Source organism: Variovorax sp. PDC80, from assembly GCF_900115375.1.
Taxonomy (GTDB): Bacteria; Pseudomonadota; Gammaproteobacteria; order Burkholderiales; family Burkholderiaceae_C; genus Variovorax.
Genome location: NZ_FOWG01000010.1, coordinates 168,463 through 279,201, shown reverse-complemented (window position 1 = coordinate 279,201; position 110,739 = coordinate 168,463). Strand labels below are relative to the sequence as shown.

Annotated in this window: 102 protein-coding genes, 1 pseudogene and 1 riboswitch (2 of these 104 cut by a window edge); of the genes and pseudogenes, 41 read left to right on the top strand and 62 right to left on the bottom strand. The window is 70.0% G+C overall.

What is annotated here, in order from left to right; all coding sequences use genetic code 11:
* Positions 1 to 692 carry the 5' portion of an FTR1 family protein gene (locus BM109_RS27520; protein WP_093349904.1) on the bottom strand. 64 nt of this gene lie to the left of the window's left edge, so only the first 692 of its 756 coding nucleotides appear in the window; the start codon lies at positions 690 to 692; the stop codon falls past the left edge of the window.
* A gap of 147 nt (positions 693 to 839) precedes the next feature.
* Here BM109_RS27520 and BM109_RS27515 point away from each other — a divergent pair, with 147 nt between their 5' ends.
* The 3 genes from BM109_RS27515 (at position 840) to BM109_RS27505 (ending at position 4,307) form a co-directional block, all read left to right on the top strand.
* Positions 840 to 1,181 (top strand): hypothetical protein, encoded by a 342-nt coding sequence (locus tag BM109_RS27515; protein ID WP_093350187.1) that lies wholly within the window; start codon positions 840 to 842, stop codon positions 1,179 to 1,181.
* Between the two features lie 344 nt (positions 1,182 to 1,525).
* Positions 1,526 to 3,712 carry a TonB-dependent receptor gene (locus BM109_RS27510; RefSeq protein WP_093349901.1) on the top strand — a complete coding sequence of 729 codons (2,187 nt, stop codon included), beginning with the start codon at positions 1,526 to 1,528 and terminating at the stop codon, positions 3,710 to 3,712.
* A 73-nt stretch (positions 3,713 to 3,785) separates the two neighbouring features.
* Positions 3,786 to 4,307, top strand: a complete 522-nt coding sequence (locus BM109_RS27505; RefSeq protein WP_143129276.1) for a hypothetical protein — start codon at positions 3,786 to 3,788, stop codon at positions 4,305 to 4,307.
* 24 nt (positions 4,308 to 4,331) lie between these two features.
* Here the strand turns inward: BM109_RS27505 and BM109_RS27500 are convergent, their stop codons facing one another.
* The 12 genes from BM109_RS27500 to BM109_RS27445 all read right to left on the bottom strand — a co-directional run bounded on the left by BM109_RS27500 (position 4,332) and on the right by BM109_RS27445 (position 18,206).
* A complete protein-coding gene (locus tag BM109_RS27500; RefSeq protein WP_093349896.1) occupies positions 4,332 to 6,875 on the bottom strand; it encodes a TonB-dependent receptor in 2,544 nt (847 codons plus the stop codon).
* 136 nt (positions 6,876 to 7,011) lie between these two features.
* Positions 7,012 to 7,968 carry a FecR domain-containing protein gene (locus BM109_RS27495; protein WP_256222810.1) on the bottom strand — a complete coding sequence of 319 codons (957 nt, stop codon included), beginning with the start codon at positions 7,966 to 7,968 and terminating at the stop codon, positions 7,012 to 7,014.
* Positions 7,965 to 8,492: a sigma-70 family RNA polymerase sigma factor gene (locus BM109_RS27490; RefSeq protein WP_093349891.1), complete on the bottom strand. Its 528-nt coding sequence runs from the start codon at positions 8,490 to 8,492 to the stop codon at positions 7,965 to 7,967. The genes BM109_RS27495 and BM109_RS27490 overlap by 4 nt, the downstream gene beginning before the upstream one ends.
* A gap of 92 nt (positions 8,493 to 8,584) precedes the next feature.
* Complete coding sequence (locus BM109_RS27485; protein ID WP_093349888.1) at positions 8,585 to 9,322, bottom strand: DUF4198 domain-containing protein; 738 nt, start codon at positions 9,320 to 9,322, stop codon at positions 8,585 to 8,587.
* 11 nt (positions 9,323 to 9,333) lie between these two features.
* Positions 9,334 to 11,775 carry a TonB-dependent siderophore receptor gene (locus tag BM109_RS27480; RefSeq protein ID WP_093349886.1) on the bottom strand — a complete coding sequence of 814 codons (2,442 nt, stop codon included), beginning with the start codon at positions 11,773 to 11,775 and terminating at the stop codon, positions 9,334 to 9,336.
* A gap of 136 nt (positions 11,776 to 11,911) precedes the next feature.
* Complete coding sequence (locus tag BM109_RS27475; protein ID WP_093349883.1) at positions 11,912 to 12,922, bottom strand: FecR domain-containing protein; 1,011 nt, start codon at positions 12,920 to 12,922, stop codon at positions 11,912 to 11,914.
* Positions 12,912 to 13,421 carry a sigma-70 family RNA polymerase sigma factor gene (locus tag BM109_RS27470; RefSeq protein ID WP_093349881.1) on the bottom strand — a complete coding sequence of 170 codons (510 nt, stop codon included), beginning with the start codon at positions 13,419 to 13,421 and terminating at the stop codon, positions 12,912 to 12,914. Before BM109_RS27470 ends, BM109_RS27475 begins: the two co-directional genes overlap by 11 nt.
* Before the next feature lie 118 nt (positions 13,422 to 13,539).
* Entirely contained in the window at positions 13,540 to 14,391 is an 852-nt protein-coding gene (locus tag BM109_RS27465) for a ChbG/HpnK family deacetylase (protein WP_093349878.1), read from the bottom strand.
* Positions 14,388 to 15,953, bottom strand: coding sequence for an ArnT family glycosyltransferase (locus BM109_RS27460; protein WP_093349876.1), 1,566 nt, complete (start codon positions 15,951 to 15,953; stop codon positions 14,388 to 14,390). Before BM109_RS27460 ends, BM109_RS27465 begins: the two co-directional genes overlap by 4 nt.
* Positions 15,950 to 16,924 (bottom strand): glycosyltransferase family 2 protein, encoded by a 975-nt coding sequence (locus tag BM109_RS27455; protein ID WP_093350184.1) that lies wholly within the window; start codon positions 16,922 to 16,924, stop codon positions 15,950 to 15,952. Before BM109_RS27455 ends, BM109_RS27460 begins: the two co-directional genes overlap by 4 nt.
* Positions 16,925 to 16,998: 74 nt before the next feature.
* Positions 16,999 to 17,562 carry a phosphatase PAP2 family protein gene (locus BM109_RS27450; protein WP_093349873.1) on the bottom strand — a complete coding sequence of 188 codons (564 nt, stop codon included), beginning with the start codon at positions 17,560 to 17,562 and terminating at the stop codon, positions 16,999 to 17,001.
* A 194-nt stretch (positions 17,563 to 17,756) separates the two neighbouring features.
* A complete protein-coding gene (locus tag BM109_RS27445) occupies positions 17,757 to 18,206 on the bottom strand; it encodes a hypothetical protein (RefSeq protein ID WP_093349870.1) in 450 nt (149 codons plus the stop codon).
* A 175-nt stretch (positions 18,207 to 18,381) separates the two neighbouring features.
* Here BM109_RS27445 and BM109_RS27440 point away from each other — a divergent pair, with 175 nt between their 5' ends.
* The 17 genes from BM109_RS27440 to BM109_RS27360 all read left to right on the top strand — a co-directional run bounded on the left by BM109_RS27440 (position 18,382) and on the right by BM109_RS27360 (position 37,119).
* Positions 18,382 to 18,933 (top strand): RNA polymerase sigma factor, encoded by a 552-nt coding sequence (locus BM109_RS27440; protein ID WP_093349868.1) that lies wholly within the window; start codon positions 18,382 to 18,384, stop codon positions 18,931 to 18,933.
* A 72-nt stretch (positions 18,934 to 19,005) separates the two neighbouring features.
* On the top strand, positions 19,006 to 20,073 hold the full coding sequence (locus BM109_RS27435) for a FecR family protein (protein WP_093349865.1): 1,068 nt from the start codon (positions 19,006 to 19,008) through the stop codon (positions 20,071 to 20,073).
* A gap of 114 nt (positions 20,074 to 20,187) precedes the next feature.
* Positions 20,188 to 22,602 (top strand): TonB-dependent siderophore receptor, encoded by a 2,415-nt coding sequence (locus BM109_RS27430; RefSeq protein ID WP_093349863.1) that lies wholly within the window; start codon positions 20,188 to 20,190, stop codon positions 22,600 to 22,602.
* Between the two features lie 201 nt (positions 22,603 to 22,803).
* Positions 22,804 to 23,820 carry an amino acid ABC transporter substrate-binding protein gene (locus BM109_RS27425; protein ID WP_093349860.1) on the top strand — a complete coding sequence of 339 codons (1,017 nt, stop codon included), beginning with the start codon at positions 22,804 to 22,806 and terminating at the stop codon, positions 23,818 to 23,820.
* A 76-nt stretch (positions 23,821 to 23,896) separates the two neighbouring features.
* Positions 23,897 to 25,087, top strand: a complete 1,191-nt coding sequence (locus BM109_RS27420; RefSeq protein WP_093349858.1) for an amino acid ABC transporter permease — start codon at positions 23,897 to 23,899, stop codon at positions 25,085 to 25,087.
* A 1-nt stretch (position 25,088) separates the two neighbouring features.
* The gene (locus tag BM109_RS27415; protein ID WP_093349855.1) at positions 25,089 to 26,213 is read left to right on the top strand and encodes an amino acid ABC transporter permease; all 1,125 of its coding nucleotides are present in this window, start codon (positions 25,089 to 25,091) and stop codon (positions 26,211 to 26,213) included.
* A gap of 37 nt (positions 26,214 to 26,250) precedes the next feature.
* Positions 26,251 to 26,991: an amino acid ABC transporter ATP-binding protein gene (locus tag BM109_RS27410; RefSeq protein ID WP_093349853.1), complete on the top strand. Its 741-nt coding sequence runs from the start codon at positions 26,251 to 26,253 to the stop codon at positions 26,989 to 26,991.
* A 37-nt stretch (positions 26,992 to 27,028) separates the two neighbouring features.
* Positions 27,029 to 28,231, top strand: coding sequence for a trans-sulfuration enzyme family protein (locus tag BM109_RS27405; RefSeq protein ID WP_093349850.1), 1,203 nt, complete (start codon positions 27,029 to 27,031; stop codon positions 28,229 to 28,231).
* Between the two features lie 451 nt (positions 28,232 to 28,682).
* Entirely contained in the window at positions 28,683 to 29,609 is a 927-nt protein-coding gene (locus tag BM109_RS27400) for a Bug family tripartite tricarboxylate transporter substrate binding protein (RefSeq protein WP_177239479.1), read from the top strand.
* Positions 29,610 to 29,626: 17 nt separating this feature from the next.
* On the top strand, positions 29,627 to 30,823 hold the full coding sequence (locus BM109_RS27395) for an acyl-CoA dehydrogenase family protein (protein WP_093349845.1): 1,197 nt from the start codon (positions 29,627 to 29,629) through the stop codon (positions 30,821 to 30,823).
* Positions 30,820 to 31,488, top strand: a complete 669-nt coding sequence (locus BM109_RS27390; RefSeq protein WP_177239478.1) for a CoA transferase subunit A — start codon at positions 30,820 to 30,822, stop codon at positions 31,486 to 31,488. Before BM109_RS27395 ends, BM109_RS27390 begins: the two co-directional genes overlap by 4 nt.
* A complete protein-coding gene (locus tag BM109_RS27385) occupies positions 31,485 to 32,141 on the top strand; it encodes a 3-oxoacid CoA-transferase subunit B (protein WP_093349843.1) in 657 nt (218 codons plus the stop codon). Before BM109_RS27390 ends, BM109_RS27385 begins: the two co-directional genes overlap by 4 nt.
* 35 nt (positions 32,142 to 32,176) lie before the next feature.
* A complete protein-coding gene (locus BM109_RS27380) occupies positions 32,177 to 33,823 on the top strand; it encodes a thiamine pyrophosphate-dependent enzyme (RefSeq protein ID WP_093349840.1) in 1,647 nt (548 codons plus the stop codon).
* A gap of 20 nt (positions 33,824 to 33,843) precedes the next feature.
* Positions 33,844 to 34,824, top strand: coding sequence for an acrylyl-CoA reductase (NADPH) (locus BM109_RS27375; protein WP_093349838.1), 981 nt, complete (start codon positions 33,844 to 33,846; stop codon positions 34,822 to 34,824).
* 9 nt (positions 34,825 to 34,833) lie between these two features.
* On the top strand, positions 34,834 to 35,706 hold the full coding sequence (locus BM109_RS27370; RefSeq protein WP_093349835.1) for a LysR family transcriptional regulator: 873 nt from the start codon (positions 34,834 to 34,836) through the stop codon (positions 35,704 to 35,706).
* A 46-nt stretch (positions 35,707 to 35,752) separates the two neighbouring features.
* Positions 35,753 to 36,532 (top strand): aldolase, encoded by a 780-nt coding sequence (locus BM109_RS27365; protein ID WP_093349833.1) that lies wholly within the window; start codon positions 35,753 to 35,755, stop codon positions 36,530 to 36,532.
* Positions 36,533 to 36,588: 56 nt separating this feature from the next.
* The gene (locus BM109_RS27360; protein ID WP_093349829.1) at positions 36,589 to 37,119 is read left to right on the top strand and encodes a helix-turn-helix domain-containing protein; all 531 of its coding nucleotides are present in this window, start codon (positions 36,589 to 36,591) and stop codon (positions 37,117 to 37,119) included.
* A 12-nt stretch (positions 37,120 to 37,131) separates the two neighbouring features.
* Here BM109_RS27360 and BM109_RS27355 read toward each other — a convergent pair whose 3' ends face one another.
* On the bottom strand, positions 37,132 to 38,061 hold the full coding sequence (locus BM109_RS27355) for a LysR family transcriptional regulator (protein WP_093349827.1): 930 nt from the start codon (positions 38,059 to 38,061) through the stop codon (positions 37,132 to 37,134).
* Positions 38,062 to 38,204: 143 nt separating this feature from the next.
* Between BM109_RS27355 and BM109_RS27350 the strand changes: the two genes are divergently transcribed.
* From BM109_RS27350 to BM109_RS27330, 5 genes are read left to right on the top strand one after another with little or no spacing between them, the layout of a single operon-like run.
* Positions 38,205 to 38,891 carry an RraA family protein gene (locus BM109_RS27350; RefSeq protein WP_093349824.1) on the top strand — a complete coding sequence of 229 codons (687 nt, stop codon included), beginning with the start codon at positions 38,205 to 38,207 and terminating at the stop codon, positions 38,889 to 38,891.
* 35 nt (positions 38,892 to 38,926) lie between these two features.
* On the top strand, positions 38,927 to 39,829 hold the full coding sequence (locus tag BM109_RS27345) for an amino acid ABC transporter substrate-binding protein (protein ID WP_093349822.1): 903 nt from the start codon (positions 38,927 to 38,929) through the stop codon (positions 39,827 to 39,829).
* A 24-nt stretch (positions 39,830 to 39,853) separates the two neighbouring features.
* A complete protein-coding gene (locus BM109_RS27340) occupies positions 39,854 to 40,519 on the top strand; it encodes an RraA family protein (RefSeq protein WP_093349819.1) in 666 nt (221 codons plus the stop codon).
* A 35-nt stretch (positions 40,520 to 40,554) separates the two neighbouring features.
* Positions 40,555 to 41,220, top strand: a complete 666-nt coding sequence (locus tag BM109_RS27335; RefSeq protein ID WP_093349817.1) for an RraA family protein — start codon at positions 40,555 to 40,557, stop codon at positions 41,218 to 41,220.
* Positions 41,217 to 42,446 (top strand): pyridoxal phosphate-dependent aminotransferase, encoded by a 1,230-nt coding sequence (locus BM109_RS27330; RefSeq protein ID WP_093349814.1) that lies wholly within the window; start codon positions 41,217 to 41,219, stop codon positions 42,444 to 42,446. The genes BM109_RS27335 and BM109_RS27330 overlap by 4 nt, the downstream gene beginning before the upstream one ends.
* 13 nt (positions 42,447 to 42,459) lie before the next feature.
* Here BM109_RS27330 and BM109_RS27325 read toward each other — a convergent pair whose 3' ends face one another.
* From BM109_RS27325 to BM109_RS27315, 3 genes are read right to left on the bottom strand one after another with little or no spacing between them, the layout of a single operon-like run.
* The gene (locus BM109_RS27325; protein WP_093349811.1) at positions 42,460 to 43,140 is read right to left on the bottom strand and encodes an alpha/beta hydrolase family protein; all 681 of its coding nucleotides are present in this window, start codon (positions 43,138 to 43,140) and stop codon (positions 42,460 to 42,462) included.
* Positions 43,137 to 43,964: a TatD family hydrolase gene (locus tag BM109_RS27320; protein WP_093349808.1), complete on the bottom strand. Its 828-nt coding sequence runs from the start codon at positions 43,962 to 43,964 to the stop codon at positions 43,137 to 43,139. Before BM109_RS27320 ends, BM109_RS27325 begins: the two co-directional genes overlap by 4 nt.
* Before the next feature lie 58 nt (positions 43,965 to 44,022).
* Positions 44,023 to 45,666, bottom strand: a complete 1,644-nt coding sequence (locus BM109_RS27315; protein ID WP_093349806.1) for a tannase/feruloyl esterase family alpha/beta hydrolase — start codon at positions 45,664 to 45,666, stop codon at positions 44,023 to 44,025.
* Positions 45,667 to 45,891: 225 nt separating this feature from the next.
* Between BM109_RS27315 and BM109_RS27310 the strand changes: the two genes are divergently transcribed.
* Complete coding sequence (locus tag BM109_RS27310) at positions 45,892 to 46,527, top strand: TetR/AcrR family transcriptional regulator (protein WP_093349803.1); 636 nt, start codon at positions 45,892 to 45,894, stop codon at positions 46,525 to 46,527.
* Positions 46,528 to 46,586: 59 nt separating this feature from the next.
* Here the strand turns inward: BM109_RS27310 and BM109_RS27305 are convergent, their stop codons facing one another.
* Positions 46,587 to 47,600: a Bug family tripartite tricarboxylate transporter substrate binding protein gene (locus tag BM109_RS27305; protein WP_177239477.1), complete on the bottom strand. Its 1,014-nt coding sequence runs from the start codon at positions 47,598 to 47,600 to the stop codon at positions 46,587 to 46,589.
* 56 nt (positions 47,601 to 47,656) lie between these two features.
* The gene (locus BM109_RS27300; RefSeq protein ID WP_256222803.1) at positions 47,657 to 48,583 is read right to left on the bottom strand and encodes a helix-turn-helix domain-containing protein; all 927 of its coding nucleotides are present in this window, start codon (positions 48,581 to 48,583) and stop codon (positions 47,657 to 47,659) included.
* Positions 48,584 to 48,768: 185 nt separating this feature from the next.
* On the opposite strand from BM109_RS27300, the gene BM109_RS27295 reads away from it, so the two are divergent.
* From BM109_RS27295 to BM109_RS27285, 3 genes are all read left to right on the top strand, one after another.
* Positions 48,769 to 49,638, top strand: coding sequence for a fumarylacetoacetate hydrolase family protein (locus BM109_RS27295; protein WP_093349798.1), 870 nt, complete (start codon positions 48,769 to 48,771; stop codon positions 49,636 to 49,638).
* Between the two features lie 10 nt (positions 49,639 to 49,648).
* Positions 49,649 to 50,437, top strand: a complete 789-nt coding sequence (locus BM109_RS27290) for an alpha/beta fold hydrolase (RefSeq protein ID WP_093349796.1) — start codon at positions 49,649 to 49,651, stop codon at positions 50,435 to 50,437.
* Between the two features lie 61 nt (positions 50,438 to 50,498).
* On the top strand, positions 50,499 to 51,839 hold the full coding sequence (locus BM109_RS27285; RefSeq protein ID WP_093349793.1) for a metal-dependent hydrolase family protein: 1,341 nt from the start codon (positions 50,499 to 50,501) through the stop codon (positions 51,837 to 51,839).
* A gap of 99 nt (positions 51,840 to 51,938) precedes the next feature.
* Here the strand turns inward: BM109_RS27285 and BM109_RS27280 are convergent, their stop codons facing one another.
* The 3 genes from BM109_RS27280 to BM109_RS27270 all read right to left on the bottom strand — a co-directional run bounded on the left by BM109_RS27280 (position 51,939) and on the right by BM109_RS27270 (position 54,305).
* The gene (locus tag BM109_RS27280) at positions 51,939 to 52,193 is read right to left on the bottom strand and encodes a hypothetical protein (protein WP_093349791.1); all 255 of its coding nucleotides are present in this window, start codon (positions 52,191 to 52,193) and stop codon (positions 51,939 to 51,941) included.
* A 131-nt stretch (positions 52,194 to 52,324) separates the two neighbouring features.
* Entirely contained in the window at positions 52,325 to 53,389 is a 1,065-nt protein-coding gene (locus BM109_RS27275; protein WP_093350178.1) for a threonine aldolase family protein, read from the bottom strand.
* 58 nt (positions 53,390 to 53,447) lie between these two features.
* Positions 53,448 to 54,305, bottom strand: coding sequence for an AraC family transcriptional regulator (locus tag BM109_RS27270; RefSeq protein WP_093349788.1), 858 nt, complete (start codon positions 54,303 to 54,305; stop codon positions 53,448 to 53,450).
* Between the two features lie 89 nt (positions 54,306 to 54,394).
* Here BM109_RS27270 and BM109_RS27265 point away from each other — a divergent pair, with 89 nt between their 5' ends.
* On the top strand, positions 54,395 to 56,233 hold the full coding sequence (locus tag BM109_RS27265; RefSeq protein WP_093349786.1) for an ATP-binding response regulator: 1,839 nt from the start codon (positions 54,395 to 54,397) through the stop codon (positions 56,231 to 56,233).
* A gap of 33 nt (positions 56,234 to 56,266) precedes the next feature.
* Here BM109_RS27265 and BM109_RS27260 read toward each other — a convergent pair whose 3' ends face one another.
* The 4 genes from BM109_RS27260 to prpR form a co-directional block, all read right to left on the bottom strand.
* Positions 56,267 to 56,560 carry an addiction module antidote protein gene (locus BM109_RS27260; RefSeq protein WP_093349783.1) on the bottom strand — a complete coding sequence of 98 codons (294 nt, stop codon included), beginning with the start codon at positions 56,558 to 56,560 and terminating at the stop codon, positions 56,267 to 56,269.
* A complete protein-coding gene (locus tag BM109_RS27255) occupies positions 56,532 to 56,852 on the bottom strand; it encodes a type II toxin-antitoxin system RelE/ParE family toxin (protein ID WP_093349781.1) in 321 nt (106 codons plus the stop codon). The genes BM109_RS27260 and BM109_RS27255 overlap by 29 nt, the downstream gene beginning before the upstream one ends.
* A gap of 48 nt (positions 56,853 to 56,900) precedes the next feature.
* Positions 56,901 to 57,758: a tetrahydrofolate dehydrogenase/cyclohydrolase catalytic domain-containing protein gene (locus BM109_RS27250; protein ID WP_093349778.1), complete on the bottom strand. Its 858-nt coding sequence runs from the start codon at positions 57,756 to 57,758 to the stop codon at positions 56,901 to 56,903.
* A gap of 103 nt (positions 57,759 to 57,861) precedes the next feature.
* Positions 57,862 to 57,942, bottom strand: a riboswitch (ZMP/ZTP riboswitch).
* Between the two features lie 44 nt (positions 57,943 to 57,986).
* Positions 57,987 to 59,981 (bottom strand): propionate catabolism operon regulatory protein PrpR, encoded by a 1,995-nt coding sequence (prpR, locus tag BM109_RS27245; RefSeq protein ID WP_371268841.1) that lies wholly within the window; start codon positions 59,979 to 59,981, stop codon positions 57,987 to 57,989.
* 180 nt (positions 59,982 to 60,161) lie between these two features.
* Between prpR and BM109_RS27240 the strand changes: the two genes are divergently transcribed.
* Both BM109_RS27240 and BM109_RS27235 read left to right on the top strand, forming a co-directional pair.
* Entirely contained in the window at positions 60,162 to 61,115 is a 954-nt protein-coding gene (locus tag BM109_RS27240; protein WP_371268847.1) for a tripartite tricarboxylate transporter substrate binding protein, read from the top strand.
* 40 nt (positions 61,116 to 61,155) lie between these two features.
* Positions 61,156 to 62,016, top strand: a complete 861-nt coding sequence (locus BM109_RS27235; RefSeq protein WP_093349771.1) for an isocitrate lyase/PEP mutase family protein — start codon at positions 61,156 to 61,158, stop codon at positions 62,014 to 62,016.
* 8 nt (positions 62,017 to 62,024) lie between these two features.
* On the opposite strand, the gene BM109_RS27230 is transcribed toward BM109_RS27235, so the two are convergent.
* From BM109_RS27230 to BM109_RS27180, 11 genes are all read right to left on the bottom strand, one after another.
* Positions 62,025 to 63,635, bottom strand: a complete 1,611-nt coding sequence (locus tag BM109_RS27230; RefSeq protein WP_177239476.1) for a phospholipase D-like domain-containing protein — start codon at positions 63,633 to 63,635, stop codon at positions 62,025 to 62,027.
* Between the two features lie 31 nt (positions 63,636 to 63,666).
* On the bottom strand, positions 63,667 to 65,895 hold the full coding sequence (locus tag BM109_RS27225; RefSeq protein ID WP_093349766.1) for a xanthine dehydrogenase family protein molybdopterin-binding subunit: 2,229 nt from the start codon (positions 65,893 to 65,895) through the stop codon (positions 63,667 to 63,669).
* Positions 65,896 to 65,911: 16 nt separating this feature from the next.
* Positions 65,912 to 66,898: an FAD binding domain-containing protein gene (locus tag BM109_RS27220; RefSeq protein ID WP_093349763.1), complete on the bottom strand. Its 987-nt coding sequence runs from the start codon at positions 66,896 to 66,898 to the stop codon at positions 65,912 to 65,914.
* On the bottom strand, positions 66,895 to 67,557 hold the full coding sequence (paoA, locus tag BM109_RS27215; RefSeq protein WP_093350176.1) for an aldehyde dehydrogenase iron-sulfur subunit PaoA: 663 nt from the start codon (positions 67,555 to 67,557) through the stop codon (positions 66,895 to 66,897). The genes BM109_RS27220 and paoA overlap by 4 nt, the downstream gene beginning before the upstream one ends.
* Positions 67,558 to 67,570: 13 nt before the next feature.
* Entirely contained in the window at positions 67,571 to 67,921 is a 351-nt protein-coding gene (locus tag BM109_RS27210; protein ID WP_093349761.1) for a hypothetical protein, read from the bottom strand.
* Positions 67,922 to 68,033: 112 nt separating this feature from the next.
* Positions 68,034 to 69,410, bottom strand: coding sequence for an ATP-binding protein (locus BM109_RS27205; protein ID WP_093350173.1), 1,377 nt, complete (start codon positions 69,408 to 69,410; stop codon positions 68,034 to 68,036).
* 5 nt (positions 69,411 to 69,415) lie between these two features.
* A complete protein-coding gene (locus BM109_RS27200) occupies positions 69,416 to 70,075 on the bottom strand; it encodes a response regulator (RefSeq protein WP_093350170.1) in 660 nt (219 codons plus the stop codon).
* Positions 70,076 to 70,162: 87 nt separating this feature from the next.
* Positions 70,163 to 71,140 (bottom strand): tripartite tricarboxylate transporter substrate binding protein, encoded by a 978-nt coding sequence (locus tag BM109_RS27195; RefSeq protein WP_093349759.1) that lies wholly within the window; start codon positions 71,138 to 71,140, stop codon positions 70,163 to 70,165.
* 20 nt (positions 71,141 to 71,160) lie between these two features.
* Positions 71,161 to 72,471, bottom strand: a complete 1,311-nt coding sequence (gene hmgA, locus BM109_RS27190) for a homogentisate 1,2-dioxygenase (protein WP_093349756.1) — start codon at positions 72,469 to 72,471, stop codon at positions 71,161 to 71,163.
* A complete protein-coding gene (locus BM109_RS27185) occupies positions 72,468 to 72,797 on the bottom strand; it encodes an NIPSNAP family protein (RefSeq protein WP_093350167.1) in 330 nt (109 codons plus the stop codon). The genes hmgA and BM109_RS27185 overlap by 4 nt, the downstream gene beginning before the upstream one ends.
* Before the next feature lie 17 nt (positions 72,798 to 72,814).
* Positions 72,815 to 73,567, bottom strand: coding sequence for an SDR family NAD(P)-dependent oxidoreductase (locus BM109_RS27180; RefSeq protein ID WP_093349753.1), 753 nt, complete (start codon positions 73,565 to 73,567; stop codon positions 72,815 to 72,817).
* Between the two features lie 172 nt (positions 73,568 to 73,739).
* On the opposite strand from BM109_RS27180, the gene BM109_RS27175 reads away from it, so the two are divergent.
* On the top strand, positions 73,740 to 74,513 hold the full coding sequence (locus BM109_RS27175) for an IclR family transcriptional regulator (protein ID WP_093349751.1): 774 nt from the start codon (positions 73,740 to 73,742) through the stop codon (positions 74,511 to 74,513).
* Between the two features lie 19 nt (positions 74,514 to 74,532).
* On the opposite strand, the gene BM109_RS27170 is transcribed toward BM109_RS27175, so the two are convergent.
* The 6 genes from BM109_RS27170 to BM109_RS27145 form a co-directional block, all read right to left on the bottom strand.
* The gene (locus BM109_RS27170; RefSeq protein ID WP_093349748.1) at positions 74,533 to 75,297 is read right to left on the bottom strand and encodes an alpha/beta fold hydrolase; all 765 of its coding nucleotides are present in this window, start codon (positions 75,295 to 75,297) and stop codon (positions 74,533 to 74,535) included.
* 34 nt (positions 75,298 to 75,331) lie between these two features.
* Positions 75,332 to 76,327 carry a Bug family tripartite tricarboxylate transporter substrate binding protein gene (locus tag BM109_RS27165; RefSeq protein WP_093349746.1) on the bottom strand — a complete coding sequence of 332 codons (996 nt, stop codon included), beginning with the start codon at positions 76,325 to 76,327 and terminating at the stop codon, positions 75,332 to 75,334.
* A gap of 51 nt (positions 76,328 to 76,378) precedes the next feature.
* Positions 76,379 to 77,107, bottom strand: coding sequence for an enoyl-CoA hydratase/isomerase family protein (locus tag BM109_RS27160; RefSeq protein ID WP_093349743.1), 729 nt, complete (start codon positions 77,105 to 77,107; stop codon positions 76,379 to 76,381).
* Between the two features lie 61 nt (positions 77,108 to 77,168).
* On the bottom strand, positions 77,169 to 78,347 hold the full coding sequence (locus tag BM109_RS27155; protein ID WP_093349741.1) for an alpha/beta hydrolase family protein: 1,179 nt from the start codon (positions 78,345 to 78,347) through the stop codon (positions 77,169 to 77,171).
* 125 nt (positions 78,348 to 78,472) lie between these two features.
* On the bottom strand, positions 78,473 to 80,056 hold the full coding sequence (locus BM109_RS27150) for a class I adenylate-forming enzyme family protein (protein ID WP_093349738.1): 1,584 nt from the start codon (positions 80,054 to 80,056) through the stop codon (positions 78,473 to 78,475).
* Positions 80,057 to 80,090: 34 nt separating this feature from the next.
* Complete coding sequence (locus BM109_RS27145) at positions 80,091 to 80,912, bottom strand: SDR family oxidoreductase (RefSeq protein WP_093349736.1); 822 nt, start codon at positions 80,910 to 80,912, stop codon at positions 80,091 to 80,093.
* Between the two features lie 184 nt (positions 80,913 to 81,096).
* Here BM109_RS27145 and BM109_RS27140 point away from each other — a divergent pair, with 184 nt between their 5' ends.
* Positions 81,097 to 81,789: a glutathione S-transferase family protein gene (locus tag BM109_RS27140; RefSeq protein WP_093349733.1), complete on the top strand. Its 693-nt coding sequence runs from the start codon at positions 81,097 to 81,099 to the stop codon at positions 81,787 to 81,789.
* A 500-nt stretch (positions 81,790 to 82,289) separates the two neighbouring features.
* Positions 82,290 to 83,045 (top strand): winged helix family transcriptional regulator, encoded by a 756-nt coding sequence (locus BM109_RS27135; RefSeq protein WP_177239475.1) that lies wholly within the window; start codon positions 82,290 to 82,292, stop codon positions 83,043 to 83,045.
* Positions 83,046 to 83,151: 106 nt separating this feature from the next.
* On the opposite strand, the gene BM109_RS27130 is transcribed toward BM109_RS27135, so the two are convergent.
* The 6 genes from BM109_RS27130 to BM109_RS27105 all read right to left on the bottom strand — a co-directional run bounded on the left by BM109_RS27130 (position 83,152) and on the right by BM109_RS27105 (position 90,804).
* The gene (locus BM109_RS27130) at positions 83,152 to 84,126 is read right to left on the bottom strand and encodes a fimbrial protein (RefSeq protein WP_256222802.1); all 975 of its coding nucleotides are present in this window, start codon (positions 84,124 to 84,126) and stop codon (positions 83,152 to 83,154) included.
* Positions 84,127 to 84,188: 62 nt separating this feature from the next.
* Positions 84,189 to 86,876 carry a fimbria/pilus outer membrane usher protein gene (locus BM109_RS27125; RefSeq protein WP_093349726.1) on the bottom strand — a complete coding sequence of 896 codons (2,688 nt, stop codon included), beginning with the start codon at positions 86,874 to 86,876 and terminating at the stop codon, positions 84,189 to 84,191.
* Between the two features lie 4 nt (positions 86,877 to 86,880).
* Complete coding sequence (locus BM109_RS27120; protein WP_256222801.1) at positions 86,881 to 87,645, bottom strand: fimbrial biogenesis chaperone; 765 nt, start codon at positions 87,643 to 87,645, stop codon at positions 86,881 to 86,883.
* 229 nt (positions 87,646 to 87,874) lie between these two features.
* The gene (locus BM109_RS27115; RefSeq protein WP_218159419.1) at positions 87,875 to 88,435 is read right to left on the bottom strand and encodes a fimbrial protein; all 561 of its coding nucleotides are present in this window, start codon (positions 88,433 to 88,435) and stop codon (positions 87,875 to 87,877) included.
* Positions 88,436 to 88,702: 267 nt separating this feature from the next.
* Positions 88,703 to 89,584: a PhzF family phenazine biosynthesis protein gene (locus BM109_RS27110; RefSeq protein WP_093349719.1), complete on the bottom strand. Its 882-nt coding sequence runs from the start codon at positions 89,582 to 89,584 to the stop codon at positions 88,703 to 88,705.
* A gap of 44 nt (positions 89,585 to 89,628) precedes the next feature.
* Complete coding sequence (locus tag BM109_RS27105; protein WP_093349717.1) at positions 89,629 to 90,804, bottom strand: pyridoxal phosphate-dependent aminotransferase; 1,176 nt, start codon at positions 90,802 to 90,804, stop codon at positions 89,629 to 89,631.
* A 193-nt stretch (positions 90,805 to 90,997) separates the two neighbouring features.
* Between BM109_RS27105 and BM109_RS27100 the strand changes: the two genes are divergently transcribed.
* Entirely contained in the window at positions 90,998 to 92,467 is a 1,470-nt protein-coding gene (locus BM109_RS27100; protein ID WP_093350164.1) for an aminotransferase-like domain-containing protein, read from the top strand.
* Between the two features lie 13 nt (positions 92,468 to 92,480).
* Here the strand turns inward: BM109_RS27100 and BM109_RS27095 are convergent, their stop codons facing one another.
* From BM109_RS27095 to BM109_RS41835, 3 genes and pseudogenes are all read right to left on the bottom strand, one after another.
* Entirely contained in the window at positions 92,481 to 93,083 is a 603-nt protein-coding gene (locus tag BM109_RS27095; protein ID WP_093349714.1) for an NADPH-dependent F420 reductase, read from the bottom strand.
* Positions 93,084 to 93,126: 43 nt separating this feature from the next.
* Positions 93,127 to 93,780 carry a zinc-binding dehydrogenase gene (locus tag BM109_RS27090; RefSeq protein ID WP_371268845.1) on the bottom strand — a complete coding sequence of 218 codons (654 nt, stop codon included), beginning with the start codon at positions 93,778 to 93,780 and terminating at the stop codon, positions 93,127 to 93,129.
* 3 nt (positions 93,781 to 93,783) lie between these two features.
* A pseudogene (locus BM109_RS41835) lies at positions 93,784 to 93,939 on the bottom strand (alcohol dehydrogenase catalytic domain-containing protein); the annotation flags it as partial.
* A gap of 32 nt (positions 93,940 to 93,971) precedes the next feature.
* Between BM109_RS41835 and BM109_RS27085 the strand changes: the two are divergent.
* Entirely contained in the window at positions 93,972 to 94,361 is a 390-nt protein-coding gene (locus BM109_RS27085; RefSeq protein ID WP_371268844.1) for a TetR family transcriptional regulator C-terminal domain-containing protein, read from the top strand.
* Positions 94,362 to 94,401: 40 nt separating this feature from the next.
* On the opposite strand, the gene BM109_RS27080 is transcribed toward BM109_RS27085, so the two are convergent.
* Entirely contained in the window at positions 94,402 to 95,325 is a 924-nt protein-coding gene (locus tag BM109_RS27080; protein WP_093349709.1) for a LysR substrate-binding domain-containing protein, read from the bottom strand.
* Between the two features lie 123 nt (positions 95,326 to 95,448).
* Between BM109_RS27080 and BM109_RS27075 the strand changes: the two genes are divergently transcribed.
* Positions 95,449 to 99,048 (top strand): ABC transporter ATP-binding protein/permease, encoded by a 3,600-nt coding sequence (locus tag BM109_RS27075; protein ID WP_093349707.1) that lies wholly within the window; start codon positions 95,449 to 95,451, stop codon positions 99,046 to 99,048.
* Between the two features lie 101 nt (positions 99,049 to 99,149).
* On the opposite strand, the gene BM109_RS27070 is transcribed toward BM109_RS27075, so the two are convergent.
* The 8 genes from BM109_RS27070 to BM109_RS27035 form a co-directional block, all read right to left on the bottom strand.
* Positions 99,150 to 99,701, bottom strand: a complete 552-nt coding sequence (locus BM109_RS27070; RefSeq protein ID WP_143129273.1) for a hypothetical protein — start codon at positions 99,699 to 99,701, stop codon at positions 99,150 to 99,152.
* 50 nt (positions 99,702 to 99,751) lie between these two features.
* Positions 99,752 to 100,249, bottom strand: coding sequence for a DUF3304 domain-containing protein (locus tag BM109_RS27065; protein ID WP_093349702.1), 498 nt, complete (start codon positions 100,247 to 100,249; stop codon positions 99,752 to 99,754).
* 50 nt (positions 100,250 to 100,299) lie between these two features.
* The gene (locus BM109_RS27060) at positions 100,300 to 100,944 is read right to left on the bottom strand and encodes an HD domain-containing protein (RefSeq protein WP_093349699.1); all 645 of its coding nucleotides are present in this window, start codon (positions 100,942 to 100,944) and stop codon (positions 100,300 to 100,302) included.
* A gap of 274 nt (positions 100,945 to 101,218) precedes the next feature.
* Positions 101,219 to 101,920, bottom strand: a complete 702-nt coding sequence (locus tag BM109_RS27055) for a TonB family protein (RefSeq protein ID WP_093349696.1) — start codon at positions 101,918 to 101,920, stop codon at positions 101,219 to 101,221.
* Positions 101,917 to 102,276 carry an ExbD/TolR family protein gene (locus tag BM109_RS27050; protein WP_218159418.1) on the bottom strand — a complete coding sequence of 120 codons (360 nt, stop codon included), beginning with the start codon at positions 102,274 to 102,276 and terminating at the stop codon, positions 101,917 to 101,919. Before BM109_RS27050 ends, BM109_RS27055 begins: the two co-directional genes overlap by 4 nt.
* Before the next feature lie 4 nt (positions 102,277 to 102,280).
* A complete protein-coding gene (gene exbB, locus BM109_RS27045) occupies positions 102,281 to 102,721 on the bottom strand; it encodes a TonB-system energizer ExbB (protein ID WP_093349691.1) in 441 nt (146 codons plus the stop codon).
* A 21-nt stretch (positions 102,722 to 102,742) separates the two neighbouring features.
* Entirely contained in the window at positions 102,743 to 104,446 is a 1,704-nt protein-coding gene (locus BM109_RS27040) for a ShlB/FhaC/HecB family hemolysin secretion/activation protein (RefSeq protein ID WP_177239473.1), read from the bottom strand.
* Positions 104,447 to 104,537: 91 nt separating this feature from the next.
* Entirely contained in the window at positions 104,538 to 107,711 is a 3,174-nt protein-coding gene (locus tag BM109_RS27035) for a GLUG motif-containing protein (RefSeq protein WP_177239472.1), read from the bottom strand.
* Between the two features lie 323 nt (positions 107,712 to 108,034).
* Here BM109_RS27035 and BM109_RS27030 point away from each other — a divergent pair, with 323 nt between their 5' ends.
* The 3 genes from BM109_RS27030 to BM109_RS27020 all read left to right on the top strand — a co-directional run bounded on the left by BM109_RS27030 (position 108,035) and on the right by BM109_RS27020 (position 110,147).
* Positions 108,035 to 108,862: a substrate-binding domain-containing protein gene (locus tag BM109_RS27030; RefSeq protein WP_177239471.1), complete on the top strand. Its 828-nt coding sequence runs from the start codon at positions 108,035 to 108,037 to the stop codon at positions 108,860 to 108,862.
* 91 nt (positions 108,863 to 108,953) lie between these two features.
* Positions 108,954 to 109,634, top strand: coding sequence for a M24 family metallopeptidase (locus BM109_RS27025; RefSeq protein ID WP_093349681.1), 681 nt, complete (start codon positions 108,954 to 108,956; stop codon positions 109,632 to 109,634).
* Between the two features lie 12 nt (positions 109,635 to 109,646).
* Entirely contained in the window at positions 109,647 to 110,147 is a 501-nt protein-coding gene (locus BM109_RS27020) for a hypothetical protein (protein WP_093349679.1), read from the top strand.
* Between the two features lie 7 nt (positions 110,148 to 110,154).
* Here BM109_RS27020 and BM109_RS27015 read toward each other — a convergent pair whose 3' ends face one another.
* Positions 110,155 to 110,739 carry the 3' end of a cytochrome c biogenesis protein DipZ gene (locus tag BM109_RS27015; protein ID WP_093349676.1) on the bottom strand. Its footprint extends 1,236 nt past the window's final position, so the window shows 585 of its 1,821 coding nt (coding positions 1,237–1,821); its start codon lies beyond the right edge, outside the window; it ends in the stop codon at positions 110,155 to 110,157.

Sequence of the window (110,739 nt, the reverse complement as noted above, 5' to 3'; positions counted from 1 at the left end):
ATCAGCACGGCGCACAGCCAGGCATGGCGCGCGCCCTCCTCGAAGAAGGGCGCCACGGTCAGCGCCCAGGCCACGCCGTCGTCGCGCAGCTCGGGGATGCGCAGCAGGTCGGCCACGCTGTAGAGCAGCAGCTGGATCGCGAGCAGGGCCAGCAGCAGTGCCGAGACCCGGAACGCCAGCAGCAGCCGCGCGCGCAGGTGCAGCCACTTCCACGCGGGCAGCAGCAGCCCGGTGGCCGCGACGCCCAGCAGCACGCCCAGCGCGGCATCCACCATGCCGGCGCGCGCGCCGATCGCGCGCACGAAGACCGCGATCTCGAGCGATTCGCGAAAGGCCGACAGCGCGACGAAGGCCACGACCAGGAAGGGCGCGGCCCGGCTGTCGAGCCAGGCCTCGTGGAACAGGTGGACGCGGCCGCGGATCTGCCGCACTGAGGCGCCCATGCTCGTCGCCATGACCAGGATGCCGAGCGCCATCAGGGTGCTGAGGCCGGCGCTGACGTTGCGGTCGACCGAGGCGTCCATCAGCAGCACCGACAGCGCCGCGGCGGGCGCGAGCCCCAGGCCCAGGCCCCAGCCGACGTACTTGATCAGCGAGAAGCGCCGCGACTCGCGCAGGCAGACATGCAGCGAGCCCACGATCAGGATCAGCTCGGCCAGCTCGCGCAGGGTGATGGCGAAGGCGTCAAACATCGGTGAATCCGCGCGGCGTCGAGATGACAACGATTCTCATTGGTAAAGTATCGCACGGCCCTCCTCGAACGGCCCCGTGCGACACTGCCGTCGCGCCTTCGACAACAGAAACAGCGCTCAGCAGCACTCAGGGGTATCGCCGTGGCCGTGAACGATCAAGAAATCCTCAGCATCGTCGACCGGGCCGTCGACGAGTTCAACGGCGACCTCGACGACCTCGAAAGCGCGATCGGCATGCTGCTGCTCGGACGGCACTACGGCTGGCGCGTCGTGTTGCTGATCCACAGCCCGACCACCGTGCGCAAGTACCTGAAGATCCTCGGCCTGAAGAACCTGCGCGACGTGCTGCCCGAGGTCGGCGTGCTCGCGCACCGTTCGAACGCCTGGCGCCTGCTCGACGGCACCAAGAACTTCTGGAAGGTCGTGCGCGGCCAGATCAGCGGCGTGCGCTCCGCGCGGGTCGAGAAGACCCCGACCAAGCCCTCCTGAATCCCTCGATTCGTCTGGATCCGGGACGCGCCGGAGGGGCGGCCGCGCGCGCTTGCGTGGCATTTCCCCAACATGAAAGTAGTTCTCCTGAAGACTACTGACCCCTGGCTTTCAGAGCCAACGCCTTCCGTTTCTCTCGGTTGAACCTGGCTCGCATGGCTCTCTTCGCGCCAAATCAGTAGCACTTGACAGTACTACTACCTGCTTCTACATTTGCTCGAAATTGCGAATCGTTCGTATTTCCGTCTCTTTCGCGGCCGCGATCAGAAGGGGGAGGTGGCAGCGGCGATGCGCTCTTTCGCAGCCGGCGCGAATGCGCCTTCTCTTTCCTTCATCAGTTCCAAATGAACAAGTCACGCAGCCCGCGCCTTCCGGGCATGGCACCCGCGATCGCGCCCAGCGCCGTCGTCCGGGCGATTCACCTGCTCACCGCCGGCGCCACCCTGGCCCTCGGCGCATCCACCGCCTGGTCGCAGACCGCCGACGGCAGCAACTCGCTGCCGCCCATCACCGTCACGGGCACCGAGCAGGGCTATGCCGCCAAGCGCAGCACCACCGCCACCAAGACCGACACGCCGCTGCGCGACACGCCGCAGTCGATCAGCGTGGTGACCAGCGACGAGCTGCGCGACCGCGCGGTGCAGAGCATTGCCGAGGCCGCGCGCTACGTGCCGGGCGTGGGCTTCGCGCAGGGCGAGGGCAACCGCGAGACGCCGATCTTCCGCGGCATCAGCACCACCGGCGACTTCTTCATCGACGGCATCCGCGACGACGTCCAGTACTACCGCGACCTCTACAACATCGAGCGCGTGGAAGTGTTCAAGGGCCCGAACGCGATGATCTTCGGCCGCGGCGCCACCGGCGGGCTGATCAACCGCGTGAGCAAGCAGCCCGAGTGGACGCCTTCGTACGGCGCCTCGGTCACGCTCGGCTCGCACAGCAACCGCCGCCTGACGGCGGACATCAACCAGCCGATCAACGACCAGCTGTCGTTCCGCCTCAACGGCCTGTACGAGAACTCCAAGAGCTACCGCGACGGCGTCTGGCTCGAGCGCTCGGGCATCAACCCGACCCTGAGCTGGCGCCCGAGCGCGAAGACGCTGGTGACGCTGGGCTACGAGCACTTCAAGGACAAGCGTATCGCCGACCGCGGCATCACCTCGTTCCGCGGCGTGCCGGTGGTCACCGATCCGTCGACCTTCTTCGGCAACGCGGCCGGCAGCCCGACCTGGTCCTCGCTCGATGCCTTCAACGCGCTGGTCGAGCACGAGTTCGACAACGGCGTGGTGCTGCGCAACCGCACGCGCTGGTCCGAGCAGGACAAGTTCTACCGCAACGTGTTCCCCGGCGCGGTCAACGCGCTCGGCACCACGGTGGCGATCAGCGCCTACGACAACGCGACCACGCGCAAGAGCTTCTTCAACCAGACCGACGTCAGCTTCACGCTGAACACCGGCGCGGTGAAGCACAAGTTCCTCGTGGGCGCGGAGATCGGCAAGCAGGACACCGACAACCTCCGCAACACCGGCTACTTCAACAACACGGCCACCAGCGTGAACGTGCCGCTGTGGCTGCCGACGACCTACGCGCCGGTGTTCTACCGCCAGTCCGCGACCGATGCCAACAACAGCGGCACCGCCAAGGTCGCGGCCCTTTACGTGCAGGACCAGATCGAGCTGACGCCGCAGTTCCAGCTGATCGCAGGCCTGCGCTACGACCGCTTCCGCGTCGACTTCCAGAACAACCGCAACGGCGACCGCTTCAAGACCAACGACGACCTCGTGTCGCCGCGCCTGGGCGTGATCTACAAGCCAGTCGAGCCGCTGTCGCTGTACGCGAACTACAGCATCGCCTACCAGCCGCGCGCGGGCGACCAGCTGTCCTCGCTCACGCTGAGCTCGTCGGCGCTCAAGCCCGAGAAGTTCAAGAACTACGAGATCGGCGCCAAGTGGGACGTGCTGCCCGCGCTCGCGGCCACCGCCGCGCTCTACCGCCTCGACCGCTCCAACGTGGTGGTGCTCGATCCGACCGATCCGACCGGCGCGCGCACCATCCTCAGCGACGGCCAGCGCACCCAGGGCTTCGAGCTCGGCTTGAGCGGCAACATCACGCCGGCCTGGAGCGTCTCGGGCGGCTACTCCTACACCGACGCCAAGTTCAAGGCCGACACCTCGGCCACGATCCGCGCCGGCGCCCGCGTGGGCCAGGTGCCCAAGCACACCTTCGCGCTGTGGAACCGCTACGACTTCTCGCCGATGTGGGGCGCGGGCGCGGGTGTGATCCACCAGGCCAAGATGTTCGCGTCGAGCGAACAGATCGTGACCAACGCGGCGCCGTTCCCGAACGTGGTGCTGCCGGGCTATACGCGCGTCGACGCGGCGGTGTTCTTCACGCTCAACCGCAACGTGCAGATGCAGCTGAACGTCGAGAACCTGTTCAACCGCAAGTACTTCCTCAACGCGAACAGCAACACCAACATCACGCCGGGCGCGCCGCGCTCGTTCCGCGTGTCGCTGAACGCGAAGTTCTGATGCGCGCGGCCGGCGGGCTTCATCGCCCGCCGGCCGTGTCCGCCCGCGAGCCGAAGGTTTCAGGAGCCCGATGATGAATCCACCCACGAGCCCGCCGTGGCAGCCCGACGCGATGACCCGCCTCGTCAACCGCAAGGCGGACCTGCGCCATCCGGCGTTCGGACCGCACTCCGGCGTCACCGACCGCAACCAGCTGCAGCACGAGCGCATCCTCGCGGCCATGGCCGAGTCCGAGGGCGGCAACCTGCATCCGCGCGACCTGCACCGCAGGCTCACGCAACGGGGCACGCCGATGAACATGTCGGCCATCTATTCGGCGCTCAAGCGGCTGGCGGCCGAGGGCGCGATCCAGCACCTGCTGGTGGAGCGCAACGGCCGCGCCGTCTCGAGCTACAGCCTGCCCGAGAGCGATGCCTGCGACGCCGCGGGCCGGCTGGTCTGCACCGGCTGCCGGCGCTGGGTCGACCTCCGGGGCACGGGCCTGCTGTCGCGGCTCATCGCCGATGCCTGCAAGGCCCACGTACCGGCGGCCGCGGTGGAGGCCGTCGAAGTGCAGGTGCTGTGCGAAGCCTGCCGCGAAGCGCGGGACGACTGAGCTTCGCGTCGCCGCCGAACCGCCTCACCAGCGGTGCGTGTAGCTCAGCTTCAGCACGGCTCCGGGCGCCGGCAGGCGGCTCGTGTTGTTGTTGCTGCGAAGCAGCTGGCTGTAGAGCGGGAAGTACTTCCGGTTGAAGAGGTTCTCCACGCCGATCGCCAAGTTGTTCTTGTCGTCGATCTTCCAGCGGCTGATCAGGTCGACCGTGGTGTAGCCGCTGGTGTCGCGGCGCCCGAAGCTGCTCACGCCATCGAGGCGGTAGTCCTTGCCCGCATAGGAAGTCGCCTGCAGCCGGTGGCTCCACCGGCCGTCGGGCTTGTACTCGACGTAGGCCGTCAGCTTGAGCGGCGGAATGCGGTAGCCGGTCATGTCCTGGTAGCGCGCGGCGCCCTGCGGCAGCTCGCGGCCCTTCATCCAGGTGAAGCTGCCGCCCAGGGCCCAGCGCTCGTCGTCGCTGAAGTAGTCGAGCGCGCCTTCGAGGCCATGGATGCGCTCCTTGGTGCGCAGCAGGTTCAGCCCGTTGTTGAAGCTCTGCACGGCGCCGAGGTCCGACTGCGACTGGAAGGCCGCGAGGTTCGCGACCACGTTGGAGAAGCGACCGCGCCATCCGAGCTCGAAGGTGTCGGTCTTGACCGGTTGCAGGTCGGAGCCCGCGATGTTGAAGGCCGGCGTGGCATTGCGCACCTGCAGGCCGATGTCGGGCAGCTCGAAGCCCTGGCTGTACGACAGGTAGAGGTCGTGCGCCTTGGTCGGGTTGAAGACCAGGCCCGCGTTGTAGGTCCAGCCCTTGTAGTCGACCGCGCCGCCATTGACCGGGCGCGGATTGGCCACGCGCGATTGCGACAGTGGCACGAAGCTGTCGAAGCGCGTGCGGGCGCGGTCGTAGCGCACGCCGCCTTCGACCGACCACCGGTCGTCGAAGCGGTGCTGCAACTGGGCGAAGCCGCCGAGGCTGCGCGTGGTGATCGGCGGCATGAAGATGCGCGAGCCGGTCTTGAGGAAGCGCAGGCCGCCGCTCAGGTCGTACAGGCGCGGATCGAACACGTCCAGCGGCATGTCGCTGCGCTCCTGGTTGAAGTCGGCGCCCCAGGTCAGTTGCGTCTTCTTGTCCGCGCCCAGCGGCGTCTTGATGGTCAGCCGGCCGCCATGGACCTCGGAGTTCTGCGTCACCTGGTCCACGTTGGCGCCGCGCACCGACACGCCGCGCGCATCGAAGGGCGCGAAGCGGGTGAAGAAGTCGCGGTAGTAGAACTGCGCGGCCAGCGAGCTGCCGGCGATGTCGCGGTGCTGGTAATCGATGCCAACCAGCGTGTTCTTCACGCGGTTCTGCTCGGCCAGCTGCAGCCCGCGCAGCGGCCGGGCCGCGGCGCTGCCGGCGGGCAGCTTCGCCACCGAGGGATCGGAGCCGTAGTCGGTGTCCTGCTTGGCGTCGTAGTGGCTCGCGGACAGCTGCAGCCGCTGGTTCGCATCGATGCGCCAGCCGATCTTGGCCGAGGCGCTGTAGATGTTCGAGTCGAACAGGTCGCCCTGGCTCGGCTCGGGCGCGATGCGGCTGCCCCGCGCGTCGTAGGAGGCGCCGACGCGGCGCGCGCCGAGGCTCAGCGTGTAGTCGATCTTCTCGCCCGCGCCCGACAGGTAGTGCTGCACCTCGCCACCGAAGCCCGCCGAACCGATGCGCGACAGCGGCGTCACGCCGGTCACCGTGGTCTCGGCGCGCGTCTGTCCGTCGGGCTGGCGCGTGCGGATGGAGACGATGCCGCCGGCCGCGCCGCTGCCGTAGATCGCGCTGCTGCCGCGCAGCACCTCGATCTGCTCGACGTCGGCCGGGTTGACGTTGGCCAGGTTGCGCGAGGAGTCGCGGTTGGTGTTGAGCGGGATGCCGTCGACCAGCACCAGCATGTTGCGCCCGCGCAGGGTCTGGCCGTAGTCGGTGATGGTGTGGCTGGAGTCGGCCATGCCCGGCACCACCTTGCTCAGCAGGGTGGCCACGCTGTCGGAACCCTGGCGCAGGCCCTCGAGTTCCTGGCGCTCGATCACCGTGACCTGGCGCGTGGGCGCCATCAGGTTGCTCTGCGTGCGGTCGGTCACCGTGATCGGTGCCAGCGCATCGCCCGGGATCGCGGGTTCGACGGCCGGTGCTGCGGCACCCGAAGGCGTGGGACGGCCGGCCGGTGCCGCCGCATCGGCCGCCTCCAGCGTGAAATTGCCGCCGCCCAGCGCGCGCGTGCGCAGGCCGCTGCCGGCCAGCAGGCGGTCGAAGCCTTCCTGCACCGCGAACGCGCCGCGCAGGCCCGGCGTCGAGAGGCCGCGCGTGCGTGCCAGGTCCATGCTGAGGTTGACGCCGGCCTGGCCCGCGAAATTCAGCAGCGCCGGGCCCAGCGGGCCGGCGGGAATGTCGTAGCGCGCGGTGGCCTGGGCCACGGCGGTATCGGCGGCCCGGGCCAGCGGCGCGGCCAGCGTGCCGCACAGGCCGAGCAGGCACAGCGCGCCGCGCACGCTGCGCACGAGCGGGCGCGGCGGCGCCGCGCGGAGGGTTCGGGAAGCGGAAGGGCGGGGCCGTTCGGTCATGAAGAGGGGTCCTGTCGTCGATCGTTGAAAGCGGGTCTCGTCCTGCATGACAGGCGAGCCGCGAAAACCGGACAGGGCGGCGCAAAAAAAGAACCCGCCGGGGTGGCGGGCCAAAGGGGGGTGGTGGTTGGGGCGGTCAACGCGCGGCGATGGTCACCCAGTAGCGCGTTCTGGATTCGATGCGCACTGGCAGGGTCTGGGCCAGCAGTTCCAGGATTCGGTCGGTGTCGTCGAGCTGGAAGGCGCCCGAGACCCGGATCTCGGCCGCGGCCGGATCGCAGTGCAGGGCGCCGCTGCGGTAGCGCGCGAGCTCGGCCGCGAAGTCCGCGAGCCGCATCTCCTCGGCATAGAGCACGCCACGGGCCCAGGCATCGGCGCCAGCCGCCAGCGCGCGCGGCGCCGACACGGTCGTCGCGCTGAAGAAGGCCTGGCGCCCCGCGGGCACGATGACGGGTGCGCCGGGATCCCGCGCGGGCCGGATCTCGACCGCGCCTTCCAGCACGCTGAGCCGGCCGCGCGCGTCGTCGCTGCGCACCACGAAGCGCGTGCCCAGCGCGCGCAGGCTGGCATGCGCGGTCTGGACGAGGAAGGGACGCGGGTCGGGCGCGGTCTCGATGAGGATCTCGCCGGCGCGGTGGCGCAGCAGCCGCTGCGTGTCGTCGAAGTCCAGGCTCACGGCCGATGCGGTGTTGAGGTCGAGCCCGCTGCCGTCGGGCAGCGTCAGGTGCCTGCGCTCGCCGGTGGCGGTGCTGACATCCGCGCCGATCGCCTGCCAGGGCAGGGTGCGATAGCCGATCCATGCAGCCGATGGCACGCCGAGCAGCAGCGCCACCGTGCGCAGCAGCGCGCGCCGGCCGGCCGCGTCCCGGCGCCGGTCGAGCACCGGCATGCCCACGGCCGCGGGCACCGCGCCGAAGCGGCGGCTCAACTGTTCGGCGCTCTGCCAGACGCGCTGGTGCTCGGGGCTCTGGTTGCGCCATGCCTCGCAGCCCCGCAGGTCGGCCGCGCTCGGGCGCCCGGCATGCAGGCGCGCCAGCCACTGCGCGGCTTCGTCGAGCAGCCGGGGATCGACCGGGGTGCCCGCGGGTCTCATGCGCCCTGCGCCAGCATCAGCCGCAGGCATTGCCGGAACCCCTGCGCCATGTAGCGCGTGACGGTGCGCACGCTGAGCTTGAGCCGCGCGGCGATCTCGTCGTAGGACAGGCCTTCGAGCTGCGACATCAGGAAGGCGGTGCGCACCGGCGGCGGCAGTTCGTCGAGCAGGGCATCGAGTTCGTGCAGCGTTTCGAGCAGGATGGCGCGTTCCTCGACCGAGGGCACCAGCGACTCGGGCAGCAGGGCCAGCGAGGCCAGGTAGGCGCGCTCGAGCGACTGGCGCTCGAAGTGATTGACCATCAGGCGCCGCGCCACGGTCGTGAGGTAGGCGCGCGGCTCGCGCAGCGGCGGAATGGCATCGGCGCGGTAGCCGGTCCACACGCGCATGAAGGTGTCGTGCGCGATGTCCGCCGCGTCGCAGCTGTTGCCGAGCCGACTCCGCAGCCACCCGCAGAGCCACCCGTGGTGATCGCTGTAGAGCGCGTGGACCTCCCGCTGCAGGGCTGATTCGCCGACCACCATGCGCTTTCTCGTGCAGACCTGCTGCCGCCCTCTGTTTCTAAATAGGAATCCTTCGCATTGTAGTGCCTTGTGGCTACCTGGCCCCGCGCAATTCAGTGGCCGGCGCGCGGCAGCACGAAGGCGAGGGTGGCTTCCAGCCCGTCCTCGTCAGCCTCGCTCCTGTCGCCGCGCGGGCGCACCAGCGAGGCCGCGATCACGTTGAGCCCGCTGCTGCCCAGCGTGACCGTGGCGCGGCCCTCGCGGTCCGTCTTCACGCGCGGTCCTGCTGTGTTGCCCGTGAAATCGCCGATCACCTCCACACCCGCCACCGGCCGACCCTTCGACAGCACGCGCACCGCGAGGCGCTGGCCGCGCCGCAGCGCGAAGGGATCGGCCAGCGGCACGATCTCCAGCTCGGCACCGAGCGGCGCGAAAGGCAGGCGGACCGGCGCGAGCAGGGTCGTGCCGTACTTCATGTAGTGCCCGGCCTTGCGCGCATCGGGCACCTGCAAGCGCGAGCCGCTGACCCACTTGCCGTCGCGGCCCTGCGACCAGAAGCCGTCCTCGAGCGCCACCCACAGCACGGCCGCATCCTTCGCCGGCTCGACCACCACGTTGCGCGCACGCGCCGACACCTGCACCTGCGACGGCGCACCGGTGGCGGTGAAGGCCTTCGTCTCGCGCAGCTGCCGCGGCTCGTAGGCCTCGTCGAGCGCGCCTTCGCCGAGCACCACGGCCAGCTCGCCCGCGCGCTGCGCGACCCACACGCCGTGGGCCGACGACGCGCCGCAGCACAGGGCCGCGAGCGCCAGGGCCATGTGCCGCAGGCCATCCCTTGCATCGATCTTCATGCGGGCCTCCTTCAGAAGTTGGCCGTCATCGACAGCCGGACGATGCGCGGATTGCCCTGCGTCACGCCGCCGTAGTTGACCGAGCTCCAGTAGCGCCGGTTCGTCACGTTCTCGATCGACAGCCGCAGGATCGATTGCGCGCCCATCAGCCGCGTGACATAAGCCGCGCCCAGGTCCCAGCGCGTGAAGCTCGGCACGATCAGCGTGTTGGCGCGGTCCAGCGGCCGGTTGCCGACGTGGTAGATGCCGGTGTTGAACGACAGCCCCGGCACCGCCATCAGCCGGTAGTCGAGGAACAGGTTGGCCTGGAAGCGCGCCACGTTGCTCGGGCGGCGGCCCTCGAGCGCGGGGTCGCCGGTCTCGCGTTGCTGCGCGTCGAGCCAGGACACGCCGGCGATGCCACTGAGTTGCGGCGTGATCTCGCCATTGGCCGTGAACTCCACGCCGCGATGCCGCTGGCGGCCCTGCTCGCGGAAGACGTTGTCGGCCGGCGAGACCGCCTGCAGCGGCTTGTCCATGTCGAAGGCCGCGGCCGTCACCATCAAGCCGTCGCGCACGCGGCTCTTCACGCCGACCTCGTACTGCCGGCTCTTGATCGGCCCGAGCTTCTGCAGCGCGTTGTCGGCATAGCTGGGCGCATAGGCTCCCTGCTCGAAGCCCTCGCCGTAGGTCGCGTAGAAGGTGGTGCGCTCCGAGGGCTTGTACATCGCGCTCACCGTGGGCACGGTCACGTTGGTCGTGTACTTCGGCGTGCCGTCGTACTTGCTGCCGATGTCGCTGCTGTAGTCGATGTGGCGCGCGCCGATCAGCAGCTGCCAGTTCGGCCCGAAGGAGATCGTGTCGCTCGCGAACAGGCTGCTCTGGCGCGCCTTGCTCGCGGGCAGGTGCGTGTCCTCGGGAATGAAGGGCGCGAAGTAGGGCAGCGGCCGGTAGATGTTGCCGATGTACTGCGGGAAGCGCAGGTAGTCGCCGTCGGGCGACTGCAGGCTCGAGTACGAGTAGCCGATGACCGTCTCGTGCCCGATCGATCCGGTATCGAAGCGCCCGGTCGCGAACACCTGGCCCGCGGTGGTGGGATAGGCCTCGCCCTCGTAGCGCGTGTTGCCGGCGAGCACGTCGCCGTTCGGCGCCACCTTCGAGGCATTGAAGAAGATCGCGTTGCGCTTGGTGCGGCTGAGCGCGAGCTGCGCCGTCAGGTCCCAGTTCTCGCTGAGCGCGTAATTCAGCCTCGCGCCGAGGTTCCAGGCGTCGGTCTTGTACTGGCCCCAGGGCTGGCCGACCAGCGTGCGCGGATCGAAGCTGCGCGCGGGCACCAGCAGCCCGTCGCTGCGCGGGCCGATCATGCCGCTGGCGGCCAGCGACTTGCGCTGCCAGTCGAAGTCGAGCTGCAGCAGCGCGTCGCGGTTGAGCTTGATGTCCATCGCGCCGCTGAGGAAGTCGCGCCGCAGGTCGCCGAAATGGGTGAAGTCGCCGACCCGCTCGCTCGCGGCATTGAAGCGGTAGCCCACGGTGCCGGCCTCGTTCAGCGGACCGCCTGCATCGACGCTGGCATAGCGCCCGCCGTAGCTGCGCACCTCGGCGCTCACGCTGGCGAAGCGCTCGCGCGTCGGGCGCTTGAGCACGTAGTTGACGATGCCGCTGGGCTCGCCCACGCCGTACAGGAAGCCCGACAGCCCCTTGAGCACGTCGACGCGCTCCTTGTTCTCCAGCGGCACGTCGCTGTAGATGTTCGCCAGCAGGCCGTCGCGGCGCACGTTGTTGAAGGAGTTGGCCGAGAAGCCGCGCACCGCGATACCGTCGAACGAGGAGAAGCCCGAGGTGGGCGTGACCGAGGGATCGTTGCGCAGCACGTCGAGCGCGGTGCGCGCGCGCTGGTTCTCGATGGTGTCGACGGTGTAGGAGCCGACCGCGAAGGGCAGGTCCTGCAGCGAGCGCACGCCGAGCGCGCCGGCGTTCACGTCCTGCACGTCGTAGAGGCGTTCGCGCTGGGCGCTGACCACCACCGGCGCCAGCGTGCCGGTGCGCGCCGCGGCCTCCGCCGCCGCATCGGGAAGTGCGCTCGCGCCGGTGGCCGGCGCGCCGATCCGGCGCAAGCGCCAGCCGCCGCCGGCTCCCGGCACCGCCTCGAGCCCGCTGCCGGCCAGCAGCCTGGCCAGGGCCTCGTTCACCGCATAGCTGCCCTGCAGGCCGGGACTCGCGAGGCCCTGCGTCAGCGTCGGGTCGATCGCGATCATCGTGCCCGACTCGCGGCCGAAGCGGCCCAGCACGCTGTCGAGCGAGCCGGCGCCGATCGCATAGCTGCGCGGCGCCTCGGCGACGGGCGCGGGCTGGGCTCCCACGGGAACGGCCGAGACGCCAAGCAGCGCCAGCGCCGCGCTCAGGCAGCCGGAGCGGGCGAAGGGCGCGAGCGGGAAGGGGCCGGTCCGGGCGGCGGACCGAGCATCGAATGCCATGGGAAGAACTCTCCGTGATCGTTGGAAGATGGGGCCCACGCGGCCTTCGCCGCGGGGTGTCTCTTCCTCCTTGATGCACGAGGTCTGGAAACCTGCCGTTTTTCTTCGATCTTTTTTTCGCGGGCCGCCGTCCCCGCTATCGCTGCGCGATCGTCGTCCAGTAAGGGCCGAGCGAGCGGCGCCGCACCGGCAGCGTTTCTTCGAGCATGTCGAGCACCGCATCGGTCCGCGCGACCGGAAACGCACCGCTCACGAGGATGGCGCCCACCGCCGGGTCGCAGCGCAGTACGCCCGGGCGATAGCGCCCCAGCTCCGCGAGGAAGTCGTCGAGCCGCATGCGCTCGACCACCAGCACGCCCTGGGTCCAGCCCGCGGCGTTCTCGTTGCTGGACTCGGGTGCCGAGATGCCATCCGCCGCATAGCGCGCGCCTTGGCCGGCGGGCAGGCGCAGCGTGCCTTCGCGGCCGGCCACGCCGAGCTCGACCAGGCCTTCGAGCACGACGACCTCGCCCGCGGCGGGCCCATCGGGCGCGCGCACCAGGAAGCGCGTGCCGATCGGCACCACGCGCCCGGGCCCCGCATGCACGACCAGCGGCCGCGCGGCCGGGTCGTGGCCCGAGGTGACCATGATCTCGCCGCCGAGCAGGCGGATGCCGCGCTCGGCCGCGCTGAAATCCACGTCGATCGCGCTGCGCGTGTTCAGCACCACGCGCGTGCCGTCCGGCAGCAGCACGCTGCGCTGTTCGCCGGTGGCCGTGCGGTAGTCGGCGCGCCACCAGGCCATGTCGTCGCGCAGCGCCCAGGCGCCCAGGCCGCCGCTCGCGGCCAGCACGAAGGCCTTGAGCGCCCAGCGCCGCCGTGCCGCGTCGGCGCCGCGCAAGGCGCCGCGGGCCGTCTCGGGCGCGAGGCCGTGCACGCCATCGCGCAGGTCGGCACCGAGGCCGCGCACGCGCTGCCAGGCCTTTTCGTGGTCGGGGTGCGCGCCGCGCCAATGCTCGCAGGCCGCGCGCTCGGCGGCGGAGGCGGTGCCCGATTGCAGCCGCACCAGCCATTCGACCGCCTGCGCGACGATGGCGCGATCGAGCGCCGCATCGCCCGCGGGCTGGAAGACCGCGCGCCGCGGCGCCGTGCCGATCTCAGCCGCCATAGACGGCGTCGTAGCAATGCGCGTAGGCCTTCACCATGTCCTTCTGCACGATGTGGATCGACACGCCGAGCCGCTGCGCGATCTCCGCGTAGGGCAGGCCGTCGAGCTGCGACAGCAGGAAGACCTCGCGCGTGCGCGGCTTCAGCCCGTCGAGCACGCGGCTGACCGCGGCCAGCGCCTCGAGCACCAGCAGGCGTGCCTCGGGCGAGGGGCTCGTGGCCTCGGGCAGGTGGGCGATGGCGTCGAGGTAGGCACGCTCGAGCGCGAGGCGGCGGAAGTACTGCGCCGCGATGCGGCCGGCCACGGTCGTGAGGTAGGCGCGCGGCTCGCGCAGCGGTCCGGTCTCGTTGGCCGACAGGATGCGCGCGAAGGTGTCCTGCGCCAGGTCGGCCGCGTTCTCGATGTTGCCGAGCTTGCGCCGCAGCATCTGCAGCAGCCACGAATGGTGTTCGCCGTACAGCGTGGCGACCAGTCGCACGGAGGCATCGGAGGTGGACATCGGAGGACGGCAGGCCGCGCAGCTCGTTGAGAATAGTTCTCATTGTACGAACTTCGTCTGCATGCCGGACGCAGGCGTCGCAACCGGACAACGCCGGCGCTCCCGCCGACGGGCGCGCTCAGCCGCCCTGGAGCACCGCCGACAGCGGCGCGATCCGGATCGCGCCCGGCTCGCCGACCGCGGGCAGCGCCAGCGCGCGCAGCACCGCGTACTCGCGCATGCGCGCCGCGCCGTGCGGGTCGCCAGGCACCCGGCCCAGCGAGGGATGGCACATCAGCACGTCGCCGCGCGCGGCCACCGCGAGCCAGGCCAGCAGGCGCGCGCGGTAGGCCTGGCCATCGCCCGAGAAGCCATAGACGCCGAGCAGGCGCCGGCTGGTGGGAATGCCGTGCTCGCGCGCCAGCGCCGCGAGCGCCGCGCCGCCCAGGCCGTGGATGACGGCCGCCTTGAAGCCGTCGCTGCCGTGGCGCCAGCCGGGCTCGGTGCTGCGCAGCCACGGCGGCGCGTCGGGATAGCGGCGCGCGAGCTCCGCGACCAGCAGCTCGCGCACGCCTGCGAACTGGTGCACATGCCGGTGGCCGTCGACGAAGGCGGGCGCGCGGCCCATCGCGTCCTCGAAGCGCGCGAGCTGGGTGCGGATCTCCGCCTGGATCGCCTGCCGTGCGGCCGGGCGCAGCCGAGGAGCGACCAGCAGGCCAAGCAGCCCCGGCTCACGGCCGCCGGGCACGGCCGGGCGGGTCAGGTCCAGGTGCAGGCCGATGTCGGTGCGCTGCCGATCGAGCCGGCGCAGCAGGCGCGCACCCGGCAACCATGCGGCGCGCCGCACCATGCAGCCCACGGCGCTGATGCGCTCGCGCTCGGCGAGCACGAGCGCCGCTTCGTTGATCGCATGCCCCATGCCGAAGTCGTCGACGCAGATGCAGATCGAGCGCGGGCCCTCGGCAGTGGCCTCGCGTGGTGATGGGCTCATGGCTGCGCGTCCGCGTTCGGGGCCGCGTCGGGAATGCCCGCGCAGTGCGGCCCGCGCCGCGTGGCGCCGTCATGGCGCCAGACCGCCAGCCGGTCGTTGACCGCCACCAGCTTCGTGCCCGCGAGCCACGGATGCGCGAGCTGCGAATTGTTCGGGCCGACCAGCCAGGTGGTGCGCGGCGCGCACAGGATCGCGGGCAGTTGCGACGCATCGACCAGCAGCCGCGAGGCCCGGGCCTTGTCGAAGCGCGCCGCATCCGCGAGCTCCTTGCGCCAGTCGTCGCGCTCCGGCTGCTGCTTCCAGTCGCCGAGCACCATCACCGGCGCGCGCAACTGCCAGTAGAAGGGGATCTCGTAGACGTAGCTGTCGAGCATCAGCACCTGGTCGCCGGGCCCGATGCGCTGGCCCGCGGGCAGGTGCAGTCTCGCGCCCGGCGGCGGCATCGCGACCAGCGTGCCCACGCCCGCGAGGCACAGCGCCATGGCCGCGGCGGCGGCCACCTTCAGGCCTCGTCCTTCGCGCATCGGGCCGCTGGCCAGGATGCGCCGCGCCACCAGAAAAGCCAGCGGCGCGAGCACGGGCAGCACATAGCCGACGAGCTTGGAGCGCGGCAGCGAGAAGAAGACCACGATGACGACCAGCCAGACTCCCATCAGCCGGTCGATGTCGCGCGTGGTGGTGCCGATGTCCGGCGCCGCGTTCCTGTGGCGCGGCAGCAGCAGGCCGATCGACCACGGCAGGGTCAGCGCGGCCAGCACCGGCAGATAGAACCAGAACGGCTGCTCGTTGTTGAAGCCGCTCGAGGCGAAGCGCCTGAAGTGCTGCGTGATCACGAAGTAATCGAAGAAGTCCGGGTACGCGCGCTGCATCGCCACGAACCAGGGCGCCGCGAGCGCGAGCAGCAGCACCCAGCCGGGCAGCCAGCGGCACAGCCGCCACAGCGTGCCCAGCCGTCGCGTCCAGGCGCACCAGGCGAGCAGCACCAGGAACGGCAGCAGCAGGCCGATCAGCCCCTTGGCGAGCAGCCCGGCCGCGGCGCAGGCATGCGCACCCGCCAGCGCACCGCGCCATGGCTGCGCCTCGTCATGGGCCAGCACCGCCCAGGCCGCGAGCAGCACCGTCGCCGAGATGCAGCCGGCCACCAGCATGTCGAGGTTCGCGAACTGCGCGCCGAGGAAGAAGTAGGGCATGGTGGCCAGCACCACCGTCGACCACAGCGCGAGCCGGTCGTCGGTCCAGCGCCGCAGGAAGGCGAACAGCGCGATGCCGGCGGCGCTCGCACCCAGCACCGAGGGCAGCCGCGCAGCCCATTCGACCGGCCCCGCCACGCCCATCGCCGCGGCGCCGATCCAGTAGAACAGCGGCGGCTTGTGGAAGAAGGGCAGGCCGTCGAGCCGCGGCACCAGCCAGTCGCCCGAATGCAGCATGGCGAGCGCGACGCCCACGTAGCGGCCTTCGTCGGGCGCCATCAGCGAGCGGGCTCCCGAGGTCGCCAGCAGCCACGCGACCAGCACCACACCGACCCAGAAAACACGTGCCTGCCCCGGCGTGTCCGCTCTCATGAACCCTCCGTGGCGAGACCGCCGCCACGCTCGCCACGCACCACGTACAGCGGCCGCCCCTTCGACTCCTCGTAGATCCGCGCGATGTACTCGCCGAGGATGCCGGTGGAGATCAGCTGGATGCCGATGAAGAACATCAGGCTCACGACGATCGTGGTCCAGCCCGACACCGCATTGCCGAACAGCAGCCGCTCGGCGCACAGGTAGAGGCCATAGGCGAAGGCCGGCAGTGCGATCGCGAGGCCCGCCACGCTCACCATGCGCAGCGGCCAGGTGGTGAAGGCGGTGAGCCCGTCGAGCGCCAGCAGCACGAGGCGGCGCATGTTGAAACTGGAGCGGCCCTCGGCGCGCGGCGCCGGCGTGTAGGGCAGCGCCACGGCGCGAAAGCCGACCCAGGCGTACAGGCCCTTCATGAAGCGGCCGCGCTCGGGCAGGCGCATCAGCGCATCGACCACCTTGCGGTCCATCAGCCGGAAGTCGCCCGCGTCCTCGGGCACCGCGAAGCGGTCCGAGGCATTGAGCAGCCGATAGAAGAGCCGGCTGCCGAGCCGCTTGACGGGGCTCTCGTCGTCGCGCCGCTCGCGCACCGCATAGACCACTTCGGCGCCGGCGCGCCACTGCGCGAGCATGGTATGGACCAGCTCGGGCGGATGCTGCAGATCGCCGTCGAGCAGCACCACCACGTCGCCCACGGCCGCGGCCAGTCCCGCGGTGAGCGCGGCCTCCTTGCCGAAATTGCGCGACAGCGAGATGCAGCGGAAGCCGGGCAGTTCGCACCAGGCATCGACCACCGCGGCCGTGTCGTCGGTGCTGCCGTCGTCGACGATCACGATCTCCCAGCTCATGTGCGTGGACCAGAGGATGTCCTCCAGCAGCGGCAGCAGCCGGCGCAGGTTCGGCCCTTCGTTGAAGCAGGGGATCACGCAGGAGAGACTGAGCGCTCGCCCTTCGGGGGGCGTGGGCGCCGGCAGCGGCGCCGGTGCCGCCGCTACCGCTTCGACCGCTGCTACCGCTTCGGGCGCGCGACGCAAGAATGTCTGCGCGTTCACGGCATCCTCCAGGTGGCCGGAGCCGCGCCTTCGGCCGGCAGGAGCCGGCGCGCGAGCCGCAGCGCGATGGCGAGCGCACCCGCGAGCACCGCGCCCAGGGCGAGGCCGGCGGCGATGTCGATCGGGAAATGCACGCCCACGTAGATGCGCGCCCAGCCCGTGACGATGGCCGAGGCCAGCAGCGCGAGCCCGACACGGCGCAGGCTCGGGCGCAGCAGGCAGGCCACGGCCACCAGGAACATCACGCTCGCATGCGTGCTGGGCAGCGAGCCGCGGCCCGCATGCTCGATGTAGGCCTGGGCCAGGCCCAGCACGAAGGGGCGCGGCTGGTCCAGGCGCAACGCGATGGCATGGGACAGCATGGCGCAGGGCCCGGCGGCCGCGAGCACGATCCACAGATAGGCCCGGTCGGCCGCTTTTTTCCAGATCGCGACGCCGATGATCCCGGCACTGAGCCAGGCGCCACCGAGCGCGAAGGCGGTGGCGAGCCACAGCGCGGGCCGCGTTGGCGGCGTGTCGGCCGCCAGCCATTGAAAGAGGGTGAGATTCAGGTCACTCATGGCATGCGCTCCCGCGCGGGGACGAAGAGGAGGGAAGACGGCGGGCTGCTGCGCGCGAAAGGCGCAGGGCTGCGCCGGGCGCGGCTGGCGCGCCCGAAAAGGACGAACACGGGGAACCTCCGTTCGAGGAAGAGATGGGTCGCCGCGGCAGGGCATGCGCGGCGGGAAGGGCGGCGCGCGAGGCGTCGCTTCTCTCAGTGCGTCGGGGGTGGAGCGGTGGGGGGAGGGCGGCGCCTCCAGGGGAAGGCGGGTGGCGGCGCGCCGCCGCGCGGCGGCACCTGCTCGGGGCCGATGCGGCCGGTGGGCGCGACCGGCCGGCTGACGACCCGCGCCAGCGGCAGCAGCGCGAGCACCAGCGCCAGCAGCGTGCCCAGGCCGGCACTCAGCGTATCGGGGTGATCGATGCCCGCGGGCACCTGCGCAAAGATCGTGGTCTCGCGGTCGGTGGCGTGGTTCTCGCGGTCGTCGGCCTCGAACTGGCTCATTTCCCCGAGCGCGCGCACCCGCAGCATGGGCTCGTCCTCGATGCCGTCGCAGCAGAAGTGGGCGGCGATGAAGGGCTGCAGGAACACCAGCAGGATGCCCGCGAGGCACCACGCGCGGTGGTGCGCTTCGGCGAATCGGCGGATGCGTGCGAGCAGCATGCGCGGATGCTAGAAGCCTTGCGTGAACGGAACCTGATCGGCCGGGGCCCGCGAACCATCGCGGATAATCCCGGCGCGTTCGGACGCTTCCGAACCGCATCAGGTCAGCCACGCCGCGCCGAAGCCAACCTGCCCCAGGGACTTCGACCAACCTATTTCAGGACTTCGGCGGGCTGTGTTCGAGCGTTATTACCGCGAATTGCTGGGCTTTCTTTCCCGCAAGGTGTCCGACCGCAGCATTGCGGCCGACATGACGCAGGAAAGCTATGCGCGCGTCTATGCGGCACAGGCCTCGGGCTCGACCATCGGCGATCCGCGCGCGCTGCTCTACCAGACCGCGCGCAACCTCGTGATCGATCACCAGCGCCACGGCAGGGTACGCGCCGGCGTGGAGCTGCCGCCCGCGCAGCTCGAACCCGTCGAAGCGCCGGGCCCGCGAAGCTGGGAACCCGAAACCGCGCTGGCCTCGCGCCAGGGCCTGCTGGCGCTGGTTTCGGTCATCGACAATCTGCCGCCGCGTTGCCGCGAAGCCTTCATGCTCAACCGCTTCGACGGCCTGAGCTATGCCCAGGTCGCCGCGCAGATGGGCATTTCGGTCAAGATGGTGGAACAGCACATCAAGCATGCGCTCGATGCCTGCGAGCGCTGCCGCAACCTGTCCGCGGGCGGCGACGGCAACACCGCCACTGTGCCGCGCAGGAAGCTCCACCGCTCGCGGCTCGAGTGAGAAAACCGTATCGCTGTCCGACCTAGGGTATTCGACCGCCCGCACGTCTACCTCGACGAGAACCAACGCCCCATGAGCCACCCATCGATCCAGCCAGCCGATGCCTCGCGCATGCGCGAGCAAGCGCTGGACTGGTTTGTCCGCCGCCGCGGCGAAGCCTTCGGCGCGCGCGAGGAACAGGCCTTCCAGGACTGGCTCGCGGCCGATCCGCTGCACCGCGAGGCCTTCGAACGCTGGGGCGGCGAATGGCAGGCCTTCGACGCGATCCCGCAGGACATGCGAAACCTGCTGCAGCGCAACCTGGCCTACGACCGCGCCATGGAGGCCGCCAGCCCCGCCGGGACACCCGCCATGCCGGCCATGCCCTCGCGGCGCCGCGTGCTGGTGCCCGCCGTCGCGGTGGCGGCCGTCGTGGCCGTGGCGGCCGGCACGGGACTGCTCGCCTGGAACCACTGGGAAGCCCAGCCGGTGTTCGTGCAGGCCATGGCCACCCGGCGCGGGCAGCAGCTCGACGTGCCGCTGCCCGACGGCAGCCGCCTGCGGCTCGACACCGCGACCCGGCTGGAGATCAGCTACTACCGCCAGCGCCGCGAGGTCCGGCTGCTCGAAGGCCAGGCGGCCTTCTCCGTGCAGGGCGATCCCGCGCGGCCCTTCCACGTGCTGGCCGGACCGCTGCGCATCACCGTCGTGGGCACGCGCTTCTTCGTGCGCCACACGCCGGACATCGCCGGCAGCGAAGGCGTGCACGTGGCCGTCGAGGAGGGCCGGGTGCGTGTCGGGCAGGCAGCGCGCGGCGCGGGCACCGAGGCGGACCTGCTGCTGTCGCCCGGGCAGCAGGTCTCGAGCAATGCGCAAGGCGCGCTGTCGGCCGTCTCGCCGGTCTCCAGCGCCGGCCTCGCGCCCTGGCGCGATCACCGCGTCCGCTTCGACAACCAGCGCCTGGACCGCGCGCTGGCCGAGCTGGCGCGCTATGGCGATCCGCGGCTCGTGATCGCGGACCCCGCCGTCGCGGCCCTGCCGATCACCGGCGTGTTCGATCCGCGCGACATGGCGACCTTCCGGCGCGTACTGCCGGCCTCGCTGCCCGTGCGCTTGAAAGAGACCGAGGGCGGCGCCGCGGAAGTGGTGCTGGCCCGATAGAACGGTCGCGCGGTCGCGCGCATCGATTTTTTTCGCGGGCCCGACCTGGGGTATCCGGAAGCTCGCCCGTCTCCACGGCTGACTGCCATCCGTTTCATCTCTGGAGAACCCCTCATGTCCCGCTTTCCGTTGCGCCCCGCGCCGCTGGCCATTGCCTGCGCGCTGGTCTTCGCCGTCGCACCGCTGCACGCCCAGACCGCCGGCATCGATCTCTCGGCCAGCGCCATGCGCTTCGACATCGCCGCCAAGCCGCTGGGCCAGGCCCTCGGCGACTGGGCGCTGCAGACGCGCATGCAGCTGATCGTCCAGCCCGCGCTGGTGCGCGACAAGATGGCGCCGGCCGTCTCGGGCGCCCTGAGCCCGAGGCAGGCGCTGGACCGGCTGCTGGCCGGCAGCGGCCTCTCGGCCCGCGTCGACGGCACGGCGGTGATCGTGCAGGAGTCGACGGCCCCGGCGCCGGGCGCGACGCTGCCCCCGGTGACCGTCAACGCGCAGGAAGAGACCGTGACCGGGCCGGTGCGCGGCTACGTGGCGCTGCGCAGCGCGAGCGCCACCAAGACCGACACGCCGATCATCGAGACGCCGCAGTCGATCTCCGTGGTCACGGCCGAGCGCATGGATGCCATCGGCGCGCGGACGCTGGGCACGGCGCTGGGCTACACGCCCGGCGTGACCTCGGCCTACAGCGCCGACAGCCGCTTCGACTGGATCTCGCTGCGAGGCTTCACCAACTACACGCCCGGCAACTACCTGGACGGCATGCCGCTGCGCAACATGAACACCTGGGGCCTGTGGCGGACCGACAACTACGGCCTGGAGCGGGTCGAGGTCCTGCGCGGCCCGGCATCGGTGCTGTTCGGCCAGGGCAGCCCGGGCGGCATCATCAATCAGACCAGCAAGCGGCCGACCGCCCAGCCGCTGCGCGAGATGCAGCTGCAGATCGGCGACCACGGCCGCCGTCAGGTGGCCGGCGATTTCTCGGGCCCGCTCGACGACGAGGGCAAGTGGCTCTATCGCATCACCGGCGTCGCGCGCGACGCCAAGCTGCCGATCGACGCCAAGGAGAAGGACGACCGGCTCTACCTCGCGCCCTCGCTGACCTGGAAGCCTTCCGCCGACACCAGCCTCACGCTGCTGTCCCAGTTCCTGCGCGACCGCTCGGGCGTGGTCTACAACGCGGCGCCGGTCCAGGGAACGCTGCTGCCCAACCCGAACGGCAGGATCCGCGCCTCGACCTTCCTGGGCGAGCCCGGCTTCGACCGCTTCGACCAGAACCAGTGGATGGTCGGCTACCAGTTCGAGCACCGCTTCAGCGACACCTGGACCGTGCGCCAGAACCTGCGCTACGGCCGCCTGCGCACCGACCTGCAGCAGACCTGGCCCGGCGCCGGATACCGCACCGTCGATCCCGACAACGCCGACAGCCCGGCCAACTTCCGGCAGTTCGATCGCGTCGTGTTCGCGAGCAAGGAGAAGGCGAAGCAGTTCGTGGTCGACAACCAGGCCCAGGCCAGGTTCCAGCTCGGCGCCACGCAGCACACCGCGCTGGTCGGCCTCGAGTACCAGCGCTCGCGCTACGACCAGATCAGCCGCTACGGCGGCAGCTTCGCGCCCATCGACGTGTTCGCGCCCGTCTACGGCGGTCCGGTGCAGGTGCCCGACCCGTACATCTCCAGCGACAGCACGCTGGCCCAGACCGGCCTCTACCTGCAGGACCAGATCAGGTTCGCGCAGCACTGGGTGGCGACGATCGGCGGGCGCTACGACAGCGCCGAAACCGAATCGACCGACCGCCTCGCCGACAGCTTCACGCGCATCCGCAGCCACAAGTTCACCAAGCGCGCGGGGCTGGTCTACCTCGCGCCCAGCGGCTGGGCGCCCTACCTGAGCTACTCCGAATCGTTCACGCCGGTGCTCACGATCAACCCCGACACCCGGCGGCCCTTCGATCCCGAGACCGGCCGGCAGTACGAAGCGGGCCTGCGCTACCAGCCGCCGGGCACCAAGGACAGCTACAGCGCGGCGGTCTTCGACCTGCGGCGCAGGAACTACCTCTCGTACGACCCCGACTTCCAGCCGCGGCAGACGGGCGAGGTGCTGTCGCGCGGCCTGGAACTCGAGGCACTGTTCCAGCCGATGCCGAAGATGAACGTGTCGCTGAGCTACACCTGGATCCCGCAGTACAAGACCATCGCCAGCAGCAACCCCAAGGACATCGGCACCCAGCCCAACGCGGTCGCCAAACAGCGCGCCGCGCTGTGGGTCGACTACCGCTTCGCCAACGGCGTCAAGGCGGGCCTCGGCGTGCGCTACTCGGGTTCGACCCGCGGCGAGGGCAGTGCCGCGCCGGCCAAGGTGCCGGCCTACACCCTGTTCGACGCCATGGTCGGCTACGACTTCGAGCGCTGGAGCCTGGCGCTCAACCTGCGCAACCTGACCAACAAGGCCTACTTCGGCGGTTGCGATGCGAACTTCTGCTCCTATGGCGACCTGCGGCAGGTGAATGCCACGGCGACCTATCGCTGGTAGCGGCGCCGCGTCTTCTTTGACAGCGAATGAGAGGAGGGCGACCGGCCCGGCGGTATAGCTGATATGGCGCTTCGTACATGGCCTTCGCGGGCCATCGTCCCGATACTTCGCGCACTTCGCGGCGGCACCCGAGCCGCGAAGGATGCGTGGCCCTTCGAAGCCATTCCGCCTGATCCCGAGAATTCCAGAAAGAGACACTCCATGAAGCTGTTGGGCCTTGCGCTGAGCGCCTTGCTCGTCCTCACCGTCGGAACCCGCGCCCACGCGGGCACCACCTTCGACGCAGTCAAGAAACGGGGCCTGGTGCAGTGCGGCGTATCGACCAATCTGCCGGGCTTCGCCTTCACCGACAGCAAGGGCGAATGGCAGGGCATCGACGTCGACACCTGCCGCGCGATCGCCGCGGCGATGTTCGGCGACGCCACCAAGTTCCGCGTGGTGCCGCTCACGACGCAGGCGCGCTTCACCGCGCTGCAGTCCGGCGAGATCGACGTGCTGACGCGCAACACCACGCAGACGCTGACGCGCGACACCACGCTCGGGCTGATCGGCGTGGGCGTCAACTTCTACGACAGCCAGGGGATCATGGTGACGAAGGACTCGAACGTCACCAGCGCGAAGAAGCTCGCGGGCGCCACCATCTGCGTGCTGCCGGGCACCACCACCGAGCTCAACCTGGCCGACTGGTTCCGCGGGCTGAAGATGGAGTTCAAGCCGGTGCTGCTCGACACGGTGGACGAGATCAAGCGCGCCTTCATGTCGGGGCGCTGCGACGGCATCACGCTCGACAAGTCGCAGCTGGCGCTGGCGCGCATCAACCTGGGCAGCACCGACAAGTACGTGATCCTGCCCGAGCCGCTGTCGAAGGAACCGCTCGGGCCGATGGTGCGCCAGGGCGACGAGGCCTGGTTCAACGTCGTGCGCTGGTCGCTCAACGCGATGCTCGAGGCCGAGGAGTACGGCCTGAGCTCGAAGAACGTCGACGAGGCGCTGAAGAATCCGGCGCCGCACATCCAGCGCATCCTCGGCACCGTGCCCGGCATGGGCAAGGCGCTGGGCGTGGACGACAAGTGGGCCTACCGGATCATCAAGCAGGTGGGCAACTACGGCGAGGTCTTCGACCGCAGCGTCGGCGCGGGCAGCCCGATGAAGCTCGATCGCGGGCTCAATGCGCTCTACACCAAGGGCGGCCTGATGTACGGCTGGCCGATCCGCTGATTCGTTCCTGAACGAGAGGCCGTGCCGGCGGGCAACCGCCGGCACGGCCGTACCCGAAGCGAATCGAGGATTTCCCATGAACGAAGAAAACACGGGCGCCATGCCCCCGCGGCCGCGCGCGCGCCTGTCGTGGAACGACCCCGGCCTGCGCGCCCTGGTCTACCAGGTCGTCGTGGTCGCGCTGGTGGCGCTGACCGCCTGGTACCTGGTGTCGAACACGCTGCACAACCTGGCGGCGCGCAACATCTCGACCGGCTTCGCCTTCCTCGACCGCGAGGCGGGCTTCGCGATCGGCGAGACGCCGATCGACTACACGCCGGCCGATACCTATCGCCGCGCCATCGTCGTCGGCCTGCTCAACACGCTGCGCGTCTCGCTCATCGCGCTCGTGCTGGCCACCGTGCTCGGCACCCTGGTCGGCGTGGCACGGCTGTCGGGCAACTGGCTGGTGTCGCGGCTGGCCGCGGCCTACGTGGAGTGCGTGCGCAACGTGCCGCTGCTGCTGCAACTGCTGCTCTGGTATGCGCTGATCTCCGAGAGCATGCCGGGGCCGCGCGCCGCGCACCATCCGCTGCCGGGCGTGTACCTGTCGAACCGCGGGCTGCTGATGCCGGCGCTGTTCGGCGACTCGCTCGCATGGATGGTCGCCGCGCTGGCCATGGCGGGCGCGGGCACCTTCCTGCTCGCGCGCTGGAGCAGGAGACGGCAGGCGCTGACCGGCCATCCGATGGCGCTCGCGCCCTGGGCGGCGGTGCTGTTCGCCGGCCTGCCCGTGCTGGCCTGGGCGCTGAGCGGCGGCCAGCTGTCGATGGAGATCCCGCACCCGAGCGGCTTCGGCTTCGCCGGCGGATGGAACCTCTCGCCCGAGCTGTTCGCGCTGCTGGTCGGGCTCGTGAGCTACACCGCGGCCTTCATCGCCGAGATCGTGCGCTCGGGCGTGCAGTCGGTGAACCGCGGGCAGTGGGAGGCGGCCGAGTCGCTGGGCCTGCGGCGCGGGCGTTCGCTGCGGCTGGTGGTGCTGCCCCAGGCGCTGCGGGTGATGGTGCCGCCGGCCACGAGCCAGTACCTCAACCTCGTCAAGCACAGCTCGCTGGCCGTGGCCATCGGCTATCCCGACCTCGTCTCCGTGGTGAACACGACCCTGAACCAGACCGGCCAGGCCATCGAGGGCATCCTGATCATCATGGCCGCCTTCATGACGGTGAGCCTGTGCATCTCGCTCGCCATGAATGCCTACAACCGGCGCATCGCGCTCGTCGAGCGTTGACATGAACCCCACTTCCCTGACCGGTGGCACGACCGCCACCCCGCGCGCGCCCGAGCGCGCCCTGCACGCCTGGCAATGGACTCGGGAGCGCCTGTTCCAGTCGCCCGCGGGCATCCTCGGCACGCTGCTGTGCCTGTGGCTGCTGCTGATGACCGTGCCGCCGCTGGTCGACTGGCTCCTCGTGAAAGCCACCTTCTCGTCGCCGACCGCGCAGGGCTGCCGAAACGCGCCCGGCGGCGCCTGCTGGGCCTTCATCGCCGAGAAGCACCGGCTGATCCTGTTCGGCACCTATCCCTACGACGAGCAATGGCGGCCGCTGCTCGCGACCCTCGCGCTGATCGGCACGCTGGTCTGCAGCGCCGCGCGGCGCACGTGGGACCTGAAGCTCACCATGCTCTGGACCGGCGTGCTCGCGCTCGTCGCGCTGCTGATGTGGGGCGGCCTGTTCGGCCTGAGCTACGTGGAGAACGTGCGCTGGGGCGGCCTGCCGCTGACCTTGATCCTCTCGACCTTCGGCATCGCCTTCGCGTTCCCGCTCGGCGTGGTGCTGGCGCTCGGGCGCCGCTCGAGGATGCCGGCCATCAAGGCGCTGTGCGTGGGCTACATCGAACTGATCCGCGGCGTGCCGCTGATCAGCATCCTGTTCATGTCCTCGGTGATGCTGCCGCTGTTCCTGCCCGAGGGCATGAGCATCGACAAGCTGCTGCGCGCGCAGCTGGCCATCGTGCTGTTCGCCGCGGCCTACATCGCCGAGGTGGTGCGCGGCGGTCTGCAGTCGATTCCCAAGGGACAGTACGAGGGCGCCGAGTCCATCGGCCTGTCGTATGCGCAGCAGATGCGGCGCGTGGTGCTGCCGCAGGCGCTGAAGGTCGTGATACCGCCGCTGGTCAGCACCTTCATCGCGCTGTTCAAGGACACCTCGCTGGTCGTGATCATCGGCATCTTCGACCTCACGCAGGCCGCGAAGGCCGCGCTGGCCGACCCGGCCTGGGGCGGCTTCGGCGTGGAGGCCTACCTGTTCATCGGCGCGATCTATTTCGTCTTCTGCTTCTCGCTCTCCAAGTACAGCCGGTCGCTCGAGCGCTCGCTCGCCACCGGCCACGCCAGCGACAACGCAGGCAAGTAGCGCCGCCATGACCCCAACAAGAACGAAGGACTCCGCCGTGACCGAACCGATCATCCAGATGCAAGCCGTCAACAAGTGGTACGGGCAGTTCCACGTGCTGCGCGACATCCACCTCGACGTGGCGCGCGGCGAGCGCATCGTCGTCTGCGGCCCGTCGGGCTCGGGCAAGTCGACGCTGATCCGGTGCATCAACCGCCTCGAGCAGCACCAGAGCGGCCGCATCGTCATCGACCGCACCGAGCTGAGCAACGACCTGCGCCACATCGAGACCATCCGCCGCGACGTGGGCATGGTGTTCCAGCACTTCAACCTGTTCCCGCACCTGACGGTGATGGAGAACCTCACGCTCGGCCCGGTCTGGGTGCTGAAGAAGCCGATGGCCGAGGCCCGCGCGACCGCCATGAAGTACCTCGAGCGCGTGCGCATTCCCGAGCAGGCCGGCAAGTTCCCGGGCCAGCTCTCGGGCGGCCAGCAGCAGCGCGTGGCGATCGCGCGCTCGCTGTGCATGGGCCCGAAGGTCATGCTGTTCGACGAGCCCACCTCGGCGCTCGATCCCGAGATGGTCAAGGAGGTGCTCGACGTGATGATCGGCCTGGCGCAGGAGAGCGGCATGACGATGCTGTGCGTGACGCACGAGATGGGCTTCGCGCGCAAGGTCGCCGACCGCGTGATCTTCATGGACCGCGGCGAGATCGTCGAGCAGGGCGCGCCCGAGCGCTTCTTCGCCGATCCGCAGACCGAACGCGCGCGACTCTTTTTGAGTCAGATCGTGCATTGATCCACGCACCACCTATTCCCAACCACCAGGAGCACAGATGCCATCGAACGAAGCCGCCCACGCGGCGGGATTCCAGACCCGGACCATCCACGCGGGCCACGAGGCCGATGCCTTCGGCGCCGTGTCGCCGCCGATCTACCTGACCTCGACCTATGCCTTCGAATCGACGGCCGACGCGGCCGCCGTGTTCTCGGGCGAGAGCGAGAAGTACGTGTACGGCCGCCAGCACAACCCCACGCAGGCGCTGCTCGAGCGCCGCCTGGCCGACCTCGAGGGCGCCGAGGCGGGCCTGGTCACCGGCTCCGGCATGGGCGCCATCAGCGCCACGCTGCTGACCCTGCTGTCGGCCGGCGACGAGCTCATCGCGCACCACACGGCCTATTCGACCGTGGGCCTGCTGCTGGCCGACGGACTGCCGCGCTTCGGCATCCGCGTGCGGCGCGTCGACTTCTCCGATCCGCGCAACCTCGAGCAGGCGCTGTCGGACAAGACCAAGATCGTGTACTTCGAATCGCCGGTCAACCCGACCGGCGAGGTGCTCGACATCCGGGCGCTGGCCGACATCGCCCGCCGGCATGGCGCCAGGGTGGTGGTCGACTCGACCTTCGCGTCGCCGGCCCTGCAGCGGCCCATGGACCATGGCGCCGACCTCGTGGTGCATTCGCTGACCAAGTACATCAACGGCCATGGCGACCTGCTCGGCGGCGTGGTGCTGGGCGACGCCGCCACCATCCACAAGATCCGCAAGGCCGGGCTGCGCTACCTGACCGGTGCCACGCTGTCGCCGATGCTCTGCTTCCTGGTGCTGCGCGGCCTCAAGACCCTGACGCTGCGCATGCGCCAGCATGGCGAGAGCGCGCTGAAGATCGCGCAGATGCTCGCCGCGCATCCGGCGGTGGAGGTGGTGCGCTATCCCTTCCTGGCCGACAACCCGGGCCATGCGATCGCGCAGCGGCAGATGAAGCACGGCAGCGGCATGCTCTCGTTCGACCTCAAGTCGGGCGAGCAGGGCGCGATCCGCATGATCGACCGGCTGCGGCTGATCTCGCGCGCGATCAGCCTGGGCGACACCGAGACGCTGATCACGCACCCGGGCGCGCTGATCCGCGCCAACCAGCAGGTGGAGCCGGGCGCGCGGCTCAGCGAAGGCGTGACCATGAAGCTGGTGCGCCTCTCGGTGGGACTGGAGGACGTGGACGACCTGATCGCCGACCTGAAGCAAGCGCTCGAGGCGCTGTAGCGCACCGTCGCGGCGCACGCGGCCGTGCATTCGGGCCCGTCACGGGTCGCGCATGAAGGGCCGCAGCCGCATAGCTGCTATCTCGCGCGATGCATGGCTCGCGCGCCGGCCGCGAGGCGCGCCGGCGGCCCGCGTCCATTCGGCGGAAGGCCTCCAGCGCGGGGCCGAGCTCGCTCCATTCCAACGACCGTCCCGAAGGCCTGCCCGCCGCCGAAGCAGGACCCAAAGTTTCCTTCTGGCATGAACGGTGCTCGGTTCCTCCACAGGCAGGCACGCCTTTCTTTCCCTCTGATGCATAGCTGTTATTCAACGGAAAACGCTCGTTTCCCGGTTTGACACAAAGTGTCATATGGGACATATTCATCCCACGTTCCGAGGTATCCACATGCGAATCTCTCCCTTGCTCAAGTCCCTGGTCTGCGCCGCATTCGCCGCGACCGCTGTCACTTCGATGACCGCTTCGATGGCCGCGGAGGCCTGGCCCACGCGGCCCGTGCGCCTGGTGGTCGGCTTCCCGCCGGGCGGGCCGACCGACATCGTGGCGCGCATCGTCGGCCAGTCGCTGTCGAAGGAGCTGGGGCAGCCGGTGATCATCGAGAACCGCGGCGGCGCGGGCGGCACCGTGGCCGCCGCCTACGTCGCGAAGCAGAAGCCCGACGGCGACACGCTGATGCTCACGGCCGAGTCGGTGCAGACCCGCGCGGCGGCCGTGTTCCGCAAGCTGCCCTACGACCCGGTGGCCGACTTCGAGCCCATCGGCAAGTTCGCGAAGCAGCGCGTGCTGATGGTGGTGAACCCCGCGCTGGCCGCGAAGGACGTGAAAGAGTTCGTCGCCTATGCCAAGGCCCATCCCGGCGAGCTCAACTACAGCGCCACTTACAGCGCATCCTCGCACTTCGGCGGCGCGCTGTTCGGCGTGCTCAACGGCGTCGACCTCACGCTGGTGAACTACCCGGGCGGCGGCCAGCCCATCACCGACCTGATGGCGGGCGTGGTGCAGGTCGGCTTCTTCACCGAGTCCACCGTGGCGCAGCAAGTGCAGGCCGGCAAGCTGCGCGCCCTGGCCATCGCGGCCGACGAGCGTTCGGCGCTGTTCCCGCAACTGCCCACGCTGCAGCAGGCCGGTGCCGCGCGCATGGACATCTCGCCCTGGTTCGGCCTCGTGGCGCCCGCGAAGACGCCGCCCGAGATCATCGCCAAGGCCTCGGCCGCGCTGACCCGCGCGATCGCGAGCGAGGACTTCGAGAAGCGCCTCGCGCCGATCGGCGCGGTGGCCATCAAGGGCTCGACGCCCGCGTCCTTCGCGGCCGACATCAAGAAGGAAATCGACTACTGGAAGAAGTTCGTGAAGGACTCCAACTTCCCGATCGTCGATTGAGACGGAAGGCGCTGACCATGAGCTTCTTCGACGAACTGGACAGCGGCCTCACGGCACGCGAGCTGGCGCTGGTGCGCGACACCGAGCGCTTCTGCACCGAGGTGCTCGCGCAGGCGCGTTCGCGCGGCGAGCCCTGCGAACGCACGGTGATCGCCCAATGGGCCGCGCTGGGCATGCTCGGCCTGCAGGTGCCGGAGGAGGGCGGCGGCTTCGGCGGCTCCTTCCTCTGCAAGGTCCGCATCGCGCAGACCATGGCGGGCCACGGCTTCGCCGCGGCCTTCTGCCTCAACAACATGCAGGGCATGGCGACGCGCCTGTGGCGCCACGGTTCGGCAGTGCAGAAGGAACGCCTGCTGCCGGGGCTGCTGGCCGGCCGGCTGATCGGCGCGCCCGCGATGTCGGAACCCACGGCCGGCAGCGACCTCACGCAACTGCGTTCGCAGGCCGTGCGCACCGAGGGCGGCTGGCTGCTCGACGGCACCAAGGCCTGGGTCAGCAACGGCGCCATCGCCAACCTGCTGATGGTGCTCGCGCGCACCACCGCGGCCGATGGATCGCAGGCGATCGCGGGCTTCCTGGTCGAGCCCGAGGCCGGCAAGACCTTCGCCGCGACGCCGCATGAGCTGCCGGGCGCGATGGAATTCAGGCTCGCCGAGATCCGCTTCGCGCAGCACTTCGTTCCCGACTGGGCGCTGATCCACGCCCCCGGCGAAGCCTTCCGCGCCTCGATGGAAGCCATCAACGCGGCGCGCGTGCACGTGGCGGCCATGTGCACGGGCTCGCTGCATGCGGCGCTGTGCACGGCCGTCGCGTACTGCGGCCGGCGCACCGCGTTCGGCCAACCGCTGCTCGCGCACCAGGGATTGCAATGGGCACTCGCGGAGGTCGCAGCCCGTCTCGAGGCCGCCAATGCGCTCGTGGTGAAGGCGGCGCGGCGCATCGATGCCGGCACCTGCAGCCCCGAGCTCGCGGCCAGCGCCAAGAAGATCGCGGTCCAGACCGCCACCGAGGGCATCGAGCAGTGCATCCGCGCGATGGGCGCCGTGGGCGCCACCGCGCCGAGCGGCCTGGTCGCGCTCGCCTCCGAAGTGCGGCTCGCGGCCTTCGCCGACGGCAGCACCGAGATGCTCAACGACCGCATCGGCCGCGGGCTCGCCGCGGCCTATCCCTCGGCGCCCGCCGCAGACGAGGAACAAGGAACGAAGCAACCATGAGCCTGAGACATGTGGTGGTCGACAGCGCCGCGCAGTCCCTCGAGGGCCTGCGCGATGGCGCCACGCTGCTGGTCGGCGGGTTCGGCGGTGCCGGCCTGCCGCGCGCCATCATCCAGGCCGTGCTGGCGCTGGGCGTGCGCGAGCTCACCGTGATCTCGAACAACGCGGGCGCCGATGCGGACGACCTGTCGCTCTGGTTCACGGCCGGCATCGTGCGCAAGATCGTCTGCTCGTACCCGCGCAGCGCCAAGGCCTTCGCCGTGGCCTACCGCGCCGGCACGGTCGAGCTCGAGCTGGTGCCGCAGGGCACGCTGATCGAGCGCATCCGCTGCGGCGGCGCCGGCATCGGCGGCTTCTATTCGCCGGTGGGCATCGGCACCGTGCTGACCGAGGGCAAGCGCGTGGAGCGCATCGACGGGCGCGACTACGTGCTCGAGAAGCCGCTGCGCGCCGACTTCGCGCTGCTCAAGGGAAGGCAGGCCGACACCATGGGCAACATCGTCTACAACAAGACGGCGCGCAACTACTCGCCGGTGATGGCCACCGCGGCCGACACGGTGGTGTTCGAGGTCGACGAGATCGTGCCGGTCGGCGGCCTCGATCCCGAATGCATCGTGACGCCCTGCATCTTCGTCGACCGCGTCTTCCTGGGAGATCGGGGATGAACAGACTCACCCGCGAACAACTGGCCGCGCTGGCGGCCTCGCAGCTGCCGCCGCGCAGCTTCGTCAACCTCGGCATCGGTTTTCCGACGCTGGTGTCGGACCACATCACCGCGGCCTCGGGCGTGGTCACCCACAGCGAGAACGGCATCCTGCACATCGGGCCGCGGCCGGCGCCGGGCGCGGAAGACCGCGACCTGATCAACGCGGGCAAGACACCCGTCACCATCCTGCCGGGCGGCTCCTACTTCGACACCGGGCTCTCGTTCGCGATGATGCGCGGCGGCCATCTCGACATCGCCATCCTCGGCGCCTACCAGGTCAGCGCGCGCGGCGACATCGCCAACTGGAGCATGGGCCTCGACGGCTCGGCGCCGCCGGCCGTGGGCGGCGCGATGGACCTGGCCGTGGGCGCGAAGTCGATCTGGGTGCTGATGGAGCACCAGACGAAGGAGGGCGAGTCGCGCATCGTCGAGGCCTGCACCTTCCCGCTGACCGCCGTGGGCGTGGTGCGCCGCATCTTCACCGACCTGGCCGTGATCGAGGTCGAGCCCGACGGGCTGGTGGTGAGCCGCATGGTCGACGGCCTCACGTTTGAGCGGCTGCAGGCATTGACCGCCGCGCCGCTGCGCCTGGCCGGGTCTCTCCTCGCATGAACGCACAACCACTTCGCCTCGAACCCGATCCATCCATGCCATTCCGCGTCGCCGACCTCCTTGCCGACAGCCTCGCCCTTCACGGCGTGCAGCGCGCCTTCAGCGTGCCGGGCGAGAGCTTTCTTCCCTTGCTCGATGCGCTGTACGGCCGCGAGGACTTCGATCTGGTGACTTGCCGCCACGAAGGCTCGGCCAGCCTCGCGGCGGCGGCCGATGCGCGGCTGACGGGCATGCCGGGCGTGGTGATGGTGAGCCGCGGGCCGGGCCTCGCGAACGCCACCATCGGCATCCACGTGGCCTCGCAGGAGGCGCTGCCGCTGGTGGTGCTGGTCGGGCAGGTCGACCTGCCGAACCTGGGGCGCGACGCGGTGCAGGAGATCGACGCGGCGCGCCTGTTCGGGCCGATGGCGAAGTGGACCGCCCGCATCCACCTCGCGTCGCAGGCCGCGGAGACCCTGGCGCGCGCCTTCTCGACCGCGGCCAGCGGCACGCCGGGCCCGGTGATCGTCGAGCTGCCCGAGGACCTGCTGGCTCAGGAAATCCCCCGATGCGCCGCCACGCGCTTCGGGGTCGCGCGGCCCGAACCGTCGATGCAGGCGATGGAAGACGCCGCCGCGCTGCTCGCGCGGGCCGAGCGGCCGGTGCTCATCGTCGGCGGCGAAGCCTGCGCCGATGGCGCCTTCAGGCAGGCACTGGTCGCGCTCAGCGAGGCCTGGCAATTGCCGGTCGCGGTCACGAACAAGAACCAGGACCTCTTTCCGAACACGCATCCGCACTGGCTCGGGCAGCTGGGCTTCTTTCCCTCCGCCGTCCACACGGCGCTGTTCGCGCAGGCCGACCTCATCGTGGGCATCGGCACGCGGCTCGGCGACGTGTCGACGCAGGGCTTCACCGTTCCGCGCCAGTCGCCCGACGCGCAGCAACTGCTGCACGTGTATCCCGATGCCGGCGCGATCGGTCGCCACTTCGCGACCACGCTCGGCGTGGTGTCGACCGCGCGCGCCTTCGTGGACGCGCTGCTGCGCATGACGCCGTCGCCCATCGACCGCAGCGAATGGCTGCGTGCGGGCCTGCATGCGCGCGAGGCCGCGCACGGCTGGAACGAAGCCCGCGTGCCCGCGCAGGACGTGCTGGGCCATGTGATCAACGCCGTGCGCGGCGCGATGCGCGACGACACCATCCTCACGACCGACTCGGGCAACTTCGCCGCCTGGGTGCATCGTGCGCTCCGGCTCGGGCCGTCGAACCGCCTGCTCGGCTCGGCCTGCGGTGCCATGGGCATGGGCGTGCCCGCGGGCCTGGCCGCGGGCCTGCGCCATCCACAGCGGCAGGTGATCGCCTTCTGCGGCGACGGCGGCTTCCTCATGAGCGGCAACGAGCTCGCGACCGCGGTGGACCGCGGCATCGACCTGAAGATCGTCGTCGCCAACAACGCCTCGTACGGAACGATCCGCTCGTTCCAGGAGCGCGCCTATCCGGGCCGCGTCAGCGGCACGGACCTGCGCAACCCCGACTTCGCCGCGCTCGCCCGGGCCTTCGGCGCCGCGGGCCATGTGGTGCGGCATGCGGACGAGGCCGCGCAAGTCATGGCCGAGGCGCTGGCCGTGCGCGGCCCGACCGTGATCGAGGTGCGCTGCGCCACCCACTATGCGCTGGCCGACTCGCTGCGGTCGGCCCTTTGAAGACGAACCCAAGGAATCCCATGTTCAACGCGATCCACCTGACCCAGCAGGACGGCAAGACACTGGCCGCCGTGAAGGCCCTCGAGGCCTCGGCGCTGCCCGAGGGCGACGTCACGGTCGACGTCGAGTTCTCGAGCCTCAACTACAAGGACGCGCTCGCCATCACCGGCCGCGGCCCGATCGTGCGCCAGTGGCCGATGGTGCCCGGCATCGACTTCGCGGGCACGGTCGGCGAGAGCACCTCACCCGAGTTCAAGGCCGGCGACCAGGTGATCCTCACGGGCTGGGGCGTGGGCGAAGGCCATTGGGGCGGGCTGGCGCAGCAGGCGAGGGTGCCGGCCTCTTACCTGGTGGCGATGCCGGCGGGCCTCACCAGCCGCCATGCGATGGCGATCGGCACCGCGGGCCTGACGGCCATGCTGTGCGTGCTCGCGATCGAGCGCGATATCGCGCCGCAGGCCGGCGAAGTGCTGGTGACCGGCGCCAACGGCGGCGTGGGCAGCTTCGCCGTCAGCCTGCTGGCCAGGCGCGGCTTCCGCGTCGTGGCCGCCACGGGCCGCCCGCAGGAGGCCGCGCGGCTGAAGGCCCTCGGCGCGCACGAGGTGATCGGCCGCGAGTCGCTGTCCGCGCCGGGCAAGCCGCTGCAGAAGGAGCGCTGGGCCGCGGTCGTCGACTGCGTGGGCAGCCACACGCTGGCCAATGCCTGCGCCGCCACGAAGTACGGCGGCGTGGTCGCGGCCTGCGGGCTGGCGCAGGGCATGGACTTCCCGTCCACCGTCGCGCCCTTCATCCTGCGCGGCGTGACGCTCGTGGGCATCGACAGCGTGAAGGCCGAGCTGCCCCGGCGCCTGGAGGCCTGGACCCAGTTGCAGCGCACGCTGGGCGCGGACGAAACGCTCGCGATGACCGCGACCATCGGCCTCGCGCAGGCGATTCCCGCCGCGCAGGAGCTGATCGACGGCAAGGTCGCCGGGCGGCTGATCGTCGACGTGAACGCCTGAACGGATCGCGTGGACGCCCTCGACCGCCAGTTGCGGTACTTCCTCAAGATCGCGAACCTGAAGTCGCTCTCGCGCGCCGCCGAGGCGCTGGACCAGACCCAGCCCGGCCTGAGCCGCCAGCTGGCGACGCTCGAGAGCTGCCTCGGCCAGCCGCTGTTCGTGCGCAACGGGCGCGGCGTGGAGCTGACGGAAGCCGGCCGCGGCCTGAAGGAGAAGACCGAGGCCGCCTACCGCAGCATCGACGCCGCGGTCGACTGCGTGCGCAAGCACGACGGCGTGTCGCAGGGCACGGTGCGGGTGGCGGCGGTCCATACCCTGAGTTACTACCTGCTCGGCGAGATCGTGGCGCGCTTCTCGGCCGAATGCAGCGACGTCGCGCTGTCGCTGATGTGCCGCAGCTCGTCGGACGCGGCCGAGCTGGTGGAGAACGGCAAGGCCGACATCGGCCTGGTCTACGACACGGCCGTCGCCTCGCAGACGCTGGACACGCGGCCGCTGTTCGACGACGAGATGTGCCTGATCGCCACGCGCGACAGCGCCCATGGCGAGACCATCGACCTCACGGAGGAGCGGCCGCGGCTGGTGGCTTTTCCGGCCCACTATGCGCTGGGCAAGATGGTGCGCCAGGGCAGCTTGAAGCTGCCGATCGTCGCCGAGGCCGAGACCGTCGACACCCTGGTCAAGCTGGTCGCCGCGGGCATGGGCGCCTGCATCCTGCCGACCCGCATGCCCGACAAGCTGCTGCAGGACAACGACCTGCGCAAGGTCCGCATCGAGCGACCGCTGATGCGCCGGCGCGTGGTCGTGATCACGCGCGCGGGCAAGCCGCAATCGCCGCTGGTCCAGCGGCTGGTCGACATGGTGCTGGCGGCCGTGCCCTGAACGCCGCGCCTTTTCCTTCTATCCCCCACCTTCTCTCCATCGAACCATGACCCCAGAACTCCGCAGCAAGGAATACTTCGACGAGCGCGCCACCCGCGAGATGGCGCAGCACCTGGCGGGCGCGCCGCGCACGATGAAAGAGACGCTGGCCTATGCCTGCCGCATCCTCGCGATGACCGGGCAAGAGGCCGGGCTCGCGGGCCAGATCAGCGCGCGCTCGGAACGCCCCGGCGCCTACTGGACGCTGCGCTTCGGCCTCGGCTTCGACGAGGCCACGCCCGAGGACTTCATCGAGGTCGACCAGGACCTCGAAACCCTGACCGGCATCGGCATGCCCAACCCCGCCACGCGCTTCCACCTGTGGGTGTATCGCGCGCGGCCCGATGTCCAGTCGATCGTCCACACCCATTCGCCCTGGGCCTCGGCGCTCGCGGCCGCGCGCCAGCCGCTGGTGATCTCGCAGATGGACATGACGCCGCTGCACGAGGACTGCGCCTTCCTCGGCGAATGGCCCGGCGTTCCGATCGCCGACCAGGAGGGCGTGATCATCTCGGGCGCGCTCGGCAGCAAGCGCGCCATCGTGCTCGCCCACCATGGCTACCTCACGGCCGGCCAGACCATCGAGGAGGCGACCTACCTGTCGGTCTACCTCGAGCGCGCCGCGCGCATGCAGATCCGCGCCCAGGCCTTCGGCCCGCTGACGCCGGTGGACGACGTGCTCGCGCGCGAGGCGCACGACTACCTGCTCAAGCCCTCGATCGTCAACGCCACCTTCGACTACTGGTGCCGGCAGACCCGTGGCGCCCCGGCGCCGCTCGACTGCTGAGCCCCCGGGCCCCGCGGCGCCGACGCTAAGATCGACCGCATGGACACCACAGACACATGGCGCTGAATCTCAAGTTCCTGCGGGTGCAGAGCGGGTTGACGCTCGAGCAATTGGCCAGCGACTCCGGACTCACGCGCAGCTACCTGTCGAAGGTGGAGCGTGGCATCTCCAAGCCGTCCATCGAGTCGGCGCTGAAGATCGCGAGTGCGCTGGGCGTCACCGTCGAGAACCTGTTCGGCCGCTCCACCGTGGCCGATGCCGTGTCCATCGTGCGCGCGCCCGCGCCGTCGGAGGAAGAGGCCCGCACCTACATGTCGCTGGTCGCCGGCGTCAGCCAGGGCCGGCTGATGCGCGCCTTCGTGCTGCGCCCCGGCGAGCGCGCAGGCGGCCACAGCAAGATCATGAGCCACCACGACGGCGAGGAGATCCTCTACGTGCTGACGGGCCGCATCGAGCTGCAGATCGGCAACCGCAAGGAGATGCTCAACGTGGGCGACTGCGTGCAGTTCGACTCCACCATCGCGCACAAGCTGCGTTCGGTCGATGGGGAGGATGCGTCGGTGCTGGTGGTGATCGTCGCGAAGTAGCGGCGGCCTCGCCTACTTTCTCGCCACGGACTTCCGCGCCCCGCCGCCCGCGCCCAGCGCGGCGGCAATGGCGACGATGCGCTCGACCATCGGATCCCGCGTCCTCGCGCTCCATGCGACCGCGATGGTCACGACGTCGACCTGTTCCTTCAAGGGCTTGATCGCGACCCGCTCGCCGCCGAGCTCCTGCAGCCCCAGCGGCACCAGCGCGATGCCCTGGCTGCAGCCGACCATGGCGATCTGCGAGGTGACCGAGCGCGATTCGTGCAGGATGCGCGGCGTGAAGCCGTGCGCGCGGCAGGCCGCGACGATGCCGTCGAAGAAGCTCGGGCTCACCGCGCGCGGGAACATGATGAATTCCTCGTCCGCCAGCTCGCGCAGCGCGATGGTCTTGCGCGCGGCCAGCGGGTGCCACGCGGGCAGGGCGACGCCGAGGCGCTCGGTGCGCAGCGGCCGCGCCTGCACCCCTTGCCCCGCGTCGCCCTCGATGCGCGCGAAGGCCACATCGATCACGCCCTCGTCGAGCGCGAGCAGCGCCTCGGCACTGTCGATCTCGATCACCGAGATGCTCGCGTCCGGCACCTCGGCCTTCAGCTGCTCGATCACCGCGGGCAGGGGACTGGCCATGGCCGTGGTGATGGCGCCGATGGTCAGCATGCGCCCGCGGCCGCGCAGCGCCTCCTGCACCGAGACCTCCACGCGGTCCATCTGGAACACCAGCTTCTTCACGGCCGGCAGGATGGCCGCGCCCTCGGGCGTGAGCTGCACGCCCTTGCTCGAGCGCTCGAAGAGCCGGACCTTGAGCGCGGCCTCCAGCACCTGGATCTGCTCGGTGAGCGGCGGCTGCGACATGCCCAGCCGCGCCGCGGCGCGCCGGAAGTGCAGCTCCTCGGCGACCACCGAGAAAAGGTAGAGATGGCGGAGCAGGCGGAAGTTGATCATCGATAGGCCGAGCGTATCAAGTTCTTCCCGTCTTGCGAATGGACGTATCGCACCCGGCCCCGGAACATCGGCTTTCCCTTGCACCCGTGAACGCCATGACGGACCCGATCGCCTCCCTCGGCGCCACCAGCCCCTGAAAGACCATGACCACCGACGCCCAACGACTCTCCCGCCTCGCCGACCTGGACACCAACACCGTGTCCGACGCGCTGGACTTCCTCGAGCTGCCCGGCGCCACGGTGGGCCTGCGTCCGCTGTGGCAGTGCCCGACGATCGTCGGCCGCGCCTCCACCATCCAGCTGGCGCCCAAGCAGGCCAGCGGCGGCCTGACGGTGCATCCCATCACCAGCGTGATCGCCGAGAGCCAGGGCGACGACCGGATCCTCGTGATCGCCGGCGGCATCGAGGGCGTCTCGTGCTGGGGCGACATCGTCGCCAATGCCGCCACGATGAAGCACATCCGCGGCACGGTGATCGACGGCTTCAGCCGCGACATCGAGGGCAGCGAGGCCATCGGCTACCCGGTGTACGGCCGCGGCGTGACCATGGTCAGTGCCCGCAACCGCCTGGTACAGACGGGCTCGGGCGCGCCCGTGAAGGTCGCGGGCGTCGAGGTCGCGCAGGACGACTTCGTGATCGCCGATCGCTGCGGCTGCGTGTTCGTGCCGGTCGCGCGCATCGACGAGATCCTCGACATCGCGGAACGCACCGCCGCGAAGCAGGCCGGCATGGTGGCGCGGATCCGCGCCGGCCAGTCGGTGGCCGAGGCCATGCACGACAGGCACTTCGCGGCGGTGATGGACGAGCGCCAGCCCGCCGAGGCGCGATAGCCCGATCCGCATCGTCCAGTCCTCCGAGGTACTCCATGAGAAAAATCGCAATCTTCCTGGCGGCCGCGCTTGCGCTGGGCAGCGCCGCCGAAGCGCCGGCCCAGACCCTCGAGCGCATCCGCAGCACGGGCGTGGTCACGCTCGGCGTGCGCGACAGCTCGCTGCCGATGTCCTATGTGCTGGGCAGCGACCAGGCCGTGGGCTTCCAGGTCGACATCTGCCAGCGGATCGTCGCCGCGATCAGGAAGCAGCTGAACCTGCAGAAGCTCGAGGTCCGCTACCAGGTCGTGACCTCGCAGAACCGCGTGCCGCTGGTGAAGAACGGCGCGGTCGACCTCGAGTGCGGCTCCACCACCAACAACCAGGCCCGCCAGCAGGACGTCGCCTTCACGCTCACCACCTACATCGAGGAGGTGCGCATGGCGGTGCGCGCCAGCTCGGGCATCCGCTCGATCAAGGATCTCGAAGGCAGGACCGTGGTGGCGACCACGGGCACGACCTCGGTCCAGCATCTGCGCCGCAACAGCCGCGCCACCGGCCTGAAGTTCAACGAGATCCTCGGCAAGGACCACGCCGAGAGCTTCCTGATCCTCGAATCGGGCAAGGCCGACGCCTGGGTGATCGACGCGGGCCTGCTCAATGCGTCGATCGCCAATGCGAGGAATCCGGCCGACTTCGCCGTGGTGGGCGAGGTGCTCAACACCGAGCCGCTGGCGATCATGCTGAGCAAGGACGACGCGCCGCTCAAGGCGCTGGCCGACCGGACCCTGCGCGACATGATGCGTTCGGGCGAGATGAAGACGCTGTGGAACAAGTGGTACGCCGAACCCATCCCGCCGCGCAACGTACGGCTGAACATGGCGCCGCCCGCCGCGCTGCAGAAGCTCTGGCAGGACCCCAACGACCTGCCGATGGAAAGCTACGCGGCCGCGCGATAGACCGCCACACCCAGCGAGCACACCATGAGCCTTTTCAACTTCGACATCGGGCCTATCCCGAAACTGGCGCCCGAGACGCTGACCGCCGCGCTGCGGGACGTCGTCACGCCGCACCTCAGCGACAACCTGCGGCGCCTGTCGGGCATCGTCGGCCTGCAGCGCTTCCACCGCGCGCGCAAGCTGGTCGGCACCGCCTTTACGATCAAGGCGCGGCCCGGCGACAACCTGCTGATCTATCGCGCACTCAAGGACATCGAGCCCGGCCATGTGCTCGTGATCGATGGCGCGGGCGATCCGCACAACGCACTGGTCGGCGAGCTGATCATGCTCTACGCCATGCAGCGCGGCTGCGCGGGCTTCGTGATCGACGGCGCAATCCGCGACACGCGCGCCTTTTTCGAGGCCGACTTCCCGTGCCACGCACGCAGCAGCACGCACCGGGGGCCCTACAAGTTCGGCCCCGGTTCGATGAACCGCGACGTCTGCGTCGGCGGGCAGGTGGTGCATCCGGGCGACGTGGTGGTCGGCGACGAGGACGGCGTGGTCTGCTTCGATCCCGCGGACGGGGAGCGCCTGCTCGCGGCCGTCGCGCAGACCGTCCGGACCGAGGACGCGATCAAGGCGGAGATCGCCACCGGGCGCGTCGAACAGGGCTGGCTCGACCGGACCCTGTCGGCGCACGGCCTCTGACATCCATCACCACACTCCCAGCGAAAGCCATTCCCATGCAACAAGAAGACAAGGACCTCGTGGCCCTGTTCGAAGGCCTCGACACCCCCGGCGTTTCGGACGCCATGGACAAGCTCGGCCTGCCGGGCCACTGCTTCGGCCTCGTGCCGCTGGCCGACTACGCCGGCGTGACCGTGGGGCCCGCCTTCACGGTGAAGTACGTTCCGGCCAGCACGCCCGCGGGCTCGGTCGGCGACTTCATCGACGACGTGGCCGAGGGCGACGTGCTCGTCATCGACAACGGCGGACGCACCGACTGCACGGTCTGGGGCGACATCATGACCCAGTACGCGGGCCGGCGAAGGATCGCCGCCACCGTGATCGACGGCGTCTGCCGCGACGTGTCGAAGGCATTGAACGACGGCTACCCGTTGTTCACGCGCGGGCGCTTCATGCGCACCGGCAAGGACCGCGTGCAGGTCGAGGGCGTGAACGTTCCCGTGTCCATCGGCCAGGCCCGCGTGGTCGCGCGCGACATCGTGGTGGCGGACGCGAACGGCGTGCTGGTGGTGCCGCGCGCGCGGGCCCGCGAGGTTGCGGAACTCGCGCGCCGGATCGAGGCCGCCGAGTCGCAGATCCGCGCCTGGATCGAGCAAGGCAAGACGCTCGGCGAGGCGCGCGCGGCGATGGGCTACCACACGCTGCAGCGGAAGGCGCCATGAGCAGCGACACCGCGGTGGCATCGGCCGCGCGATTGAACGTGCACCTCGAGGCCGCGCAGCCCTCCGCGACCTACAGGATGATGGACCGGGTGGCGGCGCGACGCGCGGGCGGTGCCAGCATCGTCTCGCTGTCGGCCGGCGAGCCCGACTTCGACACGCCCGCGCACATCGGCGACGCGGCCGTGGCCGCCATCCGCGAGGGCCATACGCGCTACACGCAGGTCGCGGGCCTGCGCGCGCTGCGCGAGGCCGTCGCGGCCAAGTTCCGGCGCGAGAACGGCCTGGACGTCGGCTGGCAGGACACGATCGTCTGTTCAGGCGGCAAGCAGGTGATCTTCAACGCGCTCGCGGCGACCTTGAACCTCGGCGACGAGGTGATCGTGCCGGCGCCTTACTGGGTCAGCTACCCCGAGATCGTGCAGCTGTGCGGCGCCAGGCCGATCGTGGTGCCTTGCGGTGGCGAGTCCGGCTTCAAGCTCGGGCCCGAGGCGCTGGAGGCCGCGATCACGCCGCGCACCCGGTGGCTGGTCCTCAACTCGCCGAGCAATCCGACGGGCGCCGTGTACACGCTCGCGGAACTGCGCGCGCTCGCCGAGGTGCTGCTGCGCCATCCCCAGGTGCTGGTGCTGGCCGACGACATCTACGAGCACCTGGTCTTCGACGGGCTGGCCTTCCACACGCTGGCCCAGGCCGAACCCCGCCTCGCCGCGCGCACGCTGACGATGAACGGCGTGTCGAAGGCCTATGCCATGACCGGATGGCGCATCGGCTTCGGCACCGGCCCGCGCTGGCTGCTCGATGCCATGGAGAAGCTGCAGGGCCAGCAGACCTCGGGGGCCAGTTCGATCTCGCAGCATGCGGCGCTCGCGGCGCTGAACGGACCGCAGGACTTCATCGCGCGTTCGCGCGCCGCCTTCGAGCGGCGCCGCGATCTGCTGGTCGCGTCGCTGAACGCCACGCCGGGCTTGCGCTGCGACAGGCCGTCGGGTGCCTTCTATGCCTTCGTCTCGTGCGAGGCACTGATCGGCCGGACGACCGCGGCCGGTACCGTGCTGGCCAGCGACGAGGACCTTGCGCTCGCGCTGCTCGACGAGGCGGATGTGGGCGTGGTCCACGGCGCGGCCTTCGGACTGGCGCCGTACTTCCGCATCGCCTATGCGCTCGACGAGGCGTCGCTGGGTATCGCCTGCGAGCGCATCGACCGCTTCTGCCGTTCGCTGCGCTGAGCGAGGCTCACGTTCAAGGCAGCAGCCAGGCCTGCATCCACACCGCCACCGCATCGAGCATCTGCTCGATCACCTGCGCGTCGGTCAGCCCCGATTTCTTCGGCACGTGAAAGCCATGGTCGGCCGCCGCGTATTCGTCGACGCTCGCCCAGTCACCGAGCGAGTCGACGACCTGCGCGAAGCAGGGCGGTTCCGCGAGCTTGTCCTGCGCGCCGTGCACGAACAGCATCGGCACGTCGACCTCGTGCAGGTGCGCCGCGCGATCGATCGAGGGCTTGCCGGCCGCGTGCAGCGGGAAGCCGAGGAAGACCAGCCCGGTCACCTCGGGCAGCAGGCCCAGCGCCTGGGCCTGCGAGGTCATGCGCCCGCCGAAGGACTTGCCGCCCGCGAACAGGGGCAGTCCCTGGAAGTGCGCGGCAGCGCTGGCCGCGGCCGCGCGTACCGTGGCATGCGCGAGCGGCGGTGCGTCGGGCCGCTTCGAGCCGCGCTCCATGTACGGGAACTGGTAGCGCAGGCAGGCGATGCGGCGCTCGGCGAGGCCCTGCGCCACGGCCTCCATGAATGCATGCGTCATGCCCGCGCCCGCGCCATGCGCGAGCACGAGGGCGAAGCGGGCATCGTCGGCCGCATCGATCAGGCCCGACACGCGCAGCTCGGCATCGACCTCGATCGTGATCTTTCTCGACGTGCTCATGCGGCGACCTCGACGGGTGGGAGTCCGAACAGCCGCCGGCTGTTGGCGCTGCAGGCCGCGATGACCTCGGCGACATCGCGTTCGAGCAGTTCGGCCACGCCCGCGGCAACCCAAGGCAGGTACGCCGGTTCGTTCGGCTTGCCGCGCAGGCCCGCGTTCTTCGGCATCAGGTAGGGCGCGTCGGTCTCGAGGTGCAGCCGGTCCAGCGGAATGGCCGGGATGGCCGCGCGCAAGGCCTGGCCGCGCTGCAGGTCCGTCACCCAGCCGGTGATGCCGATGTCGAGGCCCATCGCGAGAAAGGCCTCGGCTTCGGCGCGGTCGCCGGTGAAGCAGTGCACCACACCGTGCGCGCCATCGGCCACCACGGGCGCGAGCATGTCGTGGAAATCGGCGAAGGCATCGCGGCAGTGCAGGAACAGCGGCTTGCCGGTCTGCGCGGCCATCGAGAGCTGCCGGTCGAAGGCCGCGCGCTGCGCCTCGGGCGTCGAGAAGTTGCGGTTGTAGTCGAGGCCGCATTCGCCGACCGCCACGACCTCGGGACAGCGCCACAGTTCGGCCAGCTGCTCGAAGGTGGCGGCGTCGAAGGACTTCGCGTCATGCGGATGCACGCCCGCGGTCGCGAAGACCACGCCCCGATGCGCCCGCGCCAGCTCGAGCGCGCGTTGGCTCGAGGCGAGCGAGGTGCCCGTGGCCAGGATCTGCGCCACGCCCGCGGCCTTGGCGCGCGCCAGCAGGGGCGCGGTGATCGACGCCAACTGGCCCGAATGGAAGTTGACGCCGATGTCGACGAGGGAAGGGGAGGCGGCTTTCGCTTCGATGCTCATGCATCGATGGTACGAGAACACCGCGCGTGCACGCGGCGCCCGCGCGATGCCGCGGCCCTCAGCTGCAGCTGTAGCTCGCCGCCACGTTCGCGTCGCCCGAGCCCTTGTACTTCGGGTACTTGGGGTACTGGCAGGCGGGCATGCTGCGGGCCGTGCCGCCGCTGGTGAAGCTGTAGGTCAGCTGCGTGGGCGCGGCGTCGTTCTCCACCCAGCCCATGATGGCCGAGGCCCAGTCCACTTCCTGCAGGCTGCCGCCGGCACCATGCCCGCCGCCGGGAACGATGAAGAAGCGCGTGGCGCTGTTCGGATCGGCGAGCCCCAGCGACCTGGCGATGCCCGTCATGGTGGTCCAGTTGCGGTAATGGTCGTTCGGCGACAGCAGCGCGTCGCTGCCGGCGTGCCAGGAGATCAGCTTGCGGCCCGAGGCCACATAGCTGGCGATGGCGGCCTTGTCGTGGTCGGCACCGATGCGCGCCAGGCCCGCGCCGAGCATGTAGTAGTCGGTCTCGAGCTGGAAGCCGGCCTGCTTGGCAGGCGTGAGCCAGGCGGGGTCGCCGCTCGCGAGCAGCGCGAAGCCACCGCCGAGTCCGCCCCAGCCGAGCCCGAGGCCGTTGCCCCACGAATAGCCCGAGAGCACGGTCGAGCCGTTCGAGAGCTTGAGCGGCGACAGGAAGGACTGGAGCGTGCCCACCTGCGCGGCGCTCAGGCAGAGGGCCGGATCGCTGCTCGCGCCCGCCACGCCACACTGCAGCACGGCCGGATCGAAGCTGCAGGCCTGCGGATTGCCGATCAGGTTGTCGCTGGCGCCGTCGAGCGCATCGCAAGCCGACAACGCCGCCGCATAGGCCGCGCCGGTCTGCGCGGGGCTCAGCGCCGCGGGCGTGCCGGTCAGCGAGGCCGCGCGCAGCCAGGCACCGGTCTGGCCCGCCATGTCCATGGTCTCGCAGCCCGCGACGATGCCGTCGAACTCCTGCGGCCAGCGCTGCGCGGCGATGTAGGCATTGCGTCCGCCGTTGGAACAGCCGTTGAAGTAGCTGTGCGTCGGCGCCTTGCCGAAGAAGGCCTGCGCGACGGCCTTGCCGAAGCGCACCGTGGTGCCCACCGCGGCATAGGCATAGTCGGTCGCCGATTGCTGGCCCTCGGCCGTGCCGCTGGCCCAGACGCCGGGCGCGGCCTGCGCGGGCACGCTCGCGCGGTTGCCGCCGTTCGAAGCCGCATACACCGCGCCCTTCAGCGCGAGCGTGGGATCGACCGCCGTCACCGCGCCGCCGCCGTCCTTGGTCACCGCCGAGGCGATGCGTCCGTCGAAGCCACCGCCACCTTGTTGCCAGTAGCGGCCGGTCCAGTTGTCGGGCACGTCGATCTCGATGTCGAGGAAGGGCGCGCGCGTGCCCAGCACCTGGCAGAAGCCCGAGGCGTTGACCGCCGTCTTGGCTTCGAAGCGCGCGGTCTGCGTGACCGTGACGCCCGCCAGCACCTGTCCCTTGAGGCCGTTGCAGGTGCTCTTGAGCTGCTCGACGCTGGGGCCCGACGGACCCGCGGGCGGCGGCGCGGCCGGTGCGGGCGCGGGCGCGGGCGCAGGAATCGGGAGGAAGCCGCCGCCGCCTCCGCCGCCACCCCCGCAGCCTTGCAGGGCCAGGCCGGCGGCCATCAGCAGGCCCGCCGACAGCAGGGCACGGTTCACACACTTCTCGTCGCGCATGGTTGTCTCCGATATTTTGATGGGTGCCGGATGGCCGGCGGATCTCGCTCGATGGGCTTAGTCGTCCGGTCGATGTGGATCGATCAGAAAACCAACCGACCGGTCGGTTTGGAATCCGCGCAAGGCTAACGCAGCAGCGCGGACACGGGCAAGCGGCAAAGGCTCGGGACTAACCCCTAAGATCGCGGACCGCGTGGCCTCGCGCGCAGCCCTTCATTGCCATCCATGACCGTTGACACCGCTTCCTCCCGCCCCAACGACCAGCGCAGCCTGATCGCCAAGGCCGCCGCCGAGCTGTTCGCCCGCAAGGGCTATGCGGCGACGTCGATGAACGAGATCGCCGAGGCCAGCCATCTGTCCAAGCCCGGCCTCTACCACCACTTCAAGGACAAGGCCGAGGTGCTGCTTCACATCGCCGACGGCCATGTGTCGCGCCTGGTCGACATCGTCACGGGCGTGGAAGCGCTGCAACTCGCGCCCGACGAGCGGCTGCCCGAGCTGATCGAGGCCTTCATGGCCGAGTACGCCGAGGCGCAGCACGAGCACCGCGTGCTCACCGAGGACGTGCGTTTCCTGGCTCCTGAGGCGCAGGCGCGCGTGCTCGACAAGGAGCGCACGGTGGTGCGGGTGTTCGCCGACGCCATCGCCGTCACGCGCCCCGACCTGCACGCCTCGCAGCTGCACAAGCTGCTGACGATGTTCCTGTTCGGCATGCTCAACTGGATGTTCACCTGGTTCAAGCCCGGGGGACGCTTCTCCTACGACCAGATGGCACCGATCGCGACGCAGCTGTTCCTCAACGGCATCACGGGGCTGGAGGTCGCGCCGGCGAAGAAGGCGCCGAAGGCGCGCAAGCCGTGATCGGCTGATCGAACCCATCGCGCGCCTCTCCGTCATGGATCTCGCGAAGGCCGGGCCGCTCAATCGAGCTTGATGCGGCCGCTCGCGAGCAGCGCGCGGTGGCGTGCGATCTCGGCGGCGATAGTGCGCTGCATTTCCGCGGGATCGCCCGAGGCGGGCTCGAAGCCCTGCGCGACCAGGGACTGGAGCAGCTTCGGGCTGGCCAGCGCGCGCTGCCAGGCCTGCAGGACTTCGCGCCGCGCTGCCGACGGCGTGCCGGCGGGCAGCACCAGCCCGACCCAGGAGTGGTACTGGTAGCTGCGCAAGGCCGGCACGCCGGTTTCGGCGTAGCTCGGCACCTCGGGCAGCATCGCCCAGCGTTGCGAGGACGTGGCCGCCAGCGCGCGCACGCGGCCGCTCTGCACGAGCGGGACGATGGGCGCGGTGGCGTAGAGCATCAGGTCCACTTCGCCGCCCGCCAGCGCATTCATCGCCTGCGCCTCGCCCTTGTAGGGGATGTGCCGCGCGTCGATGCCGAGCGTGCGCAGCAGCTCCTCGCTCTGCAGGTGCAGGCTGGTGCCGATGCCGAAGGAGCCGTAGGTCAACTCGCCCGGATGCGCCTTCGCATAGCGCACCAGCTCGGCCATGTCGGCCACCGGCAGGTCGGCGCGCACGGCCACCACGCCGGCATTGGCCGCCACGATGCCCAGTGCATCGAAGTCGTTCAGCGGGTCATAGCCGGGCGCCTTGTCGAGCACCGGGTTGACCGAGGCGATGGAGGGCGAGACCGCGATCAGCGTGCGGCCGTCGCGCGGTGCGCGCAGGGCCGCCTGCACGCCGATCTTGCCGGCGGCGCCCAGGCGGTTGTCGACCAGCACGGGATGGCCGAGCGCGGCCGCGAGTTCGGGGGCGAGCAGCCGCGCCACGCGGTCGATCGGACCGCCGGGCGGCGCGGGCACGATGATGGTGGAGACCTGCGGTGCGGCGGCGCAGGCCGTCCCGAACAGCAGGCCCGCCGCGAGCAGCAGGGCCGTGCGGCGTTTCGCGGTCCGCCGAGGTGCAGGGGGCTCCTGCGGCTTGTCTCTTCTTGTCATGCGGGCATCGTAGGCATGCCCTCTCATATTCGGAAATACCTTTTCGAGTCACACTTTCATATGCTGCGGATATGGCCGCGTTTGCCTTCATCTTCCGGTACGTCGGCGGATGAAGAGAGACTCTGCCCCTCGCGCGGAATGCCCGTCACGGTGACAGGAGAAGGCGCGCGCGTGGCCCGCTTGAAGATCGATGGCGAAATCCCCGTGTGCTCCTTGAAGAAGCGCGAGAAGTTGCCGGGCGCCGAAAAGCCCAGGTCGAGCGCAACGTCCGTGAGTTCGCCGCCTTCGCTGACGCGACGCATCGCTTCCTCGACGCGCACGCCGCTCCAGAACACCTGCGGCGTCGTGTGCAACTGGTCGCGGAACAGCGCGAAGAAGTGCGCGCGCGACAGGCCGACCTTGGCCGCGATCTCGTCGATGGTCGTTTTCTCCGAGACGTGCGCGCGCATATGGGCGATGGCGGCCCGAAGGCGATGATCGAGCGTGACACCGATGCCCGCCGCGACCGAAGGGGCCTCGCCACCCGTCCTGGAGGCCGCGATGGCGGCTTCCAGCAAGCGCTCGACCTCCTTGTCGACCTGGTCGCGTCCGCTGCCGGCGGAGATCATCAGGTCCAGCACACGCCAGCATGAGCGGCGCAGCGCGTCGCCGATGGGCACCCGCGGCGAGGGAAAGCGAAAGCTGCGGTCCTTCGCCTGCCCAAGTTCGTCGAGCCACTCCTTCTTGATCATGAAGACGATGAACAGGCTCGATCCGCTGTCGTCCAGGCGAACCATGTCGTGCGCCTCGAACGCGTTCACGCCCAGCGCCACGCTCTCGCTGTAGGGCACGGTTTGCGCACCGACATGCGCGCAGGCGCGCGCCCCGCCCAGCCAGAGGGCGAGCTGCGTTTCCGAGTGCGCGTGCGACACCAGATTGGCGCTCGCCTCCAGGACGATCGCCGTGCCGAACGTGCCTTCGTGAAGTGCATAGGCTTCCTGCATCTGTTTGCTTCATCGAGGTGGTTTGCGGCGATTGTTCCTTCCCGGCTCCGCGACCGGCACCGTGCCTCGGGTAAGTCCTTAGGAGGGCACCAGACGATTCGATACGTCGCCGGATCGACCGATAAGCGGCGTGGGCCCGCAATTCCTAAAGTTGCCGCATCGCCACAACACAGGAGCAAAGCTTCATGCGAATCGCCACTTTCACGAGCGAAGGCCACCGCAAGGTCGGGCTCGTCTGCGCCGACGGAAAGACCGTCACCCCGCTACAGCTCACGCAGGTCCAGGCCGACAGCGGCGTGCTAACGCTGATCCAATCCCTCGCCGAGGGCGGCTCGCTTCCGGAGCCGGCCGGCCCCGCCGTCGACCTGGGCGAGGTGGTGCTCGATGCACCGCTGCCCAAGCCTCGCCGCAACCTCTGGTGCGTGGGGCGCAACTACCATGCGCACGCCAAGGAACTGGCGGCCTCGGTGTTCAAGGACAACACGGCCAGGACCGACGAGTGGCCCATCGTCTTCACCAAGGTGCCCGAGTGCGTCGTGGGCCCGCACGACGACGTGCTCGTTCCTTCCGAGGTCTCCACGCAGATCGACTACGAGGCCGAACTGGCCGTCGTGATCGGCAAGGGCGGCAAGAACATCGCGCGCGCCGCCGCGATGTCGCATGTGTTCGGCTACACGGTCGTCAACGACGTGACCGCGCGCGATGTGCAGATGCGCCATGGCCAGTGGGACCTGGGCAAGTCTTTCGACACCTTCTGCCCGATGGGCCCGTGGATCGTCACCGCCGACGAGTTCGACGGCACGAAGACGCGCGTGCGCTGCTGGGTCAACGGCGAACTGCGCCAGGACGGTCCGATCGAGAACATGATCTTCGACATTCCCACGCTGATCGAGACCATCTCGCGCGGCATCACGCTCTACCCCGGCGACGTCATCGCGACCGGCACGCCGGCCGGCGTGGGCATGGGCATGAGTCCGCCGCGTTACCTGCGCGCCGGCGACGTGGTGCGCGTGGAGATCGACCGGCTCGGCGCCATCGAGAACAAGTTCGTCTGAAGGGCTGCGCATGACGACTCAAGTTCTGAACGACCTGGCCGTCGAGATCGACGGCACCGGCGAGGCGCTGCTGTGCATCCACGGGCTCGGCGGCTCGTCGAACAACTGGACGCCCCTGTTGCCGGTGCTCGGCGGCTTTCGTTGCATCAGGCCCGATCTTCCGGGAAGCGCGAGGTCGCCGTTGCCGCAAGACGGCAAGGCGTTGTCGATCGAGCGCTACGTGGACGCGATGGTGCAGTTGCTCTCGGCGCTCGACGTCGGATCGGTGCACGTCATGGCCCACTCGATGGGCACGATCGTCGCCCAACACCTGGCGCTTCGCTGTCCTGGTTCGGTGAAATCGCTGGTGCTCTTCGGCCCGCTGGCCGCGCCTCCCGATGCCGCCCGCCCCAACATCGCGGCCCGTGCCAACGCGGCGCGAGGCGGTGTGGCCGCCATGCAGGAGATCGCCGATGCCATCGTGAAAGGCGCGACCGGCACGCCAACGAAGGAACAACAACCGGCGGTGCTCGCGCTGGTGCGGGAGAGCGTGATGCGCCAGTCGCCCGAGGGTTACGCACAAAGCTGCGCGGCGCTCGCCGATGCGCAGTCGGCCGCGCTCGAACGCCTGGATGTGCCCACCCTGCTGGTCACCGGCGATCAGGATGGCGTGGCGCCGCCGCACAACGTCCGCGCCATGCAGGAGCGCATCGCGGGCAGCCGCGTCGTCGTGCTCGACGGATGCGGCCACTGGACGACCTTCGAACAGCCGCAGCGCTGCGCACGAGAAATCGAAGCCTTCTACGCGGCACTGCGCTGAGACGGCGCCAGGCGCCATTCCACAACCCCATGGCCGGCAGCGCATGCCGGAGGAGACAACGATGACCCGTATTGCATTCACCAACGTTCGCATCTTCGACGGCTCGGGCGAGGACCCCTACACCGGCGACCTTCTCGTGGAGGGAAAGCGCATCGTCGAGGTGGCGCGCTTCCCCCAGCGGGTGAGCACCGATGACGCGCGCGTGATCGACGGCAAAGGCCGCTTTCTCATGCCGGGCATGACCGAGGCCCACACGCATTTCTCGTGGAACGACCAGCCGTCCCTCGCGGCCATCCAGTTCATGCCGCCCGAGGAGCACATGCTCTGGTGCGTGCGCGTGGCCAAGCGCTACCTCGACATGGGATGGACCTCCGCGATCGGCGCGGCAGCGGCCAAGCCGCGGCTCGACGTGGTCTTGCGCAACGCCATCGACGCGGGCGAGTTCCCCGGCCCGCGCTACCTGGCCGGCAGCCAGGAGATCACCACCATCGGCGCGCTGGGCGACAACACGCTGCCGCACATGAAGTTCGAAGAACTCAGTTTCGGCAGCGTCTGCAGCGGCCCCGAGGAGATCCGCAAGTCGGCCCGCACCTTCATCAAGTACGGCGTGGACCACCTGAAGATCAATCTGTCGGGCGAGTACATCGCAGGCCTGCCCGCGGAGATGTCGCCGTTCGCCGAAGACGAGGTCGCCATGCTGGCGCAGGAAGCGAAGCGCTACGGCAAGCGCATGGCCGCGCATGCGCGCTCCAGCGAGTCGGTCAAGCAGTGCGTGCGCCACGGCATCGAGATGGTCTACCACGCCAGCTTTGCCGATTCGGAAGCGCTCGACATGCTCGAGGCGGCCAAGGACCGGCACTTCGTCGCGCCGGGCATCGGCTGGCTCATTCGCACGACCTACAACGCGGCCGAGTACGGCATCACGGAGGCGGTCGCCACGCAGATGGGCTACAAGCGCGAACTGGAGATCGCATCGGCGTCGCTGCGCGAGATGCACAAGCGCGGCATTCGCATCCTGCCGGGCGGCGACTACGGATTCGCGTGGATGCCACACGGCACCAATGCCAACGACCTCCAGTACTTCGTCGACTACATCGGCATGACACCCAAGGAGGCGCTGATGGCTGCGACGCGGCTGGGCGGACAGATCATGCTGCGGCCCGACGAACTGGGACGGTTGAAGGCCGGCTTTCTCGCCGACATCGTCCTGGTGGACGGCGACCCGCTGCAAGACCTGTCGCTGCTGACGGACCCGGCCAGGGTGCAGCTGGTGATGAAGGATGGCGTGATCCACAAGGACTGCGCAACCCCGGTACCGCCGCACGCGGCCCTGCACCTCGACGGCGGCGACACGCCATTGCAGGAACAGGGCGTCAAGGAGGCGCTGGCCGAGATGCACTGAGATCGGCTGGCGAGCCGGATCGCCGCGGCCGCTGCGCCAACCGGTGGGAGCGGCCTTTTGGGGCGCCAACAGCCAGCGCGCGAACGCCGGTGCAACCGCTCAGTGCGCCGCCAGCACGTGCGCCTGGTACGACACGTCGAGCAGCTTGCCCTTCTGCACGTAGTAGCGGTCGAGCCGCCATTCCTTGAGGATGTCGAGGGCGAGATCGAAGCTCTTGAGCTTCAGCGCATAGAGGCTGGCCAGGGAGAAATCGACATCCGACTCCAGCGCCAGGACCAGCCGTGCCAGGGTCAGGGACTCCTCGCTGTTCGGGTCGGCCGTGATGAGCCGGCGTGCTTCCTTGATGGCGTTCATGGAGGTCCTTCGTCGCGCTCGTTCGAGCGCTGTCGCAGTGGTGAAACGCAACCCTGGCTTGTGATGCACTTCTGCGAGGCCGTCTGTTCCGCGTCGGAATTCGGCCCGCCAAGGTCTTGGAGCGGGAAGGGTCAGTCTAGCACCGCGTTTTCGGGCCCCGAGAGCGAAGCCAGGCGGGACACGAAAGCATCGACCCGATCTGCGCTCGTCGCCCACGAGCAGACCAGGCGGATCACTGACTGCCCGGGTGCGGATTCGCCCCACACGTAGAACGCGAAGTCCCGGCGCAGCGCAACCACGACCGGGTCCGGGAGGATGGCGAACACCTGGTTCGTCTCGGTCGGCGCGGCCAGTCCATGGCCGCACGATGCGATGCCGGCCGCCAGCCTTGCCGCCATCGCATTCGCATGCCGCGCCAAATCGAAGAACAGAGGCGGGTCGCCGAACAGCGCCCGGAACTGGATGCCGAGCAGCCGCCCCTTGGCCAGCATGCCGCCGCGCTGCTTCAGTTGAAACGCAAAGTCCTCGGCCAGCGCGGGATTGCAGACCACGATGGCCTCGCCCAGCAGGGCGCCGACCTTGGTGCCGCCGATCCAGAACAGATCGACCAGCGAGGCGATATCGGCCAGCGCGGCATCGTTCTTGTGCGAGGCCAGGGCGGCGCCGAGGCGCGCGCCATCGAGAAACAGGATCAGCCCCCGCTCCCTGGCGAGGGCCGAGAGCCGGCGCAGTTCGGCGAGGGTGTAGACGGTGCCCGTCTCGGTCGCGTTCGAGAGATAGATCAGCCGCGGCTTGGCCATGTGCGGAAAGTGCGCGTTGGCCGCGAGCGCGGTCTTGACGTTCTCGGGCGTGATCTTTCCGTCGACCGCTGGAACGAGGATGAGCTTGTGCCCCGTGGCCTCGATCGCGCCCGCCTCGCGCACGACGATGTGGCCGGAGGCCGCCGCGATCACCGCCTCGTGCGGGCGCAGGCAGCTCGATATCGAGACGATGTTGGCCATGGTCCCGCTCGCGACGAAGTGGATGGCGCCCTGGAAGGGCTCTCCCAGGTGTGCCCCGATCCTCGATGCCGCGTCCGCCGAGTAGTCGTCGTCCCCGTAGGGCGCCTGTTGCACGAGGTTGGTGTCGGCGAGCGCGCGCAGGATGTCGGGGTGCGCGCCCTCGCTGTAGTCGTCGAGAAAACTGAAGGTGGTCATTCGGTGCGCTTCCATGGGCGTCCGGCTCCGCAAGCGGCCGGGCATCGAAGGTCGAAGGCTACCGATCGGGTGCGGGGTCGCCTTGTAAAAAATTGCCCCTGGGCCGCTGGAACCGGGTCGGTGTCACCCCATAGGCATCGCTGAACGCGCGCGTGAAATGGCTCTGGTCGAAGAACCCGACCGCGTGGGCGATCTCGGTCATCGACATGTCGCGCTTCGCCTCGATCAGCTCGACCGCTTTCTCGAGACGCAGCCGCAACAGCCAGGCATGGGGCGTCATGCCGACGGTGCGCTTGAAGAGCTTGAGGAAGCGAAAGCGGTCGAGCTCCAGCAGGAGGGCGAGATCTTCCAGGCCGAGCTTCTCGCACAACTGCGCCTCCATGAAGTCGCGCACGCGCTGGAGTTGCCGGGGCGTCAAGGTGCCGGCGATGCGCTGGGGCGGCGGCTTCAGCAACCGCGCGAACAGGGACTCGAAGAGTTCCACCACGCGGGCCTCCTCGAGCAGCGGATCGGCCGCCGCGTTCCGCAGCGCCGCGTGCATGCCCAGCAACCGTTCCGCGAGCCGCTCATCGCGCAGCACCAGGGCGGCCCGCGAAGGAAAGTGGTGCTTGCCGGTGATCTCCTCGCCCAGGCCCGCCAGCAGCGCGGGCGAGAGCCTGAAGGTCTGCAGCGTGTAGGCCTCGTCGGCACCGGCGACGCCATCATGGACCTCACCCGCCGGCATCAACTGGATCGCGCCGCGCGTGAGCAGCAGCGGCTCGCCCTTGAAGCGCTGGCGTTGAACGCCCTCGGCAACCAGCGCCACGTGGCAGTCCAGGTGGTAGTGAGGCTTGAAGCGGAACGCGGCGAACCGGGCCGTGCTCAGCACGAGGCCGGGGACCTCGATCGCTCGGCTGTAGTGGACCTCTTCGCGCAAGAACTTTCTCCCACAGGCCAGTTCGCCATCAAGAAAAGGACATCGGTTCCCGCCGATGGTAGTTGCCCCCGGCCCTTACACTGCCGCCCATGCGTACGCCGGGCGCCACCTCCACCCCGTCGGGCCCCGTGCCCGGGCCCGCCGACTCCCACGCCCAACTGGTCCGCGAACGCCTGCTGCGCCGCATGTTCGTGATGGGCCCGCCCACGGTGCTGACGGCGCTGGCCTCGGCGATCGCGATGGCCGGCGTGTTCTTCGGGATGACGCGCGGCTTCGGCGCGCTGGCATGGGGCATCGTGATCTGCACGCTGCTGTGCCTGCGGCTGGTGTTCATGCGCTGGAACGCGCGTCTCTATCCCGAGCCCGAGTTCACGCTGCGCCAACCCGATGGCGCGTGGCGCTTCATGCTGCCGCTGGGCGCCTACATGTCGATGTGGACGCTGGCGCCCTGGGCGCTGATGCCGCCGGGCACCGAATCGCCGATGCGCATCCTGATCCTGCTGCTGGGCATGTTCGCGGTGCTGATGGGTTCGGTGCCGGTGATCGCCACCTGGCGCGCGATGGTGCCCGTGGTCACGATCCCGCTCACGCTGGGCGTGGTCACGCGCTTCGCCTGGATGGGCGGCACCGATGGCTGGTTCACCTGCGTGGTCGGGCTGCTGTTCGGCGGCTCGATGGCGCGCTATGCGCTGTCGCAGCACCAGCTGATCCGGCGCAGCCTGTCCGACCAGATCGACAAGGAACTGCTGAGCGAGCAGCTGCTGCGCCAGTCCTTCGAGCTGCAGCGGCTCAACCGCGAGCGCAGCCGCTTCTTCGCCTCGGCCAGCCACGACCTGCGCCAGCCGGTGCATGCGCTGGCGCTGTTCTCGCGCTCGCTCGAACGCGACCTGGCCGACCATCCGCTGGCCCCCGTGGCCGGCCGCGTGGTGCAGGCCACCGATGCGGTGAGCGGCCTGCTCAACGCGATGCTCGACATCTCGAAGATCGATGCCGGCACCGTGGTACCGCAGCCGGTACGGATGGCGGTGGACCCGCTGTTCCTGCGGCTGTCGCAGATCTTCGAGCCGCGCACCCAGCAGGCCGGCCTCGCGCTGCGCTTCCACACCGCGCCCGAATGGCTGCAGACCGATGGTGACCTGCTGTTGCGCGTGCTGACCAACTTCGTCGACAACGCGCTCAAGTACACGCGCCAGGGCGGCATCCTCGTGAGCGCGCGGCCGCGCGGCGACCGCCTGCGGCTGGCCGTGTGGGACACCGGCCTGGGCATCGCGCCCGAGCACCTGCCCCATGTGTTCGACGAGTTCTACCAGGTCGACAACCCGCAGCGCGACGTCGCGCGCGGCCTGGGCATCGGGCTGGCGATCGTCAAGCGGCTGGTGGACCTGCTCGGCGGCGAGATCGGCGTGCGCTCGCGGCTCGGCCACGGCAGCGTGTTCTGGGTCGACCTGCCGCGCCGCCCGCCCGTGCCCACCGCCTTGCCCGTCGCGCCCGCGGCCATGCCCGATACCGCGCAGGCCGACATCACCGAACTGCCGCTGGTGCCGCCACGCGTGCTGCTGCTCGACGACGAACAGCCGGTGGGAGAGGCGGTGCGCATGTGGCTCGCGCCCTACTGCGAGCGCATCGAGATCACCTGCCGGCTCGCCGATGCCAGCGCGCAGGTGCGCGCCACGCCCGACGGCTTCGACGCCTTCCTGATCGACTTCCGGCTCGCCGATCCGCAGGACGGCATCGAGGCGACCGCGGAACTGCGCCGGCTCGCCGGCCGCCGCGTGCCCACGATCCTGGTCACGGGCGATACCGATCCCGAGCGGGTGCGCGCGGCCTATGCCAGCGGGCTGGTCGTGATGTTCAAGCCTGTGCAGCCGGAGGTGCTGCTGCGAACGCTGCACCAGATCATTCGCGGGGAGCACGAGGAGCGGGGCTGAGAGGCCCCGTGGGCGATCTGCGGTGCCTGCGGTTCAGGTGTCCGCCGGCTCCACCGTCAGCTTGAAGCCCAGCGCCTTGATGACCTTGAACAAGGTATCGCTGCTGGGCGCTCTTTCTCCCGAGAGGCTCTTGTACAGGCTCTCGCGGGACAGGCCCGTGTCCTTGGCGAGCTGGGCCATGCCGCGTGCGCGTGCAATGGCGCCAAGCGCCCCTGCCAGCTCGGCCGGGTCGTTGTCATCCACGACCTGGCGCAGGTACTCCACCATGTCGGCCTCGCTGGCGAGGTAGTTGGCGATGTCAAAGGGACGGGTCTTGATCTTGCTCATTTCGCAACTCCAGAGCCATCTTCCTGGCTCGTCCAATGTCGCGCTGCTGGGTCGACTTGTCGCCACCACCCAGCATGACGATGATGGTCCCGGCCTGCTCGATGAAATACATGCGCCAACCGAGGCCAAAGAACTCACGCATTTCAAAAACACCTTCACCGACGGGCGCGACGTCCCCCAGATTCCCTCGGCGCGCCTTGTCGAGCCGACGGGCCAGCCGGATGCGCGTCATGCCATCCTTCAACCCCTCCAGCCACCCTGAGAACTCATCGGTTTCAATGACCGTGAACATGGCGCCATTGTAGCCACAAGGCTACAGTCGCGCAACGATGCAGCGTGCTCAGGCGGCCGCGCGCTCCGCCGCCTCCAGCGTCTGCGAGATCAGCGTCGAGATCGTCATCGGCCCCACGCCGCCCGGTACCGGCGTGAGCGCCGCGCAGCGCGCGAACAGTCCCTCGGTCTCGATGTCGCCGACGCCGCCCTCGTGGTAGCCGGCATCGATGACGATGGCGCCGTCGCGGATCCAGTCGCTGCGGATGAAGCGCGGCCGGCCGACGGCGCCGACGATCACCTCGGCGCGCCGCACCTCGTCGGCGAGGTTCGCGGTCTTCGAGTGGCACACGGTCACCGTCGCATCGGCGTTCAGCAGCATCATCGCCAGCGGCTTGCCGAGGATCGGGCTGCGGCCGACCACCACCGCGCGCTTGCCGGCGACGTCGATGCCGTAGTGCGCGAGCAGCCGCATGATGCCCGCGGGTGTCGCCGAGCCGAAGGCCGGCTGGCCCAATGCCATCCGGCCGAAGCCATGGCTGGTGACGCCGTCCACGTCCTTGCGGATGGCGATGCGGTCGAAGCACTGCCGCTCGTCCACCTGTGCGGGAACGGGATGCTGCAGCAGGATGCCGTGCACCTGTTCGTCGGCGTTCAGCGCATCGATCTCGCGCAGCACATCCGCGGTCGTCGCGCGCGCATCGAGCGTCACGACGCGCGAATCCATGCCGACGCGGCGGCAGGCATTGCCTTTCATCCGCACGTAGGTCGCGGACGAGGGATCGTCGCCGACCAGGAGGGTCGCGAGGATGGGGGTGCGTTCGCCGTTCCTCGCCTTCAATGCGAACACCCGCTGTCGCAGCGCCTCCTCGTTCGCGGTGGCGACCGACTTGCCGTCGAGCAGGATGCAGGGCGTCGGGGCGGTCATCGCGCACCTCCGGAGCAAAGGGGCGAAAGCCGGGGAAGCGAAAGGATGCACCGGTGCGGCGCGCGCATGCGGACACTCATCGTCGGAACTCCTGAAAAGACGACAGACATGCCCAGGCGATCGGCGTGACGATGGCCGCGCTCCCCGATGGTGCTCCATCCGTTCGCCAGTTGCGCGGCGACGCGATTATCGGACAGCGGCCGTGCGGCCCCTCTCGAGGAAGGCCGCCTAGGCCCCCGGCGCCTCGTCGCGCAACCGCCGCCACAGCGTCGAGCGGCTGATGCCGAGAATGGCGCAGGCCCGGTCCTGATCGCCCTGGACCGACTGCAGCACCTCGCGCACCCGTTGCCGCTCCGCGGCCGTGCGCGCCCCCTTGAGCAGGCGATTGCGCGCGAGCGCCGGGCGTGCCTGCGTGCATTCCGCGAACACCTCGAGCAGCCGGGCGCGGTCCAGCCGGCCCTCGGGCGCCAGGTAGCCGTGGCAGGCCAGCAGGCGCTCGACGAGGTTCTCCAGTTCGCGCACATTGCCGGGCCAGCCGTAGCCCGCGGCCAGTTCCAGCAGGGCGGCGAGCCAGGCCGACGCCTGGTCCGCGGGCACACCCGCCGCGGGCGCGCGGCGCGCCATCAGGCCGGCGGCCAGGGGCGCGATATCGGCGCCGCGCTCGCGCAGCGGTGGCGTCTCGATGCGCAGCACCGCGAGCCGGTAGTACAGATCGCGCCGGAACAGGCCACGCTCCACCTGGGCCGCCAGGTCGGCATGGGTGGCCGCGATCACGCGCAGGTCGACCGGCACCGCCGCGGTGGCGCCCACGCGCAGCACCTCCCGCTCCTGCAGCACGCGCAGCAACCGGGTCTGCAGCGCCAGGGGCATGTCCCCGATCTCGTCGAGGAACAGGGTGCCGGTATGGGCGGCCTCGATCAGGCCGGTCTTGCCGCCGCGCCGCGCACCGGTGAAGGCACCTTCCTCGTGGCCGAACAGCTCGCTTTCGAGCAGGCTCTCTCCCAGCGCCGCGCAGTTCACGGCCAGGAAGGGCTGGGTGGCGCGCCGGCTCGCGCTGTGGATGCCCTGGGCCACCAGCTCCTTGCCGGTGCCGCTCTCGCCGACGATGAGCACGGTGGCGTCGCTGGCCGCGCACTGCCGCGCCAGCTCGCGCACGCGCCGTGCCGCGGCGCTGTCGCCCGCGAAGGCCTCGATCCGGTAGCGCGTGGGCGCGCCGCGTTGCCGCTGGTTGGCGCGCAGGTGGCGGTCGGCGCGCTGGATCACGGCGGGGTCGCGGCACACCAGCAGCGCGCCGGTGACCTCGCCGCTCTCGACGATGGGCGCGCGCCGCACGACCAGCGTGCGCATGCCGATCTGCAGCACTTCCTCGACCGGGGCCTCGCCCAGGCGCAAGGTGGCGCCGAGGTCCAGCACGGGCTCGACCTCGCTCAGCACCCGGCCGACCAGTTCCCCCACGGAAGCACCGAGCAGCTGCGCCATGGCGGGGTTCAGCGCCTCGATGCGCTGGCGCAGGTCGACCGCGACCACGCCGTCCTGCAACTGGCCGAGGATGGTGCCGAGCCGCTCATGGCGCGCGCGCTCGGCATGGCCGTGGCGCGCCAGGTGGAGGGCGTCCTGCAGCGCCTGGCGCACGGCGTCCTCGGAGTACATCAGCACGCTGGCGATGCCGGCCTGCTCGGCCAGGTCGGCCACCAGCCCGGGCGACACCACGGCCTCGATGCCGGCGGCGCGCAGGGCCTCCACGCAGGCCGGCGCGTCCTCCGGGCCGCGGTAGCTGAACTGCGCGATGCCCATGCCGAACAGGGCGTCGAGCTGCGCCAGGTGCTCCGATGGACCGTCGAACGACACCAGGCCCACGCGCGGCGAGAGGGCGCGCGCCGCGGCCAATGCGCGCATCAGGTCGAAGCCGCGCACCTCCACGATGGCCACCGGAATGTCCAGGTGCCGGCGCAGCCATTCGCCGCTGGCGCCCGCGGCCACCACCGCGTCGACGGGGCGCCGGGCATGCAGCGCGCGCACGGCCGCCACCGCATCGTCGAAGGCCTGCCCGACCAGCTCGACCTGCGCCTGCCCGGCCACCTCCGGTATCAGCCGCGCCAGCACGCGGCCCAGGCGGTGGCGGGCCACGGCCACGATGTGCAGCGGCCGCGGCGTGGCGGGGGAATGAGGGCTCGGCGCGGCGGGCAATGTATTCATTTCAATGAATTTCATTGTCTCATTCATGAAATCAAATTGAAATCCAGACCCGGACGAGCACCCGCCGAGGCAGCGTGAATTCCTTTCGAATCAATGACTTGGCATCGAGGGGTGCGCCCTTCGGGCCGATGGCACAGCGCTTGCGCAAACCCCGGTTCCCAGCTCAAAAACCAGGAGACCTCCGTGCACTTCCATCGCCTTTCCACCATCGCCTGCACGACCGCCGCCGCGCTGGCCTGTGCCTTGCCGCTGGCCGCGCAGGCCCAGGCCTGGCCCGCCAAGTCCATCCGCTTCGTCGTGCCGTTCGCGGCGGGCGGCGCCAACGACCTGCTGGCGCGCTCGGCGGCCGAAGGGGCGGCCAAGGTGCTGGGCCAGCCGGTCATCATCGACAACCGTCCCGGCGCGGGCGGTTCGCTCGGCGCCGACCTGGTGGCGCGCAGCGCGCCCGACGGCTACACCTTCCTGATCAGCGCCGCGGGCGTGATCTCCAACAGCATGATCAAGAAGTCCTTGCCGTTCAAGGACGAGGACCTGGTGCCCGTGGTCATGATCGGCCTGGCGCCCTCGGTGATCGTGGTGCCCAAGTCGGCCCCGTACGACAACCTGCGCGACTTCGTCGAGGCCTCGAAGAAGGGCGCGGGCTTCAACTTCGCGACCGCGGGCACCGGCAGCACGCCGCACTTCGTGGCCGAGATGCTCAACGTGAAGTACGGCGCGAAGCTGCAGGCCGTGCCGTACAAGAGCGGCTCGGAGAGCACGACCGCCGTGCTGGGCGGGCAGGTCGAAGGCACCTCCGAGGCCAGCATCATCGCGCTGCCGCACATCCGGGGCGAGGGCAAGTTCAAGCCGCTGGCCACCACCTGGACCCAGCGCATCTCGGCCTACCCGCAACTGCCCACGGCCGTCGAGCAGGGCTTCCCCGAGCTGCAGATCGCGCACTGGGCCGGCCTGCATGCGCCGCGCGGCACGCCCAACGACATCCTGGACAAGCTCGCCGCCGCCGTCGACAAGGCCATGCGCGATCCCGCCACCGTGGCCAAGCTCCAGGGCCTGGGCATCGAGCCCGTGGGCGGCACGCGCCAGGAGTTCGTGAAGTTCACCGATGCCGAGCGCAAGCGCCTGGGCGAGATCGTCAAGGCGGCCCGGATGCAGGAGAAGTGAGCGCACCGCAGGCTCCCCTTCCTTTTTTTCCAGCCGATCCATGAATACCAAACAACAACTGCGCGCCCTGGCGCAGGCCCGCCGCGGCGTCATCGTTCCGGGCGCCTTCAATGCCCTGTCGGCCCGCATCGTCGAGGACCTGGGCTTCGAGGCGATCTACATCACCGGCGCCGGCGTCACCAACATGTGGTTCGGCCTGCCGGACCAGGGCTTCGTGGGCCTGGCCGAGATGGCCGACCATACGGCGCGCATCCGCGATGCGGTGCGCGTGCCGCTGATCGTCGATGCCGACACCGGCTTCGGCAACGCGCTCAACGTGCGCCATGCGGTGCGCACGCTCGAGCGCGCGGGCGCCGACTGCATCCAGCTCGAGGACCAGATCGCGCCCAAGCGCTGCGGCCACTTCGAGGGCAAGGCGGTCATCTCGACGGAGGAGGCCGTGAGCAAGATCAAGGCGGCCGTCGATGCGCGGCAGGACCCCGACCTGCTGATCCTCGCGCGCACCGACGCCTGTGCCGTGCTGGGCTTCGAAGCCGCGATCGAGCGCGCGCAGCAGTTCGCCGAGGCCGGCGCCGACATCCTGTTCGTCGAGGCGGTCACCAGCGCCGAGCAGATCCGCGCCTTGCCGCAGCGCCTCGACCGGCCGCAGCTCATGAACATGGTGATCGGCGGCAAGACGCCCGTCTTCGGCGCCGAGGACCTCGGCGGCATGGGCTATGGCCTCGTGCTGTACGCGAACGCCGCGCTGCAGGGCGCCGTGGTCGGCATGCAGAAGGCGCTCACGGTGCTGCGGGATGCGAGGCGGCTCGAGGAAGATCCCGCGCTGGTCGCTCCGTTCGCCGAGCGCCAGCGGCTGGTGGGCAAGCCCGAATGGGATGCCCTCGAGCGCCGCTACACGTAACGCGGCCCCTACAGCATCGACTCGGGAATCACCAGCGACTGCCACTGCAGCTTGAGCCGCATCCAGGCATCGGCACCGGGCTCGCTGTCCGTCACCCGCACCGGCGCGGGCCCGTCGATGCGCCACCATTCGAGCGCGTCGCCGCCGTCGCGCGCGAGCCGCAGCTGGTACGCCGAGTGCGTCATCAGCTGCTCGAAGAAGCCGTGCGCCTCCTCGGCCAGCGCGGGACAGTCGATCAGCAGCCCGAACTCGGTGTTCAGCGCATCGGAGCGCGGGTCCATGTTGACCGAGCCCAGGAACAGCCGCCGGCGGTCGACGACCATGGCCTTGGTGTGCAGCCGCACCTGCGCGCCTTCGCCGATGCGGCCCACGAACAGGGCGCGGCCGGCGTTCGGATGGATCTCGTGGATCTGCATCCCGTTGCGCAGCAGCGCGGCGCGGTAGCGGCGGTAGCCGGTGTGGACCACCGGTTCGTCGGTGGCGGCCAGCGAGTTCGTGATCAGGGTCTGGCGGATGCCGCGCGCCGCGTTGCGGCGCATGCCCTCGAGCGCCGCCGCGCCGGGCACGAAATAGGGCGACGCGGTGAGGATCTCGCTGCGTGCCTGCTGCGCGGCCTCGCCGAGCAGGCGGCGGCTGGTGTCGATCAGCGCGCCGCTCGCGAGCCGCCGCGTTTCCGAGCGGCCCCAGGCCTTGGCGGGCGCATCGGCAAAGGCCTGCGCGGTGCCGAACGCGAGCCGCACGCGGCCCGCCTGCAGCTCGTCGCCGAGCGTCACGCGCCCCAGCGGGTCGACCGTGCGAAACGGCACCGGCTCGGGCGTGTCGGGGCCGTCCACGCGCGCGTCGAAGGCGCTTCGCAGTTGTTCGGGCGCATCGACGGGCCGCAGCACCGAGGCCGCGGTGCGCACCTGCGGCGCGTTCCAGTATTCGTCGAACAGGCTCGCCATCTGCGGCACCGCGGCGCCCGCGACCAGCACGTCGTAGTCGAAGAAGTTCGAGTCGGCATCGCGCATGAAGTACACGTCGCCGAGGTTGCGCCCGCCCGCCACGGCCAGCACGCCATCGGCCACGAACAGCTTGTTGTGCATGCGCCGGTTCACGCGATCGAAGTCGAACAGCGCCATCCCGAAGCGGGTCGCGAGGCCGCCGCGCGTGGGGAAGGGATTGAAGATGCGCACCTCGGCATTCGGGTACGCGCCCAGCCCGTCGAGCAGCGCTGCGATGTCCTCGGTGTAGAGATCGTCGACCAGCAGCCGCACCCGCACGCCGCGCCGGGCCGCGTCGCGCAGTTCGCGCAGCACCAGCCGGCCCGTGGCGTCGTCGTGCAGGTGGTAGTACTGCAGGTCGAGCGAGCGCCGCGCGCCGCGCAGCAGGGCCAGCCGCGTGTCCATGCTGGCCAGGCCCAGCATCAGGCGGAAGCCGCTGGCATCCGCGGGCGCATCGGCCATCGAAGCAGCGGCGATGCGATCGAGCGGCGTGGGCGCGCCCTCGATCGGCAGCGAGGTCGTGATGCTGCGCGGCCCGTCGTCGGCCGGCAGGCTCGCGCAGCCGCCCAGCGCCAGGCCGGCCAGCACGAGCACGGTCGGCCAGAAGCGACGCCGAGGTTCGAAGAGGAAGGACATGGCCGGGCGCGGGAGAGCGACGATGCGGCATTCAAGCACGCATCGGCAGCCCCGGCAGCAGCTTGTCGAGCGTGATCGGGTAGCTGCGCACGCGCAGGCCGGTCGCGTTGTGGATCGCATTGGCCACGGCCGCGCCCGAACCGCAGGTGCCGAGCTCGCCCACGCCCTTGGTCTTGATCGGGCTCGCGAGTTCGTCCGAATCCTGCAGGTAGATCGCGTCGATGGCGGGAATGTCGGCATGCACCGGCACCAGGTACTCGGCCATGTCGTGGTTGACGAAGTAGCCGTGGCGCGCATCGACGATGGCCTCCTCGGTCAGCGCCGCCCCCACGCCGAACACCATGCCGCCGATGGCCTGGTTGCGCGCGGTCTTCATGTTGAGGATGCGCCCGGCCGCGAACACGCCGAGCATGCGGCGCACGCGGGTCTCGCCGGTGTCGATGTCCACGCCGACCTCGCAGAAGTGGGCGCCGAACGCCGCCTGCGCATAGCGGCGGTGCAGGTCGCCGGGCTCGACGCTGCCGAGCACGCTCAGGCCCTCGGCGCCCGCGAGTTCGCCGAGCTCGCGCGAACGGCGCCCGCTCACGACGCGGCCGGCCTCGAAGCGCGCGCCCGCCGCCTCGAAGCCCGCGCGCTGCAGCAGGGCGGCGCGCAACTGCTCGCAGCCGTCGAGCACCGCGGCGCCCGCGCTCGAGGCGCCGATCGAGGCGATCGATCCGGCGCCCGGCGGCAGGGCCGTGTCGCCGAGCCGCACGCCGATGCGGTCCATCGGGATGCCGGTCATCTCCGCGGCGATCTGCGCCAGCACGGTGTAGGTGCCGGTGCCGATGTCGGTCATCGAGGTCTCGATGCTCAGCCGGCCGCGGGCATCGAGCCGCAGCCGCGCGCTCGAGGGACGCACCGAGTGGTGATGGATGGCGCTCGCCACGCCCATGCCGACCAGCCAGCGGCCGTCGCGCACCCGGCCCGGCACGGGATCGCGGCGCGCCCAGCCGAAGCGGCTCGCGCCCTCGCGCAGGCACTCGACCAGCTTGCGGCCCGAGTAGGGCCGGCTCGGGCCGCGCTCGGGATCGCAGGGGCTGTCGTTGAGGATGCGCAGCTGCACCGGGTCCATGCCCAGTTTCTCGGCCAGCTCGTCGAGCGCCACCTCGAAGGCCAGCTGGCCGCTCGCGGTGGCGGGCGCGCGCATCGCCGCGGCCTCGGGCAGGTCGAGCGCGGCGAGCCGGTGCGCCGTCATGCGGTTCGGCGCCGCATAGAGCAGCCGGGTCTGGCGCGACGCGCCCTCGTAGTAGCTGCGGCCCGGCAGGTTGCTGGTCCAGGTCTCGTGTCCGATCGCGGTGAGCCGGCCGTCCGGCGTGGCGCCCAGGCGCACGCGCTGGATGGTCGCGGCGCGCCGCGTCGTGTGGTTGAGCAGCTGCTCGCGCGCCAGCGCCGTCTTCACGGGCCGCCGCAGTTCGCGCGCCGCGAAGGCCGAGAGCACGGCATCGGCATGGGTGCGCAGCTTGGAGCCGAAGCCGCCGCCCACGAAGGCCGCGATCACGCGCACCTTCTCGACCGGCAGCTCGACCATCGCCGCCACGTCGCTCGCGGCCCAGTTGGCCATCTGGTGCGAGGTGTAGAGCGTCAGCGCATCGCCGTCCCAGCGCGCGATGGTGGCCTGCGGCTCCATCATCGCGGGATGCTGGTCGGGCGTGTCGTAGCGCTGGTCGACCTGCACCGGCGCGGCGGCGTAGGCGCCCTCGAAGTCGCCGACGGCCGTGTCGGCCGCGCTCTCGCTGCCGGCGCTGGGGTCGTCGCCGGGCTTCACCGCCGTGGCCCGCGCGGCCTCGAGGTCGAAGCGGCCGGCCCCGGCCTCGTAGTCGATGCGGACCAGGAACGAGGCCGCGCGCGCCTGCTCCAGCGTCTCGGCGACCACGAAGGCCACGGCCTGGCCGTGGTGCTGCACCTCGGGGCCCGAGAGCTGCGAGACCAGGTTGGCGCGCCCTCGCGGCACCTGGCGCGGCACGTTCTCGTGGGTGTAGACCAGCAGCACGCCCGGCGCCTGCCGCGCCTCGCGGGTGTCGATGCGCGCGATGCGGCCCTTGGCGATGCCGGCCAGCACGATCCAGCCATAGGCCGCGCCCGGCATCTCCTCGTGGTACTCGTAGCTGTAGCGTGCCTGTCCGCTGACCTTGGCCGGGCCGTCGATGCGGTCGAGCGGCCGGCCGACGATGCGCTCGCGGTCGAGCGGGCCGGGGCCGGCGGCGGTGGTGAATTGCATGGCGGTGCTCCTCGGTTCAGGTCCGGTCCATCGCCTGCGCCAGCGTTGCTTCGAGCGTGCGGCGCAGCAGCGGGATCTTGAAATCGTTGTGGCCGTGGCCACGCGCGCCGTCCAGCAGCGCATCGGCGGCCGCGCGGCAGGCCGCGGGTCCGCCGTCGGTGCCCACCAGCCGCCGTTCCGCCGCCTCGTTGCGCCAGGGCCTGGCTGCAAGGCCGCCGAAGGCGAGGCGCACCTGCGTCACCGTGCCGCCCTCGCGCACGACCACCGCGGCCACCGAGACCAGCGCGAAGGCATACGAGGCCCGGTCGCGCACCTTGCGGTAGAGCTGCCGCCCGCCCACGGGCGGCGGCAGCAGCACGCCGGTGATCAGCTCGTCGGGCGCGAGCGCGGTCTCGACCTGCGGCGTCTCGCCGGGCAGCCGGTGCAGCTCGGCGATCGGGATCCGCCGCGTGCGGCCGTCGGCCGCGACGGTGTCGACGCGGGCCTCGAGCGCGCGCATCGCCACCGCCATGTCGGAAGGGTGCACCGCGATGCAGTGCTCGCTCGCGCCCAGGATCGCGTGGATGCGGTTGAAGCCGCCGAGCGCCGCGCAGCCGCTGCCGGGCACGCGCTTGTTGCAGGGCTTGGTGGTGTCGTAGAAGTAGAAGCAGCGCGTGCGCTGCAGCAGGTTGCCGGCCGTGGTGGCCTTGTTGCGCAGTTGCGCGCTGGCGCCCGAGAGCAGGGCGCGCGCGAGCAGCGGATGCTCGCGCCGCACGCGGGCGTCGGCCGCGAGGTCGCTGTTGCGCACCAGCGCGCCGATGCGCAGGCCGCCGTCGGCCGTGGCCTCGATGCGGTCGAGCCCGAGCCGGTTCACATCGACCAGGTGCGGCGGATGCTCCACGTCGAGCTTCATCAGGTCGAGCAGGTTGGTGCCGCCCGCGATGAACTTCGCGCCCGGATGGCGCTGCACGGCGGCGGCCGCCTCGGCCGGGCTCGACGGCCGCTCGTAGCTGAAGGCCCTCATGCCGCGGCTCCCGCCACGTCGCGGATGGCCGCGACGATGTTCGGATAAGCCGCGCAGCGGCAGATGTTGCCGCTCATGCGCTCGCGCAGCTCCTCGTCGCTGAGCGAGGGGCGGCCCGCCAGGTCGGCAGTGACGTGGCTCGGCATGCCGCCGCGCAGTTCCGCGAGCATGCCGACGGCCGAGCAGATCTGGCCCGGCGTGCAGTAGCCGCACTGGAAGCCGTCGTGCTTGACGAAGGCGGCCTGCATCGCATGCAGCCTCGGCGGTGCGCCCAGGCCTTCGATGGTCGTCACCGCGTCGCCCTCGTGCATCACGGCGAGCGTGAGGCAGCTGTTGATGCGCCGCCCGTTCACCAGCACCGTGCAGGCGCCGCACTGGCCGTGGTCGCAGCCCTTCTTCGAGCCGGTGAGCCGCAGGTGCTCGCGCAGCGCATCGAGCAGCGAGACGCGCGCATCGATGGCGAGCTGCCGGGGCTGCCCGTTGACCTGCAACGTGATGCGCGTCAGGCCCGCGGCATCGGCCGGCGCGCTGACCGGCACGCTGGCCGCATCGTCCGCCGCCTGGCCGGCGATCGGCAGCGAGGCGGCCGCCACGCCCGCGGCGCCGCCGATCAGCAGGCTGCGGCGCGTGGGGCCCGAGGGGGTGTCGGCGTCGTCCATGGGCGGCACCGGTTCACAGGCGGGTGTCGGGCGCGGCCATGGCCTGGGCGCGCGACATGGTCGGCACCACCACGCTGTTCACGCGCGAGCCGGCATTGACGTTCTGGTCCGGCGCATGGGCCGCCGCGACGGCCGCCTGGCGCACCGACTCCCGCGACAGCGTCGAGACCAGCGGATCGGCGCCGCGCGAGCCGCGCACCACGTTCTGGTCGGGCGCGCGCGCCGTGGCAACGGCCTGTGCCGCGACCGCGTCGCGGTCGAGCAGGCCGGCGCCCTGGTGGACGCCGTCGTAGCTTTCGGCCTGGGCCGCGAAGGCGGCGGCGCCGAGGGTCAGGGTGCAGAGCAGTCGGGAAAGGGTTCGCATGGCAGTGAGCTCCTGGGGAGGGAAGGAATCCGAACGGGCCGGGGCGCGTTCGGGCTGGGCTCACTGTAGAAATCGTGCTTTATGCGTTCTTTATGCGAGAGTTAACCCAGCGTTAAGGCGAAGGCAGGTGCACCCGCGCGATCAGGCCGCGCACCCGGCCCTCGTCGTCGCTGCGGTTGATCAGCTCGATGCGCATGCCGTTGCGCTGCGCGGCCATCTGCGCGATCGCCAGGCCCAGGCCGCTGCCCTCGGCCGCGGTGCCCGGCACGCGGTAGAAGCGGTCGAACACGCGCGCCAGCGCCTCGGGCGGAATGCCCGGCCCATGGTCGATCACGTCCAGCACCGGCCGCCCGTCGACCACGTGCAGCAGCACGTCGACCACGCTGCCTTCGGGTGCATGCCGCAGCGCGTTGTCGATCAGGTTGTCGAACAGGCTCAGCAGCTCGGTGGGGGGCGCGGTCACGGTGGCGCTGGTGCGGCCGTCGAAGCCGATGTCGATGCGGCGCCGATCGGCGATCACCATGAGGCGCGCGATGCTGTCGCGCACGGCCGAGGCCGCATCCTGCGGCAGCGCCGCCTCGAGCGGATCGCCGCCTTCCTGCTGCGACATGCGCAGCAGTTGCTCGATCAGGTGCTGCGCGCGCGTCACGCCGCCCTTGAGCTGCAGGTAGTGCTCCTCGGCGCTCTCGCCGGGCACCTCGGCGCGCATGTTGTCGAGCTGCAGGCCCAGCGCCGCGATCGGCGTGCGCAGCTCGTGCGCCGCGTCCTGCACGAAGCGCCGCTGCGCGGCGAAGGCCTGGCGCAGCCGCCCGAGCAGGCTGTTGAAGGCCTGCACCAGCGGCGCGATCTCGTCGGGCACATGGGACACCGACAACGCCGACAGGCTGCGCTCGTCCTTCGCCGCCACGTCGAGCGCCACGCGGCGCAGCTGGCGCGCCGAGGTCCAGACCACCAGCCACAGCACGGCCAGCGACAGCGGCAGCAGCAGCGCGATCGGCATGGCCGACTGCAGCGCGCGCCGCTCGACCAACGTGCGCACGAAGCCGCCGTTCTGGATCACCTGCACGCGGAAGTTCCCGCCGTCCGCGCCCGGGTCGGTGGCATAGACGCGCCAGATGCCGGTGTCGCCCGGCGCGAGGCGCACGGTGTGCAGCCCCGGCCGCGGCTGCAGGCCGATCGCGAGCTGCGGCCGGGAACTGGCCAGCAGCCGGCCGTCGGCGCTCCAGACCTGGATCACGAAGCTGCCGCGGCTGTAGAGCGTGGCCTCGTCGGTGGGCTTGAGCAGCGGCAGGTTCTCCTTGCCGGCATAGGACTCGGCCAGCATCTGCATCTGGTCGTCCTTGAAGGTGACGATCAGCCGGTCGTAGCTGGTGTAGGTGAACCAGGCCACGCCGAGGGCCGCGGCCACGTGCACCAGCACCAGCCACAGCAGCAGCTTGTTGCGCAGCGAGCCCGGCGAGTACCAGGGACGCTTCGGGGCATCGATCATGGCGCTCATGAATCCACGATGCGCCAGCCGAGCCCGCGCACGTTGCGGATGGTGTCGGCACCGAGCTTGCGGCGCATGTTGTGGATGATCACGTCGACCGCGTTGCTCATCACCTCCTCGCCCCAGCCGTAGATGCGGCTCTCGAGCTGCTCGCGCGAGAGGATGGCGCCGGGCCGCTCGAGCATGGCGTGCATCAGCGCGAACTCGCGCGCGGTGAGCGTCTCGCGCGTGCCCTTGTAGAGCACCTCGCGGGTCGTGAGGTCGAGCTGCACGTTGCCGCTGCCCACGATGGAGTTCGAGGCGCCATGGCGCCGCCGCGTGATCGCGCGCATGCGCGCCAGCAGCTCGGGCAGCTCGAAGGGCTTGGTCAGGTAGTCGTCGGCCCCGAGGTCCAGCCCCTCGATGCGCTGGCCCAGGGCCGCGCGCGCCGTCAGGATCAGCACCGGCGTGTCGTCCCGGAGGCTGCGCGCGCGGCGCAGCACCTCGATGCCGTCGGCCTTGGGCAGGCCCAGGTCGAGCAGCACGCAGTTGTACTCGCCATCGGCCATCGCGCTCTGCGCGAGCAGGCCGTCGCGTACCCAGTCCACGGCCCAGCCCGAGCGCTCCAGGCCGCGGACCAGGCTCTTGCCGATCATCTCGTCGTCTTCCACAAGCAGTGTGCGCACGCAGGGCTCCCGTTGGTTCGCCAACGCGACAGTACCGTAGCGCCCCATCGTTAGGGAAGCGTTAAGCCGGCATTCGGCCGGCGGCGCTCACTGCGGCGGAATGCCGGCCTTGGCGACCACCTCGCTCCAGCGCCGGATCTCCTGCTCGACCATGGCCTTCATGCGGGCCGGCGAGGAGGGCGCGGGCTCGCTGCCGAGCGCGGCCAGCGCGGCCACGACCGTGGGCGCCTCGAGGGCCGAGCGCACCTGGGCCGCGAGCAGGTCGACCACCGGCCCCGGCGTGCCGCGCGGCGCCGCGAGCCCCAGCCAGGAGCGGATCTCGAAGCCCGGCAGCACGCTCGCCACCGTGGGCAGCTCCGGCATCGACGGCCAGGCCTGCGCGCTGGTGACCGCCAGCGCGCGCAGCCGGCCCGACTGGATGTGCGGCGTCGCCACCGTCAGCGTGTCGGCGAGGATGTCGACGTCGCCGCCGATCACCGCCTGCACCGGCGCGCCGCCGCCGCGGTAGGGCACGTGCAGCAGCTTCGCGCCCGCGCTCACGCCCAGCAGTTCGCCCACCATGTGCTGGGTCGAGCCCACGCCCACCGAGGTGAAGCTGACCTGTCCCGGCGCCTGCCGCGCGCTCGCGAGCAGCTCGGCCAGGTCGCGGGCCTTGTGCTCGGCGCGCACCGCGATGACGAAGGGAAAGCTGGTCACGGTCGAGACGAAGGCGAAGTCGTTCACCGGGTCGTAGGGCAGCTTGCGGCGCAGCGCGGCCGAGACCGTGTGCGCGCCCGTGAGCATGGCGAGGTTGTAGCCGTCGGGCCGGGCCTTGGCCACGAAGTCGGTGGCGATCAGGCCGCCGGCACCGCTCTTGATCTCGACGACCACGGGCTGCCCGAGCCCGTCCTGCATCTTCTGCGCGAGCAGCCGCGACACGATGTCGGCATTGCCGCCCGCGCCGAAGCCATGGGTCAGCTGGAGCGGGCGCGTGGGGTAGGCGCCCTGTGCACGGGCAGGGGGCAGCAGCGCGAAGGCGGCGGCCAGCGCGAGCAGTTCGCGCCGGGTGGCGATGGCGGTGGTCATGGTCTCGTTGTCTCCTCGAATCAGGCGCGCGCGGGCTGGAAGCCGCGCCACACGGCGTCGTAGCCGGGCTGCAGGTTGTCCGCGGCGAGCGCCCGCGCCGTGGGCCGGAACACGTGGCGGCTCTCGAACATGAAGGCCAGCGTGTCGTCGAGCCGGTGCGGCGCGAGCGCGGCGGTGCTGGCCCGCTCGAAGGTGGCGGCATCGGGGCCGTGCGGCAGCATGCAGTTGTGCAGGCTCATGCCACCGGGCACGAAGCCCTCGGCCTTCGCGTCGTAGACGCCGCGCACCAGGCCCATCAGTTCGCTCATCACGTTGCGGTGGAACCAGGGCGGGCGGAAGGTGTCTTCGGCCACCAGCCAGCGCGGCGGGAAGATCACGAAATCGCAGTTGGCCACGCCCGGCGTGTCGCTGCCCGAGGTCAGCACCGTGTAGATCGACGGATCGGGATGGTCGAAGCTGATGGTGCCGATGGCCATGAAGCGCGCCAGGTCGTACTTGCAGGGCACGAGGTTGCCGTGCCATGCGACCACGTCGAGCGGCGTGCCGGCCTGCGTGCCTTCCCACAGATGGCCCATGAAACGGTTGACGATGCGCACCGGGCCGGTGTCTTCCTCGAAGGCCGCCACGGGCGCCAGGAAGTCGCGCGCATTGGCGAGGCCGTTCGATCCGATCGGCCCGAGCTCGGGCAGGCGGAACGGCGCGCCGTAGTTCTCGCAGGCATAGCCGCGCGCCTCGCCGTCGGGCAGCTCGACGCGAAAGCGCATGCCGCGCGGCAGCAGCGCGATCTCGCCGGGCGCGACCTGCAGGCGCCCGAGCTCGGTGTGCAGCCGCAGCGCGCCCTGCTGCGGCACGAGCAGCAGCTCGCCGTCGGAGTTCACGAGGTAGCGCCCGGCCATCGAGCGGTTGGCGCGGTAGACGTGCACCGCCGAACCAGCCTGCGCATGCGGCTCGCCATTGCCCGCGATGGTCACGATGCCGTCGACGAAGTCCGTGGCCCGCGCCGGCATCGACCAGGGATTCCAGCGCAGCCGGTTGGCCGGCGTCTCCACCTCGGTGAACGGGCCGCTGCGCCAGTCGCCGTCGTCGATGCGCGCGAAGGCCTCGTGCATGGCGCTGGGACGCCGGCGGTACATCCAGGTGCGCAGGTTGCGATCGCGCGGCGCGGTGAAAGCCGTGCCCGACAGCAGCTCCGCATACAGGCCCAGCGGCGCCTGCTGCGGCGAGTTGCGGCCCACCGGCAGCGCGCCGGGCAGCGCCTCGCTGGCGAACTGGTTGCCGAATCCGCTCTGGTAGCCGGGCACCGTTGCGGTCTCGCCCGTGCGCGCGTTCATGGCGACTCCTGCCACTGGGGCGTGAAGAAGGCGGCCGGCAACAGGATCTTCGATTCCTGGCTCTGCAGCAGCGGCAGCATCTCCACCACGTAGGCCTGCCATCCCGGATCGGCCATCAGCCGCTCGCGCCGCTCGGCGCGCTCGTTCATGTCGAGGTAGGCCCACAGGTGGATCACCTGGTTGAGCGGGCCGGTCTCCGTGCGGTAGTAGCCGACCATGCGCCCGAGGATGCGGCGCTGGATCGCCAGCCCCTTGGCCTCGTACAGCGACAGGTAGGCGCGCCACTGGCCGGGGTGGGTGGTGTAGGTGCGTTGTTCGACGAGCATGGCAGCGGTCCCGCCCTTCACAGGCTGTGGCCTCCATCGATGACGATCCGCGTGCCGGTGGCCGTGCGCAGGTGCGTCACGCAGCCCAGCACGGCGAGCGCCACGTCCTGCGGGGTCACGATGCGGCCCAGCGGCGTGGTGGCGGCCTTCTTCTGCAGCTCCTCGCGGTTGCGGCCCTGCACGAAGCCGGTGTCGACCGCCGCGGGCGACACGGCGACGAAGCGCACCGGCGCGAAGGCGCGCGCCATCGACACGGTCAGCGTGTCGAGCGCCGCCTTGGCCGCGCAGTAGGCGAGGTTGCTGCCCAGGCCCGTGAAGGCCGAGACCGAGGACACGTTGATCACCGCCGCGTCGGCCGAGGCCTGGAGCAGCGGCATCAGCGCGCGCGTGATGGCGTAGGGGCCGCCGACGTTGGCGGCGAGGATCCGGTCGAACAGCGCGGGCGGCAGCGCCTCGAGATCGCCATGCGCGATGCGCTGCGTGAAGCCGGCCGAGTTCACGAGCACGTCGACGCGGCCGAAGCGCTGCTGCAGCGCGCCGGCCATGGCCGCGTGCGCCGCGGCATCGGTCAGCGGAATGCGCAGGGTGCCGTGGTCGGCGCCCGGCAATTCCTCGCGCAGCGCGCGCGCACGCTCGGCGCCTTCGTTGTAGCCGATGACCACGGTCGCGCCCGCGTCCGCCAGCGCGCGCACGCAGGCAGCGCCGATGCCGCTGCTGCCGCCGGTGACGACCGCGATCCGGCCGGCCAAGGGGGTGGCGGCGGCATTCATCGGCGGCTCCCGCGCGGCGCTGTTGTCTTCATGGAGGTCCTCGGTGGTGGGGCGTTGTCGATGGATGAACCCGCTGCGAGTGCTGTCCGATAGACGGGACACGACGGGGGCACGAGCGGGAATTGTTTTCTAATGGCTCGCCTCGAACCAGTCGTTTGTCCATCAATCGAACATGAAAACGCCCTCCGATGCCGGCTCGCTCAAACGCGGCGTGGCGATCCTCAAGCTGCTGGCCACCGCGGGCTCGCGCGGGCTGGCGCTGACCGAGCTGTCGGAGAAGTCGCAGATCCCGCATCCGTCGGTGCACCGCATCCTGGGCCAGCTCGCCGCGGAGCGGCTCGCGGTCTTCAACGAGGAGCTGCGCCGCTACAAGCTCGGGCCGCTGGCCTTCGAACTCGGCGTGGCCGGCTCGACCATGCACGACATCCGCGACCTCTGCGAACCCGCGATGGACATGCTGGCCCGCGAGACCGGCGACACCGTCTACCTGGTGGTGCGCAGCAGCTTCGATGCGGTCTGCATGCACCGCCGCGAAGGCGCCTTCCCGATCCGCGCGCTGGTGCTCGAGGTCGGCAGCCGGCGACCGCTGGGCGTGGGCGCGGGCGGGCTGGCGATCCTCTCGGCCATCGGCGACGAGGAGCGCGCCCACATCATCGAACGGGTGGGGCCCGGCCTGGCCGCCTTCGGCAAGCTGTCGACGCAGGACCTGGCGCAGGCCTGCGAGGAGGCACGCGCCCTGGGCGCCGCCGTGATCCAGAACCGCGTGAGCCTGGGCGTGAAGGCGGTCGGCGTGCCCTTTCGCGATTCGATGGGGCAGGCCATCGGCGCGCTGAGCGTCGCCGCGCTCTCGCAGCGCCTGGGCCAGCGCCGCATCGCGCAGGTGGCCGGCATGCTGCGCGAAGCCACGCAGTCGGTGGAGATCCTGCTGCGCAAGCGCAAGGCCTGAAAAGGCCGCGACTGGCGCTTCAGCCGCCGTGCTCGCGCAGGAAAGCCTCGCAGCGCGTCACCAGGTAGGCCGGCGTCTCGAGCATCGGGTAGTGCCCGGCATTGGGCAGCGTCTCGATCCGCGCATGCGGATACAGGTGCGGAAAGGTGGCCTGCACGAAGTCGGGCGACACGCCCCCGTCGTGCTCGCCCACCAGCACCAGCAGCGGCGCGCGCAGCGCGGCCGCGCGGTCCGAGAAATCGGTGGCCGAGAAGGCCTGGAAGTAGTCCGCGAAGGCGCCGGACTCGGACGTGGCGCGCTGGTGCGCGAGGATGCCGCGTGCCAAGGCGGGCGTGAGGCGCGAACCCAGCGAGGCATCGATCACGCCCAAAGCGGCGCGCTCGTCGGTGCCCGCTGCGGCGAACAGCGCCGCGACCTCGGGCGGCAGCGGCACGCCCGAGGCCGGCACCGGCGTCACGCAGACCGCGGCCGCGATGCGCTCGGGCGCATCGATCGCGACCCGCTGCGCCACCATGCCGCCCATCGAGTGGCCCAGCAGCGAGAAGCGCTCCCAGCCCAGCGCATCGGCCAGCGCGAGGGCGTCGGCCGCGATCTCCGCGATCGTGTGCCGGCCCTCGATGGCGCGCGAGGCGCCGTAGCCGCGGTAGTCGGGAAAGGCGTAGGTGAAGGCCTGCTCGTCGAGCAGCGCATAGGTCGGCGCCCAGGCGTGGTGGTCGCCGAACCAGCCGTGCAGGACCATCACGCGCTGCGGGCCGTGGCCCCGGATCTCGTGGCCCAGTGTCATGTGTGTCTCCTTCGTGCCGAGAATGGGAATGGCGTCAATCGACCTTGATGCCCGCGGTGGCGATCACCTTGGCCCATCGCGCCGATTCGCTCGCGATGATGCCCGCGAACCGGGCCGGCGTGCCGGCGATCGGCTCGACGGTCTGGTCGTTGAGTTGCCGGCGCACCTCGGGATCGGCCAGCACCTTGCGCAGCTCGGCCGCCAGCCGCTCGATCACGGCACCCGGCGTGCCCGAGGGCGCATGCAGGCCGAACCACAGGGCGGCGTCGAAGTCGGCGATGCCCGCCTCGGCGAAGGTCGGCACCTGCGGCAGGGCCGCCATGCGCTGCCGGCCGATCACCGCCAGCGCCTTGACCCGGCCGGCCTGGATCTGCGCCAGCACCGGCGCCGCGGGCGTGAAGGCCAGGTCCACGCGGCCCGCGACCACGTCGGTCAGCGCCTGGGCGCTGCCCTTGTAGGGCACATGGGTCAGCTGCACCTGGGCCGCCTGGTTGAAGGCCTCGCCATAGAGATGGGTGAAGGTGCCGTTGCCCGAGGAGCCGTAGCTGAACTTGCCGGGCGCCGCGGCGGCCGCGGCGATCAGCTCCTTCATCGTGCGCGCGGGAAGATCGGCGCGCGCGATCAGCACCGAGGGCGCCTCGGCCAGCAGGCTCACCGGCGCCAGGTCCTTGACGAAGCTGAAGCGCAGGTTCGGGTACAGGCTGGGATTGATGACGTTCGCGGTGGTGCTCAGCAGCAGCGTGTGGCCATCCGGCGCGGCATGGGCCACGGCCTCGGCGGCGATGCTGCTGCCGGCACCGGGCCGGTTCTCCACGATCACGGGCTGGCCCAGGCCCTGCGACAGGCGCGGGCCGAGGATACGCACGATCAGGTCGCCGGTGCTGCCGGCCGGAAAGCCCACGATCACGCGCACCGGCTTGTCGGGATAGGCGGCGGAGGCGGACCCGCAGGCGAGCGCCAGCGTGAAGGCCGCCACCAGGGGCGCGAAGGGCGCGAAGGGCGCGAAAGACGCGAGAAATGGAATCCGCATGGCGATGTCTCCTTCTTGTGATGGTCGACCGCGCCGCTTCGGCGCCGCCGTTCAGCGCGAACCGAGCACGTTGGCCAGCAGGCTCGCGCCGTGGAGCACGGCGTTGGCTTCGTGATGGCGCGGCGCGCTCGCGAGGAACTGCTTGACGGCCTGCACGGCCGGCGCCGGAAAGGACAGCAGCCGCCGCACCAGCGCCTCGCTTTCGGCGCGCAGGCTGCCGCCGTCGACCACGCGCCCGACGATGCCCGCGGCCAGCGCCGCCTCGGCATCGATGGGCTCGGCGCCGAAGACCAGGTGCGCGAGCGCCTTGGCCGGCATGCGGTCGAGCAGCGGCGCCATCGCGATGCAGGGCGGAATGCCGCGCTCGAGCTCGCGCAGCGCGAAGCTGGCATCGCGCGCGCACAGCGTGAGATCGCAGCGCGCCGCCAGCACCATGCCGATGCCCCAGGCACGCCCGGCCACCAGGCCGAGCACCGGCGCGCGGCAGCGGCCGAAGGCCTCGTACAGCCGCTGGATCGGCGCGGCGTCGTCGCGCAGCACGTCGGCCGCATTGACGCCGGCACCGGGCGCGGGCGGCGCCATCTCGCGGCCCAGGCAGAAGTCCGGGCCCTCGGCCTCGAGCACGATCACGCGGCTGGCGTGCGCCGCATCGAGCGCGTCGGCCAGCGCCAGCGCCATGTCGTTGGTCAGCCGGTTGCCGGCCTGCGGGCGCTGCAGGCGCAGGGTGCTCACCTCGTCGCGCACCTGGTGGACGATCCAGCTCGGGTCGGCCGCGGTCATCGCAGTACCTTCGTGCTTCGCACTGCGGTGCGAGCTTGTCTGGGGCGGCCCGGCACGGCGCTCATGTGCGCTCTCCCGCCGCCAGGCGCTCGGCCATCCAGTCGCACACCAGGCTCAGCGCGGGCTCGGGCCGGTCGAGGTTCACGTGCGCCGCGCCGCCTTCCTCTTCGGTGAACACGCGCAGCTGCTTGTGGCGCGAGCTCGCCGCGTCGAGCAGCCGCTGCGCCTCGGAGGGCGGGGCATGGCGGTCGTTGGCGCCATGCACGATGAACAGGTCGCAGTCGATGCGCGCGGCCACGCCCTCGAGGCGGAAGTCCTCGAGCTTGCGGAACGCGCGCTCCCAGTCCGGCACGCCGAGGATGCGCAGGATCTGCTTGCCCGTGGTGCCCAGCGGCGCGCTGTTGCCCAGTTGCGTCGCACCCTGGCCCGGCACGTAGCCCACGCGCCGCACCATGCAGGCATGGGTGTCGAAGACCGCGCCCATCACGGCGCAGGCCCTGATGCGCTTCTCGAAGGCCACGGCGCGCGGCGCGTAGTAACCGCCCCAGCTCGCGGCCACCAGCCCGATGCGCGCGGGGTCCACGTCGGCGCGGCGCACCAGCCAGTCGACGCAGGCCGTCACCGGCCGCTCGAAATCGTGGCGCGCGGTCAGGCCGTGCACGCGCAGCGCCGAGCCCTGGCCCGGGCCGTCGAAGGCGAGGGTGGAGATGCCGCGCCGCGCGAGGTTCTGCGCCACGTAGAACATCTCCTCCTTGTTCGCGTCGAGGCCGTCCGACAGCAGCGCCACCGGCCCCGGCCCCTCGCGCCCCACGGCGGGCACCAGGTAGGCCGGGATCACGCTGCCCTCGAACGGGATGTCGACCAGCTCGATCGCCGGATCGCGATGCCGGGCGAAGCTCGCGAAGCACGACAGGTGCTTCGCATAGGCCTGCTCAGCGCGCGGGTCGTCGGGGTCGAGCAGCCCCTCGGCCCATTGGTGGTAGACCGAGGCGCGCAGCGAGAAGTCGCTGGCGCTCACGCGATGGCCGCGCGCCAGCGCGTCGGCGGCCGATTGCTCGAGCTGGCGCCCGAGCTCGCTCCAGGCGCCATGCCAGGCCTCGACGTCGCCCGAGGGCTGCACGCGCGCCGCGTCCTTCAGCCGGGAACAGGCCCAGTCGATCTCGCCGAACAGGCCGCCCGCGGCGATGGCGCGCAGCACGGCAAGGGACCAGCGGTAGTTGTCGGGAAAGTAGAAGAACATGGTCTTTCGGGCGCGGGACCCGTGTCCCGCGATCCCGCCTCGGGTCGTCGATGCGATCGATTGTTCGCCCACCCCATTCCCGAAACCATGGCTTTGTCCGATAGATGAACACGAGAATGACGGTGCTATCCCTGCCCCGGCGCGAACAGTTCCAGGTGCCCGTTGCGCAACTGGAACTTCTGCACCTTGCCCGTCGGCGTCATCGGCAGCGCATCGACGAAGCGGATTGACTTCGGCACCTCGAAGCGGCCCAGGCGCTCGCGGCAGAAGGCCAGCAGCTCGTCCTCGCCGCAGGCTTCGGCGGCGGGGCGCCGCACCACGAAGGCCGCGACCGCCTCGCCCCAGTGCGGATGCGGCAGGCCCACCACGGCCGCGGCGCCCACCGCGGGATGGGCCAGCAGCACCGCCTCGAGCTTGATGCTCGAGACGTTCTCGCCGCCGGACTTGATCATGTCCTTCTTGCGGTCGAGGAACAGCATCTGCCCGTCGGCCTCGAACATGCCGATGTCGCCCGTGTGGTGCCAGCCGAAGCGGCGCGCCGCGGCCGTCGCCTCGGGGTCCTTGAGGTAGCCGAGGAAAACGTTGGGGCCGCGATGGACGATCTCGCCGATCTCGCCCGGCCCGAGCAGCCGGCCGTCGTCGTCCATCACCGCGGTCTCGACGCCCGCCACCGACATGCCCCAGCAGTTGCCGTCCTTGCCGGGATGGTCGCTCGCGCGGTAGACCATGGTCGGCGGGTACATCTCGGTCTGGCCGGTGCCCAGGCGCACGTCGGCGCACATCTCGCTGCGGATCTGCGCGAGCAGGTTCTTCGGTATCGGCGCCAGGCCGTACATGCACAGGCGCAGCGACGAGAGATCGGTGGTGGGGCGCTGCGGATGCTTCATCAGCGCGTCGTACATCATCGGCAGGCACGACAGCCAGCTGATGCGCTCGCGCTCGATCGCCGCCAGCATGGCCGCGGGATCGAAGCCGCTGGCCAGCCAGATCGTGGCGCCGGTGAGCAGCGCGCCCATGCTGATGGTGTGCTGCGCGCAATGGAACAGCGGCAGCACCGAGCCGACCACGTCGTGCTCGGTGGCCTCGAAGCTCTGCGCGCAGCTCAGCAGCGCGCCATGCACCGAGCGGTGCGAATGCATCACGCCCTTCTGCTTGCCGGTGGTGCCGCTGGTGTACATGATCAGCGCGAGCTCGTCGTCGCCGCCCGGCGCGCCCAGCGGCTGCGTGGGCGCGCGCGAGGCCAGCGCGTCGAAGGGCAGGGTGCCCGCGTCGGCCGGCTGCGGGCCGCCGATCACCACCGTCAGCAGGCCCAGGCGCTCGATCAGCGCGCGCAGCGCCGGCACGGCAAGCAGCGGCGCATCGATGAAGACGGCGCCGACCTCGGCATGGCTCAGCACGTGCTCGATCGCGGCCGCGTCGAGCTGCACGTTGACCGGCACCCAGACATTGCCGGACTTGTGGATGGCCTGGATCGCGCTCAGGTGCTCGATCGAGTTGAGGCACAGGGTCGCGATGCGGTGGCCCGTGAATCCCTGGTCGCGCAGCGCCTCGCCGACGCGCTCGCTGCCGGCGTCGAGCTCGGCGAAGCTGATGCGCCGCTCGCCCTGGATCACGGCGGTCTTGCCGGGATGGCGGCGGGCGCCGCGGCGCACGATGTCGGCGAGGGACACGCGCGCGATGGCCGCGCGTTCGGAGTCGATGGTCTGCATGCGAGGGTCTCCTGAAGGGGGCGAAGCGAAGAGGTCACGGTTCCACGAAGAAGTCGATCAGCGGCTCGACGCCTGGCGTCACGAGGTAGGGCGCGAAGTCGGTCACGCCGGCCTCGCGCAGCACCTGCTCGTCGAGCAGCAGCTGGCCCGTGAGCTCGCGGCTCGGCCGGGTCAGGATGTGCCAGGCGGCGTCGGCCATGATGGCCGGCACGCGCGCCCGGCCCGCCACCTCGGGCGCCGCGATGCGCAGCGCGCTGGTGGCGATCACGGTGCGCGGCCACAGCGAATTGCTCGCGATGCCGCGTTCGCGCAGCTCCTCGGCCAGGCCGCGGCTCAGCATGCTCATCGCGTATTTCGAGGTGGTGTAGGCCGCATGGCGCGCGAACCACTTGGGGTTCAAATCCAGCGGCGGCGACAGGGTCAGGATGTGCGGGTTGGCGGCCTTCTCGAGGTGCGGCAGGCAGGCCTGCGCGCAGAGGTAGCTGCCGCGCGCGTTGATCTCGAACATCAGGTCGTAGCGCTTCATCGGCGTGCGCTCCACCGTTTCGAGGTGGATCGCGCTGGCGTTGTTGACCAGGATGTCGATGCCGCCGAAGCGCGCCACGGCGGCATCGACGGCCGCGCGGACCTGCGCCTCGTCGCGCACGTCGACCACCACCGCGAGCGCCTGGCCGCCGGCCGCGACGATCTCCTCGGCGGCGCTGTGGATGGTGCCCGGCAGGCGCGGGTCGGCCGTCGCGGTCTTGGCCGCGACCACGATGTTGGCGCCGTCGCGCGCGGCCCGCAGCGCGATGGCCTTGCCGATGCCGCGGCTCGCGCCGGTGACGAAGAGGGTCTTGGATCTGAGGGAAGGCATGTACGCTCCGGAATCGCGATCGCTCGATCGCGGGATGCGCAGGCTATGCGCGCCGGGCGGGGCGGCGCTTGCGCAGACTGGCTGGCATGGCGCCGCGCGGCAACTCAGCCAATCGACGCAAGGCGCGCCGGCACGCTGCGAGCGACGATCGGCGGTCCCATTCCCGGCGCGAGGCCCGCACCCGATGATCACGCTCTACCACTGCGCGAATGCCCGCTCGTTCCGCGTTCTCTGGATGCTCGAGGAACTGGGTGCGCCCTACCGGCTGGAGATGCTGCCGTTTCCGCCGCGCGTGCTGCAGCGCGACTACCTCGCGATCCATCCGCAGGGCACGGTGCCGCTGCTGGTCGATGGCGAGATCCGCATGAACGAGTCGGTCGCGATCTGCCAGTACCTGGCCAGCCTGCATGCGCCGACGCCATTGAACGTGGAGCGCGACGAGGCAGGCTATGCGCAGTACCTCAACTGGCTGCACTTCGGCGAGGCCTCGCTGACCTTTCCGCAGGCCCTGGTGCTGCGCTACGGCACGCTCGAGCCGCAGGAGCGCCGGCTGCCCCAGGCCGCGCAGGACTATGCGCAGTTCTTCCACGGCCGCCTGCGGACGATCGAGCAGTTGCTCGAGACACAGGACTTCGCCTGCGCCGGCCGCTTCACGGCCGCCGACATCTCGCTCGGCTATGCGCTGATGCTGGCGCGCGTGCTGGGGCTGCACGAGCGCTTCGGCCCGGCGGTGGGCGCGTACTGGTCGCGGCTGAGCGCGCGCGCGGGCTTCGAGCGTGCGATGGCGGTGCAGGAAGAGGCGGCCGCGCGGCTGGGCCTGCCATTGGTGCCGACCGCCGGCGTGGGCACCGGCAGGCGGCCGCGGGCGCACGACTGACCCGCGAGCAACGGATCGTCCCCAGGCTGCCTCGAGACCGGCGGCCGATTTCGACAAGTTATCAACTCATTCGCAACTCGAAGCATTTGCAAATGTTCTTCGCGCGAATGAAAACAAAATTTAAATAAACCCCTTAATTCCACATGCACTTGTACGCTCGCAATTGTTAATATAGATTCAGCAAATTAGCTTTTGAGAGAATATAATTTCCCTCATATCGATCATTTATATAGTTCATAATCACAAGAAATCCACAAAATCCTTATCCGGAGTTCACCCCATCCAGACTCAAGATTGATAATGCATTGCGATGGAAATGAGTATTCACTCTCATTTTTTAAATTTCACTTTTTATAAACAGACATAAGCGGCCGAAGCCGCGCGGGGCAGGGGATGAGGGAATCAGCAGCAAGATCAGGTGAGGGCGCATGTCGCGAGCCCGCCGACCTGCCGAGCGTACGCAGCGAGCGCTCCATGCGAGGTGCGGAGGGCCGTGCACCATGACGTCGAGCAAGAACACGAAGCCGTCCACGCTCCAATCCATTTCCTCCCTGGCCCTGATCTTCGGCGACGACCATGAGCGCGGTCCCTTGCGCACCGCGCTGGATTCGCAGGGTTTCACCTCGGCCGCGTTCGATTCGGTGCAGGCCCTGTGGGATTCGATCTCCCTGGGGCGTCGGTACGATGCCCTGGTCGCATGCGCGGACAAGGCATGGAACCAGCGACGCTGGGCCAGCTTGCGCGGCATGGTGAAGCTGCCGGTCCTGGTCGTCATATCGCGCGATGCGATGAACGTGGCCTCCACCTTCAACGACGAACCGCTGAACAGCGAACGCATCGAGTTCGTCACCGCTCCCGTCAATGGCGCGGAGCTGTCGATGCGACTGCAATTGCTGCAATCGCGAAAGCAGGCCCCCGTCGACCTGCCGGCCGAGCAGGATCTGGTCTGCGGCGGCTACTACTTCAAGCGGTTGCGGCGCATCGTGATGGTCGATGGCGAGGAGGTCCGCCTGCAGCCGCGCGAGTTCGACATCGCGCTCATCCTGTTCGAGAACCTCGGCAAGGTCATCACCCGTGAAGAGATCGAAACCCGGCTTTTCGATCGGCTCGCCAATCCCGGCTCGCGCGTGCTCGACGTGCACATGACGCGCCTGCGCAAGAAGCTGGAACTCGGGCCGCACAGGGGGGTTCAGCTCCTCACGATCTACGGGATCGGCTATCGCCTGGTCGTGCTGGGCTCGCCATTCACTTCGTAGCGCCCGGGGCGCTTCTCCCTCGCCGCCGCGCTCGGCCCGAAAAAAAGCAGCGCGTGGGCTGACGCCACCCGAAGGCGCGCTGCCCACGCGACGAACGCCGACTGTCTCAGCGGTATTCGAGCGTGAAGGTCGCGGTGCCGTCGGCGCGGCCCGGCCGGATCCTCGCGGCGGTCTGGTAGTAGCGGGCCGTGTAGGGCACGTCGTAGCTGCCGTTCGTCATCGGGCCGACCTGCATGCCCTTGCCGAAGCGCACCGGCTGGGCATCGCCACCCAGGAGCTGGATGCCCACGCCCGTCGCAATGCCCGCGCCGCCCTGCGTGATCCTCAGCACCCCCTGCCGGTTCGACGGGTCCTGCGTCGCGTCCATGCGCAGGTCCACCCATTTCTGCAGGTTCGGATTCGCCTGGCACCGGAGCTTGATGCTGAACCTTCGATCGCCCGTCGTGGAGTCCATCCCCTTGAAGTTGCTGAGCGACACGCGCCCGAATTCCACCGGGATGTTGCGCGAGCCCGCATCGACGGAGCACGACGGCGTGATGATCGTGATGCCGCTGACATCCCCCGAGAGAATGGTCGTCAACGCCGACCAATAAGGCTCGCCATCGCCGTAGTAGCGGGTGTAGGTTCCGCCGGCCAGCGAGCCGCTGCCGGTGCTGTCGGCCGTCTTGATCAACTCCACCTGGAACGACGTGCCCGCAGCCAGTTGACCGGTGCCACTGGGGGTTGGCATGGTGTGCGGGTAGTAGACGAGAAAGGAGCCGTCAACGACGCGCGAGAGCCGGATGCCGATGCCCTGCACTTGCGTGGAGTAGACGTTGAAGAAGCCCGGTATGGGCGAGCCCTGCAGCACCGTTCCGTAGACATAGCCGCCGCCCCGACAATTGAACATGAGATCGCCGGTGCCGCTGACCCAGATGGGAAAGCTTTGCGTCTTGATGGTTCCTCCGACCGCCAGTCCGTCGGGAACGTAGACGTTTCCCATGTTCATGTAGACGATGTGTTCGTACGCGCCCGGATAGCGCACGCACGCCGCCCATGCGCCCTGCATGCCCGCCAGCCACAGCGTGGCGAGGAGCAGCACGAGGCGCGACACCTTCCACCCAATGGCCGCCGCTCGATGGTCGGATCGACGATGCCAATTTCTCATTCTTTCTTCCTCTCGGCGTTGATGTCCGCATCGCACTGCCCCGCGAACTCGCGGATCGGCGGCGGACTGGTTTCTTCGGGCAGCGCGTAGGACACGCTGCATCGGTCGCCCGTGCGGCGCCCCCAGATCACGGTCAGCGTCCCGGCCGGCTCGGCCCCGCTGACGAAGGCCTGGCCATCGGGACCGACGATGCCCATCTCCTGGCCCGCTTCGTTCTCGATGCGCGAACCGAAGGGCATGGGCTCTCCGTTGCCCCGCGTCAGCGTCAGCATCAGCCGATGGCCCACCGCGGTCTCGAAGGTTGCGCGCACCACGGCGCCGCGCGTGGGCACCACCTCGGTCGCGGCGTTGCGGACTTCCACGGTGTCGCCGAGGTCCTGCGTGCGCACGGCCAGGCGGTTGATCCGATAGGGCGAAAGATTGGAGACGACGGCGATGCCTGCGCCATCGGTCGCCACGCCGGGTTGTGATTCGATGCCCACGCCCGAGGCCTTGGGCAGATGCACCAGGGCGATGGTGTCGCCCAGAGGTTGCGCCAGGGTCAGGCCATCGCCATGCAGCAGCAGCCCGCCCGCCATGCCGAAGGTGGCTTGCCGATGGCCGGAACTCTGCGAAATCCCGCCCTCGAAACGCCCGATTCGCGACAGGTAGCTGAGGCTCGCATGGCTGGTCGACCCCTGCGCTTCGATGCGGTTTCCCGACAGGTTGTAGGTGAGGCGGGCGTCCTCGAGCGCGGTGCCGAACACGCTGGCCTGATGGCTAGTGCCGCCGTTGCGCTCGTGCGATACCGAATACTGGACGCTGGCCGCGGAGCCGCCGAGCGGAACGCTCAACGTGAACATGATCTGGTTGTTCGGCGCACGCCCCTGGCTGGTGCTGCGGTTGTAGTGGATGCTGTAGCCGAACTGCTTGAAGCTGCCCGAGTAGCCCATCTGCACCAGGCTGTCCTTGGCGCCGGTTCCCCAGTAGCTTTGCTGACGCGCCGAGGCGAACACCGAGCCCCGGTCGCCCAGACGTTGCGACAACTCCAGCCGCAGTTCGTTGCGGCGGTTGTGGAGGCGTTCCAGCGGGTCCAGTCCCTGCATGTCCGCGGCCTCCTGGAAGGTGCGGTAGCCGCTGGTCGAATAGCGATAGCCCGCCACGCGCACGGTGGTTCCCGCATCGAAGGCCTTGGCGTACAGGAACCGCACCGATTGGCCGTTGTAGTGCTGCTCGGCCAGCAGCGGCGTCGACACCGAGGCCCGCGCGGCCGACAGGTCGGCGGACACGGCACCGAAGGCGCGCATGTTCTTGCCCACGCCCGCCATCGCCGACAGGTAGCGCCCCGAGGCGATCAGCCCGCCGTAGACGCTGTAGCCGTTGCCCAGGCCACGTGCCACCGTGCCTTGCGCGAAGGTCGGTTCGGCGCGCGATGGCCGCTGCCAGGCCCGCAGCAACGACAGACCGCCATCGCGGAAGTCGGGCGAGAAGGACAAGCTCTGGCCGCGCGCGCTGCGGTACTTGCCGAGCGTGGCCGAATAGCGCCATGTGCCTTCGCGCAGCAACGTGGGCACCGCGGAGAACGCCTGGATGTAGCGGGTCTCGCGGCCATCGGCCTCGACGATGCTCACCTCGAGGTCGCCGCTCGATGCCGTGGGATAGAGGTCGTCGATCACGAAGGCGCCCGGCGCCACGAAGGTGCTGTAGATGGTGTAGCCGTTCTGCCTCACCGTCACGCGCGCATGGGTCTGCGCGATCCCGCGGATGGTGGGGGCGTAGCCCTGCTGGCTGTCGGGCAGCATCGATTCGTTGGTGGCGAGTTGCACGCCGCGAAACGCAATGCTGTCGAACAGGTTGCCGGGCGTGCTGCCATCGCCGATCAGCAGTTGCGCCTGCAGCGGCACCAGGTCGCGCTGGGCATAGGTGTTGACGGCCTGCCATCGGCCCGCGCCATCGATGCCGCGGTTGTAGGTCGAGAAGTGACGAAAGCGCCAGTCGCCGAGGTTGAAGCCGCCGCGCAGGCCGACGAACAGGGTGTCGCGCCGTGGCTGCCGGTCGGGTCCCGGGAAGGGGGCACCGTCGAACGCGCTGCGCTGCGCGGCGAAGGGATCGGCGCTGCGACGGTAGGCGTCGCCACCGTAGCGGGCGACGTTGACCTGGTAGTCGAGCATCCCGGCCGTGATGCCCCGGTCCCACATGGCGGGGTCCACGGCCCCGCGCGCCGAGCGCTTCATCGCCGCCTGCGGGATGTCGATGCGCAGGTGCATCTTGTCGACGTCGTAGCCGAAAGAGGCTTCGGGAATGGCCGCGCCCAGGTCGACGCAGGCCTCGTCGGCCAGCGCCATCAAGGCCGGGAACACCGCCACGTTGACGCCCCATGCATCGAGCATGGCGCGCGTGAGGCAGGGCTCGGCGTCGTTCCTGCCCTCCCTGGCGTCGAAACGGATCGTGGCCTGCCCGGCGCGTCGCTCGTTGAGCGAGACGTCGACGGTGTAGGAGCCCGGCAGCACCCGATTGCCGAAGGCGAAGAGCGACAGGTCGGCATTCTGCTGGTCGCCACCCACGCCGAGGAAGCTCGGATTGAAGGACGATGCGGCGAACTGCTGCGCGATGGCGGGAGCGCCCCACGCGGCGAGCGCGGCGGCGCACAGGCCGAGGCGAAAGGGCACGCGTGCGCGCACCCGCAGGGGATGAGTGCGTGTCATGGTCTCAGCGCTGCGCGCCGCCGCCGGACGAAGCCGCGGGCACGCGAGCCGGCTCGGCCTTCAAGGGCACGGGTTCGGCGCCCTCGGGCACCTTGACGAACTCCTCGGGCGATTCGCTGCCGTAGTCGTTGATCGTGGTGAAGTTGATCTGCACGGCGCGCGGCGCCTTCAGCGTCTGGATCGGAAAGCTCAGCTCGCCGAACGGCGGCACCATGCCCGCGTCGAGTTCCTCCTGGTCCTTCCCGTCGGGGCCCTGCCCCTGGTTGACCGTCAGCTTCAGCAGGGTGACGTGGAAGGCGCTCGCATTGCCGACCTTGAGCACCGCGCCCTGGCCTTGCGCCGGTGCGCTCACCGTCCACTTGAGCAGCGCGCGCGCCTCCGTGGCCGAGCCCGGAAGGCCCGTGGGCCGGTAGAACAGCTTGAGCCGGCTGCGTATCGCCACCTGCAGCACGTTCTCCTGATTCGGCGTCTGGGGAATTTCCTTGACGTTCAGCCAGAACGCCGACTCGCGATCGGCCGGAAGCTCGCCGCCGACACGCATGATGCGCAGCAGGTTTTCCTTGCCGGGATCGAGCCGCGAGAGCGGCGGCGTGACGACCAGCGGGGTCTTGCTCCTGCCATCGCCGGCATCGACCCAGGCCTGGACCACATAGGGCGAGGTCCCGGTGTTCTTCATCGGCAGGGAGGTTTCGCGCTGCGTCTCGTGGAGGATCACGCGCGTGCCGGAAAGCATCACGCTGGCGCTCGCCGGCCCCTGGAGGCAGAGCATCGCCAGGATGCCGAGCGCCCACCGAATTCGTTCATTGCTGCACATATCTGTTCCTCGGCGCGGCCCACGTCGACGACGCGCGCGCGCAAGCACTCCGATGCGCCGGCAGCGGCGCCTCAAAGGAAAAATCAACGGAAGATGAAGGCGCGAAAAGAGCGCGGCATTGCACCGCGGGACAGCGCGCCCATGACGGCATGAAGCCGCGAGGGCCTCATGCCGTGGTGCCTAATTAGTTATAGGCCACCGTGAATTGCGCGGTGCCATTGGCCGGGCCCGACTTGAGCACGGGATCGGCCGGGGAACCGCCCGTCAGCGGCAAGGTCGAGACATAGCGCGCCTGGAATTGCAGCTTGTTCGTGCCTTGGGCCAGGGCGTATTCGCGCGAGGCCGAGCCCAGCGCAATCTTCTGGCCTTCCCAGTCGCCGATCTGGATGCCCACACCCTGGGCCGCCGGCGTTCCGGTGCCGGAGCCATCGATCGCCACCAGGTCCACGTTGCGGCTGTCGGCCGTGCCCGAGAAGGTCACCTTGGCCTTGTTGCTGCCCGCGGGGCAATCGGCCAGGTTCAGGGTGAACTTGGCCGGGGTGGAACCCGTTCCCACGGTCGGAAACGCGGTGCGGCTCACCTTGCCCAGCGGCACGGTCAGGTTCTGGCTGTCGGGTGTCAGGGAGCAGATGCTGTCCGTGATTTCGCCGGTGAAGTTGATCTGGCCGTCGGCGGCCAGGGCCGCCTGCGACATGGCGGCGACGGTTGCGATCGCAGCGAAGCGAGAGATGATTTTCTTCGACATTGTTTACCTTAAGAATGAAAACAGGAAATTGCCTGCAAAGCCAATTGCAGACAGCCGAGATCCTATTCATTCATTCATCTTTATGGGTCGCGTCGAAAAACAAAACCGCGTAATACGATTAATTCTCCAAGTCAATCCTTAGAATCATTAGCTGGCGCTAATTCAATTAAAAATAAGATCCGCTGCTTGGAAATTTCCAGGCGCGTGTTCCGCAATGCGTCATCGACGCAGGACGCGCCAATCCGCTGGGCGGCGCGCCAGCCAGGGCTACAGCGCGAGCGTGCCTTCCACGCAGCTGACGCAGGCACCGCCCACGCGCACCTTGCCGTGGGCATCGACGCGCACCTTCACGCGCCCATCGCGTCCCACGCAGCGCCCCTGCGCGGCCACGTAGGCGATGCCGTCGGGCGGCAGCAGGCCGCGTTCCCACTGGAAGGCCGCCGCACTGGCATTGCCGCTGCCGCAGACGGGGTCTTCCTCGACCCCGCTCGAGGGTGCGAAGGCCCGGACCTCCATCGCCACCTCGCCTTGCGCATAGCGGCCGTACACGATGAGGCCGGTGACGCCGAGGCGGCGCTCGAAGGCCGCGAGCCGCGCGAAGTCGGGCCGCAGGTCGATCACCGTGGCCGCGTCGGCCAGCGGCAGCACGACCCAGCGCGGGCCCACGTCCACGATGGCCGGCGCGGCCTCGGGGTTCGGCTGGCGGCCCAGGATGCGCCCGAGCTCCGCGAGGTCGTCGGCCGCCAGCGGCGCCAGTTGCGCGGAGGGCAGGGCGAAGGCCAGCTCGCGGCCCTCGGGGCCGTCCTCCACCGTCACGTCGACGAGGCCCACGCCGCACTGCTGCACCAGCCGGCCGCCGTCGCGCAGCGTGCCGCGTCCGGCTTCGAGGAAGGCATGCGCGCTGCCCAGGGTCGGATGACCGGCGAAGGGCAGTTCGTTGCGCGGCGTGAAGATGCGCAGGCGATAGTCGGCCTCGGGCACGGTGGGCGGCAGCACGAAGGTGGTTTCCGAGAGATTGGTCCAGCGCGCGATGGCCTGCATGGCCTCGGTGTCCAGGCCGTCGGCGTCGAACACCACGGCCACGGGATTGCCGGCCAGCGGCGTGGCTGTGAAGACGTCGACCACGGTGTAGCGATGGGGTTGTTTCATGCGGGGCTCCAGGGGATGTCGGTGCGTGGGTCAGTGTCGTGGATTCACTTCGCTGCGGCGTCCAGCACCGCCGAAAGGGCGGACAGCGCCGGCGCCAGGCGGTCGGGCGGCAGGTAGCCGAAGCCCAGGCGAAAGACGCGCTCGCTCTCGCCGAACCAGGCGCCCGAGGCCAGCTGCAGTTCGTGCCGCGGCAGCAGGTCCCAGAAGCGCGAGACGGCCGCGTCGTCGAAGCGATCGGCGCGCAGGCGCAGGCAGCACAGCGCGCCGCCGTCCGGGCGGATCCATTCGATGCGCTCGCGCTCGGCCTCGCACCAGGCCGCCAGTGCCGCGAGGCCTTCGGCGAGCAGCCGGCGGCGCGGCGCGAGCACGGGCTCGCGATGGCGCAGCAGCGCGGTGGCCAGCGCCTCGTCGAGCACCGAACCCGAGATCACGGTGTTCATCTTGGCCACGACCAGCCGCGCGCGCAGGTCCGCATCGGGCACCGTGAGCCAGCCGGTGCGCAGGCCCGGCGCGCCCAGCGCCTTCGACACCGAGGCGCCCGTGACGATGCGCGGATGCAGCGCGGCCAGGCTTTCAGGCACGGCCTCGTCGCCGTAGCCGGCCTCGCGGTAGGTCTCGTCGATGAAGAGGAGGGCCTGCGGCGCCTGGCTCTGCAGCAGCGCGAGCAGTTGCTCGATGGCGGCGCGCGGCGTGCGGACACCACTGGGGTTCTGCGGCGAGGCGAGGCTCACGAGCCTCGTCTTCGGCGACAGGCTGGCCGCGATCGCGTCCAGGTCGAGCCGGTAGCCGTTCTCGAAGCGCAGCCCGACCTCGCGCACGGTGACGCCCGCGCCGCGCAGGCAGTCGCGGCTCGGCGGAAAGCAGGGCGTCACGAGCACCGCTTCGTCGCCGGGCCGGCAGACCTCGAAGGCCAGCAGGAACAGCCCGAGCGCCGTGCCCTGGGTGGTGACGATCTGCTCGGCGGGCACGCCGCAGGCCTTGGCGATCTCCTCGCGCAGTTCGACCGAGCCGGCCGAGCGGCCATAGCCCAGCTTCAGGCCGCGCAGGGTCTCGAGCCCGGCCATGTCGAGCACGTCGCCGACCGTCAGATCCTGCGAGGTGCTCTCGGCCAGGTTGAACGGCCGGTTCACGTCGAGCAGGGAAATGATCTCGTTGTAGGGAAAGCGGCCGCGCCACGCCGGCTGCGCCGCCGCGGGGGCTTCGTGTTCAAGCACTGTCATTCGTTTCCAGGTCGCCCGGGTGGGAGGGTCATCCAGCGCCCGGGGCGTGTCGGGCAGCAGGGAATACGGGCCATGCTAGTGATCGCCGGGCCATCGGAACAGCCACAATTTCCGCGAAATCGGACCAGTACAGTTTGCGTGCCTTCGGAAGCCGGTTCGCCCACAATCGAACCTCGTCATGCACGAGCTCCCCATGAACACAGGCACCCTTCAGCGCAACAGGCAAAAGGCCGGCAACGTGCCCGCACCCCATCGCTACGAGCAGCTCGCGGAACTCATCGTCGACACGATCGACAACGGCACGCTCGCGCCCGGCGAGCGCCTGCCGTCGGTGCGCGCCGTCAGCGAGCAGCACGGCATCAGCATCTCGACGGTGCTGCAGGCCTACCGCCTGCTCGAGGACCGCGGCGTGCTGGTCGCGCGGCCGCAGTCGGGCTTCTACGTCGCCGCCACGCAGGGAGGAACGCTGGCGCTGCCCTCGGCCTCGCGCCTGCGTTCAAAGGCTTCGACCGTGTCGATCAGCGGCGCCGTCGCGGCCCTGCTCGAGCACGCCTCCAACCCGGCGCTCGTGCCGCTGGGCTGCGCGGTGCCCGACGCGGCCCTGCTGCGTTCCCATCAGCTCGACCTCGCGCTCGCGCGTGCCGCGCGCCAGCATGGCGATCGCCACAACGTCTACGGCACGCCACGCGGCGACCCGCGGTTGCGCCGCGAGATCTCGCGGCGCGCGATGCGCATCGGGCATGCGCTGTCGCCCGACGACGTGGTCATCACCAACGGCTGCACCGAAGCCTTCACGCTCGCGCTGAGCGCCGTCGCCCGGCCCGGCGACACCATCGCGGTGGAGTCGCCCACCTACTTCGGCTTTCTCCACACGCTCGAGGTGCTCGGCCTCAAGGTGCTGGAGCTGCCCACCGATCCCGTCGAGGGCGTCCACATCGAGGCCTTCGCGCGGCTGCTCGACGCCGGCCCGGTGGCGGCCTGCCTGCTGTCGTCGAGCTTCAGCAATCCGCTGGGCGTGTCGATGCCCGATGCACGCAAGCGCGAGCTGCTGGCCTTGCTCGCGCGGCACGACGTGCCGCTGATCGAGGACGACATCTACGGCGACATCCACTTCGCGCGCGAGCGGCCCACGCCCTTCATCGCGCTCGACGGCGGCGCGAACACCCTCTACTGCAGCTCGTTCTCGAAGAGCCTCGCACCCGGCTACCGCGTGGGCTGGATCGCGCCCGGCAAGTACGCGCAGCAGGTGGTCGACCGCAAGCTCGCCTTCAGTCTTTGCAGCCCCGTGCTGCCGCAGGTCGCGCTCGCGGACTTCCTGGCCAGCGGCGCCTACGACGCGCACATGCGCCGATTGCGCCGCCTGCTCGAAGAGAACCTGCGACACCTGACCCGCGCCATCGAGGCCAGCTTTCCCGCCGAGACACGCGTCAGCCGGCCCGCCGGAGGCTTCGCGCTGTGGGTCGAACTGCCCCGCGGTTTCGACTCGCGCGCGCTGTTCGACGCGGCGCTCGAGCTCGGCATCTGCTTCGCGCCGGGCGATGTCTTCTCGGCGAGCCGGCGCTTTCGCAACTGCCTGCGACTGAGCGCCGGCTGGAGCTGGAGCGAGCGGATCGAGGAGGGGGTTCGGCGGCTGGGGACACTGGCTCGCCGACAACACATCTGAAGGTCGGCGGCCCTCAGCCTCGACACAGCAGATCGAGGCCGGAGAACGGACCGCGCCCTTGCTGCAGCCTGCCGCCGGTCGACAAGCCCCCGAGCTCGACCGACACCCAGCCCACGGTGGCGATCATCGACGCCACCTGCGCATTCGCATCCACGTGATCGCCCGACACGAAGATCACGCGTCGCCCGCCCTGCTGCTGCGGGTCTTCCGCGAGCAGTGCCGCCGGCAGCGTGTTGAAGGCCTTGACCAGCCTGGCGCCCGGAACGAGATCCGCCACGATCTCGCTCGAGCTGCGGCCACGAAGGTCGGCGACGACGAGCTGGCCGTTCCTCTCCAGGTACGGGTTGCTGGTGTCGATGACGATTTTTCCGGCCAGCGATCCCAGGGTCGGCAGGGCCTCGGGAAGATGGCTCCATCGGAGTGCGAGGATCACCGTCGGCTCGGCGGCGGCCTCGGCTGCCGTGCCCGCGCGTGCGCTGGGGCCGAGCTGTCCGACGAGGTCGGCCAGCGAATCCGGCCCCCGGCTGTTGGCGAGGACGACCTCGTAGCCGGCCCGCGTGAATTGCGCCGCGAGCGCCTTTCCGATCCTGCCCGCTCCAATGATTCCGATCGCCATGGGTCCGTGTCCTTCCACTGCTGTGATTGAAACTGTCAGCGCGTCAAGGAATGAGAACGACCGAGCCCATGACTTCGCGCGCCGCGATGGCGCGGTGGGCCGCGGCGGCGTCCTTCAGCGGGTAGCTGCGATCGATGGCGGCGGTGATGCGGCCTGACCTGAATGCGTCGAACAGCGCGTCGGCGCCCGCCAGCAAGGCTTCGCGGGTCATCAGGTAGTGGGAGGACGACAGCCCCGTGAGGAACAGCGAACCCTTGGCCATCAGGAGGCTGGCATCGACGGGCGGCGTCGGGCCCGAACTGAAGCCGAAGCTCACCATCGATCCCAACGGCCGCAGGCAATCGAGCGATGGCAGGAATGTCTTCCGGCCGACGCCGTCGTACACGACATCGACGCCCTGGCCCGCCGTCAATTCGAGCACCCGGGCCACGAAATCTTCCTCGCTGTAGTCGATGACCTCGTCGCAACCGTTGGCGCGGGCCACGGCCATCTTGCCGGCCGAACCGACCGTGCCGATCACGCGCGCGCCGAGCGACCTGGCCCATCGGCATGCGATATGCCCCACGCCGCCCGTGGCGCCGTGATAGAGGAGGGTGTCGCCCGCCGCGATCGGCCGCGCCTTGAACAGCAGGCACCAGGCGGACAAGCCCTTGGACAGGATGGCGGCGACCTGCCGATCGTCGATGTCGTCCGGCACGGCGATGACATGGTCCGCCTGCACCAGGCACTCCTGCGCATAGGTTCCGCTGGCGCTGCGATAGGCGACGCGGTCGCCCGGCGCGATGTCCGTGACCTCCGCGCCGACCGCGACGACCACGCCGACGCCCTCGGTGCCGGGCACGAACGGCATCGGCGCGGGAAGAACGCCCGCGACGTGCCTTCGAGCACCTGTCCCATATCGAGGAGCGCAGCCGGGGCGCGGGCCCCGCCGATGCGCTGGTCGAGGAGATGCGCCATGCGGTGCGCACGCGCACCGATCCCCGGCACGTGCCCCTCGAGCTCGAGATCCTGGCCGAGTCCGCCCGGAACAGGAGCGTGGCCAAGTTCTTCCAGCGCGCCGATCGAGCGATCCACGAAAAGATCGAGGGCGTCGTCGAGGCGATCCCGTCGGCCCGCGGCCTCTCCGCGGCCGAGCTGGAAGCGACCATCGACGTGATCGTTGCCATGTCCGACGGCCTGGTGTTCCGGGCCGTCGGCAATCCGAAGATGAACAAGGAGGAGGTCGGGAAGGTCATGCAGAGGGTCGTGCGATTCCTGGTGGAGGATCGGAAGTCCTGATGCGGCCATCCGCCGCGGCGGATCGCGCCGCCGCCCGGCCTCACCACGCAGGAGCGCGCCGCCCCTCCTCGGCGAGGAACTCCACCAGCGTCGGCAGCGAGGCATCCATCGGCCGGTTGGCACGCACGCGCATCACGTAGCCCCATGAGCCGGCCATGCGCAGGCCCGGCGTCAGCGCCACCAGCCGGCCGCGCGCCAGTTCCTCGTCGACCAGCGGCGCACGCCCCAGCGCGATGCCCACGCCCGCGGCGGCGGCCGCCACCACGGTGCTCAGGCCGCTGAGCAGCAGCGGGTCGTGGCCCGCGCTGTCGGGCAGACCCAGCCGGGGGCGCCAGGTGCGCCAGTCGGTCTCGGGGCTGTCGATGTGCTTCTCCTCGAGCCAGCGGTGGCGCGCGAACACGCGCGGGTCGTCGCGCTCGCCGGGCTCGACCAGCGCGGGGCTGCACACCGGCACCACGGTCTCGGTCATCAGCGGGATGTCGCCGGGCGCCGCGAGGTGCGGGCCCAGCGCGCGCACGTGCAGGAACGCGAGGTCGATGTCCTGCGCGTCCCATGCGGGGTCCTGGCTGGCGTGCAGGAACAGCTGGATGTCGATGTCGGGATGCAGCTCGATGAAGCGCCCGATCCGCGGCGCCAGCCACAGCGCCGCGAGCGATGGGTTGGCCGAGATGTTGAGGCTGTTGCGCCGCGTGCCATGGGCACCGGCGCGGGTGTTGCGACATGCCGTTTCGAGCAGGGTCAAGGCCTGTTGCACCGACACCAGCAGCGCGGCGCCGGCCTCGGTGGTCCGCGCGCGGCGCACCGTGCCGCCGCGATGCAGCAGGGTCACGCCGAGGTCTTCCTCGAGCGCGCGCAGCTGGTGGCTGATGGCGCTCTTCGTCACATGGAGTTCGGACGCGGCGCGGCTCAGGCTGCCCAGGCGGGCAACGGCTTCGAAGGCGCGCAGGGCAGCCAGTGGTGGCATGGGGCAGGGTGGAGCGGCAAAGGGTGCAATCTATCTCAACCCAGGATTGAAAAACCATCGCTTTCGCCGCGCGGCGCGATGCATGACGATGACGGCCTTACAGGAAGAACCGATCGCACCACCATGTATTTCGATATTCGACTTTGGCAATTGACAGCAGGCCTGCGCCTGCAGATGGCGAGCGGCATCGTGCTCGGCCTGCTGGCGCTGGCGGCCGGCATCGCGCGCTATGTGTTCCTCGGCCAGCTGCTGGCGCGCGTGTTCGACGGCGCGCCCTACGGCGACTGGATCGCACCGGCGGCCTGGGTGGGCGCGATGGTGCTGCTGCGCGCGCTGTTCGACCATCTGCGCACGGTGCAGGCCAACCGCGCCTCGGCCGAAGTGCAGCAGGCGCTGCGCGCGCGGCTGTACGACCGCATCGTGGCACTGGGCCCGGCCTGGTTCGCCAACCAGCGCACCGGCGGCGTGATGCTGACGGTGGTCGATGGCGTGGAACAGCTGCAGACCTTCTTCGGCCAGTACCTGCCGCAGGTCGTGATCGCGGCCGCGGCACCGTTCGCCATCTTCGCGGTCATCGCCTTCTGGGACCTGCCGACCGCGCTCGTCTTCCTGGTCGCGGCGCTGTTCGCGCTGTTCGGTCCCATGGCCGTCCACATGCTCGACAGCCGCGCGAGCCTGGCGCGCACCCGCTCGCTCAATGCGTTCGGCGAGGAGTTCCTCGATGCCGTGCAGGGCCTGCCCACGCTGAAGTCCTACGGCCAGGGCAAGGCCTGGGGCGAGCGCCTCGCGGCCCGGGCGCGCAAGCTCTCGGACAACACCTTCTGGGTGCTGTCGGTGAGCCTGCTGACGCGCGGCATCAGCGACCTCGGCGTGGCACTCGGTGCCGCGCTGGCGCTCACGGTGGGCGCCTGGCGCGTGACGGCCGGCGACATGAGCGTGGAAGCCCTGCTGATCGTGCTGATGGCCGGCACCGAGATCTTCCGTCCGCTGCGCGAGCTGCGCTCCGTGCTGCACCGGGGCATGCTGGGCCAATCGGCCGCGGCCAGCATCCACGCGCTGATGGATGCGCAAGCGCCGACCGCTTCGCCCGACACGGCGCCGAACGCCGCCGGGCCCGCGCATCTCGCGCCCACCATCGAATTCGACGGCGTGGCCTTCTCCTATTCGCCGCAGCGCGCGGCCCACCAGGGCCTGTCGTTCCGCATCGCGGCTGGCGAGCGCGTGGGCATCGTGGGCCCGAGCGGGGCCGGCAAGTCCACCATCGTGCGGCTGCTGCTGCGCGAGTTCGTGCCGCAGGCGGGCACGGTCCGCGTGGGCGGCCACGACGTCAACGGCCTGGCCACGCAGACCCTGCTGGGCCACATGGCGCTGGTGAGCCAGGACATCACGCTGTTCCACGGCACGCTCGACGACAACCTGCGCCTGGGGCGGCCCGATGCCACCCACGAGCAGGTGCGCGCCGCGGCGCGGGCCGCCAACATCGACGACTTCATCATGGCGCTGCCGCAGGGCTACGCCACCCAGGTCGGCGAGCGCGGCCTGCAGCTCTCGGGCGGCCAGCGCCAGCGCGTGGCGATCGCGCGCGCCCTGCTGCGCGACGCGCCGATCCTGATCCTCGACGAGGCGCTGTCCTCGGTCGACACCGAGAACGAGGCGCTGATCCAGCAGGCGCTGGACCGCCTGATGGTCGGGCGCACCACGCTGATCCTCGCGCACCGGCTGGCCAGCATCATCGGTGCCGACCGCTGCCTGGTGCTCGATCAGGGGCGCGTGGTCGAGGAGGGCCGGCATGCGGTGCTGATGCAGCAGCAGGGCCTCTATCACCGCCTGATGCACGAGCAGGCCGTGGGCCTGGCCGGCGCGACGCCCGCGCCCGTCGAAGCACAGGCCGCATCGGTGCGGCGCGTTGCCGCGGAAGAGGAGGGCGATCGCGGCCCCGCGCTGCGTCCGCTCGACGCCGATGCCGAGCAGGTCGGCTGGAAGGCCACGCTCGCCACCTTGCTGTCGGTGGTGCGGCCCTGGCGCGGCACGCTGATCGCCACCATCCTGTTGGGCGTGGCGCGCGTCGCGGCCTTCATCGGCGTCGGCGTGCTCAGCGCGCTGGTGGTGGCCGCGATCCGCGACGGCCGCGACACCTCGGCGCTGATCGTCGGCCTGCTGGTCGCCGCACCGCTGGCCGCGCTGTTCCACTGGCTCGAGTCGTGGCTGGCCCACGCCATGGCCTACCAGCTGCTGGCCGACATGCGCGTGAAGCTCTACGACAAGCTCGAGCGGCTCGCGCCGGCCTACCTGCTGCAGCGCCGCTCGGGCGACCTTGTCGCGCTGGCCACGCACGACGTGGAGATGGTCGAGTACTTCTACGCCCACACCATCGCGCCGGCCATCGTCTCGGTGCTGGTGCCGCTGTCGGTGCTGGGCTTCCTCGCGCTCTACAGCTGGCCCGTGGCGCTGGCGCTGCTGCCGTTCCTCGCCTACGCACTGGTGTCGCCGATCCGGGGCCGCCGCCAGGTCGATGCGCTCGGCGACCGCGCCCGCCGTGCGCTGGGCGAGATGAGCGCCCATACCGCCGAGACCATCCAGGGCCTGGCCGACCTGACCGCCTTCCAGGCCACGGGCCGGCGCCGCGCGCAGTTCCTCGAGGTGGCGGACCGCAGCCGCGCGCGGCGCCTGGACATCCTGAACGACCTGTCGCGCCAGACCGCCTGGTTCGAGATCGCGATGGGCCTGGGCGGCCTGGCCGTGGCCGTGGTCGGCGCGCTGCAGGTCGCGAGCGGTGCCTTGCCGGCCGGCATGCTGCCGCTGCTGGTGCTGATCGCGCTGGCCACCTTCCTGCCGGTGTCGGAGATCTCGCAGGTCAGCCGCCAGTTGGCCGACACCATCGCAGCCACGCGCCGCCTGCACGTGGTCGAGAGCGAGCCCGAGCCCGTGGTCGACGGCCCGCTGCCGCCGCCGACGGCCACCCATGGCCTGTCGCTGGCCTTCGAGCGCGTCTGCTTCGCCTATCCGGGCAAAGCGCAGGACACCCTGCATGAACTCGGCTTCGAGGTGCCGGCCGGCGCCACCGTGGCCGTGGTCGGCGCCTCGGGTGCCGGCAAGAGCACCGTGGCCAGCCTGCTGCTGCGCTTCTGGGATCCGCGCCAGGGCAGCGTGAAGCTCGACGGCGTGGACGTGCGCGAGCTGCGGCTCGACGGCCTGCGCGAACGCGTCGCGCTGGTGTCGCAGGACACCTACCTGTTCAACGACACGCTCGAGGCCAACATCCGTCTGGCACGCCCCGATGCCAGCGGCGAGGAACTGGCGCTCGCGCTCGACCGCGCCGCGCTGACGGACTTCGTGCGCACCCTGCCCGAGGGCCTGGCCACGCGCGTCGGCGAGCGTGGCATGCAGTTGTCGGGCGGCCAGCGCCAGCGCATCTCGATCGCGCGCGCCTTCCTCAAGAACGCGCCGGTGCTGATCCTCGACGAGGCCACCTCGCACCTCGACACGCTGTCGGAGCTGCAGGTGCGCGGCGCGCTCGATGCACTGATGCAGCACCGGACCACGCTCGTGATCGCGCACCGCCTGTCGACCATCCGCGACGCCGACCTGATCCTGGTGCTGGCGAACGGCACGCTGGCGGAAGCCGGCACGCACGACGAGCTGCTGCGGCGGCAAGGCGTGTACGCGAAGCTCGCGAGCCACCAGGGGACGGGGGCCGTGCAGCAGCAGTGGGCGCGGGCGTGAGAAGAGGACGCGCCGCGGCATGAAAGAACCACGCCATCGAAACGAGGACGATCGGGGGCATGCCGGAAGAGGCGCCCTCGAGCCGGCGTGAAGGCACCGAACTAGCGCCCCAGTTCGATCACTTCGTAGCCCTTGGCGTTCGGCCGAACGCTGTCGATCGCTTCGGTGCCGCCCGGCTTGTCGCCGTCGACGAAGCGCTGGATCAGATAGCGATGCGCCGTCTCGAGCCGGCCACCGGGCGGGAACACCAACATGGTTTCGGTCTTGCCCAGGTACAACCAGCGCGGCGCATGGCGCTCGGCGAAATCGAAACGCTGGAAGCGCTGTCCGGCCGCGTCGTGGACCATGACCATGCCGCGCGGATAGCCGGCCGACATGAAATCCCCCATCACCACCAGCGCGCGGCGCGTCCGGCCGGCGCAGCGGATGCGGACCTCCGAACCGCGCGAGTCCTCGGCCTCGCCATCGAACAGCAGCCGCCTGGGCGCCTTGCCTTCGCGAAGGTGGTAGACGTGGGAGTTCGCGATGGCATCGGTATGCAGGACCTCGACGACCCGCGGCGCGCCGGGCGCGCCCAGATCGCAAGACAGGGGCGTGCCGGCGAACGCCAACGCGGGGCCGAGCAGGCTCAAGCCAAGGGCGAAGCGGGTCATTGCGGGGGCCTTCATGGCCTTGCTGCGCGACCCGCCTCGTTCATGCCGTCTCAAAACTTGAAGCCCGCGGGTTTCCGGGGCCCGCGCGGGCCCGGATAGTCGGGCACATAGGCGTCGGAATTGCTGATGACCAGCCGAACCTCGTTGCCGGGCAGGAAGTGCACGTTCATCGTCGACCCGGTGCGGTCATAGCGGTCGATCGGCACGGTCTTCTCGTGCCACGCCTCGTTCAGCGGTCCCTTGGGATCGGAGTTGCTCGTCCTCCAGCGCACGACCGCGGTCAGGCCGGGTGTCCATTGCCGCGGGTACACGATGCAGCACACGAAGCTGCCGCCGCCCCCATAGGCGAATGCGTTGGCGCCGAACTGGCCGTTGACCCAGTACTCGTGGATGTAGTCCGGCGTGTGGTTGTAGGCGCTCAGGTTCGCCGTGGCCTTGGCGGGCGCGGCGGCCTTGGCGCTCACGCTCACGCTCGGGTTGTCGGGGGCGGCTTGCGCGCAAGCGGCCACCGAGATTCCCAGCACCAGCCCTGTGATCGTCGTATGCATGCGCGCGATTCTCGTGCAGCGCGCTGGAAAACAGGAAAGAGGACAGCGCCTCAGCCACGCCACTTCGACGCATGGATGATGCTGCACATGTCCGCGCGATGGAAATGCGGATCTTTGTGCGCCAGCACGTCGTCGTTGAAGGTGCCGAAGGTACTGTCGGGACGGTGCTTGAGCCCCTGGTAGAAGGCCTCGATGATGCCGTGCTTGAAATCGGCCTCGCGCGGAAAGGCGCGCACGACCGCCTCGCGCTGCGCGTCGCTGTAGTCGTCGTAGCCGCGGCCGGCCACGTCCATGCCGGCACCCGCCTGCACCAGCGCGATCTCCGCGCGCATGAACTGGGGGATGCCCAGCGTGGTGTGCAGCGCGACCGCATTCCACACCGTCTCGATGTCGTGCTCGGAGATTCCGTGCCCTTGCAGGAAATCGCGCGCGGCGTTGGCGCCGTCCACCTCGAAGCGCAGCTGGCTGGTCTGGTAGCGCGCGGTGAGGCCGATGTCATGGAACATGGCGGCCGCATAGAGCAGCTCGGGGTCGTACTTCAAGCCCTTGCGATCGCCCGCCAGCACGCCCCAGCAGTAGACGCGGGCCGAGTGGTGAAAGAGCAGCTCGCTTTCGGTATCGCGGATGAACTGGGTCAGCTCGCGCGCGAGCCTGCTGTCGGGAATACGGATGCCGGCGATATCGTGGGGTGCCATGGGGTATCTCGAGTCGGTGGTCTGGCGCGAAAGCGGCGAGAACCGATCATGGATGGAACATCGTCCGATGGGAATTGGCATCTCTGCAATGGCCCGTTGCAGCCCATTCAATATCCCGGAACACAAGAACCGGCCGCACAACCCAAGCGCCCCCGTGCACAGGGCAACGGGTGCTTCCCGCAGCGAAATCAAGGAGGAGGCCGAAGGCCGAGGGACATTCGCGGAGGGAAGTACCCGCTGTCCTGTGCACGCGCCCCGAACAGCAAGCCGACGATCACTGCCGTTCCTGAACGAACCCGATAGCGATCGCCACGTCCATCCGCCTCGGTGGTTTCTCGAACGGCGCACCGGCCTGCGCCGCCCGCATGGCGCTCTCGTCGAGCACCGGGTAGCCGCTGCTCTTCGCCACCGCCAGCGAGCCCGAGAGGATGTTCCCTTCCTCCGTCAGCGTGAAGCGGATCGTCGGCGCGCCCACATAGCCGGCTTCGCGCGCCTCGGCCGGGTAGACCAGCTTGCCCTGGATCGCCTTGCGCAGCCCCGCAAGGTACTTGCGCAGTGCATCGGCGCCGTCGTCGCGTGCGCGCACGGTCTGCTGCATGCGGTCTTCCTCGGCGGCATTCGCGAGCGGCGGTGGCGCGGCCACGGGCGTCTGTGTCGGCGGCTCCGGCGAGGCGCGCACGGGCTCTTCGGCGCGCGCCACCTGCACCGGGCTCGGCGCGGCCTGGCGCGGCGCCTGCGGCCGCTCGCGGACCTCCTTCCGGGCCACCGGCTTCGGCGGCGGTGCGGGAGGGGGCGGCTCCGCAGGCCGCGCCACTTGCTGCTGCTCGACCTGGCGGTTGCTCACCATGCCCAGCAGGTCCACCACCAGTTGCTCGCGCAACGGCGGCGGCGCCTCGGGCCGCGCGCGCACCAGCCACGGCAGCACCAGCGCCGCATGCAGCAGCACCGAGAGGCCGAGGCCGATCGCGAACCTCATCGCGTCGTCGGTTCCGTCTGCACGGCCACCTTGGCGAAGCCCAGCTGCTTCAGCACATCGGCCACGTCGATGAAGCGCTGCAGCTGCACCGTGCGGTCGGCACGCAGCAGGAAGGGCGTCTGCTTGTCCATCGCGGCGAGCCGGGTCTTGAGCGTGTCGGCGTTCAGCGCCTCGCCGCCGAAGTGGATCGTGCCCGCCGCATCGATCACGATGGTCTGCGTCTGCGAGGTGTCCGCGGGACTCGCGCTGGCCTGCGGCAGGTTGACCGGAATCCGCCCGCTCGCGATGAAGCTCGAGGTCGTCAGCACGATGGTGAGCAGCACCAGCATGATGTCGACGAAGGGGAGCATGTTCATGCTGTCAATCGGCTTTTCGGTCACGCGCGATCTCCCATTCGAGGATCAACACCTGCACCTTGCGCAGCAGCGTGTTGTAGAGCACCACCGACACCAGCGCCACCCCCAGGCCCACGGCCGTGGCCTTCAGCGCGAGCGCGAGGCCGACCATGATCTTGCCGGTGTCGATGGAGGCGTCCTGCCCCATGTTGTAGAAGGTCAGCATGATCCCGAACACGGTGCCCAGCAGGCCCAGGTAGGGCGCGTTGCTCGCCACCGAGGCGATGACGAAGAGCTTGCGCGTGAGCACCAGTTCGAGCGACTTGATGTCGCGGATCGCGTGGGTGTCGATGCGGCTGTAGAGCCAGGCGCGTTCGATGCCGATCGCGACCACGAAGACGCTCAGCACCACCAGCAGTCCGATGACGCCGTAGTCGATGGCGCCTGCGAGCCAGTTCATGTTCATTCCGTGTTCCTCGTCAGTGCGTCAGAACAGTACGCCGGCCTGCACCAGCACGCGCGTGCGGCCCTCGCGCGCGATCTCCTGCGGCCGCGCGCCGATGGCGCGCGCGACCTGCAGCCGCCCGAACAGCGCGCCGTAGCGTGCCTGGTAGCCCACGCCCACGTCCGACAGGCGCACGCCGTTGCGCGTCGTGTAGTCGGCGTTCTGCAGCCAGGCGCGGCCGAGGTCGGCGAACACGCCCACCGAATGCGTGAGCCCCTCGGGCGCCGGCAGTGCATAGCGAACTTCGGCATTGAGCAGGTAGCCGTTGTCGCCGCTCACCCATTCGCGGTACGCCTTCACCCCGTTGGGGCCCGAGATGCTCATCTGCTCGCTGCCGTCGAGGTTCTTGTTGCGCAGCGCCTTCTGCAGGCTCAGCGCGCTGCTCGCGGTCCAGCCCTTGGCGAATTCCACGTTGGCGGCGAGCCGCAGGTTCAGGTGCGCGAAGTCGCCAGCCGTGTCGGCGCCCACCCGGTTGAGCGCCGCCTGCGCGGGGTTGTCGATGTCGAGGTGGCCGTAGCTGAATCCGGCGACGACGCTGGTGTAGCCCGGCCGGCCCAGCAGTTGGCCCCAGCGCTCGTGCTGCACGGCGAAGGTCGCGACCCTGGTGGTCTTGCGGTCGACGCTCTCGACCGCGCCCACCTCGTCGCGCAGATGGCGCTGCGCGAGGTTCAGGCTCAGCGACAGGTTCTGCTCGCGGCTGCGCAGCAGCGGATAGCTCAAGGTGGCCTCGACCGTGCGCGCCCGGCCTTTGGCCTCGAGGTCGTCGTAGTCGCCGCCCAGGTGATAGGTGGTGCGCGCGGCGGCAAGCTCCAGCCGCAGGCCGCTCGCGGTCAGCGGAAAGCCGTAGGCCACGCGGGCGTTGTCGAGGCCGCCGCCTTCGGTGCCCATCAGGTTGAGGCTCAGCCGGTCGGCGATGCCGAAGGGCGAGTTGATGTCGAGTCCCGCGCTCAGACGGTTCTTGCCGGTGTAGAGCGAGCCCTGGTTGTCGACCAGCGCATAGCCCGCGAGGCGCTTGCCTTCTCCCACCTCGGCATCGAAGTCCGAGCTGCCCGGCGCTTCGCCCGGCGAGATCGTGAGGCGCGGCAGGGTGGCGCCGGGCATGTCGCCGACCAGCAGCATCGCGCGCTCGAGCTGCGCGCGAGAAACCGGCTGGCCCGCCTGCAAGGGCGCGAACGCATCGGCCACGGTCGCGTCGCGCACCAGCGAGCGGTTCTTGAGCGTGAGCTTGCCGTAACTGCCGATCAGGACCCGGATCGTCAGCGTGCCGGCGCTCGCGTCCTGCCGCGGCACGTAGGCGCGCGCCACCAGATAGCCGCGGTCGCGCAGCAGCGCCGTGATCCGGCCCGCGGCCTGCTCGATCTCGGCCATCGACAGCGCGCGGCCGCGGTAGGGATCGAGCGCGGCCTGCAGCTCGGCGGGCGGAATCTCGTCGGCGCCCTCGACCTTGAAGTCGCGCACCGTCAGCGTCTCGCCGGCCGGCAGGGCCAGCGGCCGCTCGGGCTGCTCCACGATCACCGGCGCGGGCGGCTGGCTCGGGGTACTCAGCGGTCGCGGCGGCTGGGCTTCGCGCAACGCATCGCCGCTGCCGTAGTTGGGAATGGGCGCCACCTGGGCATGGCCACTGGTGGCGAGCGTGCAGAGCACCGAGAAGGCGGCGAGCGCGGGATGCGCCCGGCGTGAGGACAAGACGGGACGAAGGGGATTCATGTCGCAACGGGAACGGAGAGGAGAAGGGGAGGCGGGACCGGCCAGGCCGTCCCGCCGCGGGGCGGCGATGTCAGCGCGGCGTCGACGGCTGCGCCGCGGGCGCCTTGGCGCCTTCGTCCTCGAGTTCGAACACCTTGCCGTCGATCTCGATGCGTTCCACGTTGGCGGAGAAGCTGCGCCGGTCGGCGAAGACGATGTTGTCGGCCAGTGCCGCGGCCCGTTGCGTGAGGCTCGCCGTGGTCTGGACGGCGGGGCGTTCCGGCCGGCGCTGGGCCTCCGAGCTCGCGGCGGCCGCGAGACGCGAACCCGTCTGCGCGCGTTCCTGCAGCGCCGCGGCACGCGCTGCGGCCTGCGCGGCGGCGACGGCGGCCGCCTGCGCCTCGGCGGCAGCCTGTGCCGCCGCTTCGCTCGATGCACGGGCGGCTGCTTCCGCCGCGGCTTGTGCCGCCGCGGCCGCGCGGGCTGCCGCTTCGGCTGCAGCTTGCGCCGCTGCTTCGGCCGCTGCATCGCGGTAGGTGCTGTTGGTGATGGTGCCCGTGCCCGTGTTGTTCCCGATCAGGCGACCCGTGGTGTCGTTGCCATGGATGACCGACCCGGTGGCATGCGAGTTGTCGACATTGCCATCCTGCATGCGGCCCACCAGCCCGCCGGTGAAGTCGAAGTCGGCGCCGCCCGTCACGTTGCCGCTGGCGCGCGAGTTGACGATCGAGCCGCCGTCCATCTGCCCCACCAGGCCACCGGCGGCGTAGGAGCCGAACACGTTGCCGCTCGAGAAGGAGTCCGTGATGAGGCCCGAGTTGCCGCCGACCAGGCCGCCCGCGATCTCGCCCCTCACGTCGCCCGAGGCGTGCGATCCGGAGATGGTGCCGCTGTTCGAACCCGCCAAGCCGCCCACACCCTGGCTGACAGGTCCGCCATTCACGTTGCCGGTGGCATAGGAGTTGGTGATCTTCGCGTCGGGACCTCCGTTGCTGCCGACCAGTCCGCCCACCGAAGCGCCGAAAGCCGTGACGACGCCGCTCGCATGCGAGCCCGAGATGGTGCTGCCGTTGTTCCAGCCGACCAGGCCGCCGATGTTCTGCGAGGCGTTGCTCGCGCCGCCTCTCACGTTGCCGCTGGCGTAGGAATCGACGATGCTGGCGCCCCCGAGGTTTTGTCCGGCCAGCCCGCCGACGTTGGAGTCTCCGCCCGTCACGTTGCCCGTGGCGTAGCTGTTGGTCAGGGACGCAGTGGCACCGCTGTTGATGCCGACGAGGCCGCCGACGGAGCTTGCGTTGTCCGACACAGACACGTTGCCCGTGGCATGGGAGTCGGCGATGGTGCCGTTGATGTTGCCGCCGACCAGCCCGCCGATGTTTCCGTTGAGCAGGCCGGCGCTGGTGTCGGTGACCACCGAGACGTTGCCGGTGGCGCTGGAGCGAAGAATCTTGTAGGTCGCGCCGAAGTTCCTCCCCACCAGTCCGCCGATGTCATTGAAGCCGCCCGTGTAGCGTGTCGATGCGCTCACGGCAGCGGTCGAAAAGGAGTCCGAGATGATGCCGTTGCCGACGATGGGCTCTCCGGTGTCGGGGTTGAAGCTGCTCCCGTTGTAGCCCACCAGGCCGCCCACGCTGACGACACCCTGCACCGACCCCGTGACGTAGGCGTGGCTGATGGCGCCGCCGAAGTTCTCCCCGACCAGCCCGCCGACGCGGCCATAGCCGCTGACGTCGACGCCGAGCAGGCCGATGTCGCGGATCGTGCTGCCGACCTGCGCCGAGCCGATCAGTCCGACCGGCGTTTGCGAGGAGTCGTTGTGCACCGGCTCCAGGATCGTCAGGTTGCTGATCGTGTGACCCAGCCCCGCCAGCGTGCCCGACAACTTGGACACCACCGTGTTGTCATAGGTCTTGCCCGAGGCATCGAGGTTGCCCGCGAGCGCATAGCGCCCGGCCGCAACACCACCAGCGTCGTCGATCTTCTCCAGGTCGCTCATGCTGTGGATCAGCGTGTAGGCCTGCCCGTTCATCGCGAGCGTCGCATTGGCACCGCTCAACGTGACCGACGCGCCCTGGCTCATGTCGATGCGGTAGTCGCCACCGTAGTTGAGCTTCAGCCCCGCGCGCGCGCCCGTCGCCGTGATCGGCGCGTCGATACGCACGTCCTTGGCCGCGGTCAGCGTGAGCGCTGTGTTGGCCGACCAGTTCACACCTTGGCCGACGTAGAGGTGGCCATCGGCGCCGTTCCCGCCCGTCGATGAAATCACCACGTTGTTGCTGCCCAGTTGCCTGCCGAGCTGAGCACCGCTGATGTTCGCGCCCGCACCGACGGTGAAGGCATCGGAAGCCAGCGTCCACGTGCCGGTATCGCCATTCGCGGCCTTGGTGGTGACCGCGGCGTCGTCCGACACGCGCACGCTGCGGCCCGAGGTCTCGACGGTTCCGCCGCCGCCGGTCGCGGGCGAGGAGGCGTCGAGCGTTCCGCCCACGTTGGCCGTGCCGCCATCGGCGCGCACGACGATGCGGCCCTTGAGATCGTCCATCGTGCGCGCCTGCACGATGCCCGTGTTGTTGACCTGGCTGCCCAGCAGTTCGTCGGCCGCCTTTGCGGTGAGGATCACCGTGCCGCCGTCGGCCTGGATGGCGCCCTTGTTCTCGACCAGCGCACCGAGCGCGCCTTCGTCGATGCTGAGGCTCACCAGCGAATCGCCGTTGAAGTTGAGGCTGATCTTCTCGCCGCTGCCCAGCGCCACCGTGCCCTTGGTGGCGACGATCACGCCCTGGTTCGACACCGAGCGGCCGAGCAGCGCGACGTAGCCGCCCGGGGCCGCGGTGAGCGTGCCCATGTTGATGACCGAACCGCTGCCGCCGTTGCCGCTGAAGACATAGCGCCCGGCATTGAAGTCCGCGTCGCTGAGGTTCAGCGTGCTGGCCACGAGGCCGGCCGTGTTCACGCTGCTGCCGCGGGTGAACAGCACGCCGTTGGAGTTGATCAGGAAGACCTTGCCATTGGCATTGAGCGCGCCCTCGATCACGCTGCGTTCGTTGCCGACCACGCGATTGAGCGTGATCGCCGAGGCATTGGGCTGGTTGAAATTGACGGTTTCGCCGGCGGCGATGCCGAAGCCCTGCCAGTTGATGCTCGCGCGTTGCGTGCTCTGGTCGATGCGCGTCACGCTGCCCGCCTGGCCGATGGTGGCGCTGCCGCTGGTGACCGTGCCGCCCTGCGGCGCGGCCGTGGCGATGGATGAATAAGAACAAAGCAACGCGTAAATGGCCGCGCATACTTTCGAACTCAATTCGGGAACATGGCCAGTGTATTTTTTCGTGGTCTTCTTCATTTGTTCACCTGTCTCGTTATATTTTTGAGAGTATAGCGTCCGTGATTTTTTTCGCGCCATAGGACGATTTCCAGTCGCCAGAGCCTTCAATTCAATGCCTATGCATTACCCGAATGCTATGCAACCTATATGCAAGCCTATATAGCGAGAAAGATTCACACGCAGTCATTCATCCAATTCTTCGAGGAGATAACGTGAAAAAGCTTTCGATCAGAAAAATTACCCTGAGCGTTTCGGCATCGGTGCTGATGCTGAGTTCGTCCGCCACCTGGGCGCAGTCGATCACCGTGGCCGTGGCCGCGAATTTCCAGGGCGCGATGGTCCAGCTCGTCAATGCCTTCGGGGCCTCGGGCCTGCCGTTCTCGGGCAGCAGCTTCACCGTGACCTATGGCGCGACGGGCGATTTCCAGACGGCGATCAACACCGCGCTGGCCGCACCCGGCGGCACCACGCCCTATGACCTGTTCTTCGCGGCCGACGACACCACGCCGGCAGCCCTGCGCACCGGCCATCCCACCGTGGTGCAGGTGCCGTTCCGCTATGCCGAGGGCAAGCTGATCCTGTGGTCCAAGTACGGCCCGAACGTGAGCACCAGCGGCTCGAGCGGCTTCACCAATCCCGCGAGCTACGCCTATGCGAACGGCCAGGTCGCGATCGCCAACCCGGTCACCGCGCCGTACGGCACCGCGGCCCAGCAGGTGCTGAGCCGGGTCAACGCCATCACCTACCCGGGCGGTGCCTACGACGCCAAGTTCGCGCAGTACACGACCATCGGCACCACCTACACGGCGGTGAATGCGAGCACCAGCGCCACGACCTATCCCAACATCGGCTTCGTCGCCAAGTCGCAGCTGTGTGACAGCAGCACCGGCGCCATCCGCACGCCGCTGACCGGCACCTACTTCGAGTACACGCCGGCCACGGTGAACGGCAACCCGCCGCATGACCGCCTGCTGCAGGACGCCGTGGCGATCCGCGGCCGCGCCGGCTCGACCAATGCCGCGGTCGACGCCTTCATCGCCTACGTGGGCAGCACGGCCGGTCGCGCGATCATCCTGAAGAACTGCTACATCTAGGGCAGAGGCATCGCCGGCGGGGCGGGAGCGGGCATCGCTGTATTTTGTAAGATACAGCGATTGCCCCGATCCAGGCAGACGGATACCGCCGATGACCATGATGCTTCCCGAACTGCTCCGATCCGCCGTCACCGAGGCAGGGTTGCCATTGGCGGCCCTGCGACGCGCACGCTCCCTGTCGCAGCGCGCGGTCCGGCAGATCGCTGCGGGCATCCGGCCCGGCATGACGCATGCGCAGGCCACGGCCCTGGCGGCGGCGACGCTGCAGGCGCTGGAGATGGAGCGCAACTGGCATCCGATCGCGATCCGCTTCGGCGAGGACACGCTCAAGACCGCCAGGGACGCGTCCGACCCGGCTCGCGTGCTCGGCGAACAGGACATCTTCTTTATCGACATCGGCCCCGAGTGGGAAGGCCACGAGGGCGACGCCGGCGAGACCTTCGTGGTCGGCGGCGATCCCCAGATGGAAGACTGCGCGAGAACCGTGCGCGCGATCTGGCAGGAAGTGAGTTCGCGCCTGTGCACCGAGGGCCTCGACGGCGAGGCGCTGTATGCCTATGCGACGCAGCGTGCGCAGGCCAGGGGATGGCGCCTCAACCTGGGCCTCCACGGGCACCGTGTCGGCGACTTCCCGCCCGCGATCCCTGCGGCCGGGCGCGGTCCGGGACTCTGGGTGCTGGAGATCCAGATCGCGCATCCGACGCGCCCGTTCGGCGCGTTCTACAAGGACCTGCTCATCGCGGACGAAGTGGTGCACGAAGCCATCTGCTAGCGCACACACTCGATGATGTCCACCTTGCCCACGCCACCGAGGCAACGACTCGAAGCCACCGCGGATTCGGTCCTGTCGCTCATCCAGGCGCAGGCCTTCGAGCATGCGCTGCGCGCCCTGAATGCGGCGGTGCCGCATCGCTTCACCGCCATCTTCAAGGTCGACGGCGATCAGGTCAGGAACGTGCTGCTGATCGACAAGCTGGGACAACCACGGCCCGAACGCTTCGCCGTGTTTCCGCTGGCGGACAGTTTCTGCCGGTTCGTGCTGCGCGACGCCTTCCTTCACGTCGAGGACTCCTCCCAGGAGGCGCTGCTCGACGGCAGTCCCTATCAGGGAATGATCCGTGCCTACCACGCGGTCGCGCTGACGCTGCTCGATGCGCGGGTCGTCGGAACGCTGAGCCACTTCGACACCGCGCCGCAGAAACTCGACGATGCGGATTTCGGCCTGCTCGTGCTGGCCGCCCGGACGCTGCCCGACTACCTGGTGAACGCGGCGATCTGGGACTAGCGCGCGATCAACCGAAGGTGAAGGCAAAGGCCTCCACGCCCGGATCGAGAAACTCGATCTCGAAGCGCCGATCCGCCACCGCGCCGCGCTGCCGCACCAGCTGGTAGAGGCGCTGGCCGTCGACCACTCCATTGCCTTGTGCATCGATGTCGATGCCGTGGTCGTCTCCGGGCGGCTTGCCGTCGAGGGTCACCTTGATGCGCACGGGATGCCCCGGCGTCGTCGATCCGAGCACGAGATGCAGGTCGCGCGCATGGAAGCGGTAGGCGATGCGCCCCCGTGCCTTGTCGAGCACGGCGCTTTGCCCGCCCACGGTCCAGCGGCCGCCGAGCGCCCACTGGTTGGCCTCGAGCCGGGACGGCGCCGTGTAGCCGTGCGCCTTGCCGCGCACCGGGCCGCCGGGCGAGACGAAGTTCTCGGCGCGTTCGTAGCCGATGTAGGTCTCGGGCGATCTCAGGTTCGCGCCGTCCGCCGCGGCCTGCGCGCCTTGCGCCTCGACCTTGACGAGCTCGCCGGGCATCGCGCCTTGTCCCGCTTCGGCCAGCAGCTGCCGGATGACCTGCTCCGACTCGTCGTAGGCGCCCTCGCCGAA

What these genes read in the sequence shown, in the direction of transcription:
- BM109_RS27510 (WP_093349901.1), top strand. Translation starts at nt 1,526, where the DNA reads ATGAACAAGTCACGCAGCCCGCGCCTTCCGGGCATGGCACCCGCGATC.
- BM109_RS27505 (WP_143129276.1), top strand. Translation starts at nt 3,786, where the DNA reads ATGAATCCACCCACGAGCCCGCCGTGGCAGCCCGACGCGATGACCCGC.
- BM109_RS27500 (WP_093349896.1), bottom strand. Translation starts at nt 6,875, where the DNA reads ATGACCGAACGGCCCCGCCCTTCCGCTTCCCGAACCCTCCGCGCGGCG.
- BM109_RS27495 (WP_256222810.1), bottom strand. Translation starts at nt 7,968, where the DNA reads ATGAGACCCGCGGGCACCCCGGTCGATCCCCGGCTGCTCGACGAAGCC.
- BM109_RS27490 (WP_093349891.1), bottom strand. Translation starts at nt 8,492, where the DNA reads ATGGTGGTCGGCGAATCAGCCCTGCAGCGGGAGGTCCACGCGCTCTAC.
- BM109_RS27485 (WP_093349888.1), bottom strand. Translation starts at nt 9,322, where the DNA reads ATGAAGATCGATGCAAGGGATGGCCTGCGGCACATGGCCCTGGCGCTC.
- BM109_RS27480 (WP_093349886.1), bottom strand. Translation starts at nt 11,775, where the DNA reads ATGGCATTCGATGCTCGGTCCGCCGCCCGGACCGGCCCCTTCCCGCTC.
- BM109_RS27475 (WP_093349883.1), bottom strand. Translation starts at nt 12,922, where the DNA reads ATGGCGGCTGAGATCGGCACGGCGCCGCGGCGCGCGGTCTTCCAGCCC.
- BM109_RS27470 (WP_093349881.1), bottom strand. Translation starts at nt 13,421, where the DNA reads ATGTCCACCTCCGATGCCTCCGTGCGACTGGTCGCCACGCTGTACGGC.
- BM109_RS27465 (WP_093349878.1), bottom strand. Translation starts at nt 14,391, where the DNA reads ATGAGCCCATCACCACGCGAGGCCACTGCCGAGGGCCCGCGCTCGATC.
- BM109_RS27460 (WP_093349876.1), bottom strand. Translation starts at nt 15,953, where the DNA reads ATGAGAGCGGACACGCCGGGGCAGGCACGTGTTTTCTGGGTCGGTGTG.
- BM109_RS27450 (WP_093349873.1), bottom strand. Translation starts at nt 17,562, where the DNA reads ATGAGTGACCTGAATCTCACCCTCTTTCAATGGCTGGCGGCCGACACG.
- BM109_RS27445 (WP_093349870.1), bottom strand. Translation starts at nt 18,206, where the DNA reads ATGCTGCTCGCACGCATCCGCCGATTCGCCGAAGCGCACCACCGCGCG.
- BM109_RS27435 (WP_093349865.1), top strand. Translation starts at nt 19,006, where the DNA reads ATGAGCCACCCATCGATCCAGCCAGCCGATGCCTCGCGCATGCGCGAG.
- BM109_RS27430 (WP_093349863.1), top strand. Translation starts at nt 20,188, where the DNA reads ATGTCCCGCTTTCCGTTGCGCCCCGCGCCGCTGGCCATTGCCTGCGCG.
- BM109_RS27425 (WP_093349860.1), top strand. Translation starts at nt 22,804, where the DNA reads ATGAAGCTGTTGGGCCTTGCGCTGAGCGCCTTGCTCGTCCTCACCGTC.
- BM109_RS27420 (WP_093349858.1), top strand. Translation starts at nt 23,897, where the DNA reads ATGAACGAAGAAAACACGGGCGCCATGCCCCCGCGGCCGCGCGCGCGC.
- BM109_RS27415 (WP_093349855.1), top strand. Translation starts at nt 25,089, where the DNA reads ATGAACCCCACTTCCCTGACCGGTGGCACGACCGCCACCCCGCGCGCG.
- BM109_RS27405 (WP_093349850.1), top strand. Translation starts at nt 27,029, where the DNA reads ATGCCATCGAACGAAGCCGCCCACGCGGCGGGATTCCAGACCCGGACC.
- BM109_RS27400 (WP_177239479.1), top strand. Translation starts at nt 28,683, where the DNA reads ATGACCGCTTCGATGGCCGCGGAGGCCTGGCCCACGCGGCCCGTGCGC.
- BM109_RS27395 (WP_093349845.1), top strand. Translation starts at nt 29,627, where the DNA reads ATGAGCTTCTTCGACGAACTGGACAGCGGCCTCACGGCACGCGAGCTG.
- BM109_RS27390 (WP_177239478.1), top strand. Translation starts at nt 30,820, where the DNA reads ATGAGCCTGAGACATGTGGTGGTCGACAGCGCCGCGCAGTCCCTCGAG.
- BM109_RS27385 (WP_093349843.1), top strand. Translation starts at nt 31,485, where the DNA reads ATGAACAGACTCACCCGCGAACAACTGGCCGCGCTGGCGGCCTCGCAG.
- BM109_RS27380 (WP_093349840.1), top strand. Translation starts at nt 32,177, where the DNA reads ATGCCATTCCGCGTCGCCGACCTCCTTGCCGACAGCCTCGCCCTTCAC.
- BM109_RS27375 (WP_093349838.1), top strand. Translation starts at nt 33,844, where the DNA reads ATGTTCAACGCGATCCACCTGACCCAGCAGGACGGCAAGACACTGGCC.
- BM109_RS27365 (WP_093349833.1), top strand. Translation starts at nt 35,753, where the DNA reads ATGACCCCAGAACTCCGCAGCAAGGAATACTTCGACGAGCGCGCCACC.
- BM109_RS27360 (WP_093349829.1), top strand. Translation starts at nt 36,589, where the DNA reads ATGGCGCTGAATCTCAAGTTCCTGCGGGTGCAGAGCGGGTTGACGCTC.
- BM109_RS27355 (WP_093349827.1), bottom strand. Translation starts at nt 38,061, where the DNA reads ATGATCAACTTCCGCCTGCTCCGCCATCTCTACCTTTTCTCGGTGGTC.
- BM109_RS27350 (WP_093349824.1), top strand. Translation starts at nt 38,205, where the DNA reads ATGACCACCGACGCCCAACGACTCTCCCGCCTCGCCGACCTGGACACC.
- BM109_RS27345 (WP_093349822.1), top strand. Translation starts at nt 38,927, where the DNA reads ATGAGAAAAATCGCAATCTTCCTGGCGGCCGCGCTTGCGCTGGGCAGC.
- BM109_RS27340 (WP_093349819.1), top strand. Translation starts at nt 39,854, where the DNA reads ATGAGCCTTTTCAACTTCGACATCGGGCCTATCCCGAAACTGGCGCCC.
- BM109_RS27335 (WP_093349817.1), top strand. Translation starts at nt 40,555, where the DNA reads ATGCAACAAGAAGACAAGGACCTCGTGGCCCTGTTCGAAGGCCTCGAC.
- BM109_RS27330 (WP_093349814.1), top strand. Translation starts at nt 41,217, where the DNA reads ATGAGCAGCGACACCGCGGTGGCATCGGCCGCGCGATTGAACGTGCAC.
- BM109_RS27325 (WP_093349811.1), bottom strand. Translation starts at nt 43,140, where the DNA reads ATGAGCACGTCGAGAAAGATCACGATCGAGGTCGATGCCGAGCTGCGC.
- BM109_RS27320 (WP_093349808.1), bottom strand. Translation starts at nt 43,964, where the DNA reads ATGAGCATCGAAGCGAAAGCCGCCTCCCCTTCCCTCGTCGACATCGGC.
- BM109_RS27315 (WP_093349806.1), bottom strand. Translation starts at nt 45,666, where the DNA reads ATGCGCGACGAGAAGTGTGTGAACCGTGCCCTGCTGTCGGCGGGCCTG.
- BM109_RS27310 (WP_093349803.1), top strand. Translation starts at nt 45,892, where the DNA reads ATGACCGTTGACACCGCTTCCTCCCGCCCCAACGACCAGCGCAGCCTG.
- BM109_RS27305 (WP_177239477.1), bottom strand. Translation starts at nt 47,600, where the DNA reads ATGACAAGAAGAGACAAGCCGCAGGAGCCCCCTGCACCTCGGCGGACC.
- BM109_RS27300 (WP_256222803.1), bottom strand. Translation starts at nt 48,583, where the DNA reads ATGCAGGAAGCCTATGCACTTCACGAAGGCACGTTCGGCACGGCGATC.
- BM109_RS27295 (WP_093349798.1), top strand. Translation starts at nt 48,769, where the DNA reads ATGCGAATCGCCACTTTCACGAGCGAAGGCCACCGCAAGGTCGGGCTC.
- BM109_RS27290 (WP_093349796.1), top strand. Translation starts at nt 49,649, where the DNA reads ATGACGACTCAAGTTCTGAACGACCTGGCCGTCGAGATCGACGGCACC.
- BM109_RS27285 (WP_093349793.1), top strand. Translation starts at nt 50,499, where the DNA reads ATGACCCGTATTGCATTCACCAACGTTCGCATCTTCGACGGCTCGGGC.
- BM109_RS27280 (WP_093349791.1), bottom strand. Translation starts at nt 52,193, where the DNA reads ATGAACGCCATCAAGGAAGCACGCCGGCTCATCACGGCCGACCCGAAC.
- BM109_RS27275 (WP_093350178.1), bottom strand. Translation starts at nt 53,389, where the DNA reads ATGACCACCTTCAGTTTTCTCGACGACTACAGCGAGGGCGCGCACCCC.
- BM109_RS27265 (WP_093349786.1), top strand. Translation starts at nt 54,395, where the DNA reads ATGCGTACGCCGGGCGCCACCTCCACCCCGTCGGGCCCCGTGCCCGGG.
- BM109_RS27260 (WP_093349783.1), bottom strand. Translation starts at nt 56,560, where the DNA reads ATGAGCAAGATCAAGACCCGTCCCTTTGACATCGCCAACTACCTCGCC.
- BM109_RS27255 (WP_093349781.1), bottom strand. Translation starts at nt 56,852, where the DNA reads ATGTTCACGGTCATTGAAACCGATGAGTTCTCAGGGTGGCTGGAGGGG.
- BM109_RS27250 (WP_093349778.1), bottom strand. Translation starts at nt 57,758, where the DNA reads ATGACCGCCCCGACGCCCTGCATCCTGCTCGACGGCAAGTCGGTCGCC.
- prpR (WP_371268841.1), bottom strand. Translation starts at nt 59,981, where the DNA reads ATGAATGAGACAATGAAATTCATTGAAATGAATACATTGCCCGCCGCG.
- BM109_RS27235 (WP_093349771.1), top strand. Translation starts at nt 61,156, where the DNA reads ATGAATACCAAACAACAACTGCGCGCCCTGGCGCAGGCCCGCCGCGGC.
- BM109_RS27230 (WP_177239476.1), bottom strand. Translation starts at nt 63,635, where the DNA reads ATGTCCTTCCTCTTCGAACCTCGGCGTCGCTTCTGGCCGACCGTGCTC.
- BM109_RS27225 (WP_093349766.1), bottom strand. Translation starts at nt 65,895, where the DNA reads ATGCAATTCACCACCGCCGCCGGCCCCGGCCCGCTCGACCGCGAGCGC.
- BM109_RS27220 (WP_093349763.1), bottom strand. Translation starts at nt 66,898, where the DNA reads ATGAGGGCCTTCAGCTACGAGCGGCCGTCGAGCCCGGCCGAGGCGGCC.
- paoA (WP_093350176.1), bottom strand. Translation starts at nt 67,557, where the DNA reads ATGGACGACGCCGACACCCCCTCGGGCCCCACGCGCCGCAGCCTGCTG.
- BM109_RS27210 (WP_093349761.1), bottom strand. Translation starts at nt 67,921, where the DNA reads ATGCGAACCCTTTCCCGACTGCTCTGCACCCTGACCCTCGGCGCCGCC.
- BM109_RS27205 (WP_093350173.1), bottom strand. Translation starts at nt 69,410, where the DNA reads ATGATCGATGCCCCGAAGCGTCCCTGGTACTCGCCGGGCTCGCTGCGC.
- BM109_RS27195 (WP_093349759.1), bottom strand. Translation starts at nt 71,140, where the DNA reads ATGACCACCGCCATCGCCACCCGGCGCGAACTGCTCGCGCTGGCCGCC.
- hmgA (WP_093349756.1), bottom strand. Translation starts at nt 72,471, where the DNA reads ATGAACGCGCGCACGGGCGAGACCGCAACGGTGCCCGGCTACCAGAGC.
- BM109_RS27185 (WP_093350167.1), bottom strand. Translation starts at nt 72,797, where the DNA reads ATGCTCGTCGAACAACGCACCTACACCACCCACCCCGGCCAGTGGCGC.
- BM109_RS27180 (WP_093349753.1), bottom strand. Translation starts at nt 73,567, where the DNA reads ATGAATGCCGCCGCCACCCCCTTGGCCGGCCGGATCGCGGTCGTCACC.
- BM109_RS27175 (WP_093349751.1), top strand. Translation starts at nt 73,740, where the DNA reads ATGAAAACGCCCTCCGATGCCGGCTCGCTCAAACGCGGCGTGGCGATC.
- BM109_RS27170 (WP_093349748.1), bottom strand. Translation starts at nt 75,297, where the DNA reads ATGACACTGGGCCACGAGATCCGGGGCCACGGCCCGCAGCGCGTGATG.
- BM109_RS27165 (WP_093349746.1), bottom strand. Translation starts at nt 76,327, where the DNA reads ATGCGGATTCCATTTCTCGCGTCTTTCGCGCCCTTCGCGCCCTTCGCG.
- BM109_RS27160 (WP_093349743.1), bottom strand. Translation starts at nt 77,107, where the DNA reads ATGACCGCGGCCGACCCGAGCTGGATCGTCCACCAGGTGCGCGACGAG.
- BM109_RS27155 (WP_093349741.1), bottom strand. Translation starts at nt 78,347, where the DNA reads ATGTTCTTCTACTTTCCCGACAACTACCGCTGGTCCCTTGCCGTGCTG.
- BM109_RS27150 (WP_093349738.1), bottom strand. Translation starts at nt 80,056, where the DNA reads ATGCAGACCATCGACTCCGAACGCGCGGCCATCGCGCGCGTGTCCCTC.
- BM109_RS27145 (WP_093349736.1), bottom strand. Translation starts at nt 80,912, where the DNA reads ATGCCTTCCCTCAGATCCAAGACCCTCTTCGTCACCGGCGCGAGCCGC.
- BM109_RS27140 (WP_093349733.1), top strand. Translation starts at nt 81,097, where the DNA reads ATGATCACGCTCTACCACTGCGCGAATGCCCGCTCGTTCCGCGTTCTC.
- BM109_RS27135 (WP_177239475.1), top strand. Translation starts at nt 82,290, where the DNA reads ATGACGTCGAGCAAGAACACGAAGCCGTCCACGCTCCAATCCATTTCC.
- BM109_RS27125 (WP_093349726.1), bottom strand. Translation starts at nt 86,876, where the DNA reads ATGACACGCACTCATCCCCTGCGGGTGCGCGCACGCGTGCCCTTTCGC.
- BM109_RS27120 (WP_256222801.1), bottom strand. Translation starts at nt 87,645, where the DNA reads ATGCTCTGCCTCCAGGGGCCGGCGAGCGCCAGCGTGATGCTTTCCGGC.
- BM109_RS27115 (WP_218159419.1), bottom strand. Translation starts at nt 88,435, where the DNA reads ATGTCGAAGAAAATCATCTCTCGCTTCGCTGCGATCGCAACCGTCGCC.
- BM109_RS27110 (WP_093349719.1), bottom strand. Translation starts at nt 89,584, where the DNA reads ATGAAACAACCCCATCGCTACACCGTGGTCGACGTCTTCACAGCCACG.
- BM109_RS27105 (WP_093349717.1), bottom strand. Translation starts at nt 90,804, where the DNA reads ATGACAGTGCTTGAACACGAAGCCCCCGCGGCGGCGCAGCCGGCGTGG.
- BM109_RS27100 (WP_093350164.1), top strand. Translation starts at nt 90,998, where the DNA reads ATGAACACAGGCACCCTTCAGCGCAACAGGCAAAAGGCCGGCAACGTG.
- BM109_RS27095 (WP_093349714.1), bottom strand. Translation starts at nt 93,083, where the DNA reads ATGGCGATCGGAATCATTGGAGCGGGCAGGATCGGAAAGGCGCTCGCG.
- BM109_RS27080 (WP_093349709.1), bottom strand. Translation starts at nt 95,325, where the DNA reads ATGCCACCACTGGCTGCCCTGCGCGCCTTCGAAGCCGTTGCCCGCCTG.
- BM109_RS27075 (WP_093349707.1), top strand. Translation starts at nt 95,449, where the DNA reads ATGTATTTCGATATTCGACTTTGGCAATTGACAGCAGGCCTGCGCCTG.
- BM109_RS27070 (WP_143129273.1), bottom strand. Translation starts at nt 99,701, where the DNA reads ATGACCCGCTTCGCCCTTGGCTTGAGCCTGCTCGGCCCCGCGTTGGCG.
- BM109_RS27065 (WP_093349702.1), bottom strand. Translation starts at nt 100,249, where the DNA reads ATGCATACGACGATCACAGGGCTGGTGCTGGGAATCTCGGTGGCCGCT.
- BM109_RS27060 (WP_093349699.1), bottom strand. Translation starts at nt 100,944, where the DNA reads ATGGCACCCCACGATATCGCCGGCATCCGTATTCCCGACAGCAGGCTC.
- BM109_RS27055 (WP_093349696.1), bottom strand. Translation starts at nt 101,920, where the DNA reads ATGAGGTTCGCGATCGGCCTCGGCCTCTCGGTGCTGCTGCATGCGGCG.
- BM109_RS27050 (WP_218159418.1), bottom strand. Translation starts at nt 102,276, where the DNA reads ATGAACATGCTCCCCTTCGTCGACATCATGCTGGTGCTGCTCACCATC.
- exbB (WP_093349691.1), bottom strand. Translation starts at nt 102,721, where the DNA reads ATGAACATGAACTGGCTCGCAGGCGCCATCGACTACGGCGTCATCGGA.
- BM109_RS27030 (WP_177239471.1), top strand. Translation starts at nt 108,035, where the DNA reads ATGCTGAGTTCGTCCGCCACCTGGGCGCAGTCGATCACCGTGGCCGTG.
- BM109_RS27025 (WP_093349681.1), top strand. Translation starts at nt 108,954, where the DNA reads ATGACCATGATGCTTCCCGAACTGCTCCGATCCGCCGTCACCGAGGCA.
- BM109_RS27020 (WP_093349679.1), top strand. Translation starts at nt 109,647, where the DNA reads ATGATGTCCACCTTGCCCACGCCACCGAGGCAACGACTCGAAGCCACC.